Here is a 112,876-nt window from a genome sequence, read left to right as displayed (position 1 = left end):
CCTCATCCTCAGCGGGGGCTGCCACGAGGCCCAGGGGGCGCCGCCGCTGTGGCCGTGGCTCCAGGTGCTGAACGCGCTGGCCCTCGTCTGCCCCCCGCCCGACCTGCCGGCGCTGGCCGGGCTCCTGGACGAGGAGGTGCCCGCCGGTTCCACCGACGCCGCCCGGCTGCGGCGCAACAAGGCCATCGCCGAATGGCTCGCGTCGGCCGCCCGCGCCCGGCCGACGCTGATCGTCCTGGACGACCTGCACTGGGCCGACCCCGCGTCGCTCGAACTGCTCAGGGACGTGGTCATGTGCACCGAGGGCGCGGCCGAACCGGCGCCCGTCACCCTGGTGACGGCCTTCCGCGACGCGGCGTTCGCCGGCGCGCCCTCCACAAGCACGAACGGCCTCACGGTGGACGAACTGCTCGGGCGCGTCACCCGATACGAGCTGCTGCGGATCCGGCTCACCGGCCTGGAGGCCGACGCCGTACGGGCGATCGCGGCGGAGATGGGCACGGACCTCGACGAGCCGACGGTCGGCCGGCTGACCGAGCGCACCGGAGGCAACCCGTTCTTCGTCCGCGAGAGCGTGCGGCTGCTCGCCCAGGGCCGGGAGCTGGACACGCTCCCCGACGGGGTGGCGGACGTGGTCCGTCGGCGGATCGCCGTACTGCCGCCGGAGACCGGCGAGGCATTGAAGATCGCCGCAGTGATCGGGCGGGCCTTCGACCCCGCGGTGGTCGCGGAGGTGGGCCGCTCGGAGGTGTACGACCTGCTGGATCGCGCGGCACAGGCCGGTCTGGTCGTCGAGCGGGGCAAACGGATGGCCTTCGTCCACGACCTGGTTCAGGAGACCCTCCTCACGGACATCCCGCCGCTGCGGAAGGCGGCGCTTCACCGCGACGTGATGGCCGCGCTGGCCGCCCGCCCCGGCAGCGACGTGGCCGCGATCGCGCATCACGCGGTCGAGGCCGGGCCGGCGGCCTACCGCGACGCGGTCCGCTGGGCCCGGGCCGCGGCCGAGCAGGCGGGCCTGCGCATGGCCTTCGAGGAGGCGGCCCAGTGGTTGGGCCGCGCGATCGACGCGCACGGCGCCTGCTCCGGAAATCCGCTCGACCACGTCGAGCTGCTGCTCCGTCAGGTCCGGGCTCTTCTGGACGCCGGAGACCTGGTCGGGGCCCGGAGGGCGAGAGCCGAGGCCGTGCGCGCCGCCGACCGGGCCGGGGCGGGGCCGGAGCTGACCGCCCGGGCGCTGACCGCGCTCGACGCGCCCGCGAAATGGACGCTTCGCGACCCCTACGAGGCGGTGGAACTGCGCCTCGTCCACCGGTTCGAAACCTGCCTGCGGATGCTGCCGCCCACGGACAGCCCCGAACGCGCCCGGCTGCTCGGCGGCCTCGCCCAGGAACTGTACGACGGGACCGGAAACCCGCTCTGCGACTCCCTGTCCGCCGAGGCCGTACGGATGGCGCGCCGCCTGGGCGACCCGCTCCTGCTGATGGGGATGCTCAACGCGCGCCACCTGGCCCTGCCCCAGCCGCTGCATGTCTCCGAGCTGCGGGACATCACCGATGAGCTGCACGCGCTGGCGCTGCGCGCGGAGTCGCCCGGGTTCGAGCTGCTCGCACAACTGCTGTACACGAATGTCAGGCTGGAGACCTTCGACGTCGGCGGCGCGGACGCCGCCGCCGCCCGGTGCGACGCCGTCTTGGAGCGGCTGCCGCTGCCGTGGCCCCGTTTCCAGCACACCATGTGGCGAGCCGTACGGCTCACGCTGGACGGCCGGTTCGGCGACGCGGACGCCACGTATCGCGAGGCCGGACGCCAGGCGGACCGGATCGGCATGTGGCACGCCGACGGCCTCGTCGCCATGGGGCGCGTCATGCTGCACTACCACCGGGATGCCATCGCGGACGCGGGGCCGTACATCGACCGCACGGCCGTCTTCCACCCCTCCATGGGCAGGGCCGCCCGGATCCTTCAGCTGTGCGCGCAGGGCCGGGCCGCGGAGGCGGGTGACCTCGCCCGGGACGGCTGGCGCACGCCGCCCGAGGACTGGTCGTGGCTGAACGCGAGCTGCCTCCAGGCGGCGGCGCAGGCGGCCCTCGGTCACGTCTCCGCCTGCCGGCTGACCTACTCGGCGCTGCTGCCCTACAGCGGGCGCGTCTCCGCCTGGTCGGGAGTGATGTGCACGGGCCCGGTCGACTGGTATCTGGCCCTGCTCGCCGGCGCCATGGGCGACGCGGACGCCGCACGGCGGCACCTCGCACTGGTGGCCCGGCTGTCGGACGAGAACGGGCTGACCTGGTGGCGGGACCGGGCGGTCGTGAAGAGGGACCAAGAGGGACCAAGCCAGGCCTAGAGTGGCCAAGAGAACCCCAAACGCCGGCCCCCAGGATGGGTGCAGGGCCGCAGAGCGCGGCCCGGCACAACCAGATGGGGGATTGTCATGCGCGACATTCTCAAGATCGAAGACTTGCCTGCGGGCGTCTCCGAGCTCGCGGGCGCGGACCTGGACGCCGTCGCCGGTATCGACATCGTGCTCGACGACGGCACCGTGATCTCGGCGAGCATGAGCCCCGGGACGGCCTACGTCTCCACCGCGAATTACGGCCGGCCCACCGACACCATCAAGTACAACTGACCGGCGGCATGAGCCGACCGTGACGACCGCGGCCTGCTCCTGGCGCTGACCGCCTGACCAGGTGCGGCCGGTCTCACGCCTCACACCGGGGAGCCGACGTCCGTGGACGGCGGCTCCCCCCACGTATGACGGCGAAGGAATCCCGACCGTGTTATTGATCATCAGTAGCGCCCGCGACGACTCGGTGCACGCCGTGCTGCCTAAGCTGAAGGAGCGCGGCGTGCCGCTGCTGTGGTGGGACGAGGCCGACTATCCCGGGTCCTCCACCCTCACCACCAGCTTCATCAGCGGTCGCTGGCGCCAGCGGCTGACCTATCGAGGAGAGACGCACGACCTGTCGGCGGTGACCGCGGTCTGGTATCGCCGCCCCGACAAGCCGTCCGCTCCGGACGTGCGGGAGCCGTCACAGCGAGAGTTCGCCGAGCACGGGGCCAAGCACGCGCTCGCCGGCGCGTACGACCTCATGGTGGGGGCGAGGTGGATGCCGGCGCAGCCGCAGCGGGCCCGGGCGATCGACAACAAGCTGCTGCACCTGCATCGCGCCACCGAACTCGGATTCGCCGTGGTCGACACCGTCGTGACGAACGACCCTGACGAACTCGCCCCGGCGTGGAACCGGGCCGGGGGCCGTCTTGTCACCAAGATGCTCGACTACAGCCCGTTCAAACTGGGCGGTGAGGAGGGCCACCTCTACACGGCGGTCGTGCCGCGGCGCCGGCTGTCGGGCCGGCACCGGCTCCGGTACGGCCCCGCGATGCTACAGCCCCAGGTGCCGAAGGCGTACGAGCTGCGAGTGACCGTCGTGGGCGAGCGGGTGTTCGCGGCCCGCATCGATTCCCAGGCGTCACGGCTGACCGCCGTCGACTGGCGGCACTACGACGATCCCAACGTGGGCTACTCCGCCTACGATCTGCCGCGGGACGTCGCCGACCGGTGTGTCCGGCTCGTGGCGGGACTCGGCCTGACCTTCGGCGCCCTGGACTTCATCGTGACGCCGGACAGCCGGTACGTCTTCCTGGAGCTCAACGTCAACGGGCAGTGGGCCTTCGTCGAGCTGCTCAGCGGCCTGCCCATCAGCGACGCGATCGCCGGCTGGCTCGCTGACGCGACCGCCCGTCCCCCTGTCAAGGAGCCCGCCGATGCCCATTGACCAGAACACCTTCGCCACGGACCTCGCCGACGCGGTCGCGCTCCTGCGCCGCCTGCCGCCCGCCCGGGACGCAGTGCGCGACGCGCACCGGCGTGTGCGGGACTGGGCCGCAGAGCGGCCGTGGCTGCGCGCCGACCTCGTGGTCGACGAGCCGCCGGGAACGACCAGGGTCGGGTACGACCTGCTCCTCGAGCACCCCGAGGGCGGCACGGTCGCGCTGTCGGCCGAGGTGGACGACGGTGTTCCGTGGCTGGTCGACCACTCCACCCACTGGGCGGCGGGGCAGGTCGTCAACGTCGACGGGCACGGGCTGTCGATCTTCACGGCGCTTTCCACCATCCGGGCGCTCGGCGCACGCGATCGGCAACTGCACGAACGGCTCGTGGACCACTGCATCCTCCTCGGCGAGGTGGAGGACGACACGTTGACCGTCGCGGAAACCCAGCAGGCCGCCGACGAGTTCCGCCGGCGGCGCGGGCTCACCACCCGCGCCCGGACGCTGGAGTGGCTCGCCGACAGCGGCCTGTCCGAGGACGCCTTCCGGGAGCACGTCAAGACGCAGGCGCGCATCGCCCGGGTCCGCGAGCGCTTCGCCGGTGACCCGGCCCGGCGCTACCTCGCCGGGCATCCGGAGCGGTTCACCGTACGGCGGGCGGCGTGGGTGACCGGGCCGCGCCCCGAGCCGCTGCGGGCCCTGCTCGACGGGCCGGTGACCGAGTTCGCGAACCGGGTCACGGCCACTCTGCTGGCACCTGGCGAAGCCGCCGGACTACGGCTGGAGGCCGCCGCGACGCTCACCCCTCGTCTGCCCGAACCCCTGCGCGACGTCCCGGCGGGAACGGCGGCCGGGCCGGTCCCGTACGACGGCGGCCATCTGGCCGGGGTGGTGTACGAGGTCGTCCCGCCGGACCCCGAGTCGCCCGAGGTGCTCGACGCGGCCCGGGATGCGGCGTTCCAGGCATGGCTCGACGAGCGGCGGTGCGCATCCGAGATCAAATGGTTCTGGCTATGAGACGGCGGGTGCCGCTGCGGATGCAACTCACCCGCAGCGAGTGCGGCGCCGCCTGCCTGGCCATGGTGCTCGGCGCGCTGGGGCGCCGCACCGGCCTCGCGGAGGTGCGCGAGCACCTCGCCGAGGGCGTCGACGGGGTGAGCCTGCGCGAGATGATCCGCGCCGGGGCCCGCTTCGGGCTGCGGCTGCGCGCCTGCCGCGCCCCGCTGGACACCATCGCGGAGCTGGCCGCGCCGTTCATCGCCCTGTGGGAGAACAACCACTTCGTGGTGGTCGAGCGGGTGACGTCGCGCGGCGTCGCCGTCCTCGACCCGGCCCGAGGGCGCAGGCGGCTGTCGCAGCGCCAGTTCAGGGCCGGCTACTCCGGCACGGTACTGCTCGCCGACGCCCCCGCCGGGCTCACGCCCGCCGTCAGATCCCGGCCGTGGCGAGTGCTGCGTCCGCTGGTCGCCCCCGCGCTGGCGAACCGCAGGCTGGTGGCCGCCGTGCTGCTGGCCTCGCTCGCCACGCAGGTCCTCGGCCTGGCCGTACCGCTGTTCACCAAGATCGTGGTGGACCGGCCGGTGCAGATCGACGTGACGGCGCTCGCGGCGGCCGCCTGCTGCGTCGTCGTCGTGCACGCGCTGATCGCGTGGACCCGCGCCTGGACGCTGATCAGGCTGCAGACCTCGGTCGCGGCCGAGGTCATGCGCACGCTCGTCGGCCACACGCTGGCCCTGCCGTACCGCTTCTTCCAGCAGCGGTCGAGAGGCGATCTGCTGAGCAGGCTCAGCGGGGTCGCGATGCTCCGCGACCTTCTCACCGAGCAGTCGCTGACCTTCCTGTTCGACCTGTTCACCGCGGTGACGTACCTGACGCTGCTCTTCGTGGCCTCCCCCGGGCTCGCGTCGCTGACGCTCGCGGTCGCCGCCGCCCAAGGCGTCGTCGTGCTGGCCACGGCCCGTAGCGGACGCCATCTGGCCCTCGCCGCGGTGCACAGCAACGCGGCCACCCAGTCCGCCCTGGTGGACAGCCTCGGCGGAATCGAGGCGATCAAAGCCACCGGCGGCGAGGCGGCCGCCGTCGCCCGCTGGCGCGGGCACCACGACGAAGAACTGACCACCGGGGCGGCGCGCAACCGGCACGTGGCCGGAGTGCAGGCAGCCAGCAACGCCCTCGGCATGGCACTCGACCTGGGACTGCTCGTCGCCGTGTTCGCCACCGCCGACGGGCGGACACTGGGTGACCAGCTCGCCCTGGTGTCGCTGGCGGCCGCGGCGACGGCGCCGCTCGCGTCGCTGCTCGGCATCGTCTACCAGCTGCAACTCGCCGCCGCGCACATCGGCCGGATCGCCGACCTGATCAGCGCGGAGCAGGAACGCGCCGGAGGCGTCCGGCTGGACGGAGGGCTGCGCGGCGGCATCACCCTGACCGGCATCAGCACCGGATACGACGCTCGCACACCGGTGCTGCGGGACGTCTCCCTGCGCGTCCCGCCCGGCGCGCGGGTGGCGATCGTCGGCGCCTCCGGGTCCGGCAAGACCACCCTCGGCCGGGTGCTGGTCGGGCTGGTGGAGCCGGCCGCGGGGCAGGTGCGTTTCGACGGGATCCCGCTGGAGGAGCTCGACCTGCGGTGGCTGCGCGGGCAGGTGGGGGTGGTCACCCAGCAGCCGCACCTGTTCGCGGGCACGATCAGGGACAACATCGCCGGCTTCGCCCCCGTGAGCCGGCAGATGGTCGAGTACGCCGCCCGGCTGGCCGAGATCCACGACGAGATCGTGCGGCTTCCCCAGGGGTACGACACCAACATCGGGGAGGGCGGGGGACGCCTGTCCGGCGGGCAGCGGCAGCGGGTCGCGCTGGCCCGCGCGCTCGCCCGCCGCCCCCGGGTCCTGCTGCTCGACGAGCCGACCGCCAGCCTGGACGCGGTCACGGAGGAACGCATCCGCCGCAACCTGCTGCGGCTCGGGCAGACGCAGATCATCATCGCCCACCGGCTGTCGACCATCCGGGACGCCGACCTGATCGTCGTACTCGATCGGGGCCGGCTGGTCGAGGCCGGCACCCACGACGAGTTGATGGCGTACGGCGGTCACTACGCCGACCTGGTCCGCTACCAGCACCAGGCGCCCGGCTTCGCCGGAGCCGCTCCCAGCAGCCGCCAAGTGTGATCCCAGTGGTCAGCAAGTCCGTCCTTGTTGGGTGAGATCGATAGCCGGATCTCACCTGGAGGACGTACATGTCCAACGGCCTGGCCGCCGCGGGAGCGGTGCGGTTCCGCGTTCTCGGACCGGTGGAGGTCCGCGACAGCGACGGCACGCCGATCGGCCTCGGCGGGCGTCGCCAGCGGACGTTGCTGGCCAGGCTGCTCGCGGCGTACGGCGCGCCCGTGCCGGTAGGGGAACTGATCGACGACGTGTTCGGCGGCGCGCCTCCGCCGCGTGCGCGGGCGACCCTACAGGCGTATGTGTCGAACGTGCGCCGCGCCGTCGAGCCTGGTCGTGCTCCGCGAACGCCGCCGCGGCTGCTGGTGAGGCGACCCATGGGATACGCGCTGGCCGCGACGGACGTGGACGCCGTGCGCTTCGGCGAGCTGCTGGACCGCGCGGACAGCCGCCCGCCCCATGAGGCGCTACCCCTGCTCGACGAGGCGGTGGGACTCTGGCGGGGTTTCCCATACGGCGAGTTCTGCGACGAGCCGTGGGCTGCCGCCGAGGTACAGCGGCTGTGGGACAGGCGTGCGGTGGCGGTGGAGCGGCGTGCCCAGGCGTTGCTGGAGGTGGGCCGGCCGCAGGCGGTCATCCTCGATCTGGAGGGGGAGACGGAGGCGCACCCGCTTCGGGAACGGCTGTGGTGCCTGCTGACGCTCGCCCTGTATCGCACCGGCCGGCAGGCCGAGGCGCTGGCCGTGCTGCGCCGTGCCGGAAGGTTCGTGGACGGCCGGCACGGGACGCGTCACGGTGCGGAGTTGCGCGCGCTGGAGGCCGACATCCTCCGGCAGGCCGACTCGCTCGGGCACGTCCCCGCCGCCGCGGTCCCCCTGGCCCTGGACCCTTCCGCCACGGGCTCCCCGCGGCGGCGGCAGGCGCTGCACGGACGAGAGACGCAGCTGGCGGAGCTGATGAGGCTGACGGCGAGTGACGGCCCGGCCGCCGGAGTGGTCAGCGGGGAGCCGGGCATCGGGAAGACGTCCCTGCTGACGGCCTTCCGCGACCGCTGCGCCCGGCACGGCCGTCTGGTGCTGTGGGGTGCCTTCGACGGCGGCGGTACGACGTGGCCGTCGCAGCCCTGGACTCAGGTGCTGGAGGAACTGCGGCGGCTCTGCCCGACGCCCGACCCCTCCGCGTTGGAGGGCCCCTTGGACGATCAGGCGTATTCGGGTGCCGTGCACCCGTTGCCGCCGCGCCGAGCCCGGGAGGTCGCCCGGTGGCTGGTCACCGCCGCGCGTGAGCGACCCCTCGTGATCGTGCTGGACGACCTGCACCGCGCCGACCCGGAATCGATGAGGACGCTCAGAGAGGTCTTCGTACACGCCCGTGCCGTGCCCGGCAGCCCCCCGCCCATCACCGTCGTCACCGCGTTGCGCGGCTGTTCTCCGCACCGCGACGCCGTGCACGACCTCCTGGGCGGCCTGGCCGCGTACGACCTGGTCCGCATCCGTCTCGGCGGTCTGGGAACCGAGGCGGTGCGGGCGCTCGCGGCCGATCTGGGGACGCCGGTGGACGAGCGGGCCGCGCGCCTGCTGATCGAGCGCACCGGGGGGAACCCTCTCTTCCTGCGCGAGGTCCTGAGCCGGCCGGACATGGTGCCCGACGTGGTCTCGAAGCTGGTCCATCAGTGGCTCGCCGCGCTGGGTCCGCAGGTCAGGGATGTGCTGCGTATCGCCGCCCTGATCGGACGGGACTTCGACCCCGCGCTGGTCGCCGAGATCGCGGGGGAACCGGGCTGCGACGCGCTGGACCGGGCGGCCCGGGCCGGGCTGGTCGTCTTCCGGGCCGGTCGCATGGCCTTCGCCTGCGCCCTGGCCAGGGAGACGATCATCGGTGACATCCCGCCCTCGCGTGCGGCCGAGATCCACCACGCTGTAATGATCTCCCTGTCCTCCTGCCCCGGCGCCGACGTGGCGGTCATCGCCCGGCACGCGGTCAAGGCGGGACGCCGCGCTCATCGCGAGGCCGTGCGCTGGGCGCGGGCGGCAGCCGAGCAGGCGAGCCTGCGCCTCGATCACGCGGAGGCCGCCGTCTGGTGGGGCCGGGCCGCCGCCGCCCACGCCGCCTTCGGAGGCTATGAGTCGCGCCGTTGGATGGCCGAGCACCAGGAGTTCCTCACCAAGAACTGGCCACTCCCGCATTGAGGAACAGGCACTTACGGCTCGAAGTCTGGTCGACGACGGCGGCCTGCTCGGCCGCCCCGACGCGGAAGTAGCGGGCGCTGGTCTCGATGGAGGAGTGCCCGAGCAGGGCCTGGATCTGGGCAGGGTCGGCGCCGCCCTCGCGCAGCCGGGTGGCGTAGGTGTGGCGGATCGGGTGCGGGCGCAGGCCTGGGAGTCCGGCGTCGTCGCCGATGGCCAGGACGACCTGGGTGATGCCGGAGACGCTGAGCGGTCCGCGCTGGCCCGGCCACAGCGGACCGGCCTGCAGGCCGCGCTCGGTCAGCCAGGCGGCCAGTTGCTCGCGGGCGGCCGACGGCAGTGGGACGGTGCGGACCTCGTCGCCCTTGCTGTGCAGGCGTATGTGCCCGGTGCGGGCGGTCAGGGTGACGTCGATCGTCTCCAGCCGGGCGCATTCCTCGACGCGTGCGCCGTCATACAGCGCTCTGGCGCCGGACAGTCCACGGAACCGAATCGGCGAGGGAGCCACCATAGAAGCGTTGACCTGCGATGACGCCGGTTGCGTCCACGGACGTGGTGTATGAGTTTCCCCAGCTAGATGGCATGGCGCCGTGAATGAGGACGGCCATTTCGTGATCCTTCGTGATTGCGACATCAAGATCGAAGGAGAAGAAAGCGATGGCTGTGAACAACAGTGTGGACCCCGCCACGTGACTGGCGGAGCAGATCCAGCAGGGCCCGGATCTGTTGCGATCCATGGCGGGAGACCATGGCCGAGACGTTGATGCCGGCCGAGGCCGACACCCTGTGCGGCGCCGAGTACGGCACCCGCAGCGACGAGCGCACCAACCGACGCAACGGCTACCGCGCCCGCGAGTGGGACACCCGCGCCGGCACCGTCGAACTCGCCGTTCCGAAACTCCGCTCGGGCTCCTACTTGCCCGAGTGGCTGCTGGAGCGTCGGCGGCGGGCCGAGCAGGCGCTGATCAGCGTGGTGGCCACCAGCTACCTGCTCGGGGTCTCCACCCGCAGGGTCGACAAGCTGGTGGAACAGCTCGGCATCAAAACCATCTCCAAAAGCTCTGCCACACGCCGGCGGGCAGACCGGCTTCGGTCATCAGATCGAGCGCCCACAGCGCGGTGAGCGCCGTCTGGGTGTCGGGCTTCTGGACGACGGCGTTGCCGGCCATGAGGGCTGGGACGGCGTCACCGGCGGCCATGCTCAGCGGGTAGTTCCACGGCGAGATGATCGTGACGACGCCCTTGGGGCGGCGCAGTTCGGTGGTGTGGGTGAGCACGGGGATCGCGTCACGGCGGCGGCGGGGCGCGAGGAGTTTGGCGGCGCGGGCGCTCGTCCGGTGGGCGTCGATGTCGACGTCCAGCCCGGTGACCCATTCCATCCGCCTTCATCAACTCCCTCAGAGCCTATGACCTCGGCTCTCAGCCGGGACGAGCCGCGCCGATGTTCCGCTTCGTCCGCAAGCCTGCGCTCCACGGCGGTGCCCTCTCGGAGAAGGTCCTCTACGCCCGGATGACCGTCGTCACGAACGCCTTGACATGATCGGGCTCGCCGCCGCTTCCATGATGGCCACGCTGGGCCTGCGCAGAGCGGGTCGATAGGCTGGCCGGTCATGCGTGCCATCCTGCGTGACGGGCCGGTCATCCGTGTCACCGACGACCCCGATGGAGTCATCGGGGAATTTCTCGAGTACGCGCTGTCGGCGCATGCGTTGTCCAGGCGCGAGCGGGCCAGGCTGGCCGACGATCTCGCGGAGCGGTTCGCCCCGGACGGAGGAGGATTGACCGTGCCGGATCTGTTCGTCGCCTACCAGGCCGCCGAACCGGACGACCTGCCTCCGAACCTGGTGGAGGAGGCCCGGGGGGAGCTCGGGCGCGCGGAACTGTGGGTGCTCACGCGGCTCCGGTTCCGCGGGCGGCCGGAGGCGTCGGCGGTCGTCGAGGGGGACGAGGTACGGCGGTTGCTGGGCGAGATGCTCTAGCAGTCGCCGGCCCGCTAAGCGGTGCCGGGGCGGGAGTACTCCAGGGCCAGCGCGCCCACCAGCTCGGTCAGGCATTCTCGAAGACGGGTTCCAGGTCGGTATAGGTGAAACGGACACACCGAAGCTGACGGCTCAACCAGAATGGGAACGACGATTACGAAGGTGGCGAATCGGGCCTGACCAAGGCAAGCTCGACCTCCTTCGTCAAGCAGGTCAGCACCGCCGGAAACCTGCCGGGCACTGCGAGAACAGACCCGTCAGCACCTCCCTGGTCCTCGGGGCCGCCACCGGCCATTGGCCTCCTACGAGAAGCGATGACCCGAGGTCCGCGCTCACGGTCTTCCGTGCCTTCGTCGCCCCACGGAAGACTGCTACTTCGAGATCATCTCGGGCATCGTCGACGCTCTCGCCCCGGACGAGGCGACTCGGCAGGCCGACCGAGCCCTGTGGTACGGCTGGACGAGGATGACGCAGGGCGGTTTCCAGCTCAACCAGCGGATCATCAGCTGCCGTGAAACCTTCGGGCCGGTCGCCTACGGCGGCCATCTCCACCACGACGCCGAAAAGATCCAGGCGCTGGAGAATCTCGGGGATCTGCGCCCGGTGGTGGAGTGGCTCGCGGCCCTGACGCTCGTGGAGGGCCTGCGGATCCTCCAGCTCCAGCGGACACTAATCGGCTGACGTTAGCGAGCCGTCGGGGCTCGGGTTATCGTCACCGGCCGTTCTGATGCGAGTGGTCGCTCGTCCTGTCCCTTGCCAGCGGCTAATCCCGCACGTGCAGGCCGAAACCCTTGCGGCCCGGCACTTCCAGGCCCTCCTTCAACCGCAGTGACGGGATCTCGTAGTCACCGAAGTTCTGGCGCCGGAACGCGATCGGCTCGGTTGTCTCCAGCGACAGCAGCCGCTCCTTCCACGCCTTCGCGGCGTCTTCGAAGTCACCGCGCGTCATCTTGTCGGTGCCGTACAGCACGAACGGCGGCAGCACTTCCACGCCCGGGTAGTACAGGATCCCGTGGTGGATCGGGAACAGCAGATCCTCGATCGGGCCGTTGATTCCGCGATCGGTGTAGTGGGACTCCGGGCCCCCGACGGTCACCGACAGGATCGCCCGCCGCCCCTGCAGCGTCCCCTCACCGAAACGCTCGCCGTACCGGGTCTCGTCGTGCGCTCCGACGCCGTACGCGAAGTGGAAGGAGAACACCCGGTCCACCCAGCCTTTGAGGATCGCCGGCATCGTGTACCACCACATCGGGAACTGGAAGACCACCGTGTCGGCCCACAGCAACTTCTCCTGCTCGGCCGCCACGTCGGGCGTGAGCGCGCCGGCGTCGTACGCCCCGGCCGAACTCGGTATCACCCGCAGCGGGCTCGTGGCGTGCTCGCCGAAGTCCGCCGCGTCCACCACGGCCTTCCAGTTCATCGCGTACAGGTCGCTCACCCGCACCTCGTGCCCGGCGGCTTCGAGAGTGGACACGGCGAGGTCCTTCAGAGAGCCGTTCAGCGAACGCGGCTCGGGGTGGGCGTGGACAATGAGCGTCTTCATGGCTGTTCCCTTCAACAAGGTATGTCGCCATAGATGCTCGGCCGCCGAGGCCTCGTCGTTCAGGGACGCTTCTTCCATCGGACGGGACTTCCTGGTAACAGCAGGACCACCTTCACGCGCGTCACCGGAGCCATACTGGGGGGCATGGACGATCTCGCGGGCTTTCTGCGCACCCGGCGTTCCCGGGTCGCCCCTTCCGCCGTCGGCATCCCCACCGACAGCCGCCGCCGCGTCGAAGGGCTGCGCCGCGAAGAGGTCGCGCACCTGTCCGGAGTCAGCGTCGACTACTACGTACGCCTGGAGCAGGGCCGCGCCACCCAGCCCTCCGAACAGGTCCTCGACGCGCTCGCCCGCGCCCTCGGCCTCGACGAGACCGAACGCGGGCACCTGTACCGGCTGGCCCGGCAGCGCCGCCGTCGCGCGAAGTCGCCCAGCGGGCGCCTGCAGCCGGAGCTGCTGCGCGTACTCGACCTGGTCACCGACGCGCCCGCCCTGCTCATGGACCACCGGCTGGACGTGGTCGCGGGGAACCGCCTCGCCGGGCTCCTCTACGGCCGGGAGATGCCGGGCTTGAACACCGCCCGGCACATCTTCCTTGAGGAGACCGAGCGCGGCCTGTACGCCGACTGGGAGAAATGCACCCTAGACGTGGTCGGGCACCTGCGTCTGGCGGCCGGGAAGTACCCCGACGACCCACGCCTGGCCTCACTTATCGGCGAGCTGGCGATGGGGAGCAAGCGCTTCCGCCGCCTCTGGGCCCGCGCGGACGTGCGCTCCCGCACACATGGACGCAAGGCGTACCGGCACCCGCTGGTCGGACTGCTGGAACTGCATCAGGAGAACTTTGCGCTGCCGGATGAATCGGGCATGGAGCTGCTGGTGCTGTCCGCGGCACCCGGGAGCCCCACCGAGGACGGGCTGCGCCTGCTGGGCGCGCTCAGTGGGGATGGACATCCCACGGTGAAAGGCCTGCCGGTAACGAATGTGTCATGAGCCGCAAGAATCCGTTGCGTTCGTCGGCGTCTGCGCCGAGGCCGTCGTGGTGGCCGAGGGTGGGAGGCAGGCGGGCCCGGGATCTAGCTGGAGTTCGGGCGCGGAGTGAGTCCGGGCATCGGGAAGAGAGCCCTCCTCTCCTTGTCAGTCAGCTCCTCCCAGGTCGGGCGAGCGCCCTGTCGCGGGCAGGCGCTGGCGAGCCCTGGCCAGGGCCAGGACATGCGGGTCGTCGAGCGGGATCGGCCCTTGAGGAGTCTGAGTGCAGAAATTGGCGGTAGCGATGATCACGGGTCGCTATCGCAGCTGCCGTTCTCGGGTTAGCCGTTGACACCCCTACCGCTAGCCCAAGCGAGCGGCCTTCTTCGAGGTCAAGCCCTCCGTATGAGAGCTGAATGCACAGGGTGTCGCCCGGACGGACGCACACTGGCCAGCACCGCGTTCGACACCATCGTCCGGTTGTGGGACGTGAGAGTGCCGGACAACCTGCCGACGGCCATCTGCGCCATCGCCCTACGGCCCTTCACCCCTGAGGAGCGCAAACGCTACCTGCCCGGCATCGACTACCGATGGACGTGCCCCGCCTGAATCTGTCCGGCACGCTCCCGATCCGCCCGGGCGGCAGACGGAGCACGATACCCCTACGGTCACGGTCAGTGTCGTGCACATCTGCGGTGGCTCCGGTTCCGGGGTCACAGGCCGACGCCGCGCATGGGGTTGTCGCGCCATTTGTCGGCGGTGCGAATGTAGCCGTGTACCACCGGGGATTTCTCCGACCAGCGGCCGTGCCGGGCGATCGCCGAGACCGGCGCCCCGGCCTTGGCCGCGGCGGTGGCGCCGCCGGCGCGCAGGGAGTGCGCGCTGAACGTCTCGGCGTTGGGCAGCCCGGCCCGGACGGCGGCGCGGCGCACCAGCAGGTTCAGGCCGTGCCCGCTCATCCGCTTCACGGCCTTGCCCGCCGCGCCGACGGTGCCGGTGAGGTGGCCGTGCCGGTCGACGCCGCGCAGCAGCGGCCCGCTCGTGACCTCTTGTTCGGCCAGCGCGGCGATCCAGGCCTGCACCACCCGGACCGGGCAGGTCTCGGTGTGTGAGCCGTAGGGCAGCGGCACGGTCTCGCCGATGGCGTCCTGGTCGGTCTTGGACCGGCCGATGAACACCTCCAGCCCGTCGCCGGTGAGGGTGATGTCGGCGATGTTCAGCGCGGTCAGCTCCGAGCGGCGGCCCATCAGCGCGAACCCGAGCACCAGAGCGGCCCGGTCGCGCAGCCCGGCCAGGGTGTCTGGGGCGGTGGCGTCCAGCATCCGGCGCAGGATGTCGAGTTCGGCCGGGGGTGCCTTGCGGGTGCGCTGCCCGGCGTCGGCGCGCTGGCGGCGGTAGGAGCGCAGGGCCAGCCGGGCCGGGCGGGCGTCGGCGGCCAGCCCGGCGAGCTTGTGCCGGGACTGGATGCACGCCAGCGCCCGTTCTACGGTCGACGGCGCGGGCGGCGTCCCTGTGCGGGTGGGGGTGGCGGCCAGGTGGGTGACGTACTCCGCCAGCGTCTCGGCGGTGGCCGGCAGCGGGGTGCGCCCGTGCGTCGTGCACCAGGTGGTGAACGCGGTCCAGTCGCGGGCGTAGGCGCGGCCGGTGGTGGCCGCGAACCCGTCGGCGACCCGGACCCGCGCCGCCGGAGACAGCGCCCGCTCGACGTCGGTCCCGGAAGGGCTCGCCGGGACGTCGGCCGCGAAGGGCGTCTCACGGCTCCGGGCGGGCAACACGGTTCCGGCGAGTGGTTCGGGACCGGCATCGGGACCGTGGTCCGGTTCGAGGGCGGAGAGGGCGTCGGAGGGGCTGGGCACCGGGTTCTCCGCGGGGTCGGGTCGATCATGTTTCTGGGTTGCGATAAGGCATGTTATCGCAACCCAGGGCCTCGCGATCGAGAACTTCTTGGAAACGTTTCTAGAAGCTCATCCTTGGTCGTTCTTCTAAAGGATCTGCCTTGAAGGTAGGCCTAAGAGCGAACCTCGCCTGATCCCAACAGGTACGTGTTGGTGTGGATGCGGAACCGAGGTCGGCCTCGGCTCCTTCTTCTCCCAGGGGCACGACAAGATCGCAGAAGCCGCCCTCCTCGCGGCCCGGTACGACAACTCCGTCGCCCGACTCATCGCTCACCACGGCTTCGGTCCCGAGAACGGTGTCCGCGAGGCGGCTGTGGAGAGCGGTTACTGGGAGGCCTGCCCCGAAGCGAGCTGCGACTACCTCGGCGCCCCGTGGGCTTCACGCCTGCTGCTCAATGTGGTGCCGATCCGAGCGGAGAGCCGACCACGGAGCGACCTGCGTGCGGAGCGGAGCTCTTGCGGAACGGAAAAGCTCGCTGAACGTCGGCCGGGCTGCTGCTCACCGGTTCCGCAGGCCGGGCCGGCAGCAGGACGAGCACTTGAGCCGGTTCCCGAGGCTCCCCGTGAGGCGGATCCGGCCTGCTGACGTGGCAGACGGCGGGTGGTCGTCGACGGCCATGGAGTTGTAGAGGCGTGCGCTTCTGGTGGTGAGGCGCAGGAGGGCTCGGCGGGGTCCCGCGGGCAGGGCGGAGATCAGGCGGGCGCCCTGGGCCAGTCCCAGCGCGCCGAGGCGGGATGCGGGGACCAGGGTCTTCGCCGCGCTCAGCGCGGCCGCGCGACTGCCGCGCACGTGCTCGGCCATCGCCCGCTCGTAGGCGGGAAAGGCGCGTTCGTGGTCGCCGCCGGCCCGCGCCAACTCCCCGGCGAGGACGTACGCGCCGACGACGGCCAGGCTGGTACTGCCGCCTACGGCCGGGCCGGGGCTGTAACCCGCGTCGCCGACGAGCGTCACCCTCCCCCGCGTCCAGGTGTCCATGCGGAGCTGCGTGACCGAGTCGAAGTAGAACGCCGGGGTGTGGTCAAGCTCCTCCAGCCGGCGGTCCACGTCGGCGTGCATGCCCTTGAACGCGTCGCGCAGCAGCTCCTTCTGCCGTGGCACGTCACGGTGGTGGTGGTCGAGTTCACGCTCGCTCCGGAACAGGAACAACGCCCGCGCGCCACCGAGGCGCCGCGAGCCGTACATGCCGGCGGTGCGGGCGGCCATTCCCGTGTCCGGTCGCGGTGCGTCCCTTTTCGGTGATCATGCATCGCGACCGGCGACGATGGGCGGTAAGTCGGACTTATGTCCGAACCTACTCCGAGATGATCATGAACTGTTCCAGGGGCCCATCAGCGGCATGTCTTCCCGCATGCGCGTTGTCCGGTCTCAGCGAAGGTGGCACCTGTCTCGGTGAAATTGGCGCGTCCTGGCGTTCCGTCTCACACCGTTGGCACGAGAAGGACGATCGAGACCCGGCCTCTCACTGAAGGTGGCATGTGGCGGGTGTTGAGCACCCGATCGTTGGCAGCGGTAACCATGCGCCCGGTTGGTGTCGGGCGCCAAGCTGGTTTGACAGAGGCCGGACCCTCTCCGGGCCATTGGGCTCCTGGACATGCCACGTCGAAGTATCGGAAGTCGCGAGGGGTCCGCTTCCGATACCGCAAGTCGTCTGAAGTAAGCACACCGGTTCATCGGTCGGCTTGCGGCAATTATGTCTGCGATGCAAACATGTCTGGGAAGCCGACATAATGGAGGTCAGGTCATGAGGCAAAACGCGGCCAATGAGGCCGGCAACCTGCTCGACGAAGTAAACGTCCTGCGCGCCCGAGCCCGCACGGACCGGCACGCCTTCCGCTTTCCCTTGCTGTTCTTCGGAGGCTTCACCTTGGCCACCGCCCCGCTCTATGTCATCGACTTCGAGTTGCGGGAAAGTCCGGAAGGAACCTTCACCTGGCCTTTCGGAGAGTGGATCGATATGGTCTGGCTCGCCGGACTAGTCGCCGGGGCGGGGCTCACCGTGTGGTGGTATCGCCGCCACGGCCATCGGGCGGGCATTCAGACCTCACCGCGAAACCCAACGATCATCTGGAGCACCGCTGGGGCGGCCCCGCTGGTCTGGACGCTCCTGCCGCTGGTTGGCTTCCTCCTCTGGCCGTTCTTCATTCGCGACACCTTCGGCCTCCTGGCTTCGGCCCTCGGCCTGATCGCCCTGGCCCGGGCCGAACGCAGCCGCCATCTCTGGATCGTCACCGCCCTCTACACGGCGACAGCCGTCCCGGCCGTCGTCTATGACGTGCAAAACCAGTACCACCGCCTGTTCCACCTGTTCGGCGTCTCCCCGCAGGAGATGCCCTACGGTCTTCTCCAGGGCAGTCCCGTTCTGCTCCCGGCCATGATCCTCCTCGTGGGCGGACTGACCGTCCGGCGAAAGACACACCCATGACTTACCCGACCGGAAATCTCGATGACACCGTCCACCAGCGCCATCGCCTCGGCATCCTTACCATCGCCAGCGAGGCGTCTCGGGTCGAGTTCACCTACCTGTGCGAGGTGCTCCAACTGACCAGGGGAAACCTCAACCGTCACCTCGCCGTCCTGGAGGAGGCCAGACTGATCACCCTGGAGAAGGGATACGACGGACGGCGCCCGAAGACATGGATCGTCATTACCAAGGAAGGCCGCGTAGCACTCTCAAAGGAGATCACCGCGCTGGAGGAACTGGTCCACCGCCACCGCGCCAACGAAAGCTGACCCTCATGCCGACGGTCGCCGGGCTTGTGCCGTGCCGGTAGTCGGCTGAGAATCCGCTGACAACCACCGGGCAGGAGGCGCTGTGGTGGGAGCAGTACGTTCTGGAAGTGCTCACAGGCGTCCGGGCCGACGCGCCTGCCGGTGCGAGACCACACCCGCACTTCGACCCGGCCACCACGACGCTCACCCAGCGCGAGCAGGCCAAGGCCGCCGAACCGGCCACCGAGGGACGCCCAAGGTCAGCACGCGCACGCTCAAACGCAAGCGGCTGCGTTACCAGACCCAAGGCATGGCCGGACTGATCGACGGCCGTCATGACCGCCTCCAGCCGGTCACCGGACGAACTGGGCCACGCGTGGTCGAGGCGCTGCGGCAGGCGATTGAGGAGGCCACCGGCGCATCGACGCGCACCGCGAGCTATTTCCACTGGCGGGTCGGGATGCTCGCCGGCCAAGACGGCGTGGCGGTGCCGTCGCGGGCGACGTTCTACCGGTTGTTCGAGCGAATGTCTCACGGACGACACACCAACGGGTCGGCGCGCATGCGCCGGTCACTGGTCGACCGGTCCAGTGCCGCGCCTGCCCGGCGTGCCTGTTCCGGGATCGCGTAGTCGCGGTCGGCCGGTTTGGCCGACCGGCCGTGCCCGAGCAGGTCGATCCGGATGACGCGGTGGGACCCTGTCAGCAGCGCAACCATCGGGTCCCACGAGCGGGTGGAGGACGCGGACCCGTGGATGAGCAGGAGCGCGGGGGCGTCGCGGGGGCCGTCCTGGCACATGTGGATGTCGCAGCCGTCCAGCGACAGGGTCGAACTCTCGGCGCCGTCGTTCGCGTACGGCCGGCCGTCGGAAACAGTCATGGGCCCACTGTCTCCGCCGGCGTGGGCCGGTGGATTGGACGAATGTTCCCCTCAACCGGCTCTCGTAGCATGGGACGGTGCGTACGTTCGTGCATGGCGCGGCTGTCTGGGACGTCGCGTGCCCGCGACGGCCCAGCCGGGTGGCCGGTGTCACCATGGCCGGGTTCCGTGTCCGTGACCTGGACACGCTCCGGATGGTCCCACACCCGGCCGTGACGCTGCTCCTGGAGTTCGGCGCCGGTTCGCCCGTCCTCGACGGCGCCGCAGGACAACAGCAACGGGGAAGCGTCGTCGCCGGGCCCGGGCTGGGGTCCGGAGGCGCGGTCCTGGCGCGGGGAGAGAACGTCGAGTGCGTGCAGGTGCGTCTGTCCCCGGTGATCGCAGGCGCCGTTCTGGGCGTCTCCCCCGCCGACCTCGACGGCGCCGTCGTGTCCCTGGGCGACCTGTGGGGCCGGGAGGCGTCACGGATCCGCGAGCGACTGTGCGATGCCCCGTCGTGGCAGGATCGCTTCGCGTTGACGGACGCACTGCTCGTCCGCCGGTATGAGGCGGGGCCGCCGGTGGATCCGGAGGTGGCCTGGGCCTGGCACCGGATCGTCGGCAGCCGTGGCCTGACCCGGGTCGACGGGCTCGCGGCCGAGGTCGGGTGGAGCCGCAAGCGGCTGTGGTCCCGGTTCCGGTCGCAACTCGGCCTGCCGCCCAAGCGTGCCGTGAGGCTGGTCCGCTTCGACCATGCCGCCCACCGCCTGGTCGCGGGTGAAGGCGCGGCCCAGGTCGCGGCCGACGCCGGCTACGCCGACCAGTCCCATCTGCATCGTGATGTCATGGCGTTCACCGGAACGACCCCCGCGACCGTGGCCGGCGAGCCGTTCCTCGCCGTTGACGACATCGCATGGCCCGGCCGCGAAGCGCCCGCCAGGCCGCACCTCTCCAGGGACCTCCGGCTCGGTCACCGTCCGCAGGACGCCTGACGGCGGTGGATCGGCGACCGCCGTGAACCGGTGATCGGCTCGGTCGTCCTCCACACCTCCATCGGTGGCACAAGCGTCTTCGTCGCCGAGGCCGTCGTGCGGGCCGCCTTGCGCGACGTGGGCTCGGCCTCAGCCGGCGGATCCAGCGCGTCGCCGGCTTCCGCACCCAGACTCCCCGCGTGTGCGAGGAAGCCGTGTTGTCGGATCACGGGCGACCGGCGTCCCGGAAAGTTCTTCGAAGAAATCCCGGAGGCGGTGTCGGATCGGGGCGGTGGTGTTCGTAGCGGGGGTAAGGCCGTTCATACGGGACGGTGCCAAGGCAAGTCAGGGCAGGGGAACCGCGATCATGAAGCTGACGACCATGACTCAGGTCACCATCGACGGAGTGATGCAGGGAAACGGCGGCGCGTCGGACGAGGACCGCAGGAACGGGTTCGAGCGCGGCGGATGGGCCCTGGGCAAGGGTGACGACGAGACCCGCGCGTTCATCAACCAGACCTACCAGTGCGCCGACGCGTTCCTGTTCGGGCGGCGGACCTACGAGCTGTTCGCCGGCTCGTGGGGGACCATGACGGTTCAGGACGCCCCTGCCTGGGAGCCTGTCATGCGGGCGTTGAACACACGGCCCAAGTACGTGGCGTCGACCACGCTCACCGATCCGGCGTGGCCGGGCACCACCGTCCTGTCCGACGACCTCGCGAGCGCCGTCGCGGACCTGAAGGCCGAACCGGGAGGTGAGCTGCAGGTGCACGGCAGCGGCGTCCTGATCCGCTGGCTGCTGGAGAACGACCTGGTCGACGAGATGACCTTGATCGTCGTTCCCGTGGTTCTCGGGCAGGGCGCGCGGTTGTTCCCGGAGGTCGGCCCGGATCTCGCGCTCGACCTGGTCGAGTCGCGGGTCGACTCCAAGGGCGTGGCGATCCAGGTCTACCGGCCCGCCGAACGCCCGCGGTACGCGACGCCTTGAGATTCCCGACCGGTACACCGCACAGCCCCGACACCACAGGAGATGATCTTCAGATGCGATACCTGGTTTCCGTGATCCACGACCGGGCCGGCCTCGCCACCCCGGACGAGGACGCCGCGATCGACGTGTTCAACGACCGGCTCCAGGCCGACGGCCACTGGGTTTTCGCCGGGGGCCTCGCCTCGCCCGGCACGGCCACCGTCATCGACAACCGGGGTGGCGAGGAGATGGTCACCGACGGGCCTTTTCTGGAGTCCAAGGAGTATCTCGCCGGTTTCTGGATCATCGAGGCGGCCGACCTCGACGTGGCGCTCAAGCTGGCGGCCGAGGGATCGAAGGCCTGCAACCGGAAGGTCGAGGTGCGGCCGTTCCTGTGAACGGGATCGACGTCCGTGAGGCGATCACCCGGGCCCACCGTGAGGAATGGGCGCGGGTGGTCGCCTCCCTGACCAGGCGCTTCGGTGACCTCGACATCGCCGAGGAGGCGACCGCAGAGGCGTTCGCCACCGCCGTCCAGCGGTGGCCGGCCGACGGCGTGCCTCCCAGTCCGGGGGCCTGGCTGACCACCACCGCCAACCGCCAGGCCATCGACCGGATCCGGCGCGAGAACAAGCGCGACGACAAGCACAGGAAGGCTCAGATGGCCTACGGCGACCCGCCCGAGCCTCTCGGCGTCATCGACGACGACCGGCTCCGGCTGATCTTCACCTGCTGCCACCCGGCGCTGTCGATGGAGACCCGCGTGGCGCTGACGCTGCGTATGGTCGCCGGGCTGACCATGTCCGAGATCGCCCGCGCCTTCCTGGTGACGGAGAGCGCCATGGGGCAGCGGATCACCCGTGCGAAGGTCAAGATCAAGGCGGCCCGCGTCCCCTATCGCGTGCCGTCCGCCGAGGATCTCCCGGCCCGTGTCTCCGGTGTGCTCGCCGTCCTCTACCTCGTCTTCAACGAGGGTTACCTGGCCACCGGTCCCGACACCGATCCCCTGCGTCACGATCTGACCGCCGAGGCGATCCGGCTCACCCGCCTGATCCGTGCCCTCCTGCCGGACGACGGTGAAGTGGCCGGGCTGCTGGCGCTGATGCTCCTCATCGAGGCCCGCCGACCCGCCCGGGTCTCGGCCGACGGCGAACTGGTCGCTCTCGACGAGCAGGACCGTGAGGCGTGGGACACGGCGCTGATCGCCGAAGGGCACCGGCTGGTGCGCGAGCGTCTCGCCGCCGCGGCCACGGGAGCGGCACCGGGTCGTTACCAGATCCTCGCGGCGATCAACGCCGTGCACACCTCCGCCCGTGACATGCGCGACACCGACTGGTCGCAGGTCCTGGCCCTCTACGACCAGCTCGTCCGTCTCGACCCCTCACCGGTCGTCTCCCTCAACCGGGCCATCGCGGTCGCCGAGCTCGACGGTCCGGAGGTGGCGCTGGCGATCGTCGACCGTCTTGAGCACAGGCTGGCCGGCTATCACGCCTACCACGCCACCCGCGCCGACCTGCTGCGCCGGCTGGGCCGCGGCCGCGAGTCCCGCGCGGCCTACGACAGGGCCATCGGCCTGGCGGGTAACGCCGCCGAGACCGCCTACCTGACCCGCCGCCGCGACCAGCTGCGGTAGCGCCCGCAGGAGGGGGCGGCGTCAGCCCTTCCGGCTCGCGAGGACGTTCATGTAGTGGTTGTTGATCATGATGCCGAGGATGTTGCCGAACGGGTCGCGGACCGAGGCGGTGACGAATCCGGGGCCGCGCCCGGTCGGCTTGTCGAACGGGACGGCCCCCCTCTCCAGCAGCCGCTCCCAGGTCGCCTCCAGGTCGTCCACCGCCCAGTAGACGATCGCCCCGCCGTTCTCGGCGCTCCAGCCCTGCGGGGCGAAACGCGCGTCGATGATTCCCAGCTCGTGCTGGTAGTCGCCCACCCGGAACTCCACGTAGACCGGCTCGCCCTGCTCGGGCCGCTGGAAGTAGGCCTCCGTCCCGAGGAGGTCGGCGTACCAGTCACGGGCGGCGGCGACGTCGTGCGCGTAGAAGCTGATGGTGGTGAGTCCGCGAAGCATGTCCTGCTGCCTTCCGCTCGGTGGCTTGTGAGATCGATCCTGTCGGCCAAAGTGCTCATGGAATGAGCGCTTTTATTGGCAGGATCGAAGCATGAGAGCAGATCGTCTGGTGGCCGTCCTGTTGCTGATGCAGTCACGTGGCCGGGTGACGGCGGCGGAGATCGCCGCCGAGATGGAGGTTTCGGTCGCCACGGCCCGCCGTGACCTTGAGGCCCTGTCGGCCGCGGGCATCCCCGTGTACCCGCAGTCCGGACGCGGCGGCGGCTGGGCCCTGCTCGGCGGTGCCCGCACCGACCTGTCCGGGCTCAAGGCCTCCGAGGCCAGGGCGCTGTTCCTGCTGCTCGGCCCGGCCGCCGCGATCGCGCCGGAGGCCAAGGCGGCGCTGCGCAAACTCGTGCGCGCCCTGCCGACGACGTTCCGGCAGGAGGCCGAGGCGGCGGCGGACGCGGTCGTGGTCGACTCCGCCCGCTGGGGCGAGCACCGCCGTACGCGGCCCGTGCTCGTCGACCTGCTGGAGGACGCGGTGGTCCGGCGCCGGAAGACCCGCCTCACCTACTCCGGACGCGAACGCCTCATCGAGCCGTTCGGCCTCGTCGACAAGGACGACACCTGGTATCTGATCGCCGGAACCCCCGACGGGCAGCGGACCTTCCGCGTCGACCGGATCGCCGACGCCGAGATCACCGAGGAACCGGCCGAACGCCCGGAGCGCTTCGACCTCGCAGCGGCCTGGGACGAGGTCGTCACCGCGATGGAGGCACGACGCTCGACGACCACCGCCACCGCGACCGTCGAGGCCCGCTACCTACGCGTCCTGCGCGACCGCTTCGGCCGCCACTGCGAGGTGATCTCCCACGGTGAGAGGGTCCGGGTCACACTCACCGCCCCGACCGCGCTGGACATCGCCCGCCAGCTCGCGGGCTGGGGAGACCTCGTCGTCGTGGAGGAACCACGGTCCGTCCAGGACGAGCTGACGAAACTGGCCGCCCAGCTCACCGCGCTGTACGGCCGGCAGGACCGTTAACCCTCGCCTCTCACGGCCGGGCACACGGCGGGGCCGATGGTGGTGCTTGCGGTAGCGCGGAAACACCCACGCGTGGGATCGATCATGGACCGGCCCCGCCGACATCCTTGGTGACGTCACGATCACGTTGTCAAGGGAGTCTCCCCATGTCCCACCATCCCGTCGTTCTCTCCCGACCCGCCCGGGCGGGCACCGCGGTGGTTCTGGCCCTCGCGTTGGGAACCCTCGGCCCGGCCGCCGCGGACGTCACCGCACGGGACCAACGGGGCGGCGTGCGGGCCGCGCTGAACGACCTGGTGAAGGGCGGTGAGTTCCCCGGCGCGCTGGCCGCGGTGCGCGAGCGCGACGGACGCGGCCGGGACTACACCGCGGGTACGGGCGACCTGGCCACGCGAGCCAAGGTTCCGGTCAACGGGCGGGTGCGCGTCGCCAGCAACACCAAGACCTTCACCGCCACGGTCGTGCTGCAGCTGGCCGGTGAGGGTCTGGTCGAGCTGGACGCCCCGGTCGAGAGGTACCTGCCGCACGTGGTGCGCGGCAACGGGAACGACGGCCGCCTGATCACCGTCCGCCAGTTGCTCCAGCACACCTCCGGCATGCCCGAGCACGGCAAGGCCGTCACGGGGACGTTCTTCGAAACCCGACACCGCTACTTCGAGCCCCGGGAGCTGGTCGATCTGGCCTTGACGCAGAAGCCGCGGTTCGCTCCCGGCAAGGGCTGGAGCTACAGCAACACGGGGTACGTCCTGCTCGGGTTGCTGGTGCAGAAGGTCACGGGCCGGCCGGTGGGAGAGGAGATCACCAAGCGGATCATCACTCCCCTGCGGCTCGCCGACACCTACTGGCCCGGTGCCGGTGAACAGCGGATCCGGGGCGCTCACCCCCACGCCTACAAGTCCAGGACCGGCGAACCGGGTGGCGAACCGGTGGACGTGTCGGAGATGGACCCGTCCAGGGGGTGGGCGGCCGGGCAACTGGTCAGCACGCCGCGGGACGTCAACCGGTTCCTGAGCGCGCTGCTGGGCGGTGAGCTTCTCAAGCCGGCCATGCTGGAGCAGATGAAGCGGACGGTTCCGGTGCCCGGAGCCTCGCCGGGGTGGGGATACGGCCTCGGGCTGACAAGGATCCCGCTGAGCTGCGGTGGCCTCGCATGGGGGCACAGCGGTGACGTCGGGGGCTACTCGACCCGCGACGGCGTGACCGAGAACGGCCGGGCGGCCACGGTCACCGCGACCGCGGAATCTCTCACGGCACACGGTGACCAGCGGCTCGACGCCGCCCTCGACACGGCCCTCTGCTCCGGAGGGTGACGGGACCGATCAGGCCTTGAGGTAGGCGAGCACCGCGAGGACCCTGCGGTGGCCGCTGTCGGAGGGCAGCAGGCCGAGTTTGGCGAAGATGTTCCTGACGTGCTTGTTGACCGCCCCCTCGCTGACGACCAGCCGTTCGCTGAGATCGGCGTTGGACAACCCCTCCGCCATCAACGCGAGCACCTCCCGTTCACGCGGGGTCAATGTGTGGAGCGGGTCACCGGCCCGGCGTCGGACCAGGAGCTGGGCGATCACCTCGGGGTCGATGACGGTCCCGCCCTCGGCCACCCGACGCAGCGCGTCGAGGAAGGTCTGTACCTTGCCCACCCGCTCCTTCAGCAGGTAACCGACACCCACGCCGCCCTCGCTGAGCAGAGCGGCGGCGTAGCTGTCCTCGACATAGGAGGACAGGACCAGCACGGGCAGCCCGGGCCGCATCCGCCTGGCCTCGATGGCCGCGCGCAGGCCCTCGTCCCTGAAGTCCGGCGGCAGCCGTACGTCCACGACGAGCGCGTCGGGAGCCTCGGCCGAGACCGCGGCGAGCAGGTCGGCGGCGTTGTCGACGGCGTCGATCACCTCGATGCCCTCGGCGGTCAGCAGCAACACGAGCCCCTCGCGCAGCAGCGCGTCGTCTTCGGCGATCACAACCCGCATGGCAACTCCACTCTCAGCACGGTCGGCCCGCCGGGCGGGCTGGTCAGGGCGGTCCGGCCGCCGAAGGCGGCGGATCGGTGACCGATTCCGGTCAGGCCGCTGCCGACGCCGCTCCGGGCACCGCCCACTCCGTCGTCCTCGACCTCGACGACCAGCAGGCCGCCGTCCAGGTGCACGCGCACGACGGCCTTTTCCGCGTGGCTGTGCTTGGCGACGTTGGTGAGCGCCTCGGCGGCGGTGAAGTAGGCCGCCGCCTCGACCGCCGCCGGCAGACGGGGGAAATCGGCGATCTCGACGGTACAGGGAACGGGACTGCGCGCGGCCAGCGCGCCGAGCGCGCCGTCGAGCCCGTGTTCGGTGAGGACGGGCGGATGGATCGCCCGGATGGCGTCGCGCAGGTTGGCCAACGCGTCGGAGGCAGCCTCCTGCGCCCGCTCGGTCAGCCGCCGGGTGCTCTCCGGGGCGTCGGCCAGAGCCCGTTCGAGCATGCCCAGGTGCATGACGAGCGCGACCAGCCGGTTCTGGGTGCCGTCGTGGAGGGTGCGCTCGATGCGCCTGAGCTCCTGGGCGTGGGCTTCGAGCGCCGAGGCCCTGGCCGCGGTCAGCATCGCCACCTGCTGCGCCAGCCGTACCCGGCTCACGGGTTTGAGCAGACGACGGCTGAGCCGTTCGGACAGGCCGGCGGCGGGGGGTAACACCAGGCAGGCCACGCCCACGTATCCCGCGGCGACGACCGGTCCGGTCAGGGCGAGAGGCCATGAGTCGATCGGATACCAGAGCACCGACGGCGGGTCGCCCGTCGGCAGCGACCACCACAACGGCAGGGTCGCGGCGTTGAGCGCGGTCAGGGGCAGGCCGATCGCCAGGAGACCGAGGACGATCCCGGTGACGCCGTGCGCGAGGAGCCAGAGCACCTCCCGCGGGGCGACGGGGTCGCCGACCGCCGCGCGCACCCGCGCCGGCAGCGGACCCTCAAGCGGCAGGTACGGCGGAGCCGGTATCCCGAGGCGGCGGCGCTGCCACCCGGAAAGCCGCCTGACCAGACGCGTCACCGGTGTGATCAGCGGCAGGCCGACGCCGGACAGACTCAGCAGCGCCGTGCACACGACCAGCCACACCAGCGGCAGCGCGAGCAGCGCGGTGCCCAACCCGGCGATCAGGAAGAGCGCCGCGTTCCGGGTGGCCGTCAGGACGTTCATGGGCGACATTCTGCATGGTGCTGCAGACAGCACGAATCGCCCGCGACACCGGGCTGTCTCCGGCTCTGCCCGGCAGAGCCGATACCTCTGGTCAGGGCATCGTCCCGTGCTGAATCGCTCGCAAAGGCCTACCGCTGAGCGCGTTTCGGTGTGGAGGTGTGACGGATCAGGAGGGAGGGAGTACGGCGCAGGCGTTGCCAGCGCCGCAGTGGTGTGGTCAGCCCCAGCAGCCCCTGCAGGGACACCGCCCCGCTGGCCCAGCGGCGCAGTTCCTCCCTGCCGATCAGATGGATCCGGAAGTCGTCGGCGGTCCGCCGCGCGCCGCGGGTGAAGGAGCCGTTGGTGACCACCACCGCGACGTCCGCCCCGTGCACGGGATGAGCGGTCCCGTTGACCTCGTAGATGACCCGGGCTCCGACCTTGGCCGCGGTGGTGGTGTGTTTGCACTGGGCGACGATGACGTATCCGCCGCGATCACGGCCGATGACGTCGGCCACCTTGTCTCCCCGCTGTCCTACATGCCGGGCGGCGATGCCGTCGCGCGCCATGAGGTCGCGTACCGCCCACTCGAAAGCGGTAGGGGACATCATGTCCAGCGTGGGCAGTGCCAACCGCACCCCGTGTAGACGATCGGACCGGCGACGCAGAGCGGCGACGCCCCACCGCGCCCACATCGTGATCGCCACGAGAGCACCGGCTCCGACCGGGATGCCGATGTACCAACGGCCGAGGATCAGGTCGGCGGCGAGCTGAACTCCCCGGATCACGAAGGAACCTGCGACCACCGCGACCACTACGGCGGCACACCATTCCACCGGGTTGGCCGGCAGCCGTGGCCAGGGAAGACGCGCGGGAAGTCTCCAGCGGCTCACGGCGCTCCGGTCGGTTCTGGCGGCGGAAGCTCGTCAGCCGGGTCCGCGGGCTGCTCGGCTGCCGGGGCCTGGGCGGGGGGCACGGTCTTCGAGATCTGCGACGGCTTCTGCGGTGTGTTCCCGTCTGTGCCGGACCCCAGGGTGGCGAACCACACCAGGGCGGCGAGGACTGCCAGGACCATCCATCCGGACGCCTGCGCGCTTTTCGGCCTCGGCCTGCTGACCCAATGTCCCCGCCGATAGTACTTGCCTGGAGGCATAACAACTCCCTGAAGGTAAACCGATGATGTTTGCGGCACGTCGGCCTATGGGAGATATAAACACGAGCCGCCGACAAAAGCCCCCAGATCGGCAATCCACTCGGGAACCAGGGAATAATAAATCCGTTCCCTTTTGGGAAGTGATCTATCCCCTTCTCAACATGACAGAAAGGTGATAGGGGGTACGGCGCCGGAACCATCGAACGGTCACTACGCGGAACGAAGTTCACGACCACCGGGTTGGGCTCCTCGACACCTCTGCGCCATCCCTGCCCCTGCCGCTTGCTCTCATCGGAGGAAAGGGCGCCTCCGATGTGGAGGCTCCACATCGGAGACCTTTCTCCTCGCGTGGCGGCCGTTCCCCTCCATCGCCGGCCACGCAGCAACCTCTCATCGCCCGGAGGGCCCGGGCGGGCGCAGACGGGGATTCGTGTGAGGCGACATCGGACCCTACGCCGCCTAAAGACCCACGAGCCTTCGGGCTGGGGTATGCGGATGCTTGGCGACGGAGTCGAAAGCCTGAAGTACATAAAGATGACGGACGGGGCTTGGCTCCTTTACGGATTAGCGAAAATTATAAATATCTTCATGGGTTGATGGAGGGTGAATTCGGGTTAGAGCCGTGTCGGCGATACTTGGTGTTTGGCTGATCGATTCGCAGAACTACATTAGACGCCAACGTTTTGCATGGCGTCATGGGAGGGTCCTCAAGGGTGACCGCGCCTGCCATTTCCAGAGAAGGTGCGTGACGGCATCATCGGCGTTTCTTGAAAACCACTGAATCAATCATCGGATCTCATACTCACCGGGCATCACGGTTTCACTATCTTTTTACGGTTTTCCAGGTAATATTGGAACTCGGCAGCAAAAGATTTCCGGCCGTTTCCGTGACGGAATCCACGGATCCCGGGCTCGTCACGATTCATGGAGAACGTGAGGACGCTGTCTCCGTCACCCTCCCGAAAGGACGGCCCACGAGCCGGAGCGGCGCTTCGAGGAGATTTATCCAGTTGTCGCCAGGATCACACGACCGTCGACGTTGGCAGGACCATCCGCTGGAACGACCCTCACGATTCACAAGAAACGCGTTCACGAACGGCCGCCAGACCGTGGTCTCAGTCGCGGTCCCCGTCCTCCTTGAGGGTCATCGTGGGGGTGCCCCGGACGCAGGTGATCCTGACGGTGATCTTGTCGTTCTCGGATTCGAACTCCAGCGAGGCGTAGGGCCCCGGCCCCTTGCTCACATCGTCGGTGGCGTACCCCTGCGCCGGACTCCACGCGAGAAGGGACGCCTGGCCGGTCACGCAGGTGCCGACGACGGACCCTCCGGGGGTGGTGAAGGCCCGGCTGACTCCCCCGGCTCCCTCGGAGGGAGAGGGCGGGCCGCCCGTCTCCCCGGCCGCCGTGGCCGCGGCGAGCGCCTGGGTGATCTCGGCGTGGCTCATCGGGGAGACGACCTGCCGGCTCAGCCCCTGTCCCAGCAGGGCGATCGCCCAGGTGGTGGTCGCCGTCGTGGCGCAGGCGACCGCCACCCAGCCGAGCACCGCGGCAAGCGAGCGACGTTTCACCCGGCCAGCCTGCCATGCCGAGTCCTAACGCTTGCCTAACGCCGGTTCAACGCCAAGGAGGAACCGGCCGCGACGCCCTCCGATGCTCATACGGTGGAGGTGATGGCACAGTTACTCCTCGTCGAAGACGACGCCGCCGTACGCTCCGCGCTGATGCGGGCTCTGACCGAACGCGGCCACGCGGTCACCTCGGCCGTCACCGGCATGTCCGGGCTGCACAGGGCCGTCGAGGATCGTCCGGATCTGGTGATCCTCGATCTCGGCCTGCCCGACATCGACGGCCACGAGGTCGTTCGCATGCTGCGAGCGGTCAGCCCGGTGCCGATCATCGTCGCCACCGCCCGTGACGACGAGCAGGAGATCGCCCGCGTTCTGGACGCCGGGGCCGACGACTACCTGGTCAAACCGTTCGGAGCGGTCCAGCTCGACGCCCGTATCCGCGCCGTGCTCCGCCGCCTGCAGGGGGAGGACGACGCCTCGCAGCCCCTGGTGGTGGGCGAACTGCGCATCGACCCGCGCAGCCGCCACGTCACGCTGGCGGGCCGCCCCCTGGACCTGCGGCCGAAGGAGTTCGACCTGCTGTGTTACCTGGCGGCCCGGCCGGACCAGGTGGTCAGCAAACGCGAACTGATGACGCAGGTGTGGCAGCTGCCCTACGGCGGCGCCGACAAGACCGTCGACGTCCACCTGTCCTGGCTGCGTAACAAACTGGGCGAGTCGGCGCAGCAGCCGCGCTACATCCGCGCCGTCCGCGGCGTCGGCGTGAAGCTGGTGGACCCGGCGACATGAGGCGGCGTCTGCTCGTCCTGGTCGCCTCCATGGTGTCCCTGGCGTTGGTGGCCTTCCTGGTGCCGCTGGCGCTGTTGGCGCTCATGCTGGCCGCCGACCGCGCCACCGCCGACGCGCTCGTACGCGCGCAGTCGCTGGTCCCCGTGGCCTCGGTCGGTACGGGCCCCGCCCTGGAGCTGGCCGTGGAACAGGCCAACGGCACCAACGGCCACCCGTTGACCGTCTTCCTGCCCACCGGTGCGGTCCTGGGTGAGCCCGCCCCCCGCTCCGAGGCCGTACGGCTGGCCTTCACCGGGCGCAGCCTGACCGCCCAGGCGCGGGGCGGCAGGGAGATCCTCGTCGCCGTCGCGGGCCGTTCCGCGGGCACGACCGTCATCCGCGCCTTCGTCTCCGACGCCGACCTCACCAGAGGGGTCAGGCGCGCCTGGCTGATCCTCGCGCTGGTGGGAGCCGGTGTGCTGGCCGTCAGTCTGCTTGTCGCCGACCGGCTCGCCCGCTCACAGATACGTCTCATCACCGGCATCGCGCAGGTCTCCCACCGGCTCGCGGCCGGAGACCTCACCGCCAGAGCGCCCGGAGAGGGCCCCGAAGAACTACGGCAGGTGGCCGGAGCGCTCAACCACCTCGCCGAGCGCATCCGTGTCCTGCTGGCCCAGGAACGGGAGGCGGTCGCCGATCTGTCCCACCAGCTGCGAACGCCGCTCACCGTGCTGCGGCTGGAGGCCGAAGGGCTGCCGGAAAGCGAGCAGGCCACCCGCGTGGGCGCCGCCGTGGAGTCGATGGAACGCATGGTCACGCGGGTGATCAAAGAGGCGCGGCGCGCCCGCCATGACGCACCGGGGGAATGCGACGCCGCCCGGGTCGTGGCCGAACGCCTGGAGCACTGGTCGATGCTGGCCCATGACCAGGACCGCCTGGTCAGCCAGGAGCTGGCCGATCCTCCCCTGCCGGTGGGCGTCGGAGAGGAGGCCCTGACGACCTGCGTCGACGCCCTGCTGGAGAACGTCTTCGCCCACACACCCGAGGGCACGGACTTCGAGGTACGGCTGTCGGCCCGTGACGGCGGCGGAGCCGTACTCCTCGTCACCGACCGGGGGCCGGGGTTCCGGCACCCAGGCGCCGCCACGCGCGGAGTCAGCGGCGCGTCCTCGACCGGCCTCGGGCTGGACATCGTCCGCCGTACCGCCGAACGTTCCGGAGGCTCCATGACGCTGGCCGACGGCCCCGCAGGCGGCGCCCGCGTCACCGTGGAGTTCGGGCCCGGCCCGCGTTAACCCGCGTTTAGGACTGTCACAGGCCCGCGCTATCACCCGGCACGGCAGGTTTGGAGACGTCAGCAAGAACGTCTACCGCACCGGAGGTTCGGATGCGCAAGCCCATGATCATCGCTGGTATCGCCACGGCGGCCGTACTCGTGGCGGGCGGCGGAGCCGCCATGACGGCCGCCAACGCCGAGCCCACCCCTTCGGCCACGACGTCGGACGCCCCCGGGGACCACGGCGCCGCCAAGGCGGCCCCCAAGGTCCTCAGCTCGCAGGCGGAGAAGACGGCCCTGGAGCAGGTCCCCGCGGGCTGGGTGACCTCCGCCGAGCTTGAGACCGAACACGGCCGCCGGACCTGGCAGATCGAGGTGAAGGGCGGCGACGGCGGCGAGCGGGAGTTCGCCGTCGACGCCGAGACCGGCTCCCTGGTCACCGGCAAGCCCGACGACGACCACCGCGACGACGCGAGCAGGCACGACGCCGAGGACGACGACTGAGGACCTCCGCCCGTTTGCCGATCGGCCCACTCCGTCACGGGCGGGCCCTCGGCGAGCAGGCCGAATCCGGCCGGGCGGACGGTCATCGCCGTCGCCGCGCGCCGGGTCAGGGCCGTACGGTGATCGGTCAGACGGCGAGGCGGGTGATCGCGGCGACCGACAGGTCCACGTCCGCCTCCGTCGTGGTGGCGTTCGACACCGAGATCCGCATCAGCCGCCGTCCCCGCCAGGTCGTGCCGCCCGCCCAGCACGTGCCGTCCGCCTGAACCGCGGCGATCACCCGTTCGGTGCGCGCGTCGTCCCCGAACCCCACCAGCACCTGGTTGAGGACCACCTCGTTCACCACCTCGAACCCGGCCGAGGCCAGTCCCTGGGCGAACCGGCGGGCCAGCGCGCAACAGCGCTCGACCAGCGCCGCGACTCCGTCCCTGCCCAGCTCCCGCAGTCCGGCCCACACCGCGAATCCCCGGGCCCGGCGCGACGACTCAGCGGTGAGGTCGGCTCCCACGGGCGCGCCGCCGGAACCTGTCAGATAGGCGGCCGCGTAGGACATCGCCGCCGCGTGCACGTCGGGCCGGGCGCAGAACGCGAAGGCCGAGTCGTAGGGAAGGTTCAGCCATTTGTGGCCGTCGCAGGCCCAGGAGTCGGCGAGTTCCACTCCGTCGACCAGATGCCGGGTCGCCGGGCTCGCCGCGGCCCACAGCCCGAACGCCCCGTCCACGTGCGCCCACCCACCGTGCCTGTGGACCAGTTCGCACGCCTCCCCGAGCCGGTCGCAGGCACCGGTGTTCACGTTGCCCGCCTGGAGACACACGATGGCCGGCCCGGAGGCGGCTCGCAGCGACATCCGCAACGCCTCGATGTCGATGGCACCGTTCGGTCCGGCGGGTACCGGTTCGATCACGTCCGTCCCGAAACCGAGCAACCGCAGCGAGCGGTCGATCGTCCCGTGCCGCTCCTCCCCCGCGATCACCCGGATCGGTGGTGCTCCGAGCAGCCCGCGCCGTTCCACATCCCACCCGGCCTCCGCCAGCACCCGGTGCCGGGCGGCGGCGAGCCCGGCGGTGTTGGCCGCCTGGCAGCCCGTGACGAATCCGGTGGACGCCGACGCGGGGATCCCCAGCAGGTCCTTCAGCCAGGCGCCCGCCGCGGCCTCGGCGGCGATGGCCGCGGGTGAGGTGACGGCGTTGGTCGCGAGCTGGTCCCAACCGGCGGTCAGCATGTCGGCCGCGGTCGCGGCGGGCAGCGCGCCGCCGACGACGAATCCGAAGTATCTTGGGCCCGCGCTCGCGACCAGGCCCGGTTCGGCCGCGGCGAGCAGTTCGGCCAGCACCCGCTCCGGTGGGGAGGGGTCCCGGGACAGCGGGCCGGAGAACGCCCTGGTCAACGCCTCCTGGTCGACCGGCACTCCCACCGGCCTGCCGGGCAGTGACCGGCGGTAACCGGTGGCGTGGTCGGCGGCCGTGCGAAACAGCCGGTTCGGTTCCTCTGCCAACGCTTCTCGTCTCCTCGAAACCGGCTTCGTGCGCTCAGGACCGGCGTCCGCCGAAGCACCAGTTGTGCACCTCGATGCCGGCGTATCCGTCCGGGGTCAGTACGGCGCGCGCCGTGTCCGCGTCCGGAGCCCGGACCAGTGCCGCCGTCCCCAGCCAGCTCTCGCCGTCGTCGGACAGCAGCGGCCCGTACGAGATCAGCCCGTCCCGGGCGGCGGGGACGGCGAGGTCGGCGGGCTGCCCGGAGCCGAGGCCGAGCACCAGGTATCGGTCGCCGCCGGTCCGGCCGCCGGGGAAGTCCCACATGGTGCGTCCCAGCGTGTTGCGCCACCGGCGCAGCAGGACGTCGCGGTACGCCCCGGCCTGGTAGCCGGGTTCGTCGAAGGCGAACGCGCGGGCGGCGGCGGGATCGGGCAGGTCGACGATGTGCACACTCCCGGTCGGGGTGTCGTCGTCGTCGAAGGTCGGGCCACGGGCGATCATCTCGGCGGCGTACCGGTCCATGTAGGACCAGTGCTCCTCCAGCAGCTCGTGACGCAACGCCACCGAACCGGGCCGGTCACGGTGGTAGCAGAAGAACTCCATGCCTCATTATCGCGATATATCCGAAAAGTCCGTCAGGTTGAAGGGACCAGGTCGCGGCGGCGCAGGAGCGCCAGCCCCGCGACGACCAGGGCGCCCGCGACCGCGGTCAGCCCGAGCAACGGCGCGACCGTGGAGGAGGCGTCTCCGAGCAGTGCCGGCGGCACGTGCACGAACGGTGAGAGGTCCTGAACGCCCCCACCGACCAGCCTGAACTCCGCCAGCAGGTCCACGAGCAGGATGAGGCCGAGCACGCTCCAGCTCGCGGCCGCCGCCTGCCGGGGCAGCACGCCGAACAACAGCGTCGCGAACCCGACCACGGTCCAGACGGCGGGCAGATAGGCCAGCGTCGCCCCGGCGACGCGGAGCGCGTCGCCCTCGTAGGCGAGCCCCGCACTCGCCCCCAGGACGGCCAGCGGCAACGCCGGGCCCGCGACGGCGAACACCAGGTGGCTCAGCGCCCAGCGCAACCTGCCGACCGGGGCGGCCAGCAGCAGCTCGGCCCTGCCCGCGGCCTCCTCGCTCCGGGCACGCAGCGCCGAGACCAGCGCGAACGCCGTGACGATCTGGCTGAGCACGTACATCACGAACGTGAAGAACACCTCGGAGACGCGCGCTCCCGGACCTCCGATCGTCGCCGCGAGCTCCCGGAACTGCGGCGTGTCCACCTGGCTGTCCAGCCCGCGCGCCGCCATGCCGAGCAACACGCCCAGCAGGCAGAACCCGATCCCGGAACCCACGATCGTGCCCCGGTGCAGCCGCCAGGCCAGGCCGATCCCGCCCCGCAGCGTCCCGGCGGCGGGTCCCCGCCGGGCGGCCAGCAGGCCACCGGCCACGTCACGCCGCGTGGACAGCGCGAACGCGGAGGCCGTCAGCGCGGCGACGGACACCACGACGACTCCCAGCACCCACCACCGGTCACCCGCGTAGGGCCTGGTCAGCCTGGCCCAGCCGAACGGCGAAAGCCACGCGAGCCAGGGGACGCCACCGGCGTCGGCCAGTGAACGCACCGCGAACAGCAGACCGCCCGCGGCGACCGCGACGCCGCGCGCCGTACCCGAAGCCGCGGTCAGCTGCGCGGTGAGCGCGGCCACCGCCGCGAACGCCCAGCCCGCGGAGGCCGTCGACAGCCCGAACAGCACCGATGAGCCGGCGGGCAGGCCCTCACGGACCAGGCCGGGGACCGACAGCAGGCCGAGCAGCAGGTTGGCGGCCAGCACGACCGTGAGCGCGGCGGCCAGCGGGGCGTGACGGCCGACGACGCCCGAGGCCAGCAGTTCGCGCCTGCCGGCCTCCTCCTCGGCCCTGGTGTGCCTGATCACCAGCAGGATGCTGACCAGGCCGCCGATCAACGCCCCGGACGAGCCGAGCGTCCAGGCGGTCAGGCCGCCGAGGCTCGCCTCGTGGACGGGGCCGCGCATGGCCAGCTGGGCGGGGTTGTTCATCGAGGCCGCGGTGAAGGCGTCGCGGGCGGCCTGGTCGGTGTACAGGGCGGCGGTCGCGGAGGCGACACCGGCCGGGAGCAGCGCGCTGATCACGATCCACACCGGCAGCAGCACGCGGTCCCTGCGCAGGATGAGCCGGATCAACGTCCAGGTCCCGGTCACGCCGCGGCTCCCTCGTAGTGGCGCAGGAACAGCTCCTCAAGCGTCGGCGGCCGCGTGGTCAGCGTGCGCACGCCCACCCTGGACAGCTCGCCGAGCACGGCCGTGAGCGCGTCGCCGTCCACCTGGCAGCGCAGCAGGGCGCCGTCCACGGTGAGGTCGTGCACGCCGGGCAGCGAGGCCAGGCCGGGCACGGGTCCGGCGAGCTGGGCCGTGACCGAGGTCCGGGTGAAGTGCCGAAGATCGGCCAGGCTGCCGGACTCGACGGTACGGCCCGCGCGGATGATGCTCACGCGGTCGCACAGTGTCTCGACCTCGGACAGGATGTGGCTGGACAGCAGCACCGTACGGCCGTCGCGCTTCTCCCGCAGGACGCACTCGTTGAAGACCGCCTCCATCAGCGGGTCGAGGCCCGAGGTCGGCTCGTCGAGGATCAGCAGTTCGACGTCGGAGGCGAAGGCGGCAACCAGCGCCACCTTCTGCCGGTTCCCCTTGGAGTAGGCGCGGCATCTCTTGCGCGGGTCGAGTTCGAAACGTTCGAGCAGTTCGGCGCGTCGCCGGGGGTCCAGGCCTCCGCGCACCCTGCCCAGCAGGTCGATGACCTCACCGCCGGTGAGCGAGGGCCACAGGGTGACGTCGCCGGGCACGTAGGCGAGCCGCCGGTGCAGCTCGGTCGCGTCCCGCCAGGGATCGCCGCCGAGGAGTTCGGCCCTGCCCGAGTCGGCGCGCATCTGGCCGAGCAGAACGCGTGTCGTGGTGGTCTTCCCCGAACCGTTCGGTCCGAGGAAGCCGTGCACCTCCCCTGTCCTGACGGTCAGGTCCAGCCCGTCCAGGGCCCTGGCCTGCCCGAAGCTCTTGACCAGGGCCTCGACCCGCACCGCCGCGCTCATCGTCGCTCCTCTAACTTGTCCAGCCCGGTCCGTGCCTGTTCGAACAGTTCCCGGCCGAGGAACTCCGGCCTGATCAGGTCGAGCTGGGCCTTGCCGACGCGTACGGTGCCCGGGGCGGAGTAGACGTCGGTGCCGAGCGCGCGGGAGACGTGCTCGTGCAGCACCGTGATGCCGAGTTTCATGGCGGTCAGCACGGTCGCGCGGGCGCGGTGGTCCGCCTCCGCGTGCCCCTCGCGGGCCAGGTGTTCCTCCGTTATGGCGACGAGCTCGTCGAACATGGCGGCCGCGCCGGGCGAGCCGTCCACGAGCGCGCGGCCGAGGTACTTCATCAGCGGGGGCGCGGTGCGGTGGACGTTCTCGATGAACTCCGGCCTCTCCAGGTTGCGGCCGGTGATGCCCACGTCGACCTGTTCACGCATGTAGCCGAGGACGTAGTCGTCGCACGCCTGCCTCAGCTCCTCCTTGGTGCCGAAATGATGCTGCACAAGGCCGGGTGAGACGCCGCTCGCGGCGGCGATCCCCCGGATCGTGGTCGCCCTGACGCCCTGCTCGGCGAACAGCCCGAGTGCGGCGTCACGGATGCGGGCCCGTGTCGTCAGGTCCTCTTCGGATATTGGTCGCACGTCCAAGAGTCTATACACACGTATTGGAACCAATTCAAGTGTTCAACTCACTTCGGCCTGCCGTACGGCCTCATGCTCGGCCGGGACGCGGTAGGTCCGCAGGGGGCGGTTGACGAGGCCGACGGAGACGACGGCGAGCGCGGCCGTCAGCCCGCCCACCAGAAGGGCCACCGGAGCCGACGTGAGGGAGGCGAGCACCCCTCCCCTGAAGTTGCCGATCTCGGGACCGGCGATGCCGATGACGTGCTCGACCGAGGACACCCGCCCCCGGTACCGGTCGGGGGTCTCAAGCTGTACCAGCGCGCCCCGGGTGACCACGGAGACGGTGTCGGCCGCACCGGCGACCGCCAGGCAGAGCAGGGAGAGCCAGATCGGCCCGGCCACGCCGAACCCGGCCAGGGCGAGCCCCCAGACCGTGGCCGCGACGAGCTGGACGAGGCCGCCGCGGCGCAGACGGGTGACGGTCCCGGAGAACAGGCCCGCGCCGATCCCGCCGAGCGCGAGCGCGGTCAGGAACAACCCCAGGGTGCGCGGGTCGCCCGCGAAGCGGATCTCGTTGACCAGGGGGAAGAGCGCGACCGGCATGGCCAGGACGGTCGCGGCGAGGTCAACGGAGAAGGAACCCCACAGGGTGGGGCGTTGGAGGCTGATCCGCCAGCCTCCCCTGGCCGGCCCGCGCCTGCTCCGCGATCCGCCGTCGGTCTCCGGCCCGTCCTCCGCTGTGAGGGCGGGCATCGGGGGCAGCCTGACCACGGCGGCCAGTGACGCGAGCCCGGCCAGGAACTGGATCGTGTACGCGGCGGGATAGTGCCACCGTGCGAGCACGAAACCGGCGAGGGCGGGCCCGACGAGCATGGACGCCTGGAAGGCGATGTTCTGCAGGGCGAGCCCCGCGGCGACCTGGCCGGCGGGCAGCAACCGGACCGGGAAGGTACGGCGGGCGGGCGCTCCGAGCGCCGAGCAGCCGGACTGGGCGGCGACCAGGGCGAGCAGCAGCGCGACCGACCGGTTCCCCGCGGCGGCCTGCGCCACGAGCCCCGCGGCCGTCAGGGCCTGGCCGACGGTGGTGAGGCGGACGAGGCTCCTGCGGTCGACGGTGTCGGCCAGCGACCCGCCGACCAGGCCGAGGGCCAGCAGCGGCAGACCCGTGGCGAGACCGATGACCCCGGTCCAGAACGAGCTGTGGGTCAGGTCCCAGACCTGTAGCAGTACGGCGACGACGGCGATCTGCCGGCCGATCGAGGCGAGGGCGGAACCGATCCACAGGTCGCGAAAGTGCCGGCTGTCGCGGAGGGGCCGGACGTCCATCAGCCTTTCGCGCCAGCTCACGGCCGGATCTCCCCCTCCGCGGAAGCCACTGTGGAAGCCTCCGCGGAAGTGGTCTCGGCGGCCGGGAACTCACCGAGATGGGAGAGGATCCGCTCTTTCATGGACCGCCGGGCCAGCGCGCTCTCCAGCTCGGCGACGACCGCGCTGAGCCGGTGGGGGATCTCGTCGTCGAGCTCGGCGACGGCGGCCTCGGTCGCGCGCCACTCGGCTTCGAGGAAGGGGATGAGGTCGCGGGCGCGGTCGGTGAGGGTGACGCGCCGGGTGCGGGCGTCCGTGCCCGGTTCCGAGTTGACCAGGCCCTCGCGGCGCATCACCGAGATCGTCTGGCTCATCGCCGAGTGCGAGCGGCCCAGGGATTCCGCCAGCTCACGGATCGTCAGCGGGCCGGTGTGCGCGAGGCGGATCAACGGATGGACGAACCGGGAGCGGACGCCTTCGATGCCCCGATCCGTGTACAAGGTCTCGATCTGGCGGTCCAGGTCGCCCAGCAGGGTGTGCAGCGCGTCCCAGCGACCGGGCGACGCGGTGGGGTCCAAAGATGTCACAGTGCTAATATAACAGCACTCATACGATTTGATGGCTTGTAACGGCTGCTACATTCCATGATGTGTCTGACTCTCAGCAGGCGGGTCGGTGGCTCGTCTTCCTGGTCAAGGTCCCTGCGGAACCGTCCCGGCACCGGGTGGCCGTATGGCGGGAACTACGCAAAATGGGCGCCCTGTCGCTCGGGCAAGGAGTGTGGGCCGTACCGGACGTCCCCGTGTTCACCGACGGTGTCACCCGGGCGGGCGAACTCACCGGACAGGCGGGCGGCCAGTTCGTCACGCTTGTCGCGGCCGGGCGCGACAGCGGCGACGCCGAACGACTGCGGGAGATGTTCACCGCGGCGCGCTCGGCGGACTGGACGGAGTTCCTGGCCGACTGCGGCAAGTTCGAGCAGGAACTGGCCAAGGAGATCGGGATCGGCAAGTTCACCCTGGCCGAACTTGAGGAGGAGGAACAGTCGCTGGAGCGGTTGCGGCGCTGGCACCGTGACCTGACGGCGCGGGACGTCTTCGGCGCGCCCGAGGCGGCGCAAGCCGGGCGGCGGCTGCGCGAGTGCGCGGCGGCGTGCGAGGACTACGCCGAACGGGTCTTCGCCGCGCTGCACGAGCTGCCGGAACCGGGACGGACGCGGTGACAGGACAGGCCCAGGCCGCTCCGGCCCGGCAGATGTGGCCGCTGTACGCGGCCGGGTTCACCACCGCGTTCGGCGCGCACGGGATCGCCGCCAACCTCGGCGGCTTCTCCGATGACGCCGTCACCTCCCTGCTCGTCCTCGGCGGCCTGCTCGCCCTCTACGACGGGGCCGAGGTGCTGCTCAAGCCGCTCTTCGGCAGCGTCGCCGACCGGATCGGCGCCCGGCCGGTACTGCTGGGCGGCCTGGTGGCGTTCGCACTCGCCTCCGCCGTCTACGTCGTCGCCGACAGCCCCGGATGGCTGTGGGCCGCCCGCCTGGGACAGGGCGCGGCGGCCTCGGCGTTCTCCCCGTCGGCCTCGGCCCTGGTGGCCCGCCTCAACCCGGCGGCGAAGCTCGGGCGGGCCTTCGGCGGATACGGCTTCCACAAGTCGATCGGCTACACCCTCGGCCCGTTGCTGGGCGGGCTGCTGGTGTGGGCGGGCGGACTGCGGTCGCTGTTCGCGGTCCTCGCGGTGCTGGGTGTGGTGGTGGCGGTGTGGGCCGCGCTGGCCGTGCCCGCCGTACCGCCGCTGCCCAAGAGCCGTCAGACGGTCCTCGACCTGGTCAGGCGCCTGGCCGACCCGGCCTTCCTCGCGCCCACCGCGGCGCTGGCCGCCGCCACCGCCGCACTGTCCGTCGGAGTCGGGTTCCTGCCCGTTTCCGGCAGGGCCGCCGACCTGGGCACCGTCGCCACCGGCGCCGCGGTCTCCGTCCTGGCCGCCTGCGCGGCGATCGTGCAGCCCCGCACCGGACGCGCGCTGGACGAGGGGCGCCTGACGACCCGAACCGGCATCGTGGCCGGGCTGCTCATCACCGCCGTTGGCCTGGCGGGCGCGACGCTGCCCGGCCTGGCCGGCGTCCTGGTCGCCGCCGTACTGATCGGCGTCGGGACCGGGCTCATCACCCCGCTCGGCTTCGCCGCTCTCGCCGCCCGCACTTCTCCCGAACGCATGGGCCAGACCATGGGCGCCGCCGAGCTCGGCCGCGAACTCGGCGACGCCGGAGGCCCCCTGCTCGTCGCCGCCGTCGCCACCGCGGCCTCCCTCACCCATGGATACGCCGCCCTGGCCATCCTGCTCGCCCTTCCGCCCCTCATCGGCCTCCTCCTGCGCCGCCTCTCCCCCGAACGCCCGGCGAGCCCCTGACCACGTGCCCCGTTCGCCCGCCGTCGGACACCTGTCGGAAAGGTGGGGTGTGTGTGGCGGAAGGGGCAGGGAAGCATCTGTAGACACCCATAGTCATTGAATGAACACTTAGCGCGACAGTTCGTATCTCGCGAGAGGACGCATCATGCCGACTGCGCGCATCGCCTCCGGACACACCGCCCCCGGGCAGGGCTGGCAGGCTTACGGACCCAACGGCATCTACATCGACGTCGACACCACCGCGGCCCACTTCACCGGAGCCCCCGTCTACGTCACCTCCATCGGCAGCACCGGCGGCAACCAGTGGTCGCTGGTCGGCCCCAGCGCCGTCTACGACGCCACGGCGAGCAAGTTCCGCGTCTACGTCCAGTGGAAGGACAGCAGGCCGCTGACGCCCGCCATCGCCCAGCAGTACGGCTGGTACATCAACTGGATCGGTTACGACAACCCCTGATCCGCCCCTGTGAGCGAAGGCGGAACCCCCGGCGCGGGCCGGGGGTTCCGTCGTACCGGGAGCCTCGTTCAGGCCGGCAGCGGTTCGGGAACCAGCCTGGGGACGAGGCGGACGAGGACGACCATCGCCACCAGTTCGACCAGGGTCTGGGTGACCACCGCCAGCGGCGCGATGTCGAGTACGGCGGGCAGGGCCAGGGCGAGCGGCAGCACGACCAGGGAGTTGCGGGTGGCGGCGGAGAACATCACCGCCCGGGTGGCCGCCACGTCGAGGCTCGCCGTCCGGGCGGTGAGCCTGCCGATGGCGACGGCGAGCACCACGAAGGCGGCGTACAGCGGGACCAGGCGTAGCAGGGCGAGGGCCTGGGAGCCGACCGCGGAGATCTGGGAACCGACGACGACGGCGAGAGTGGCCATCATCAGCGGCACCATGGATCCGGCCATGGCCTCCTCGACGATCCGGCCGGCCCGGTGGCGGCGCGCGAGCGCCTGCACGACCGCCGCGGCCGCCAGAGGCGCGGCGATGAGCACACCGAACGCCTCCAGGAACGGGGTGACCTCGACCACGGCGAGCACGTCCGAACCCGCGAACACCAGCAGGTAGAGGGGCAGCAGAAGCATCTGCGCGAGCATCAGCAGCGGTGCCGCCGCCAGCAGCCGCGCCCGTGCTCCGCCTGCCAGGCCGGTGAAGACGATCACGTAGTCGACACACGGGGTCAGGAGCACCAGAAGCGACCCCAGGAGCAGCCCCCGGTCGTCGGCGACGAACCGGGACAGGCCGTAGACGAGCACCGGTACGGCGCCGAAGTTCGCCACCAGCACCGCGACCAGGAAGCGCACGTCACGAAAGGCCCGTCCGATCTCGGCCATCGGCACGGCGAGAAAGGTCGCGAACAACAGCAACGCCAGCACCGGGTTGATCGCGCGCTCCAGAGCCGGGGCGATCCGGGGAGCGGCGAGCCCTGCGAACGCACCGGCGGCGATCGCGACCAGATAGAGGGGGATCTGGTGCCTGTCCCACCACTCCACGGCTCGGCTCATGTCCACGGCGTCTCTTCGTTCCTCTCGTCCCGAGGGCACACGCGCGCCGCCTGCCCGGGCCGGTCGCGACCTCGGAAAACGCGCACGCCGGCAAGGCTAGGCCTTCGGGCCGGCTCGGCGGGTTCCTGCCCACGGCCGGTGGCCGCACCGTCAAGAGCCGTGCCTCACGGCATGCTTGTGCCCGGAGATCGCCTGGTGCCGAGCCCCGCCACCGGACGATCACTGCGCGCGGCGGTCCACCGCCCCGGAATAGTTGAAACATCAACTGAGTTGTGAGTGGCGAACCACGCTGAAGGGAGCGCAGACATGCCCGCCGTAACCGTCGACAACGTCCTGGCCCTGCCCCGCATCCCGCAGGACCTGGGGATCGGCCGGAAGGTGCTCGCCGTCGAGACCGCGCCCAGCGGCTTCGAGGGCGAGGGCTTCCCCGTCCGCAAGGCCCTGGCGGCGATCAAGCTCGAATACCTCGACCCGTTCATCATGATGGACCAGATGGGCGAGGTGGACTACGCGCCGGGCGAGCCCAAGGGCACGCCGTGGCACCCGCACCGCGGCTTCGAGACCGTCACCTACATCATCGACGGCACCTTCGTCCACCAGGACTCCCACGGCGGCGGCGGTGTCATCGCCGACGGCGACACCCAATGGATGACCGCCGGATCCGGTCTGCTGCACATCGAGGCCCCGCCGGAGTGGCTCGTCCAGCAGGGCGGCCTCTTCCACGGCATCCAGCTCTGGGTGAACCTGCCCTCCAAGGACAAGATGCTCACCCCGAAGTACCAGGACATCGGACGCGCCAACGTCGCCCTGCTCAGCAGTCACGACGGTGGCGCGCTGGTCCGGCTGATCGCCGGTGACGTGGCCGGGTACGCCGGGCCCGGTGCGACCCACACCCCGATCACCCTGCTGCACGCCAGCATCAGCCCCGGGGCGCAGCTCACGATGCCCTGGCGCAAGGACTTCAACGCCCTGGCCTACGCGCTGTCCGGCAAGGGCAGCGTCGGCGCGGAGAAGGCGTCCATCGCCGGCGGGCAGCTCGCCGTCTTCGAGGGCTTCGGCAACCGGCCCGGCCTGGCCACCGACGCCGAGACCATCACGATCACCGCCTCGCCCACCTCGGGCCTGGAGGTCATCGTCCTCGGCGGCGAGCCCATCGGCGAACCGGTCGCGCACTACGGACCGTTCGTCATGAACACCCACGAGGAGCTGGTCAAGGCCTTCGACGACTACAAGGCAGGCCGCCTGGGCTCGATCCCCGCGGGGGACCACGCCTGACGCACCCGTCTCCACCGTCTGGGCGGGTCTGACCCGCCCAGACGAACATCGGAATCTCCGGGGCCGGTCATGTTCCGGTTGACCTCCCGGCGCCGGGCATCAGGTGTGGGGCGTGCTCCCTGACCGCCTCGAACAGCCGGCTCCTGGAGGGGTTCACCATCGTCTCCCCGGCCACGGTCACGGTCGGCACGGTCTCGTTCCCGTCCGCGACCGAGCGGACGAACGCCGCCGCGTCAGGGTCCTTCCAGATGTTGACCTCGCTGTGGCGCAGCCTTGTGAGCGGGGCGGCGGCTCCTTCGTAAACGGGGCTCAAGCCTGGCCGGGTTCGCCGTCCCTGGGGTTGTCGGTGGGGTGATCTAGTGTCCCGGCCATGACTTCAGCGACGCAGGCGTACACGTACGCCGCGCCTTCCTCCCTTGTCGACGGCCGTCTCGGATTGGCGACCTCCGGCGGCCGGGCCCTGTCCGGCCCGGCCGTGGCCCCCCGGTTCTTCAGCGGAGTGGTGACCCAGGCGGCCCCCGCCGCGGCTGCCCTGCTCGGCGTCGCCGACGTGGCCCTGGCCCGCTACCACCAGCCGCAGGCGCGGCCCGGCTGGGTGCGTGACCCGGTGGTGACGTGCAACGGAGACCGGTTGCGGTTCGAGTCGTTCTCGGCCTGTGGCGGCGTGTACGCCCGGCTTGACCTGCTGGGCGGCGCGCTCGACGGTGAGGTGTTCGACCGGGGCACCACCAACGTCGATGTGAACGCGCCGCTCCGGGAGGCGTTGGCGCGTATCGGCGCGCGTGACCCGTTGCACCTGGGGGTCGGGCTCGACGAACTGGTCGTGACCACGATGGACGGCGCGGTGGTGGAGAAGAAGGTGCCGCTGCCCGAGCGTTGGCTACGCGGCTTCGCCGAGGTGCAGGTCATCGCCTCGGGCATGGACCAGCGCGGTGAGCTGACCGGCATGGCGGCGGTGCGGTTCCTGCGTGGGCTGCCCAAGAAGGGCACGGTGTGGGTGGCGCAGGTGGGACGGGAGCTGAAGGTCTCCGATCGCAGGGTTCCGGGCTCGGTCCAGCTCGCCGGCCCCAACCGGCTCGGCACCCTCCTGCCGCTGCTGCGCTTCGCGAAGTCCCTGCGGGTGTACGGCCCGGCCGACGCCGCCTGCAGCGCCTGGGAACTGGAGCTCCCCGGTATGCGCTACACGCTCACTCTCTCGCCTGAGCGCTGGCGCGGCTTCTCCGGTGAGGGCGCGGTGCTCGACGACCTGGCCACCGACGAGGCCGAGAACGACGCCGACGTGGTGGGCATGCTGCTCAACTTCGAGCCCGAGATCGAGATCGGCCTGCTGGCCGACCGCGCGGGCATCCCCGCCGGCCGGGTGCGGGCCGCGCTGACGCAGCTCGGTGTCGCCGGCCGGGTCGGCTACGACCTGTCGGAGGCCGCCCACTTCCACCGTGAGCTGCCCTACGACAAGGACAACGTGATCCTGCTCAACCCACGGCTGGCCAAGGCGCGCAAGCTCGTCGACGCGGGAGCCGTACACCTCGAAGGCGAGCTGGCCACCGTCCGGACCTCGGGCGGAGCGCGCCGGGTCTCGCTGACCGACGGGTCCTGCACCTGTGAGTGGTGGTGGGACCATCGCGGCTCCCGTGGGCCGTGCAAACACGTGCTGGCCGCCCGGATCGTCGCCCGTGCCGCCGTGGAGGTCTCCCGATGACTCTCTGGGCGGAGATCTGTGACCTGGTCGCCCGTAACCAGGTCACCCGCCTGGCCGCCCGGCTGGTCACGCTCACCGAGGAGGAGCGCGCCGAACTGGGCGGGCGGTTGCCCGGCCTCGTCAAGGAGCTGCGCCGTACCCTCACCGAGCGGGTACGCGCCGATCACCCCGACGACTTCGAGGAGACGGCCTTCTGGGAGATCAGTGAACTGCTCGACAGACTGGCGGGCGGGCTGCTGCTGACCGGGGTCGGCGTCATCACCGGCCCTGCGGCGGCGGTGACGTGGATGACCGGCCGCGACGTCAACCGCCGCTGGGCCGAGGCTGTTGACGTCGCCCAGGTGTGCCGGGTGGCGGCCACCCGCCCCCAAGAGTGGCGTCGTGATGTCGCGGTCCGGCTGGTCCAGCGGGTGCGCCGTCCCGGCGACCGCATCGCGCCGCTGGCCGTGGCGCTGCTGCGTGAGTCCGGCGCGGTGCCGCCCGACCACGACCCGCTGGTGGCCGCCTGGCTGGCCGCGCCGAGCGTGGCCGGTGACCCGCTGACCCCCGTGCTGCTGCCTCGTGTCTTCGACGCCGACGGCGCGGGTCGCGTCCTCCGTGACGAGCGGTTGGAGCCCCGGCCAACCCGTTGGCTGGCCGCCGCCGCCCGCGAACTGCCCAGGAAACAGGCGCTCGACGGTTGTGTGAGCCGTTTCCTGCGCGGCGGCGAGGCGCAGGACCTGCGGTTCTTCGTCCGGCTGCACACGCTCCTCGCCCCCACTCCCGAGGAGTCCGCGCCTCGGCTGCGTGACTACCTGCGGTTGTTGCCGTCGGCTCCGGGAACGGTCGCCGAACTGGCCGCCGAGCAGGTACGTGGGGCGATGCCGCTCGACCATGCCGACCTGGTCGAGGCCGTCGAGGCGCTCACCTTCCGGGATGAGGCCAAGCTCGCCGCCACGGGCCTGCGCTGGCTCGACCAGGCGATCCGGGCCACGCCCGAGACGGCCGCCGATTTCGTGACCGCGCTGACCACGGCGTACGCGCACAAGTCCTTCGACGTGCGCAACCGCGCGGTTGAGCTGACCCTGAAGCACGCAGGCCTGTTCGCCGGCCACCCTGAGGCGATCCTCGACGGCGTCCACTACCTGCCCGTCGATCTGGGGGTGAAGCTGGCCGAGCGGTTCGGCGGGGAGGTTCCGATCGAGGAACCGCTGGAGCGCAAGGAGTTCCCGCCGCTGCCCGCGCCTCCGGAGGCGCGGAGGTTCCCCGAGCCGTCGATCTCCCCCGGCCACGATGAGCGTTGGATCGGCCAGGAACGCTGGCTTGCGGCCTTCGTCACCGGAGTCGCCGACGACCGGGCGGAACTGCGCCGCAGGCTCAAGCCTCGTGTCGAGCAGAACCAGGGGTACTGGCGCTCCAGGGAGGCGCGTCTCGACCCCGACGACTGGCAGTCGGCGCTGTCCGCCGAGCTCGTCACCCCCGGGAGCGTGCCGGAGCTGCCACCGATCGAACCGGAGAAGTTCTGGGACGACGCGAACCACTCCGTGAGAGTACGTGTCCTCACCCGTGGCGAGGAACCCGATCCGGAGCCGGGGCCTCGGCGGATCACGATAGGTGGCGTCTACCGGCCTGGCCGCTACCTCGACGACGACACTCCGCTGCGCGCATTCTTCATCACCTGGAACAGCGACGACGGCCCGGGCGGGGCGACTGCCCGCGAGGGAGGCGAGCGGGTCCCCTTCACCGGGGGCCGGATCCACCTGTACGACTCCCCCGCCGACGTCGAGCAGCCCTGTTCCTCCGACGCCTTCAACGACGAGGAGAACGACGACGAGCTGCCCGATCACCTCCATCCGGCGCGGATGAGGCCCGGTGTCCTGTACGACGACTCCGCCGAGGCCATGCCGTCCTTCATCCTCGACCGTGCCTACGAGCGCATGGCCGAACTCGGTCTGGACCCCGCCAGGATCGCGGCGATGCGGGCGGGTGAGCGGGTACCCCCGCCAGGCCCGGACGAGCCGCTCGTGGAGGTGACCGTCGTCTTCGTCCCGCCCCGGCTGCGTTCCTTCATGCCCAAGGAGTTGCCCGAGCACGACGAGTGGCGGCGGCGCAACCACCTGCCCCACCCCAATCGTGTCTCCCCGCCCCATGATTTCCTGCTGCACCGCTACGCGGAACTCGCCGGAGCCCTCCGAAACGACACCCTGCCGCCCGTGCTGCTGGCCACGCCGACCTGGATGAGCGGCCACCTCGATCCCGACGTGCTGGTCGACCGGCTGGAGACCTGCGCCGCCGCCGGGGTCGAGCCGCCTCCGGCCGACCTGGCGCAGGCGTTGTTGCGGTTGCCCCGGGGCAGCCATCAGGCCGCGGCAGAGCGGGCCGCCAAGGTCGACTCGGAGGCGGCGCGTTCGGCCGCCCGCTGGCTCGCCGGTGACGGCATGGCCGATCCCGAGTGCGGCCACATATGGCGCCACATGGTGAACGCGTCCATGGTCGAGTTCGGCGACGGCGAACCGGAGCACTTCACCGATGTCAGGCTGCAGCCGGTGTTGCGGGTGACGGCCCCGACCGGCCATCGGCTGATCGACGAGGTGCTGCTGCGTCAGCCGTTCGACTGGACGGTCGACGAGTACGGCGACACGCTTCAGGCGTGGCCCGCCATGCTGCCCTCGCACCGCGAGGTCGTGGCCGTCAACCTCCTGCCCTTCCTGCTGCGCGGCCGCTGGGGCACGTGGGGAACGCCCACGGAGATCACCGGCCTGGAGATCGCCCAGGGCCCGATGGGCGAGTCCACGGCGGTGATTCTCGCTTACCTCCTGGTCGGCGGCGTGCCCGGTGTGATCCCGCTGGTCCTGAGCATGGCCGCCAGGGGCGAACTGCCCGCCGAGGCGATCGGCCGTCAGCTCGCGCTGGTGCTGCGCCGTACCTGGCTGGAGACCCGTTCCGCCATCGCGGCCCTGACCGGGCTGGCCGACGCCGGTGGCCACCAGGAGGTGTGGAACATCCTGTGCGCTCTGCTGCCCGGGATGTTGCCGGGCGAGGGACAGCGCATCACCGTGACCCACGCAGAACTCGTCGCCTTCGCCACCGACGTGGCGCGCTGGACCGGTGCGAGCGGAGAGATTCCGGTCGTCGCCGGTTTCGCGCGCAGCCGCCGGAGGATCCGCTTCGTCCACGAGTGCAAGCGTCTTCACTCCCAGCTCACCGAGGGCACCGCGTTCTCTCCTGCCGTCCAAGGCTGAGACTTTTCTCCGAGGGGAGGTGAGAGGGCCTCGGCTGTATCGACCCGGGTTCGTCTGTCGGGGATGACTTCCCGGCCGCCGCCCGTCCGATGAGACCGGTTCGACGCTCCGGCCGCCACGAACACATCGGGCCGCGCGGATTCCGCGCGGCCCGATGGAGGAGCGATGTGACACCGGCCGGTCGCCGATGCCCGTCCGTGCCGGAGGATCAGGCGATCTGCCCTCGGTACCCGACCGGCCCCTCACCGGGGAAACGGGCGGTCCCCTCGAACTTGGTGCCGTCGTCGAAGAAGGTCACCGAGCCGTTGCCGGCATTGTCGCTGCTCCAGGTGACCGTGGTGCCCGTGGCCGGACGGCCGTCGCCGGGGACGACCTGGCCACGACTGGCGATGGACAGGATGAGAGGAGTGTCCTGCTGCCATCCGCCGCCACCCGTGTGGATCTCGGTGTTGTACCTGGCCACTGTTGTCTCCTTCGCTCGGTTGAAGATGGAGACGCGGTCGGGTCCGTTCGGGAACCCTCGCGCGCCTTTTCATCCTGCCACCACATACGGTGATTAATAAGTCACTTATAGTTGTCTCAGGGCGATGAAGATGTGACGCCAGAGACAGTTGGGGCAGTTCTGGCCACGCACCGTATGGCTTCGCGAAGAATGGGGCGATTTCGGGTGTGTCCGGCGGTGGCCTCCGCCGGCGCGTATCGCGCCTTTCTCATATCCGGTGCCGGTTCTCCAAACAATTCACCGGTCACCCGTGTCTAAACAGTCGCAGGAGACCCGCGCAATCTGGGACGCGAAAGGATCGTTTCGTGTGCGTCAGTGAATACGGGAGACCGATAACAATTTTTTTGACAGTGGCGAATTCTGTCATGGAAAACCAGCGATGAACGGGGCCGTGTCCCACAGCGGGGACCTGCCCGCCTCCGACCGGTTCGGCCGGTGGCATGAGACGGCGGACCGGTCCCTGATGCCCACCGTGGTGCACAGCGACCACGAGGCCGACTTCCGTGCCACCATGCGTGTGCTCGACCTCGGCTCGACGCAGGTGTACGCGGTGACCTGTCCGTCCCTGCGGTCGCGCCGCACCTCGGCGCAGGTTCGCGGGTCCGATCCCGAGACGTACTGCCTGTCGCTCTCTCGGCGTGGCACCACGCAGATCACCCAGTTCGGCAGGCAGGCGACCGCGGGGCCCGGGGACATGGTGTTCTACGACAACTCACATCCCTGTCACGGTGAGATCGTCGCCGACGAAACCGGCAGTTTCGAGGGGCTGGTCCTGCAGGTCCCCAAGGCCGCGCTGTCGCTGCCCGCCGACGCGCTCACCTCTCTGGCCTCGGTCAGCCTGCCCTCCCGGGACGGCGTCGGCGCCCTGCTGCACCGCTATCTGGAGGAGTTGATGCGCAACGCCTCCGGCTACACCATGGCAGACGCCTCCCGCCTGTCGGCCGTCACCGTCGCCCTGTTCACCGCGATGTGCGCCCACCACCTTGAGGCAACCGAGGCCCTGCCGCCCGAGACCCACCGGCAGGTGCTGAAGACGCGCATCCACGCCTTCATCCAGCGCAGCCTCAGCGACCCGGCGCTGTGCGCCGAGACCGTCGCCGCCGCCCACCAGATCTCCGTCCGTCACCTGTACCACCTCTTCGAGGAGCAGGGCCTGACCGTGGCGGCCTGGATACGCCGGTGCCGCCTGGAACGCTGCCGTCACGACCTGGCCGACCCGGCCCAGCGCTCCCTGCCGATCCACGCCATCGCCGCCCGGTGGGGGTTCGCCAGCAACGCCCACTTCAGCCGCACCTTCCGCGCCGCCTACGGTCTGTCCCCCGCCGGCTATCGCTCGTCGCGCGAATGGGTGTGGCACGGCCGTGACCGGCGGGGAGGTGGGCGACCACTGCCGCCGCCGGAGAGCGTGTTCTCCCGTGAGGCCGTGCGGGAAATATCAGTAACCGGTGCGGCAGCCGTCAATGACATACCGGCTATAAGCCGACAAACTAATCACAAGCTGTTTCCGAGTGAGGGGCAGGGCACCCAGGAGGCCGGTCTCATCGGTTCATGAACGGCCCCGCCGCGAGACCTTTCGCGTACGGCGGCGCGTGAGGCACCAACCCTCTCTCAAGCCCGGATCGGCGGGCGAGCCACGTACGCCCGCCGATCCGTTTACCCGTCGTCGTTCTTCGCTCCGAGGGTGATTCGCCGCATGCTCCCGCTGCGTGAACCGACCGGTCCCCGCACATGGAACCCGCCCTCAGAACGCCCGGAACCCCCGAGGCGTCCTGAAGCACCGTAGGACGACCGCCGCCCCGGCCTCGGAAACGGAGGACGGGGTGGCGCGGTCTCCGATCAGGGCGTGACCAGACGTTCGCGAAGGAAGGCACGGATCTGCCCGGCGACCGCCTGGGGCGCGTTCAGGTCGGGGGCGTTGTGGTCCAGCCCGCGCGAGATCACGTACCGGGCGTCGGGCATCACCTCCGCCAGGCGGGGCAGCACGCCGGTCAGATAGCCGGGCGTCTTCTCCCCGCCCAGCAGCAACGCCGGGGAGGCGATGCCCGCGTATCTCGTGCCGTCGGAGTCGAGGCGGCCGATCTCGCCGATCTCCGCCGGAGTGGTCGCCATCATCGCCCGCATGTCGCGTCCCTCGGCCCCGCTCAGCATCATGAACGCCAGCGCGCGGAACACCGGCGTCGGCGCGTTTCCGATCGGGGTCAGGCGAGTGCCCCTGAGGAAGGCCGCCATCGCCGCGACCTGCCTGCCCTCCCCCAGCAGACGGGTGAAGTCCGGCAGCCAGCGAGTGTCGAACGACCCCTCGACACTCACGCCCGGCTCGTACGCCATCAACGCGGCCACCCTTCTGCGCAGCCCGAGATGCAGGGCCGTCAGACCTCCGTAGCTGTGCCCGAAGACCAGGTCCGAGCCCGTGCGCTCCATGACGGCGACCGCGTCGTCGACCTCGGTCTCGACACCGTAACCCGGGCCCTGCGGTCCGCTCAGGCCACGCCCCCGTCGCTCGATCACGTGCACCGCGTAGGTGTCCGAAAGCTCCCGGGCCAGGACGCCGTAGTGGTGGGCGCGCCGGTTGTTCCCGGGGATCACCACCAGCCCCGGCCCGTTTCCCTGGCTGAGAAACGCGATCGTCGTCCCGTCCGCGGAGGTCACCACGTCGTCATGCCACTCGATCTCCGCCCTGCCGTTCATTCGCCCCGTCCTCGGTGGAAACAGACGTCGTTGCCGCACGTGAACCGGTACGGCTAGGATATGAAGTGTACGGTACCGTCTCGTTCGGTTAGGTGGGCATGGTCAGAGGAATTGCGCGCGAACAGGCGATTTTGACGGCGACGATCGAGTTGCTCGGCGAGATCGGTTACCAGGCGCTGACGATGGACGCGGTGGCCCAGCGGGCACGCGCCAGCAAGCAGACCATCTACCGTCGGTGGCGGGGAAAACCGGAGCTGGTCAAGGCCGCGCTGGACGCGCGCGACGCCGTACAGGTGGCCGAGATCCCCTCGACCGGCACCCTGCGCGGTGACCTGCTATCGGCGCTTGACACATTGTGCGCCCAGGCCGACGACCGGTACCTGACCATGATGACCGGGCTGATCCACGCGATGCGGACCGACGCCGAACTGGCCGAGACCCTGCGTTCGCACGTGGCCGACGAGGACCAGGGGCCCTTCCGGGTGATCGTGGAACGCGCCGTGGCCCGTGGCGAGGTGCCCGCGAGCACATCGACCGAGCTGGCGCATCAGGTGGCGGAGGGGCAGATCATGCGCCGGATGATCCTCAACGGCCCGCTCGACCACGAATTCCTGACCGGCCTGGTGGACGACCTGCTCATGCCCCTGCTGACCAGGAGCTTCCCCGTCGAGGCGAACGACCTGCCGGGCCGCTGAAGGCCGTCCTGGCCGTTGGGAGCCCGGCGCGCGGTGGTGTCAGGAAGCGGGGCCGGTCGCCTCGATGGAGGACCCGCTGCCCGCCTCAGCTGGGCACCGTGTCGGTGAGCGCGGCAGGTCCCTCGAAGGTGCGGGGTGTCTGGGTGCGGTAGGAGTGGCCGAGCTCCGGGCCGAGCCCGAAGTAGTGGCGGAAGTTGTAGATGAGAGGGCTCCAGGCGGCGGGGTCGATGTGGTCGGTGCCCGGAACGACGATGCGGGAGTCGGCGTGCACCTTGCACACGACGGCCTCGACGATGAGGAAGTCCTCGAAGAGATCCGGCCGTACCCGCTCGGCGCGGGCCTCCAGTTGGATCGGGCATCCGGCGACGCGAGGCGGCCGGACCAGATGGGAGGGTTCGCCGGTCACGCCTGCGGCGGCGAACTTGTCCGGCTCGAAGCGGCAGCCCTTGGGTTTGCCGGAGGGGACCGGATTCCGGCCGGTCAGCGGCGCCAGCCGCTCCACGGCCGGCCACTGGGCGGGGGCCGGCAGGCTGATGACCAGGTCGGGGCGGCTGCCGAGGTTGGACGCGGTCTGCCCGTCAAGCCCCAGTCCCATCACCACCGTCTGCCCAAGGGCCCATGCGGACGATATAGGGGCGAGGTTAAACGAGCCGTCCGGATTCTCCGTCGTCAGGAGCACCACCGGCGTCCCGAAGTACAGGATGCTCGGCTCGATCTCCAGGTGGGTCACGACCGTCTGTTCGGGCAGGGTGTGGGGAGATGCCGCGTTCATGGTGGCAGCCTAGGATCCGGTCGTTTCGGCCAGGGCCGAAACGTCGAAGGGGCTGACGGGCCGCACGGACACGCGGTGCGCATGCGGCCGGTCCCGGCCCGGCCATCGTGGCGAAGCCGCCGGCCGATGGTGTGTGAACAGGCTTTGCCCGGCTCTGCCCGGCGGCCGGACTTGGTCGGCATGCCCTTGCCCGTGGCCGCCGATCTGTCACGGTTCGATGTGGGCCTTCATCGACTGCCAGGGGGAGGCGTCGAACAGCAGCATGATCGAGACGATCCTGCCGTCCTCCAGGCGGAAGTGCTCGGCGGTGCGCTGCGTGCCCACCGGTGTGGCGGTGTGCACGTCGTAGACGAGGGTCGCCTCCGCCTCGCCGTACAGCTCGCTGATCAGTTCCACACCGGTCACGATCGACACGAAACCCGGCAGTGTGGCCAGGTGGCCCGTCCGGTCGTCGGAGCTGATGAACGGGCTCTGGAAGTGGAACGGCTCCCCCAGATGCTCGGCGGCGGCGGTCACGTCGCCGCGGAAGCGCGCCTCGTGGTAGCCGCGTACGGCGTGGCGGGTTCGTTCCGGAGAGGAGGTGGTCATGAGCGGGGTTCCGTCTGGCGGAGGTGGCCGGTGAGGCGGTGCTGGTTGGCGGCGAGCCGCAGGCACAGGTCGCGGAAGGTGACGAGGTCATCGGGGGTGAACCCCTGGAACATGGCCCGCATCGCCATCCGCGCGGGCTGGCGGAACGCCTCGATCCACGCCTGTCCCTCGGCGGTGATCTCGGCCAGGACCGAGCGCCTGTCCTCTGGGTCGGGGACGCGGCGGACAAGCCCGTCGCGTTCCAGGGTGTCCACCAGGCCAGTGACGTTGCGGGAGCTGACCCCGGCGGCGCGGGCGAGGTCACCGATGCTGATGCCCTGGCCGGCCGCGCCGAGCCGGATCAGCAGGTCGAGGGCGCCCGCGCTGACCCCCCTGCCCTCGGAGCCCTGGGCGCGCACGCGTTCCACGGAGTGGTAGGCGGTGCGGACGGCGGCGCCCGCCTCGAAGGCGAGCAGTTGGTCGCCGTCTTCGGCGAACCGCGCCATCGCCTCTCTGACGCGGGGGTCGTAGAGGGTCCCGTCCTCGTCGTGCCCGTAGTTGTGTACGTCATTCATAGTGAGAATGGAGATTAGTACCTACTTCCATATCTCCGCAACGAGGCCGCTACGCCTTTTCGGAGAGCGGGCGAAAGGCCCCGCTCCGGAACAGCAGGTGAAGGGCCAGCAGGCTCAGCCAGCACCACCCGATGATGATCGCCACACGCTGGAACAGCCCGCTGAGACCGGCCAGTCCTTCGGCCTGCTCGAAACCCAGGCTGGAGAGGGTCATCGCCACCGTGAAGGCGATCCCGGTGAACGCGGAATAGGCCGCCCATCCGCGTTCTCCCCAGCCGGCGAAGCGCCGGGTGAAGACGAAGCAGGCCACCACCAGGGCCACGAAGGTGGCGAACGAGATGCCGTCGTGCAGGGCGGCGTGCGTACTGCCGTAGTGCGTGAGCCTGGCCGGGGTGCCCGGCGGATAACCGTTGACCGGGTCGGTGACGAAGATCCCGGCGCCGAGCAGTCCCAACGCCCAGACCGCCACCAGTAGCGGCCCCCAGGTCGAGCCCCCGAGTGGCTGGAGCGCGCGCCGTAACCCGACGGCGAAGGCCAGGGTGAGCAGGCCCGCGACGAGGAAGTTGGCCACCTGTACCCACCCGAGATCACCCAGGGCGAGTGAACTGACCGGATGGCGCAACAGGTCGTAGCCGGCTCGGGCGGCGCCCGCGACGAGGAAGGTGAGGACGAACAGCGGGCCTGCGATCACCCCGCAGGCGAGGAGGGGGGCGGTCCGTGCCGCCTCGGCCAATCGGGAACGTGTTCGCGCTGACATGGATGGCATTGCCCCTCTGGGAATGGGTGACGATGCGGCTTCGTGCACCCGGCGGCGAAGAAGCGGGACGCGTCGCCTCCGGGTGTTTGTCAGTTTGGGTTGACAGCCACCCATGTGTCAACCCGGGTTGACACATGGGGGAAGTTCTCGAAGAGGCGCCGATCGTGCGGCAGGCAGCCCCCCTGCGCCCGCTCTGTCATCAAGCGCGAGCCACCTCCCGCGAGCGACCTGACCCCGCCGTGGCGTCGAGGCGACCACGCCTCGACGCCACGGCCGTACGCGGTCGCATACGACCGGGAAGGGCGGGGTCACCGCCTCCGGCGGGATCGAGGGCCGGACCCCAGGGCGAAGTCGGCGGCGTCGGCGATCGCGTCCGCGAAGTACTCGGTCGCCTGGGCGGCCGTACCGCCGTTCACATGAATGTGGTCCGGGGCGGCGGGCTGTTTCCTGAACAGGAACCCCGGCAATATGGAGACGCCTTTCCTGGCCAGCCGCGTCGAAACCGAGTGCTCATCGGGAACCGGCACCCAGACGCTTATTCCCGAGTCGCTTCCGATGTCGAATCCGCGTTCTCTCAACGCATCGACGAAATCGGCGTGCCTTCGCCGGTAGGTGGCGGCCGAGGAGGCGACGGCCGCGACGGAGCCGGCGTCGGTGAGATGGAACGCGAGGGCGTTCTGCAGAATCCGGCTCACCCACCTGCTCGAATAGGTGATCTTAAACCACATCCGCTCGACGTGGTGGTGTGTTCCACCGACGACCGCCACCCGGGAGTCGGAACCGTGGGAGAAGATGAAGTTCTGGACCTGGACGATCTGCCTGCCCAGATACGGCCCGAGCGACGGCACGCCGTTCTCGGCGAGAAAGGGGATGATGACGACCTCGATGACGGTGACGGACGATTCCGCAAGCAACGAGGCCGCCCTCTCCAGCCAGGCCGGAGTGACCGAACGCCCCAGCGGGACGTGGCCGAACGGCTGATAGATAAAGGCACTCGGTTTGTCGGCCAGTGCCTTTTCGAGAATGTCGAGATCCGGCCCTCCCTCGCCATAGGGAATGGAGACGGGAGTCGCCCCGACGGATTCGACGATGTCGAAAATACGGGGAAACGACGGCTCCTCGACCATCACACGGTCACCCGCCTTGACCGATGTGCCGAGCGCGAGGTCCACACCGTCCATTCCGCCGTGCACGACCAGGAAATCCTCCGCGGGGAACGGCCAGATCGGCTCGACCGCGTCGCGGAGCTCGGGGGTGATCAGCTCAGGTTCGAGCAGGTGCAGCTTGGGCGTCCGCGCCGCCGCGAGCAGCGCCGCCCGCGAGTCCGGCAGCAGCTCCGGGTCGTAGTTGAGGTTCCCCAGGTCGACGGGCATCCCGGCGCCGGCCCGCAACATGCGCTCAAGCCGTGAGGCACGGGGAACGGACGGCGGCCCGGTGACGATCGTCCCGCCCCTGCGGCGTGTCTCGACGACACGGCGGTCGGCGAGGACGCGCCAGGCCTGCGCGACGGCCGACGGACTCATCCTCAGCTCGTGGGCCAGCGCGCGGATCGTGGGCAGCCGCGTCCCCGGCGGGATCTCACCGGAGGCGATCAGTTCGAGCACGGTACGCGCCAGCACGCTCGCGTTGTGCAGCGGCGTCCGGGTCGCGATGAGCCTGCGAAGCTCGTCGGGCTCCACGCTCCCCCCGTTCCGGATCGGGCCGTCGCGTATATGTACGTGTACATAAGTGCATTGACGTGCTGTGTGTACGTTCCGTACGGTCCGAGCTTACTCCGGGTCGGCCCCACCCCCACGGCGGCCGATGCCCGGCCCAGGCCGACGACCTGTCGCCGGCGAGGCGCACGAGGGAGAGCGCGATGACGCGGATCAAAGGTGCACGGATCAGGTACGGCGCGGCGCTGGCCGCGGTCGCCGTGCTCGCCGGGTGCGGCACCACAGACGGAACCGAGGGCGGCCAGACCGTGGCGACCGGCATGCAGGCCGGTCAGCTCGACGCCAACCAGGCCGAGGTACGGGACGGCGGCGCGGTCACCTACTCCATAGAGGTCGACGTCAAGAACTGGAACATCCTGCACGCCACCGGCGACGTCTTCGGCTACCGGCAGATCCTCAACCCCGTCCTGCCACACGCGATGATCTCCATGCCGGACTTCACGATGGCGAAGAACGACGCTCTGCTGCTCGACGCCAAGGTCGTGAAGGAGTCGCCGCAGACCGTCGAGTACACGATCAGGGCGGAGGCCGCCTGGTCGGACGGCACACCGATCACCGCCGAGGACTTCAAGTACACCTGGCAGGTCCAGGACCCCGGGCAGTGCTCGACCTGCCAGCCCGCCACCACCGCCGGATACGACCAGGTGGCCTCGGTCACCGGTGGCGAAGGCAAGACCGTCACCGTCACCTTCGAGAAGACCTACCAGCCGTGGCGGCTGATGTTCCCGTACCTGCTCCCGGCCCACATCGCCGCCCAGCACGGAGACCTGGCGGCCTCCTTCAACGACTTCTTCGCCACCACCGTGCCGACCTGGTCCGGCGGGCCGTACCTCATCGAGCAGCACGTGCCGAACCAGTCGGTCACCATGAGGAAGAACCCCAAGTGGTACGGCGACGGCCCGCGGCTCGACCAGCTCATCTTCCGGATCCTCACCGACGAGCGGCAGGCCGTGACGGCCATGGCCAACAACGAGATCCAGGTCGTGGCGCCGCGCCCGACCCTCGACCTCGTCGAGCAGCTCAAGGGCATCGGCGGCGTCACCACGATGATGGCCTCCGGCCTGCTCTACGAGCACCTGGACATCAACACCGCGCACCCGGCCCTGTCCGACCAGGCGCTGCGCCGCGCCGTCTTCACCGCGATCGACCGGAAGGCGATCGTCGACAAGACCATCGGGCAGTTCTCCCCGAACACCGAACCGCTGGGCAACCGCAACTTCATGCCGGGGCAGAAACTGGAGGGCACCGACGCCTACAAGGACAACGTGACCGGCAAGGGCCTGGGTGGCGGCCAGATCGACGCCGCCAAGAAGATCCTCACCGACGCCGGATACACGATCGGCGACGCCGGGCTCACCGACCCCAAGGGCAAGCCGGTTCCCACGCTGCGGATGCGCTACAGCAAGGGCAACCAGATGCGGCTGGACACCTCGGTGCTCGTGCAGAACCAGCTCAAGCAGCTGGGCATCACGCTCCAGCTCCAGGAGACCGACAGCCTCGGCACCACGGTGAACACCGGTGACTTCGACCTGATCGTCTTCGGCACCAACCTCGACGTCATCCCCACCGCTACGGCGCAGTCGGTGTTCGGCTCCAAGGGCACCCACACCGGATACAAGGACTCCGAGGTCGACGGCTGGCTCTCCGACGCGGCCCAGACGCTCGACCCCAAGCAGGTCGTCGACCTGCTGAACAAGGTGGACGAACGGATCAGCGACCAGGCCGTGACGCTGCCGCTGTACCAGACGCCGACCCTGCTGGCCTACCGCGGTGACCTGGGCAACATCCGGGTCAACCCCACCCGCTTCGGCACCGGCTACAACGTCCAGGAATGGGGTGTCAAGAATGGCGGCTGACCGTCGGCCGAGCCTGGACTTCGTCGTCGAGGTCCCGGCCCCGGCCGTCGAGTTCAACGAGGTCTACCGCAACTTCGTGGGTTCCGCCGGATACTTCGTCGCCAACAACGTCTACAGCCGCCTGGTGGTCTACGACACCGGTTCACCGGCCGCCTTTCCCGACCTGGCCGAGCACTGGGAGATGGCGCAGGACGCCCGGACCCTGCGCTTCCAGCTCAACCGGAACGCCCGCTGGCACGACGGGCACCCGGTGACCGCGCACGACGTCGCCCACACCCACCTCACCGCGCTGGCCAACGGCTACCACGCGGCCTCCTTCCTGCAGGACGTGCAGGACATCGAGGTGATCGACGACCACACGCTGCGGTACGCGCTGCGCAGGCCCAACGCCGGGTTCCTCGCCCAGCTCGGAAATCTGGTGTTCGCCCACGTGCTGCCCAGGCACCTGTACGAGGGCACCGACTGGGCCGACAACCCGCACAACCAGCACCCCGTCGGCTCTGGACCGTTCCGATTCGCCGAGCACGTCCCCGGGGAACGGATCGTCCTCGAAGCCTGGAAGGACTACTGGGGGCCGCCCGCCGGCGTCGACCGGGTGGTGCTGGACATCGAACCCGACCTCGACGAGGCGGTCCGCAAGGTCGCCGACGGCCGGGCGCACTACATGGTCCAGGACGTGCTGACCTTCCCCAGGCTGCACCTGGCCGAGCACAGCACGGCCGCCTCGCTGTGGCGCAAACGGGGCCCCGGCGTCGCGGTACTCGGCTTCAACCACACCCGGGAACGCTGGCGCGACCGCCGGGCACGGGCCGGGGTGGCGCACGCCGTCGACCGGCGCGACCTCGAACCGCTGGCCGACCCCGGCTGGTCGGAGCCGTACGCGCACTACCTGCCGCGCAGCGTCGAGTGGGCCTACGCCGACGACGCGACCGCGCCCGCCTTCGACCCGGAGCTGGCCGGTCGCCTGCTCGGCGAGTGCGGCGTCACCGGTACGGCGCCGCTGCGGCTGGTGTACATGAAGACCTTCACCGGGCACGCGGGCATCGCCGCCGTGGTGGCCGAGAACCTGCGCGCGGCCGGCGTGGACGTCGAGGTCGCCGGGCTCGACTCACCGGCCTGGTCGCGTGAGGTGGCCGGGGAGGCGGACTTCGACCTGTCGATCAGCGGCGGCAACATGATCCCAGACCCGGAGATCACCTCCAGCCGGTTCGAGACCGGCGGCGGACGCAACCACACCCGGTTGTCCGACCCCGAGGCCGACGCCTGCTACGCCGCCGCCCGCGCGAGCGTCGACCGGGTACGGCGCGGCGAGCACTACCGGGAGCTGCAGCGGGTCTGGGCGCGCAACGTGGACTGGGTTCCGCTGTTCTGGTACGCCGCCTACTACCTGCGCAGCGACGACTTCTTCGGCTGGCCCGACCAGATCGGCTTCCGGGTCCCGTTCTGGCACTGGGGCCGCATCCGCCCCGCCACCCCCTGACCAACCGTTTCCCGCCTGAGATCCAGGCATTTCACGAAGGAGAGGAAAAGGGACTTGGACGAGTACATCGTCGTCGTACCCGTGGACGCGACCGAGATCAACGAGTCGTACCGCAACGTCGTCGGAGGCGCGGGCTACTTCGTCGCCAACAACGTCTACAGCCGCCTGGTCGTCACCGAGGTCGGCGGCGCGGCGTCCTACCCGGACCTGGCCGAGCACTGGGAGTGCCTGGACGGCGGGCGGCGCTGGCGGTTCACGCTCAACCGGCACGCCCGCTGGCACGACGGCCGTCCGGTCACCGCGCACGACGTCGCCTACACCCACCTCACCGCGCTGGCCAACGGCTACCACGCCGCCTCGTTCCTGCACGGCATCGCGGACATCACGGTGCTCGGCGACCACCTGGTCGAGTACGTCCTGCACGAGCCCAACGCCGCGTTCCTCACCCAGCTCGGCAACTTCGCCGCCACCCACGTGCTGCCCAGGCACCTGTACGAGGGCACCGACTGGGCCGACAACCCGCACAACCAGCACCCCGTCGGCTCCGGACCGTTCCGGTTCGCCGAACACGTCCCCGGGGAGCGGATCGTCCTCGAACGGTGGGACGGCTACTGGGGGCCGCCCGCCGGTGTCGACCGGGTCACCCTGCTCATCGAACCCGATCTCGACGAGTGCGTCCGGATGATCGCGGACGGCCGGGCGCACTACGCGCCGCAGGACGTGCTGACGATGAAGCGGCTGCCGCTGGCCGAGGGCGCGGAACACGCCGAGGTGTACCGCGAGCGTGGCCCCGGCATCGCGCTGCTCGGCTTCAACTACCGCCAGGAACGCTGGTCGGACCGCAGGCTGCGGCTGGCGCTCGCCCACGCGGTCGACCGTGAACGGCTGCGCCGCTTCGCCGAACCCGGCTGGTCGGAGCCGTGGGCGAACTTCCTCCCCGGCAGCAGCTTCGCCGTGGCCGAGGACGTGACCGCGGTCGGGCACGACGCCGCCCAGGCCGAGAAACTGCTCGACGAGGCCGGTTACCCGCGTGACGCGGACGGCTGGCGGATGTCGCTGCGGCTGTACTACATGGCCACCTTCGACGGGCACGGCGGCCTGGCGGCCAGCGTCGCCGAGGACCTCGCCGCGGTCGGCATCCGCGTCGAGCACGGCGGCCTCGACTCCGAGACGTGGAGCCGCCAGATCTCCGGAGAGGGAGACTTCGACCTGACGATCAGCGGCGGCAACATGATGCCCGATCCGGACATCACCGCCAGCAGGCTGTCCACCGGCGGGCAGCGCAACCACCTGAAACTGTCGAACCCGGAGGCCGACGCCTGTTACGCCGCGGCCAGGGCGACCGTCGACCGGCGGGAACGGGTCGCGCACTACCGGCGGCTGCAGGAGGTGTGGGCCCGCGACGTCAGCGTGGTCCCGCTCTTCTGGTACTGCATCTACCTGCTGCGCAGCGACGCGTTCTTCGGATGGGCCGACCAGATCGACTTCCGGGTCCCGTTCTGGCACTGGGGCCGCATCCGCAGGATCGCCGGCGGCGAGGACTGACGGACGACGGGCACGGAGACTCTCATGGAGATCCTGGGCTTCGCCCTGAGGCGGCTGCTGGTCGCCGTCCCGGTGCTGCTCGTGTCGACGTTCCTCATCTTCCTCACGGTCGCCGGGTCGGGTGACCCGCTGACCGAGCTGCGGGAGCGTCAACCGCCGGTCCCTCCGGAGACGATCGCCGCCGAGGAGGTACGGCTCGGGCTGAACCACCCCGTGCTGGAGCGGTACTGGCACTGGCTGACCGGGGTCGTGCGAGGCGACTTCGGGCCGTCGGTCAACCGCAACGCCTCCATCGCCGTGGAGATCGGCACACGTCTCGGCGTGACCATGCGCTTCGTGCTCGTCGCGATGCTGGTGGCGGCCGTGCTGGCGATCCTGGTCGGGGTCGTCAGCGCGGTCCGCCAGTACTCCTGGCTGGACCACCTGTTCACCTCGGCCGGGTTCCTGTTTCTCGCGATGCCGTCGTTCTGGCTGGCGATCCTCCTCAAACAGGGAGGCATCCAGTTCAACCGGGCGACCGGTACGGACACCTTCTACATGATCGGTGACAGGTCGGTGCCGCCGCCGCCAACCCTTCTGGCGCAGCTGGCCGACATCGCCGGGCACATGATCCTGCCGACCGTCACCCTGGTGCTGATCCACTTCGCGGCGTGGAGCCGCTTCCAGCGCTCGTCCATGCTCGAAGTCCTCAACAGCGACTACGTCAGGCTGGCCACCGCCAAGGGGCTGCCCCGGCGCACGGTGCTGCGCAAGTACGCGCTGCGCACCGCGCTCACCCCGCTGATCACGGTCATCGCACTGGACTTCACCGCGGTCTTCGCCGGCGCGGTGATCACCGAGACGGTCTTCCAGTGGCGGGGCATGGGCGACTACCTGCTGTCGTCCATCAACGCGCGGGACGTCAACGCCGTCATGGCCTGGCTGCTCGTGGCGGCTCTGGCGGTGATGGTGTTCAACCTGGTGGCCGACATCCTGTACGCCGCCCTCGACCCGAGGATCCGTCATGTCCGCTGACTCCTCACCGGCACCCGTGACCGGCACCGAACCCGGCCGGTGGCGCACCGTCGCCGCCCGTTTCCTGCGGCACCGGCCGGCCGTCGCGGCGCTCGCCGTACTCACGCTCGTGGCGTTGTTCGCCTTCGTCGGGCCGTCGCTGTGGCACTACGGGTACGACCAGATCACCCCGGACAACTCCCGGCCGCCGTCGGCCGCCCACCCGCTGGGCACCGACTCGCTCGGCCACGACCTGCTGGCCCAGGTGATGCGCGGCACCCAGCAGTCGCTGCTCATCGCGCTGAGCGTGGCCCTGGGCGCGGCGCTGATCGGCACCCTGGTCGGCGTCGTCGCCGGGTTCCACCGGGGCCGCGCCGACGCGCTGCTGATGCGGGTCGTCGACCTGTTCCTCACCGTCCCGACGATCGCGGTCGCCGCCGTGCTCGGGCACAACTTCGCCGGGGAGAGCGGCTGGTTCCTCATCGCCGCGGTGCTCGCCGCCCTGATGTGGACCACGGTCGCCCGGGTCGTCCGGGGGGTCGTGCTGGGCCTGCGGGAACGCGAGTTCGTCGCCGCCGCCCGCGCGCTCGGCGCCTCCAACACCCGGATCATGGTCTCGCACATCCTGCCCAACATCGCAGGACCGATCATCGTTTCGGTGACGGTCCTGGTCGCCGGCGCGATCCTCGCCGAGACCGCGCTGTCGTTCATCGGCTTCGGTGTCCAGCCGCCGGACACCTCGCTCGGTCTTCTGGTCGCCAACGCCCAGTCCGCGGTGGGCACCCGGCCCTGGCTGTTCTACTCCCCCGGCGTGGTCATCCTGCTGATCGCCCTGTCGATCAACTTCATCGGGGACGGGCTGCGCGATGCGCTGGACCCGGCGCAGACCAGGGGGCCGCGCAGGCGCCGGTACCTGGCCCGGCCGGTCGAACGCACCGACGTGATCCCCGACGACGTGCTGCTGTCCGTCCGGGACCTGAGAGTGGTCTTCGCCGCCCCCGGGGACGACGTGCCCGCGGTCCGCCACCTCGACCTGGACCTGCGCCGGGGCGAGGTGGTCGGCCTGGTCGGGGAGTCCGGTTCCGGCAAGTCGGTCAGCGCCTCCGCGATCATGGGGCTGCTGCCGTCGGCCGCGACCGTCAGCGGCTCCATCCGCCTGGCCGGTCAGGAGCTCGTCGGGCTGGCCGAGTCCCGGTACCGGCGGCTGCGCGGGCGGCGCGTCGCGATGGTTTTCCAGGACCCGATGTCCTCCCTCAGCCCGGTGCACACGATCGGCGACCAGGTGGCGGAGGCCGTGCGGGTGCACCAGGGGGGTTCCTGGGCCGCCGCCCGCGACCGGGCCGCCGAACTCCTGGACATCGTCGGCGTGCCCGACGCCCGCAACCGGCTGCGCGACTACCCGCACCAGTTCTCCGGCGGGATGCGTCAGCGGGTGGTGATCGCCATGGCCATCGCCAACGACCCGGACCTCATCATCGCCGACGAGCCGACCACCGCGCTGGACGTGACCGTGCAGGCGCAGGTACTCGCGGCGCTGCGGGCCGTACGGGAACGCACCGGGGCGGCGATCCTGCTGATCACCCACGACCTGGGCGTCGTGGCCGAGGTGGCGGACCGGATCGCGGTGATGTACGCGGGCCGCCTGGTGGAGACCGGCACCGCCGCGGACGTCTTCGACCGTCCCGCCATGCCGTACACCCGCGGCCTGCTGGAGTCGGTCCCCCGCCTGGACCGGCCCGCCGAGGAGGAGCTGTGGGCCATCCCCGGCTCTCCGCCGACGATGACCGCGCTGCCGTCCGGATGCGCGTTCGCACCCCGCTGCGCGAGCCGTACCGCCGAGTGCGCCGAGAACGAGCCCGGCCTGCGCCCGGTGTCCGCCGGGCACCTCGCCGCCTGCCTGCACCTGACCGCCGAAAGGACACCACGCCGATGACCTCCCACCCGTACGGCTTTCGCCGGAGCGTGTCATGACCGGTGAGGAACTGCTGACGGTCGAGGACCTGACCAAGCACTACCCGGTACGGCGGGGGCACGTCGTCAGACGGCGGGCCGGGGTGGTCAAGGCCGTCGACGGCGTGTCCTTCGAGCTTCGGGCCGGGGAGACGCTGGGAGTCGTCGGAGAGTCCGGGTGCGGCAAGTCGACGCTCGCGAAGCTGCTCATCCGGCTGGAGCAACCGACCGGCGGGCACATCCGGTACCGGGGCGCCGACATCGCGACGCTGGGCGGACGCGGGCTACGCGACCTGCGCCGCAAGGTGCAGATCGTCTTCCAGGATCCGTACTCGTCACTGGACCCCCGGATGACGGTCGGCCAGATCATCGCGGAGCCGTTCGCGGTGCACCGTGACGCGGCACCCGACGACCGGCGCGGCCGGGTGCGGGAACTGCTGCGGACGGTCGGTCTCAACCCCGAGCACATCGACCGCTACCCGCACCAGTTCTCCGGCGGGCAGCGTCAGCGCATCGGCATCGCCCGCGCGCTCGCGCTCCGCCCCGACGTCCTGGTGTGCGACGAACCGGTCTCCGCACTGGACGTGTCGATCCAGGCCCAGGTCATCAATCTGCTGAGGCAGCTGCAACGCGACTTCGGACTGGCCTACGTCTTCATCGCGCACGACCTGGCCGTGGTGCGGCACATCTCGCACCGCGTCGCGGTCATGTATCTGGGGAGGATCGTGGAGACCGGCACGGCTTCCGAGATCTTCGAACGGCCCGCGCACCCCTACACGCGCGCCCTGCTGTCGGCGGCCCCGGTGCCCGACCCCCACCACCGGGGAGAGAGGATCATCCTGCGCGGTGACCCGCCGAGCCCGATGAACCCGCCGAGCGGTTGCGCGTTCCGCTCCCGCTGCCCGCACGCGGTGGACGCCTGCGCCGAGCGTTTCCCCGAACTCACCGAACGAGGCGCCGGGCACCCGGTGGCCTGCCTCTTCGGCGGCGGCTGAGCCCGCCGGGCCGTACGGGAGACCGGCCCAGCGCGGCTCCGCCTCGAAAGGCCGCGGCGGTATCCGGTCTTTTCGGGGCCCGGCGTCATTCGCCTCCATGCAAGGTAGCCCAAAGTATCCGGTCCGCCACCTTCCGTAAGGATCGAAGGTGGGTGAAGGATTCACCGGGGCCTGCCCTCATGGCCCTCCGCCCACCGTCCACGGGGGCACCGTCGAAGGAGGCCACTGTCATGGAACCCGCCACGCCCGGGTCCGGGAGGAAGACGAGGCGGCCGGTGCCGGTTCAGGAGTGGTTCGCGGCCCTCGGCGACGGTGAGCCGGCGCTGGACGCGGCACGGATGATCGGCTCGCGGGCCACGACGACGATCCGCCACGCCTCCGGCCGACCGTGGCTGCTGGGTCGCTGGAGCCCGGACACCGTCGTGGTGGCGAGCGCGGGGCGGTCACGGGCCGCGATCATCGGCCGCGGCGCGATCGGCCAGGACGAGCTGACCAGGAGGCTCGGCCGGGTGCGGGACGTCGACGACGTCGAGCGGCTGGTGGACGGCGTGGCCGGCAGTTTCCACCTGGTGGCCTCGATCGGCGGCCTGGTGCGGGTGCGGGGCAGCGCCTCGGCGGTCCGGCAGGTCTTCCACACACGTCTGGCCGGTGTCACGGTCGCCTGCAGCCGGGCCGACGTCCTCGCGGCCGCGGCCGGGGCCGGGATCGACGAACGCGTCATGGCCGCGCGGTTGCTGCCGGTGCCGGTGTACCGGCTGTACGAGCTGCCCATATGGCACGGTGTGCACCGCCTTGATCCTGGGGACTGCCTGCTGATCGACGGTGACGGCGGAGTTCGGAGCCGGTGCTGGTGGCGGGTGCCCGAGCCGGTGCTGAGCGCCGAGGAGGGGGCCGTGCTGGTGCGCGAGGCACTGCGCGCCGCCGTCGGCTCCAGCACCGCGACGGGTGGGACCGTCAGCGCGGACCTGTCCGGCGGCCTCGACTCCACCAGCCTGTGTTTCCTGGCCGCCGACGGCCCCGCTCAGCTCGTCACCGCCCATCGCGCCCCCCTGGACGCGGCCAACGACGACAGAGCGTGGGCGGGCAAGGCCGCCGCGGCGCTGCCACCCGCGCGCCACCTCGTCTTCGAACCCGGCCTGCTGCCGCTGTGGTTCGCCGAGGCGGACGGCGCTCCCCCACCGACCGACGAGCCGCACGGATGGGTCCGCGACTGGGCACTCATGCGCGAGGTGGCCGAACGGATGGCGGGCGAAGGATCGCGCCTGCACCTCATCGGGGGCGGTGGTGACGAACTGTTCGCCGCTCGCCCCCACTACCTGCACGACCTGTTCCGGACCCGGCCATGGCAGGCGTTCACGCGGTTGCGCGCCCAGCCCGCCGGAGGCGGACAGCCGTTGTGGCGGCGGCTGGCCCGGCTGGCCGACCGTACCGACTTCCCCACCTGGCTGAACCGCCTCGCCACCGACCTGGCCATCGAGAACCCGGTCACGAGCGTGTCACCCGGGAGAGCCGTCGAGGTGTTCTCCCCCGGCTGGGGGCCGGTCGCGCCGATGCCGTGCTGGACCACCGAGCACGCCCTGCACGCCGTACGCGACCTTCTCCGGCAACTGGCCGCGCAGCGGCCGGAGCCGCTGTCGCCGCTGCGTGGTCAGCACACCACCCTGTACAACGCGCGCCTCGGCGGCGACGGGCTCCGGCAGATCGACCAGGCCGCCACGGCCATAGGCCTGCCGCACGCCGCTCCGATCCTGGACGACGCCGTCATCACCGCCGTGCTGTCGATCCGCACCGACCAGCGCGGCGCCCCGGGCCGCTACAAGCCGGTACTGACCGCGGCGATGCGCTCCGTGGTGCCCGAGCCGCTGCTGAGCCGCTCCACCAAGGGCAATTACGCCGCCGAGTGGTACGCCGGGATGCGCCGTCACGGCGGAGAACTGCTGGAGGTGTTCGGCGACAGCGCGCTGGCCCGGCTTGGCCTGATCGACGCCGCCGTCCTGCGCGACTTCCTGTCGCGTCCGCATCCCCGGCTCGATCCGCTCTATCCCCTCGTACAGACGCTGGGCTGCGAGATCTGGCTGCGCGCCTCGGATCAGGCGGGCCGCCGACCGGCGACAGGGCACGTCGCTTGACATGTCGCCGTGACCGGCCGGCGTTCGCGTTCTCCCTCGGTTTGAGGGTTGCCTCGGGTCGTCCGCTGGCCGGAACGGGTGGCAGGGGACGGAAGTCTCCGGAGTTCGTTCAACGACAGCCTTGATGTCATGAGTGTTTGCGACAGAGAACGAACCCTCGTCGAGGACCTGGGCGGTCACGGCCCCGTAGGGCGTGCCGTACCCGGTGGAACGAGGGTGACGGCGTGACGAACGTGCCGCCCTCGTGGCGGGAACTGCTGGGCCCGGAGCACGCCGGTGCCGCGATCGTGCCGGCCGCGGGGGTGCTCGTCGGCGCGGTCAACATCTACCTGGCCTCAAGCCTGCTGCCGACCGCGGTGGCCGAGATCGGCGGCGCCGGCTTCTACGCGTGGAACATGACGGTCTACCTCGTCGCGATGGTGGTCGCGACGATGCCGGTCAGCCGCCTCCTGACCCGCTGGGGCAACGTCGGTGCCTACCTGCTCGGCTTCACCGTGTTCCTGGTGGGTTCGCTGGCCTGCGCGGTGAGCCCGGCGATGCCGGTGTTGCTGGCCGGTCGCGGTGTTCAGGGACTGGGGGCGGGGCTGCTGTCCGGGCTGGGTTTCGCCGTTGTCCGGTCCACCCTGCCGAGGCGGTTGTGGACGCGCGGCAACGCGCTGATGTCGGCGATGTACGGCGTGGGCAACTTCGTCGGCCCTGCGCTTGGCGGGCTGTTCGCCCAGTTCGGCGGGTGGCGGCCGGCATTCGTGACGATGGCGGCGATCGCGGCGGTGTGCGCCTTGTTCGTGCACCGGGTGCTGCCCGCCGGTGAGCGGGGTGGAGCCGGGGCGCCGGTCCCGGTCGTGTCGTTGCTGCTGGTCACGGCTGCCACCACCGCGGTCAGCGTGGCGGGGGTGTTGTCCGGCCCCCTGGCCATGGCGATCGGTGTCGCGGTCGCGTTGCTGCTGGTGGTCGCGTTCGTCGCTCATGAGCGGCGCGGTGGGCCACGAGTCTTCCCGTGCACCACCTACCGGCCGGGTTCGCCGCTGAAGTGGCTGTATCTGACCCTGGCGCTGCTGGCCTTCGGCGTCGCGGTCGAGTCGTTCCTGCCGCTGTTCGGCCAGCGGCTGGGCGGGCTGGCCCCGGCCGCGGCCGGGTTCTTCGGCGCGGCCATCTCGCTGGGCTGGTCGGCGGCCCAGATCGTCAGCTCCTCGGCGGTCAAGGAACGCACGGTTCTCCGGTCGCGTGTCGCGGGCCCGCTGTTGCTGGCGTCCGGTCTCCTCGTCCAGGGGCTGCTACAGCGGCAGGACTCGCCGGTCTGGCTGGTCCTCGTGTGGGTGCCGGTGTTGTTCGTCGCCGGTGCCGGCATCGGGCTGGCCTATCCGCATCTGTCGGTGGCGGTGATGTCCAGCACCCGGGATCCGGAGGAAGGCGGCCGGGCGGCGGCCGCGATCGCCACGGTGACGAGCCTGTCGATCGCGTTCGGTACGGCGGTCGCCGGAGTCCTGGTCAACCTGGGCGGCGCCTCGGTGCTCGACGCGGCCCGCTACGTGCTGTTCGGGTGCGCGGCCGTCTGCGCGGTCGGCGCCGTCACCGCCCGTACGGCGGCTCGCCTCAGCCGTTCGGCACCGGCCGGTCGGCCCGCTCCGCGACCCGTCCCGCCCACCGATGCGAGCTGAACCGTGGCTCGACCATGTCCGTGTACGACCCGATGGAGACGCCATGCCCGACGACCTGTCCGAGACGCCGATGTTCCCGATGGCCCGTGCGATGGGCTGCCCTTTTGATCCGCCTCCGGAGCTGAGCCGCCGGGGTGAGCTGAGTCCGGTTTCACGCGTGCGGCTCTGGGACGGCAGCGGCGCGTGGATGGTCACCCGCCACGCCGACGTACGCGCGCTGCTCGCCGATCCGCGGGTCAGCGTCGACGTCGCCGAGCCCGGCTTTCCGCACACCAACGCGGTGAGCAAGGCACGCGACGCGCGGATGAAGACGCTGATGCAGATGGACGCGCCGGAGCACATCGTTCACCGGCGTCGGCTGACCGCGGACTTCACGGTCAGGAAGATGGAGGCGCTGCGGCCCACGATTCAGCGGATCGTCGACGGTCTCGTCGATGACCTGCTCGCCGGGCCGAACCCGGCCGACCTGGTGGAGGCGTTCGCCCTTCCGGTTCCCTCGCTGGTGATCTGCGAGTTGCTGGGCGTGCCCTACGCCGACCGTGGCTTCTTCCAGCGGGTGGCCGGTGAGCTCGTCATGGACGAGGGCGACCCGGCCCACGCCCTGGTCGCCAGTGAGGAACTGAACGCCTACCTCGAAAGACTGCTGGAGGAGAAGAACGCGCAGCCGGGCGACGACATGCTCAGCGGGCTTGCCGTCGAGCAGTACCGTACCGGCGCCATGACCCGGCAGGAGATCGCCACACTGGGGCAGCTCCTGCTGGTGGCCGGGCACGACACCACCGCGAACATGATCGCGCTGGGTACGGCGGCGCTGCTGACACATCCGGAGCAGCTGAGCGCGGTCCGCGACGGCGCCGACCACGCCCAGGTGGCGGGCGTCGTCGAGGAACTCCTGCGTTATCTGTCCATCACCCACACCGAGGCCCGTCGTGTCGCCCGCGAGGACCTTGTGATCGGCGGGCGGCTGATTCGCCGGGGCGAGGGCGTCATCGCGGTGAAGAGCACCGCCAACCGCGACCCCGCCGTCTTCGCCGATCCCGACGTGCTCGACGTCCACCGCGACGCCCGCCATCACGTCGCCTTCGGCTACGGCGCCCACCAGTGCCTGGGCCAGTCGCTGGCCCGTGTGGAGCTCCAGGTCGTCTTCGGCACCCTGTTCCGGCGTGTTCCCACGCTGGCGCTGGCCGTACCGCCACAGGAGCTGACTTTCAAACCCGACGCGGTCTTCTACGGAGTCCGCGACCTGCCCGTCACCTGGTGAGGACGGTTCAGGCGCCGTTCCCGCGTCGCCCAAGGGCGTATTCCGGCAGGGGGCGGGCGTTCCTGGCCTGTGCCCGGCGCTCAACGGCGCCGATGACCTTCATCAGCGGCAGGCGGGCGACGACGTCGCGGACGCACCGGCCGCCTTCGGTCCTGGGCACCATGAGGCGGACGTTGGGGCCGATCCGCTGCTTCGCGTCGACCAGTGGGCGGTGGGCCGTGTCGTAGCGGGCGAAGGCGACACGGTGGTCGCCGCCCGACGCGGCGAGTTCCCCGGCGAGGAGGTGGGCCCCGACCAGGGCGAGTTCCGCACCCGCGCCCGAGACGGGAGAGGCACACCAGGCGGCGTCGCCGACGAGGGCGACACGGCCGTCGGACCAGGAGTTCATCCGCACCTGGCCCAGGGCGTCGAAGTAGAAGTCGGGGTCGGCGAGGGCCGCGTCGAGCAGTTCCCTGGTCCGCCAGGACGACTCTCGCCCGAACGCCTCGCTGATCAGGCGCTTGTGTTCGGCGACGTCCCGGTGGTCGTACCGTAGCGGCGCGGAGCGGAACATGAAGTACGCCTTGGCCTGGGGGTGGTTGCCGGATCGGTAGATCCCGGTCATCCTGCCCGGCGTGTTGAACATCGTCACCCAGCGGTTCTCCCCAAGTGAGGCGTCGGTGTCGGCGAAGGCGAAGTAGTGGTGCTTGAACTGGACGAACCGCTCTTCGGGCCCGAAGACGAGCCTGCGGACGTTGGAGTGCATTCCGTCGGCGCCGACGACGAGGTCGAAGCGACGGGCGGGGGCGTGCTCGAAAGTGACCGACACGCCGTCGTCGTCCTGTTCCAGGCCGAGGATGGAGTCACCGAACAGGATCTCCACATCGGTCACCTCGTGCAGCAGGGTCACCAGGTCACCGCGCATGATCTCGATGGAGGCCGGGTCCCTGGTGTCGATCCGGGCGACGGCCCGATCGGCGGCGTCGACGAACTTCATGCCGCGGACGTCAGTGGCGAACTCGTGGATCCGCGACAGGATGCCCATCCGCTCGGCCACCTCGGTGGCGTTGCCGCGCACGTCGACCCCGTTGCCGCCGGAGCGCGGTGCCGGGGCGCGCTCGACCACGGTGGGTCTGAAGCCGTACCGGGCCAGCCAGTGGGCCAGGGTCAGGCCGGCGATGCTCGCACCGGAGATCAGGATGCGTTCGTTCACAGGACTCCTCCGCGCTAGAATAAATGAAATGCATGTTCCATTTATTATGTGGAAGGGGCATTCCATTTGTCAACGCCCGCTGGATCCCGACGCCGAGCCGACGCCGTCCGCAACCGTCAGCTCGCCCTGGACGCCGCCACCGCCCTGATGGCCGAACCCGGCGCGTCCCTCACCGTCGAGGCCATCGCCAAGAAGGCGGACCTGGGGGCGGCGACCGTGGTGCGCGCCTTCGGTGGCAAGGACGCGTTGCTGGACGCCGCCGTGTCACGCCTGCTCGAACCGGTGGTGCGACGCGCCCGTGACCTGCTCGCCGAGACCACGCCCACGCGGGCCCTGCGGGTCTTCCTGCGTGAACTGATCGCCTTCCAGGCGGCGCATCACGCCGTCAACGACCAGTTGGGCGGCCTGGAGTTGCCCGCCACCACGGCACTGCGCGCCGACCTCGTCCGGGCCGTCGAGGAAATGATCGACGGGGCACGCCGTGAGGGTACGGTTCGCACCGACATCGACCCTGTCGTCACCACGACTCTGATCGGCCAGACAGCCCTGGCGGTCGCTCGCACCCGGCCCCCCTCCCAGGACCTCGCCGACGCCTATCTCACCGTCCTGCTGGACGGCCTCCGCCCGCGTTCGGAACGAACCGGGGACTGACGAACCGGGGACTGGCGCGGATCTCTGGATCGCGACGTGCCGCGGCGGACCTGGACGGCGGATATGCCGGCATCGCATCGGAACGAATGGTCGCGTTGGCGGTCCTGGTGGAGCCGGTGTGGTGCGGATGGTCGTTCTGACGCGCCTGAACTGGGGTTTGCGCCGTTCGGGGGGTGTTTATGGCCTGGGTGGGCAACGATCCGACCTTGGTGGGGTTCGGCTGGCAGGCAGGTCCTAGCGTGCGTCCTTGATGAGGGAATCGAGCAGGATCCGTCGGCTGGTCTGGGAGGCGAGGCTGCCGTACGCGTCGTCGAAGGCGTGCTCGGCGAAGGGCAGTTCCTCGGCCTCGACATGGACGCCCTTCTTCCTGAGCGCGTCGCCGAAGCCGGTGACGGTTTCGGGGCGGGGGCCGCGGTCGCGGTCCCCGACCACGAGCAGGGTGCGGGGCAGGCTGGCGCGAATGTCAGAGGTTGGGGACACCTCGCGGTAGCGGTCCGGGTACTGCTGCGGGGTACGGCTTCGGCCAGTTGGGCTCCGGAGGCGTTTTTGAGGAGGAACCCGCTGGAGCAGGCCGCCGAGGCGCAGCGCCGGGTCGTCGAGGACCGCCCGATCGGCAGGGTCCTCCTCGATCCGAGGGCATGGCAGCGGAACCGATCGCAGGCGAGGCACCGCTGCTTCTGGCCTACCAGGTACGACGGGGTTTCTGTCCCGCCGTTCCCCAAGCCCCGTTCAGGGTTGCGGGGCTGTCGTCGTCCGGTCCGGAGGACAGCCCAGGCGGCGGTATCTGCCGGGGGCCATGCCGTACTCGCGTTTGAAGGCGTTGGCGAAGGCGAACTCCGAGCCGTAGCCGACGGCGGGGGCGATCTCGCTCAGCGCGGCGTCGGAGTCACGCAGCATGCGCGCGGCCGTACCCAGCCGCCACCAGGTCAGGTAGGTCAGCGGTGGTTGCCCGACGAACCGGGTGAACCGGCTGGAGAACGCCGCACGGGACAATCCGGCACGACGGCCCAGTGACTCGACCGTCCACGGGTGGGAGGGGTCGCGATGGATGCCGTCGAGCGCGGCACCGACGGCCGGGTCGGCCAGCGCGGCGGCCCAGCTGTCGACCGCGCAGTGCTCCGTCGAGGTGTCGAACCAGGCCCGCAGGATGTACAGCAACAGCATGTCCAGCAGCGCCGACACCACCAGGTCCGCGCCTGGCCGAGGGTTCTCGATCTCCTTGCCCAGCAGCTCGACGGCGGCGCGCAGCTCGGTGTCGCGTCCCAGCCTGGCGGGCAGGTGAATCATCTCGGGCAGCCCGCTGAGCAGCGGGTGCGCCCGGCTGGAGTCCAGCCGGTAGCCACCGCAGAGCGTCACGGTGACGGGCCCGGCGCCCTCGACGGAGGCCGAAGAGAACAGCTCGGTCTCGGCGTAGGGGTCGCAGTCGGGCTCCTCGACGGGGGTCGCGGGCGAGTCGGCCAGCGCGTAGCCGTGCCCGTGGGGGAAGAACAGCACGTCCCCCGTCGCGACCGGGACCGGCTCCCCCTCCGGCGGGATCACCCAGCACGAGCCCCGCAGCACCACCTGGAAGCCCGCCGAGCCGGGCGCAGACGGGAACCGCCGTCCCCACCGGGCCGGCCACTCGACACGCGCCGAACGTGGCACGCCCATGCGCATGAAGGCGACCACGTCGCTCAGCACGTCCATGACATGAGTCTAATGCCGAAGACGATCGCGTATTAAACACAGACAGAGGCGCATTGGCTGTCTCGACTGTGGCTCATATCGTTGACGGCGTGACAAAAGTACTGGTCAGCGGGGCGACCGGCACGATCGGCCGCCCTCTGGTGGACCAACTCGAAGACGCGGGCGCCGACGTCCGCACGGTGACGAGGGAGCTGACCGATCCGGTCGCGTTGGGGGCGGCCCTCGACGGCGTCGACGCGGTGTTCCTGCTGTGGCCGTTCGCCTCGGCGGAGGGCGCCCGCGAGGTGCTGGAACTGATCGGAGCGCGGCGGGTGGTCTACCTGTCCTCGGCCGCCGCGCGCCCGCACGAGGTCGAGATCGAGCGCCTGATCGCCGGGACCGCCCGGGAGTGGACGGTGCTGCGCCCGCACGCCTTCGCGGCCAACGCCCTGCGGTGGGCCGCGCAGGTTCGGGCGGGCGTCGTGCGGCAGCCGTACGGTGATGTGGCCTTCTCTCCCGTCCACGAGCGGGACGTGGCGGCCGTCGCGGTGCGCGCGCTGCTCGGCCGGGGGGCACCACGGCGTGGTCCACACACTGACCGGGCCCCGGCCGCTGACCCAGCGGGAACAGACGCGGGCGATCGGTGACGCGATCGGCCTGCCGGTGCGCTGGGAGGAGGAGCCTCCGGAGGAGGCCAGGCTGCGGTTGCTCGGGCTCGGATGGCCCGCTCCCGCCGTGGACGGCATGCTGCGCGGCCTGGCCGAGCCGGGCCCGGCCACCGACACCGTGGAGAAGGTCACCGGAGTGCCCGCGAGCACCTTCGAGACGTGGGCGAGCGAGCACGCCGCCGACTTCCTCGGCACCATGCGGGCCGCCCGCATCCATGAGTACGGCGACGCCTCGGTGATCTCGCTGGAGGAGGTGCCGGTGCCGAGGCCGGGGCCGGGCGAGGTGCTCGTCAGGGTGGCCGCCACGTCGTTCAACCCGTCGGAGGTCGGCCTGCGAACGGGCCTGCTGCGGGACGTGCTCGATGTCACGCTTCCGCACACGTTCGGCTGGGACGTCGCGGGCACCGTGGTCGTCGGGGCCGGTGACCTCGCCCCCGGCGACCGGGTGATCGGGCTCGTCGGCGGGGCGGCCGCCGAGTACGCGGTCGCGAAGGCGGACGCGCTGGCCAAGGCACCGCGGCGGATTCCGCTGGCGGACGCGGCCGCCGTGCCGGTGGCCGGGCTCACCGCGTGGCAGGCGGTCTTCGAGCACGCCCGCATCGGTCGCGGCAGCCGGGTGCTGATCAACGGGGCGGGCGGCGGCGTCGGGCTGTTCGCCGTGCAGCTGGCCAAGCACGCGGGCGCGTACGTGGTGGCGACCGCCGGTCCGCGCAGCGCCGCCGCCGTGCGGGCGCTGGGCGCCGACGAGGTCGTCGACTACACCACCACTCCCCTGCCGGGCGGTAACGACGTGCTGATCAACCTGGTGGCCGACGTGCCCGCCTCGGTGACGGAGCTGGCCGAGGAGTTCGTCTCGATCACCCGGCCGATCGAGCACCCGCGCGCCGTCCGGTTCGTGGCCCGCAACGACCCGGGCCAGCTGGCCGAACTCGTGGCGCTGATCGACGAGGGCGTGGTGGACGTCACGGTGGACGTTCGCCCGCTGGATTCCCTGGCTGCTCTGCACCACGAAGCAGAGCGCGGCCTTATTCGCGGAAAAATCGTATTGAAGGTGGGTAAATGATCAAGATTGGCATCATCGTCGGCAGCACGCGTCCGGGACGCAACGGCGAGGCCGTGGCCCGCTGGGTCCACGACCACGCGGTCAGACGTGGCGACGCGCACTACGAACTGGTCGACCTGAAGGACTACGACCTGCCCCATCTGGACGAACCTCTCGCCGCGGCCACCGGGGTGTACGAACACCCGCACACCAAGAAGTGGTCCGAGACCGTCGCGAACCTCGACGGCTTCGTCTTCGTGACACCCGAGTACAACCACTCGATCACCGGAGCGCTCAAGACCGCCATCGACTTCCTGTTCGCCGAATGGCACGACAAGGCCGCGGGCGTGGTCGGCTACGGCGTCAGCGGCGGCGTGCGGGCCGCCGAGCACCTGCGGCAGGTGCTCGGTCAGGTCAAGGTGGCCGATGTCCAGGTGGGCGTGGAACTGCTGTTGCACACCGACTTCGAGAACTTCACCACCTTCAAACCCGCCGCGCACCAGGAGGACACCCTGGGCAGGCTGCTCGACCAGGTCGTCTCCTGGAGTACGGCGCTGCGACCGCTCAGGGCGTGACCCCGTCCAACGTCGTACGGCGAATCGGGAGCCGCCTCTTCCGACCTCACCGCTCCCGCCCCGCCGGAACCACGAGCACCTTGTGGCCGGGGGCCCACGCGAGGATCGACGCGTGCGTGGGGGCCGCCTACGCCGGGTCGTGACAGAAGCAGCTCGACATCTCGGGCGTCAGAACCTCGGCTGAGGCTTGGCAGGCCGCTGCCCTGACCCCGCACACGGCAGGAGGCGGCGCGCACCGTGGCCCGCCGCCTCCCTCGTTCACTGCCGTGCCGTCAGCCCACCGTGCAGGTCGAGCCGTTCACGGTGAAGGCGGTCGGCGCCGGGTTGGTGCCGGTATGACTGCCGCTGATCCCAACCGAGACGGACTCGCCGGGAGCCACGGTCTTGTTCCAGGTCAGGTTGTCGGCCGTCACGTTGGCGCCGTTCTGGCCCCAGACGGCGTTCCAGCCGCTGTTCACGTGCTGGCCGGCCGAGAAGGACCAGGCGATGGTCCAGCCGGTGACCGTGTTCAGGCTGGTGTTGGTGTAGGTGATGTCGGCGTTGAAGCCGTTGGACCACTCCGAGGCCAGGTTGTAGGTCACCTTGCAGGCGCCGACGCCCGGATCGGCCGGGGTGGTCAGGCTGACCGTGCCGGACGGGTCCGAGACGTTGCCCGCGTCGTCACGGGCCCGTACGTAGTAGGTGTAGGTGGTGTTCGGGCTGAGGCCGGTGAGCGCCGCGCCGGCGCTGGGGTAGGTGCCGACGGGCTGGCCCGAGCCGGTGAACAGGTCGTAGCCGATGACACCGACGTTGTCGGTGGAGGCGGTCCAGGTGAGCGTGACCGTGCGGGAGGTCAGGTTGCTCGCCACCGGGGTCCCCGGCGTGCTCGGCGGGACATCCTCCACCGGAGTGGTACCGGGCTCGGCGTACAGCAGCCGGTTGGGCGAGCCGTCGCCGATGTTGGTCAGCACGTTCTTGGTGGAACTGCTGATGAGTGCGGCCTTGGTGTCGGCCATCGTCGCCGTCGGGTTGTCCTGGAGGTAGCGGGCGACCCAGCCGGTCACGTGCGGGGCGGCCATGGACGTGCCGGACCAGGAGCCCGAGGCGTTGTCGTCGGTGTTGACCGAGGAGGTGATGGAGACCCCGGGCGCGAACACGTCCACGCAGGTGCCGTAGGAGGAGAACGTCGCCTTCTGGTCGGTGATGTCCGTCGCCCCGACCACGATTCCGCGCGGCGAGCGCGGCGCGTTGGTGCAGGCGTCAGTGTTGTAGTTGTTGGCGATGAACACGGTCTGGACGCCAGAGTCGATCAGACCCTCGGCGGCGTCGTTGGCGGCCGTGCCGTAGCCCTGGAGGCTGAAGTTGGCCACCGAGCGCGCCGGGTGGTTGAGCGCGACCCAGTCCATGGCCGCCACCAGGTCGCTGGTCAGGCCGCTGTTGGAGCAGTTGAGCACGCGCACGGCCACCAGGTTGACCGCCTTGGCCATGCCGTAGGTGGCGCCGCCGACCGTGCCCGCCACGTGCGTGCCGTGACCGTGGCAGTCGTCGGTCCTGCCGTCCTCGACGAAGTTGGCGCCGAAGGACGCCCGCCCGCCGAACTCGGTGTGCGTGGTACGGATGCCGCTGTCCACGATGAACGCCGTGCTGCCCGCACCGGTCGTGGTGTAGGTGAAGCTGTTGTCCAGCGGCAGGTTGTGCTGCTCGACGCGGTCGATACCCCAACTCGGCGGGTTGGGCTGGACCGTCTGGCCACTGATCGCCGAGTCGGGCTCGACGTAGGCCACGGCCGGGTTGGCACGGACCGCGTCGAGGGCGTCGTCGGGCAGGACGGCGGCGAAACCGGCGATGGCCTTGGCGTAGCGGTGGGTGATCTGGCCGCCTTCGACGACCGCGTCACGCTCCAGCGACGCGCGTAACTCCCCGGACAGGGTCGCCGACTCCTTGACGACCACGATGTAGTGGTCTCCTCCGACGGCCGTCGGGCCGGCTACGAGGAGTGGTGCCGGACCCGCCGCCTCCGCTTGGGCGGGAATCGCCGTCGCTGTCAGGGGCAGGGTGAGTGCGGCGCAGGCCAGGGTCAGTCTGCGCTTCCATGCGAGAGGCAAAGGGTTTTTCCTTCCGGAGGGATCTTGCCTCCGTGGACACTAACTGATCTTGAAACCCGGCGAGCAAGGCAGTTGTTGAACGTCCGGCGTCGCCCGCGTGACCACCGAGTCATGCTCGTCTTGGGGTGCCACCGGAATACGGCGGAAACGGGTCGCGTCCGCCGGAGACCGCACGTCAGGGGGCGGAAGCCGAAACCCGGCTTACGACACCTTCGTTAGCGCAGGTCAGGCGGTGCTTCGTTGGAAGTTTCCTCATTGCCACCGGGGCCTCGGCGGCCCGATGACGCGATAGACGGGCAGGTCGTGTTCGGTGCCGATCGCCACCAGTTCGCGGCAGAGGTCGTCGCGTTCGGGCAGGCCGCGGTGGCCGCGGATAAGGATCTGGATGGCCGCCGCCCGCAGGCGAGGTGAGGTGGCGAGGTCGAGCGCCTCGCGGGCCGCCGCCAGGGCGGTGGGGTCGTCCTCGCCGACCAGTTCTTCGGCGTAGGCGGCGAGGAGGTGGCTGCGTGCCTCCGGGGCCAGGCCGGTGCGCTTGAGCAGGCGGCTCAGCCTTGCGCCGCATTCCGAAGGCCGACGGCAGACGGCGTCGTACCGCCTGCCGTGCACGCCTCAGGATGTCGCGGTGCCGCCCAGGAGCTCGCCGACCTGGACGACCGCGAACTCGACCTGACCCTGGCCCTCCTCCCAGTTGGCGATCAGCGTGCAGCCCTCGTCGGCGAGCAGGTCACCGCCCGACCGTTCGGTTCGCAGGTACATCAGCCCCTCCTCGCCCTCGGTGCAGAAGAAGCTCAAGTGGGCGAACAGCTCGGGCGACGTGCGGTCGGCCAGCGCCTCCCGCCACTCCTCGGCAGCCTCCGCCTCAAGGGGAAGGAGGCTTTCAGGGCCCGTGCCGAGCGCGGTGGCGACCCGCATCGCGTCAAAGAGTGTGCCGTCCGAGACCAGCCGCGGGTAGCAGACGGTCCAGGTGCCGCGCAGATCGGACGCGGAGAGGCCGTGTCGCGCCAACACAGGAGCCAGGTCACCACCCAGGACGAGACGGCCGGAGAAACACGCCGCCGCGAGGTCCGTCTCGAACTCCGGCGGAAGTCCCGCCTTGTCGAACTCGAAGACCGACCGGCTTGCGTCGAACTCCAGCAGCGGCTCCTCCAGGTCGAAGACCGGGCAGTCCCAGACAACCGGCTCAGCACCGCGGAGGACGGCCGGGCTCATCCAGATGGAGTCCCGCGTGAAGCCGAGCTCGTTGACGAGGTCGCCGCCGAAGAACGTCGCGTAGACGGCGTCGGCGTCGAAACCCGCCAACGGACGGCCGAGCAGGATCTCAAAGGCACCGGTCAGTTGTTCCGACCACGGACCTAAGACATTCGAGGAGGAGGAACTCATGCCGCGACCATATAGGCCGAACCCGTCATTCTAGACTGAGCCGGGCCGGCCGGAGTCTTGGACGATACGCGTACAGCCCTGGGGACGGACCGTCATCGGGCGTCGCGTATGCCGAGGATGTATGTCGCGGTGAGCGCGACGGCGCGGTCCTCGTCGTGCGACAGATCCGTGAGGGCTCTTGACGCCGTGGTTCCCGGGACGTCCGCGAGCGCCTGGGCCAGCCGCAGGCGTACGGACGGTCCGGCGGCGCTGTGGGTGAGGCGATCGACGAGCCCGGTGGCGATCCGGTCCGCCAGCGCGGGACGGCTCGCCAGCGCCCCCAGGGCGTCGGCCGCGTCGACGTCGTTCGTCCCCTCGACGACGACGTCGATGAGCGCGGGGATCGCGGCGGCCACCCCACGCGCCCCGAGCGCCAGCGCCGCGCGCCTGCGGACCACGCCGTCGGGGCTGGTGAGAGCCTCTCTCAACAGCGTGGTCGCCTTGTCGTTCTGGATCTCGGCGACGGACTGGACGGCACGTTCGCGCACCTCCGCCACCGGCGAGCCGAGGCCCTCCGCCAGCAGCGCCAGACCGTCGTCGCCCGACTGCGCCAGAGCCCAGCGGAGGGCTCCGGCGACGTGGGGGTCCCTTTCGCTCAGCGCCGCCTCGACCAGTGCCTCGACCGGCACCGCGACCTCCTCGACCGAGGACACCGAGGACAGGGCCGCGCGCTGTCGCCTGCCCGCGCTCTTCGAGCCCAGCGCCTGCAGGAGCGCGACGACCTGGAGGACCTCCTCCCAGTCCGCGGGCTCCACGGCGTCGATCTGACGCAGTCGCGTGAGCAGCTCGGTCTCGGCCGCGATGCGTTCCCGCGTCTGGCGGATGAGGTCGTCGACGAGGTCCGAGGGCGTGAAGTCGGGATCGTCGAGCGCGCGCCCGACGTCACGCAACGACAAGCCCAGAGAGCGAAGACTCTCGATGTGGAAGATCCGGCGGACGTCCTCGCTTGAGTACTCCCGGTAGCCGGCGCCGCTACGGCCCGTCGGCCGTACCAGGCCGAGCGAGTCGTAGTGCCTGAGCATGCGGGCGCTGACCCCCGACCGTCGTGCCACATCACCGATCAACACCGCCTGTCACTCCTCCCTGCCGGTCGGGCCGAGGGCTACGACGCGCTTGGCCTCCTCGATCGCGAACTCGAATCCGGTTTCCGGGTCGTTCAACAGCCGTTCCGTGGCGATCGCGTGCGCGCGCACGCGCGGCCTGGGGTCCGTCGCCGCGGCGCGCAGGGCCGGCACGATCGCCTCACCGAGCGCGACCAGCGCCCGGCTGAGGCTCAGCTGCGTCTGGCGTCCGCCACGCCCGAGCTGTGTCGCCAGCACCGCGGCCAACCCGGCCTCCTCCCCTTCGGGCACGAGTATGACCGCCGCCCGCCAGGCGCTTCGCGCCACCTCGTCGTCGGAGTCGGTCAGCAGCGCCTGGGTGATCGCCGGCCATGTCCGCCGATCGCCGATCTTGGACAGCGTGTGCAGCGCCTGGCTCCGTGCCTGCGCGCGCTCGGAGCGGAGTTCCTTGAGCAGCGCCGGGATCGTCACCGATGCCGGGTGGCGGGTAAGTGCCCAGGTCAGCATATCGCGCACGTAGAATTCGGGCTCGATCGCGCATCGCTCGACGAGCCTGCCGACGAACAGCGGGTCGGGGGTCGTGCCGATCGCCATCGCGGCCCGCAGCCGTACGGACTCGCGGCCGTCCTCCAGTCCTCGGAGAACCGCGTCCTGTTCCTGAATGGTCATCGGGACCACCTCCTCGGCAGCAGTGAAGACCTTGTCACCGTGTGAAGGTCAAGCGGGATCCGGAATCCCGTTCGCCCGGCCGTAGGAACCGGTCGCCGGCGCAGGCCTCAGCCGTCGAGGGTGGGCCGCAGGAGACGGCCGAGGCGTTTGCGGGTCTGTATGATCGGGGTCGTCTCCACATGGGTGATGGCGGGCAGGGCCGCCAGGCGCTGGGTGAGGTACCGGAAGGTGTCGTGGGCGTCGGTGCAGATCACCGTGGCGGCCAGGTTGGTCGGCCCGGTGGTGGCGGCGGCGAAGACCACCTCGGGATGGGAGGCCAGAGCCTCTCCGGCGGCGGTCAACTCGGCGGGCGGGACCGAGGCCCACAGTCGCGTCCCCGCGCGATAGCCGAGGTAGGCGACGTCGAACTCGGTGTAGAAGTGGAGCGCCCCCTGGGCCTGGAGGTCGTCCATCCGCCGCCGGACGGTCGACGGTGACCAGCCGGTGGCCGCCGCGAGCTCGGCCAGTCCGGTACGGCCGTCGTAGGCCAGGACGTTCAGCAGGCGAAGGTCGTCGGCGTCGCAGTGGGGAAGGCCGGAGCCGGTCACCGCGTCGGGCCCGGGACCGAGCCGGCCGGCCTCCTGCGGGGTGAGGGCTTTCAGCAGCCGGACGCCTCCGGGCGAGCCGTAGAAGGTGTGCAGCAGCGAGTAGGCGGTGAGGTCCACCACCCGTCCGCCGCGGGGCAGGCGTTCCAGGAGCCGCTCGCCGTCACCGGGCATCCGCGCACGGGTGATGCACTGCACCTCGGTGCCGCCGGAGACGACCTGCACCCAGGCCGTGTCCGGGCGCCGGGCCAGCGCGGAGGCGACCCCGTCCGCCGCTCCCGGGACACAGCGCAACCGCAGCAGCAAACGTCCGTGCGCGTGGAAGTTGGCGGGCGGAACCGCCACGACCCTGAGCAGATCGGCCGACCGCAACCGCCGGTAACGACGTGCCACCGTCTGGTCGGAGACCCCCAGCACCTCGGCGATCCGGCTGAACGGGGCTCGCGGGTCGAGCTGGAGCGCGTGGATCAGCCGCCGGTCCAGCTCGTCCGCAACGTCGATTTCCACCACTGAAAGCTAGTTGATGTCGGATTCGGGCCGTCAATCGGCTTCTGAGTGGTCCGGCGGTTCGTTCGCGCCGCAGAGTTCGTCGGGTACCGAGACGAAGGGACGAGGCGATGATTCTGGTGACAGGGGCCACGGGAAACGTCGGACGGCACGTGCTCACCCGGTTGAGCGCGACGGGCGCCCCCGGCGTCCGCGCCCTGGTGCTCCCGCAGGAGGCCGCGTCGGTCCGGGTGCCCGACGGCGTCGGCGTCGTGCCCGGGAGCCTCGACGCGCCCGGCGGGCTGGACGAGGCGCTGACCGGGGTCGGGACGGTCTTCCTGATCTGGCCCTTCCTCACGACCCAGGGCGCGCCCGCGGTGCTGGAGGCGATCGGCGGGCACGCCCGGCGGGTGGTCTACCTGTCGTCGATCGGCGTGGACGGCCGGCCCGAGGAGCAGGACGACCCCATCTTCAGGCTGCACACCGACATGGAAGGCCTGATCGAGAGGTCCGGCCTGCCCCGGACCGTCCTGCGGGCGGACACGATCGCCAGCAACACCCTGGGCTGGGCCGACCAGATCCGCGCCACCGGGGTGGTGCGCGGTCCGCTCACCGCGGCCACGGCGGTCATCGACCCGCGTGACATCGCGGCCGTCGCCGCCCGCGCGCTCACCGACGACGCCCACCGGGGCGCGACCCACCTGCTGACCGGGCCCCGGGTGATCAGCCGTCCCGAGCAGGTCCGGGCGATCGGCACGGCGATCGGCCGTGAACTCCGCTTCGAGGAGGTCCCCGTACCGGACGCGCGGGCGCGGATGCTCGCCGACGGCCGTCCGCCCGCCCTGGTGGACGCGCTACTGGCGGCGGCCGAGAAGCGCTCGGCCTCGTCCCTGGTCACCTCGACCGTCGAGGACCTCACCGGGCGCCCGCCGTACGACTTCCGGCAGTGGGCACACGACCACCGTGAGTCCTTCCGATGAACGACCACCTCGGATCGAACACGCCGAACCGGTGACCGCCCCCGGTGCCGTCACGCACTACGAAACAGGCCGGTCACCGGTGCGGACCGGTTCGTCCCAGTCGATGCGGTAGTCGTAGATCCAGCGACTCGGATCCGCGCCCCTGCGGGCCATGAATCTCATCCCCGCGGCCATGACGAGGTCACGCGGTATGCGCGCCAGGGGCCCGAGCCCCTTCCAGCCTCCGGTGCGGTTGCCCTGGTCGACGACCCGTTCCACGCGCTCGCGCCGGAGCCGTTCGTAGGCGGTGAAGGCGGTGGTGACGCCGGGGCTGTCGCGCAGGCACTTGGCCAGGACGACGGTGTCCTCGATGGCCATGGCAGCGCCCTGCCCGATCGAGGGGGCGGTGGCGTGGGCGGCGTCCCCGATGACGATCATCCGGTCGCGGTGCCACCGGGGCACGGAGGGGACGTCGTAGGTCTTCCAGGCGGGGAAGATCTCGTCGGAGGCCGCGACGAGGTCGGCGGCGGGACCGGCGTCGCGCCGGAACAACTCGACCAGGTGGGCCCGCCACTCCTGTGGGTCGATCGCGTCCAGCTCGGCGCGGGTCGGCTCGGCCTTCCTGGCCGGGTTCGCCGCCCACCAGACCTCCCCGCTCGGATGGGTGAGGTGCACGAAGAAGCAGTGCCTGCCGAAGATCGCGCTCATCACCCCCGGCTCGGCGCCGGTCCGGACACCGCGCGCGTAGCCACCGGTGTTGAGCAGCCCGGAGTAGCGGACGCCGGGGGCGGCCGGGTCGATGATCTTGCGGGTACGCGACCACAGGCCGTCCGCGCCGATCAGCAGGTCTCCTTCGGCCGTGCCGCCGTCGGCGAACCTCGCCAGCACCCCGCCTCCCCCGCCGTGGGCGTCCACGAGCCGCCTGCCGTACTCGATCCGCACGCCCTGCCGTACGGCGTGCTCGCGGAGCAGGCGGTAGAGGTCGGCTCGCTTGACGGTCCTGCTGACGGTGCCGTCCGGCAGGGGTTCGCCGTACCGGAGCTCGCCGAGTTTCCTGCCGGAGCCGCTGGTGAGGGTCATCCTCGGCGTCTCGAAGCCGATCTCGCCGACGTCCACGCCGAGGGTGCGTAACGCGGCGAGCGCGTTCACCGCGAGTGTCAGGAATGCGCCCACGTTGTCGGCGCCGTGCTCGTAGGCCTCGTAGACGACCGGCTCGATGCCCGCCTTACGGAGAGCGATCGCGCTCAGTGTGCCCGCGATGCCGCCGCCCACGATCAGTGACGTGTATGTCATACACATAAATCTATGTCATACACTTCGCGGGTGAAGGAAGAAGAGCTGCCCGCGGGTCTCAGCGCGCTGTGGGCCCGGTTCGACGAGCCCGAACCGGAGCGGAGAAGCCGGCTGACCCTGTCCCGCGTCGTCCAGGCGGCGGTGGAGCTGGCCGACGCCGACGGCCTCGACGCCGTGTCGATGGCGCGGGTCGCCGAACGGCTCGGCTTCACCACGATGTCGATCTACCGGTACGTCAGGAGCAAGAACGAGCTGCTGCTGCTGATGCTCGACCACGTCGCGGCGCTGCCCGCCGAACTGGACGAGCCCTGTGGCGGCTGGCGCCCCGGCCTGGAGCGCTGGTGCCGCGCGCAGTGGGAGATGCTGCACACCCACCCCTGGATCGTGCGCCTGCCGATCACCGGGCCACCGATCACCCCCAACCAGCTTACGTGGACCGACCGTGCCCTGGGAGCGTTGAAGGACACCGGGCTGAGCGAGGCCGACAAGGTGGGGGTCGCCCTGCTGGTCGCCAGCCACATGCACACCGTGGCGCGGCTGAGCGCCGACCTCGGACAGGCCGCCTCGGGCGAGTCGATCGCCGCCTACAGCGACCTGCTCGGCGGCCTGGTCGACGGGCGGCGCTTCCCCGCGCTGCGCGCCGCCGTCGACGCGGGCGCCTACGACTACCCCGCGGAGACCCCGGCGGACGAGCGGCGGCTGGACTACCGGTTCGGGCTCGCCCGGATCCTGGACGGCGTGGCCGCGCTGATCCGCGCCACGGGCGGATGACTACTCGGGCCAGTCGGAGTCCTTGATGACCTCGACGAAGTCACCGCGCCGGAAGCCGGGAACGTAGTGGGCCAGTACGTCGGCCTTGACGTTGCCGAAGGTCGTCTCCGGACGGTCCTTGACGCCCTCGGTGAAGGCGGCGAGAATCCGGTTCTTGAAGTCTGGCCGGGGGTGGGCCGCGACCACGGCCTCGCGCTGCTCGTCGGAGACCGCGTGATAGCCGATGCCCAGAACGTCCAGCTCCACGCCACGGGTGATCAGGGCCACCTCGGGCGCCATGTGCAGCGGGATCTCCGGGGTGGTGTGCAGGGCGATCCCCGTCCAGACCCGGTCGGCAGGCTCTCCGGTGACACCGTGGGCGTTCAGGAAGCGGCGGGCCTCGTCGGCGCCGTCGATCTCGAAACGCTGGTCGGTACGGCGGAAGCGCTCGGTCAGCCCCAGGTCGTGGAACATGGCCCCCACGTACAGCAGCTCCGGATCGAAGTCCAGCCCCTGCTCCCGGCCGCGTAGCGCCCCGAACAGGAACACCCGCCGGGAGTGGTCGAACAGCAGGGGGGAGGCGGCCTCACGCACCAGTTCGGTCGCCTCACGCGCCAGGGCGCTGTCCGGGATCCGTACACCCGCGATCGATTCACCCGTCATGACTGCCTCTCCTCACCCTCGATCGGTTGACTCCTCCAGATTCACCCGGTGCCATACCCTGACACCATGTCCATACGGCCATGTGAACCACAGATTCCGACATGACGCATCGAGTGGCCTTCGTGGTGTTCGACGGTGTGACCCTGCTCGACGTCAGCGGCCCCCTGGAGGTGCTGCACCAGGCGGGCCGGTACACCTCGGTCCTGGTCTCCCCCCACGGCGGCGACGTCCGGACGGCCTCCGGACCGACGTTGGCCGCGACGACGACGGCGGCCGACGCCGGGCCCGTCGACACGGTCGTGGTCGCCGGAGCCGACCACCACGCGGAGCGGGGCCCCGAGGACGAACTGCTGACGACGGTCGCCGACCTCGCCGACCGGGCGGCACGGGTCGCCTCGGTCTGCAGCGGCGCCTTCGTCCTGGCGGCGCTCGGCCTGCTCGACGGCCGGAGGGCGACCACCCACTGGCGGCACGCGCGGGCTCTCGCCCGCCGCCACCCCCTCGTGCGCGTCGAACCGGACGCCCTGCACATCCGGGACGGCCGTTACGTCACCTCCGCGGGGATCAGCGCGGGCATCGACCTGGCCCTCGCGCTGGTGGAACACGACCACGGAGCGGGCGCGGCCCGGGACATCGCCCGTGAACTGGTCGTGTTCATGCAGCGCCCGGGCGGCCAGTCACAGTTCTCCACGGCGCTGGCGACCCCACCGGCACGCGGCGACCTGCTGCGCTCACTGACCGCCTCCGTACTCGCCGACCCGGCGGCAGACCACAGCCTGCCCGCCATGGCCGCCTCCGCGTCGGTCAGCACCCGGCACCTGACCCGGCTGTTCCAGGCGGAGCTGGACACGACTCCGGCCCGCTGGGTCGAACGTGTCCGTCTCGACCGCGCCCAGCAGCTCCTCCTCGACGGGCACAGCATCACCTCGGCGGCACGGCACAGCGGTCTCGGCAGCGACGAGACCCTGCGCCGCACCTTCGCCCGCCACCTGGGCACCACGCCCACCGAGTACCGCAGACGTTTCGGCACCACGACCTGACATCGACCTGACATCGACCTGACATTCGAAGCGGCCACGCCGTCGTAACGGTGAGGGACAGGAAATCCACACCGGAAGAAAAGGGGCGGGCGGCGATGACCACGCGACACGAAACAGACGAGACCGTTCTCCGGAGGCACCTCGGCAGGCTGGTCGAGGCGATCCAGGCCAAGGACCTTGAGGGCCTGGAACGTCTCTACGCGGCGGACGTCGTGTCCTTCGACGTGGAACCTCCGCTGCGGCACGTCGGAGCGGAGGCGAAACTCAGGAACTGGGCGAACGTGTTCGCGTTCTTCGCGGACGTGACCTACGAGGTGCGCGACCTGAGACTCGTCGTGGGTGACGACGTGGCGTTCGGGTACGGCTTCGGCCGGCTCAGCGGCACGTCGAGGAACGGGACCGCGACGAGCGGCATATGGGTCAGGGGCACCTTCTGCTTCCAGAAGATCGACGGCGACTGGCTGATCGTGCACGACCAGGCCTCCGTGCCGTTCGACATCGCGACCGGCAGAGGGGTGATCGACCTGGAACCCTGACGGCAGACGGGAGACTCGGTCTGAGGTGGCCCGGCCGGTTCGCGACTCTCACGGGGAGATGGGATACCTTGGCGGGACGGCGACCGTCCGCGCCGAACCTCCGGCGACCCGCCCCAGCCGGGTCACCCACGGAGGCAAAGGGAGGCCCACCTCTCGGCCGGAGCTTCGTTGCCGATCGCGTGCCCGCCGTACCGGTCGCTGGGGGATCCACGGTTGGCCGCGTGGGAGACGACCATGACGAAGCAGCCCGACTTCAAACGACGCGTGCGCGCCCGGATGGCCAAGACCGGCGAGTCGTACGCCGCCGCCCGTGGCAGGCTCCTCGCCGAACGGCCGACCGACGACCGGATGGCCACGGCGTTGCATGTCAGCAACGGCGACGGCACGGCCCTGCCGGGAACCGGGCTCGCCCGGCGCGTGCTGTTCTGGCGTGACGTCCTGCACGACGGCCCGGTGCCCGCGGTGGGGGCCGGGGAGCTCCGCCGTGTCAGGGCCGGTTTCCTCGCCGAGGCGGGCGCGGACGAACGGGGTGAGGCCGCGGCGATGTTCGCCGAACGCGACCGCGTCCTGGAGGACAACCGGGACGGCGAGTACGTGCTGTGGTTCGAGGCGGACCTGTACGACCAGCTGCAGATCATCCAGATCCTCGCCCGCCTCGCCGACCTGGGTGTTCCCGCACGGCGCATCACCTTGATCTGCATCGGCGAGCATCCCGGCATCGCCCGCTTCGGCGGCCTCGGCCAGCTGACCGTGGAACAGCTGCGCGAGCTGCCCGCGACGAGGGCGTGCGCCCGGCTGACCCCGGACGCGCTGCGGCTCGCCACCCACGCCTGGGACGCCTTCCGGGCGCCGACCCCCGACGGCCTCGGCGCCGTCGCCGCGAGCCACTCGGCTGAGCTGCGCTTCCTCGGCGAGGCGTTCGACCGGCTCAGCAGGGAGTACCCGGCCACCCGCGACGGGCTGTCACTGGCCGAACGACGGGTACTCGCCGCAGTCGCCGACGGCGCGCCCGACGCAGGAACCGTGTTCATCCGTGCGGCGGCGCGGGAAACACGCCCGTACCTCGGAGACATCTGGTACTTCGCGATGATCGACCGGATGGTCCGTGCTCCGGTTCCGCTGCTCGATGCCGGGCGAGGGGACCGCCGGGTCGGCCACACCACCCGCCTGCGCCTGACCGAAACCGGAGCACGGGTACTCGCGGGCGAGGCCGACCACGTCGCGCTCAACGGTCTCGACCGCTGGATCGGCGGCGTCCACCTGAGCGGCCGCCACGTACGCTGGCGCTGGGACGACGGGCTCGAAACCATCACGGGAAAGGCCTGACGAGCGCACGTCAACCGCGCCGCCGGTCTCCGCCTCCGGCGTCCAGCGCCTCGACCACCTGGCGGTGCACCCGGGTCAGCACGACGACCAGCACCACGAGGACGACGTCCAGGATCAGCACCGAGACCAGCGGCGGCAGCCACCGCGCCGCGACCCCGACCGCGGCGCGGCGCCGCACTGGCGACCCGGGAACTGCCGGTCCTGTCACCGGTGACGGTGAACACGGCCGCCCTCGCCGAAGCACGCGGGCGACCGTATGAGTCGGTCGTGCTGCTCGGGGCCACCGCCCGGCTGCGGGGCGCGCACGACCGCACCGATCCGCAGGTCCGTGACCTCACCCGTCGCGGCCAGGCCGCGCTCGGCGGGGAGGGGTTCGCCGCGGTGTACGCGAAGGGCTGGGAGCTGGACGCGAGGACGGCCGTGAGCGTGGACGTCATCCGCCCGCGGCGTCCTCGGCCTCCCAGCGCAGCAGGTCACCCGGCTGGCACTTGAGGACCTCGCAGAGAGCGGCGAGCGTCGAGAAGCGCACCGCCTTGGCGCGGCCGTTCTTGAGCACCGCCAGGTTGGCGGGCGTGATCCCGACGCGGTCCGCGAGATCGCCCACGGACATCTTCCGCCTGGCCAGCATCACGTCGATGTCGACGATGATCGGCATCAGATCACCTCGTCCAGCTCGGCCCGCATCCGCGTCGCTTCGACGTCGCGCGCGACGGCCTGGGCGAGCAGCATCCGCAGTACGAGCACGATGAGCGCGACCCCCAGGATGCCCAGGCCGATCCCGCCCATGATGACGGTGACACCCGGGTCGTCCCGCTGACCCGGCGCGTTGAGGGCCGTGACCGCGAACCACAGGAGGGCGGCCACAACGATCGCGCCGATCACGGCGTCCACGTACCGGAAGGCGGCGTGGGAGAACACGGTTCCGCGACGCACCATCGTCACCAGCCGCCATACGCCGACCAGGGTGACCTGGCCCGACACCATGCCCAGGATCGTGATCAAGCGCAGCGGGGTCAGCGGGAGCGACCCGTCCTCCGGATCGGTGGCCAATGCCCACACCATCGATGCCTGTACGAACACGGTGCCGACGAACACCGCCGCGAGCACGACGCGAAGCGCACGCACTGTCAGTTTTCCCATGACCCGTCCTTCCATCGAATCGCGATGGAAATCTATCGATTTTCGATACCTTGGGCAAGGGTTGGAGGTGGTGACTTCGCGCCGTCGCGGGAGTCCCGTTGGTGACGGCGCAGGATTTCCAGGACGCGAAGGCAGGACGGCTTGAGCATGCCCTCCTGCGGCCGGTCAGCCGGACGGGAGAGGTGAGCCGAGCATCCAGTTGCCGGGCGCCTCGGTGTCGGTGCTGAGGTAGAACTCCTCGATGGCGGCGCGGAACTCCTCATGGGTGAGGGTGCCGCTGCCGTTGCGATCGAGGCGCCGGAAGGCCGCGCCGGAGACGGCCGGGGTGATACCGAGGGCGTCGTACAGGCGGACGTACTCATCGGCGGTGAGCGCGCCGCTTCCGTCAGTGTCCAGGGCGCGCATGAGGGCGTCGACGATGGGCATCACCAGGCGTTCGAGGGTCGCGGCGTCGGAGGCGACGTGGGAGCGCATGGCGGAGACGAACCGCTGGGGACCGATGCGGCCCTGAGCGTCCGGGACACCGGCCTCGCCCAGGACGTCCCACCAGATCATGAACGCCGCGCGTAGCACGCTCTTGGCGCTCTCGTCCGGGGTCACCGCGGCGAACACCTCGCCGATCCGCTGGAAGTCATCGCGGGTGAGATGGCCGTCGCCGGTGCGGTCGAACCAGGTGAACAGGAAGGTGAACTTCTGCTCGGTGCTGTCGTGGACCATGGTGGCCTCCTTGAGCGGGGGCGGTCGGGTGAGGGGCTGGGGTGGGGACACCGGTCGGGGCGAAGGTCGACGCCGTGGCGATGGGCGGCGACGTGTGCCGTGAAGGCATGGAACTCCAACCAGGATCCAGGGCTGCATAAAGCGACATATCAGATGCGAAGAGTAGTTGTTTGTGATCAGGGGTGCACTACCAAGCACGGTGACATTGACCTTTCGCCCTACTCCCCCGGACCGACCCTTCGAAAGTGGCGTTCGAAAGTGGCGACGGTCGAGCCAGCGATCCACCGCCGGGGCGGCGGGGTCCGCCCGCCTCGGACGACGGTGAGGGTGGCACGATCTCAACGTCGGCACCCGTCTCATCCCGGCGGACAACTCGCATTCTTCGTTGGGTGTTGTGGTGTTCTCGCCGGATAACGCCTTTGTCCGACAGGGGGAAAGCGAGCCGGAACTCGGCGGATAAGACGGGATGGTGGAAGTTCTGCTTGATGAAGGGGCCGAAGGGTTCGAAAAACGGCCTCTCCCGCGATGCCTCTCGCTGCCGGGTGTGGGTCTTGGCCGAGGTCGCCGGGACCGGCTCTGGCGGCGTTGGACGTGCTTGACGGCCGACATGGGCGGGTTCGGGAAGGGGTGGCCGGGGTCCGGTCGCCGAGGGTGGCGGGGTGGGGATGGTGCGGGTTCCGGTGGGTGCCCGGGGTGGTGTTCTGGCAGTTCAGAGGGCTTTCCGAATATTTCGGAAAGCCGCTGGATCTTGTCCGGTGGGGTGCGGGAAGTGAGACCGGGGTCGGCGTGGCGTTCAGGCACCCGCCGTCTCGGACGCCCGTCTTGTCTTCCTGGGCGCGGCGTGGACCGTTCGAGGGACATGTGGGGCCCCTGTACCGGCAGGGGCCCCTTTATTTATTTCCCCTCTTTTGTCCGGTTCCCCGATGTGGGAAGGTTTCGGCCGCGAATCGCGGTTTCGGAACGGTCGTACGGAATGGGCCGCGGCTATAAGTCGCATACGACCGAACGCTTCCGGAGAATTCCGAAGGACGGAAAGGTCAGGAAATCTAGACCGGTGACTAGGAAATGCGTAACTCTTACGACCACAGATCAAGGGCGGCCGGTAACCGCCCGACGAACACCGCAGCGGATTCCACGCCGCGCCCAGGAAAGAGGCCCACATGTCCGTCCGTACCCCGCGCCGGAAGTCGCCGGCGCCCGCTACGCGCCCCACCCCGGTGACCATGCCCTCCGGCCACCGGATCGTCGTCCTGATCGTGGTCGTCCTCGTCACGGCGGTACTGCGGGTGAGCGGCCAGCCGCTGCCCGAGAGCCTCCTGCTGGTACTCGCGACGGGCGGCGCGGCCGCCCAGATCAGCTCGTGGCTGGCCGGCGGAACAGCCGGAAGCAGGTGGTCGTGACGCCCGGGGCGGACGATGTCCCGGTCCGGTCGCTGGTGGAGGAGCTGAAGGACGTCACCACACCCGAGCAGTTCGGGCAGCAGTTGAAAGGCTCAAGGAGGTCGACGGTCTGAGGTCTTCCTCAAGGAGTTCGCCGACCTTCTCGGCGACAAGAACCAACGTAGGCAGTTCCACTTCTCCACGCGGGGCAACTCGGTCCTCCAGGACGTGCGCACAGGAGATGTTCCTGCCGAAGTTCCTCCACGAGCTGCAGAACCGTGCCTGCCCGGACAAGCTCATCACGGTCATCACCGGCTCGGACGGCGCCGCGCAACCCAGGGACACACCCGAGCTCACCGACCCGAAGGTGTCCACCGTGCTGATCTACGCCCTGGGTTCCTTCAAAGGTGTGGAGAAGCGCATTCCCGGGGCGGGCGGTCGTCACCTTCGACCTCACGCGCCGGGTTCCGAGGTCGTCCGCATCGCTTCGCCCGGCAGGTAACCCATCGAGAACACACCATCCGCCATATCCCGACCGCGAAGGAATGTTTCACCACGAACCCGTACGGTGCCGCCCACGACCCATTGTGGGCGGCACCGGACCTTTCCGGAAGTGAGAGCCGCGCGTCATCGCCGATGCCGACGTCCACTGCCATCACCCGGACCGTCTGCCCCATGCTGACAACGAGATCATCGCGCGGGCTTCTCGCCGTTCCACGCCCGTCTGCGACCTATGGGGGCGGGGAAGGCCGCCCGTCATGCCGGTTTAGCGGGAGACCGACCAGTAGTAGTTGGGGCTGTAGCCGTCGTCGGCCAGGACGACGAACTCGTTCGGCCCGGCGCCGTAGACGGGTCTGATGGCGTTTCTGGTGATGGAGGAGACGAACTTGACGGTGCGCCAATCGCCCTCGCGGTCGGGCTCGGCCCGCCACAGGAACTCGTTCGTGCTGCTGCAGTCCTTGCTGACCACGCTGGGCAGGCCGTCGACGATGCGGCCGGGCGCGGCGCACAGGTTGGACTTGGCGTTGCGCATGCGGAACCAGAGATAACCGCCCCGCACCTGGCCCTCCTCGAAGAACCACTCGTTGGCCGGCGGGGTCACGCCCGCGGTCCAGGCGAGCACGTAGCAGTTGACGCAGCCCGGGGCGGAGTAGCCCTCGTGGATGAGATAGCCGTTGGTCCTGACGTTCTGGACGACGTGACGGCGCTCGTCGTCGACGAACGGCGGGGAGACGACAGGCGAGGGCGTGGCCTCTGCGACGGGGGCCTGGGCGGGCCGGGCGGCGGATGCGGCGTCGGCCGGCGTGGCGACGAGCAACGCGCCGGCGAGCGCGAGCATCGACAACACCGCCGGCAGAACCAGCTTGGCGGTCGAGTACGGCGACTTCATGGGTTTCCTTTCACGGTTGGGCCGGCAAAACAGGGGCGGCCCGCGAGGGCCGCTGTGGGCCGGGTGGGTCGCGGGCAGCGCCGAACCAGGTGGCGGTCGTGTCCTCATCCGTCCGGAGCGGGAGCCGCCCTTCGGGAGACAGGGAGTCAGGACGCCTGCGGGGAGGTGGGGCCCTCGTTGCCGATCCAGGTGACGTACCAGCCGTAGCGTTCGGCGTCGGCCGGGCTCAGCGGCCCGCCGTCGGTCCAGCGCACGTAGACGCGAAAGCCGGTGGGAGTGGCGTCGTAGATGCCGGTTGCGCCGCTGAGCAGCCACTGCGATCCGCCGGTGCTGCTGATCGAGGCCACGTAGACCGGGGTGGCGGCGAACTCGGCGTCGCCGGTGTCCACCTGCAGGGTGATGGTCGTGTCGGTGTAGACCTGCCAGCCCTGGCCGGGCTCGGTGCGGCCGGAGACGGTGTGACCACACGTCTCGGGGCAGGAAGGCGGGAACGGGGCGCAGCCTCCTCCGCAACCGCCGCCGTGACCACCGCTGTGACGGGGCGGGCAGGGCTGCGGCGGCAGCGCGCAGACGACGAGCGTGCTGGTGGTGACCGGGTGGTCGGGCGGGGTCTCGTTGGCGGTGGCCGCGGCGGTGTTGCGGATCGCGCCGGGCCTGGTCACCACGGCCTTGAGCTCCAGGCGCGCGCTGGCGTTCTCATCCAGCGTGCCGACGTTCCAGACACCGCTCGCCGGGTCGTAGCCGCCGGTTCCGGTGCCTCCGGTGGCGTGCGCGGACAGGTAGGTCAGGTGCCTGGGCAGTCTGTCGGTGACCTTCACGCCGGTGGCCTGGCCGGGGCCGTGGTTGGTGACGAGCAGGTGGAAGGTCACGACCTCCCCCACACCGACCTGGGTGCGGTCGGCCGCCTTGGTCAGGCCGAGGTCGACAGGCCTCCGCACGGGGGTGGTGACCGCGTTGGAGACGGCGTCCCTGTGCTCGACGGGGTTCTCCAGGGCGTTGTCGTAGGTCGCCTTGGCCTGGTTCTCGATCAGGTGGCCGCCGGCCGTCCGCTCGATCCTCACCTGGAACCGGACCGTGGTGGAGACCGGCCTGCCGTCGGTGGAGGGGTCCAGCCGGCCGCCCGCGTCGGCGGTGGCGCCCTCGCCGAGGCGGAAGGTCACCGTGCGCGAGACCGGATCGTAGGAGGCGCGCTCGTCGCTGCCGGCGCCGGGGCCGTTCACGATGCGCGGTGAACCGGGCACCAGGCTGGTGCCCGGCGGGACGGCGTCGGTCAGGACGAGGTTGTCGGCGGGCGAGCCGCCCTCGTTGACGGCGGTGACCTCGTAGGTGACGGTGTCGCCGATCTTCAGCTCGCCGTCGGGTGCGGCCTTCTTGGTCAGCACCACACACGGTGCGGTGCCGAAGACGATGTCGTCCAGGAAGTTGCCGACGCTGGGGCTGCCTCCGGCGGAGCGGATGGCGACGAACCCGAACCGGGTGTGGTCCTGACCCGCGGGGACGGTGTAGACGCCGCTGTGCGTGCCCCACGCGCCGGTGCCGTCCTCCAGGTTCTGGGGGTTGTTGTTGGGGACGAGCCGGGCGCCCTGCGCCGGGACCGGACCGATGTGGACCTGCATGACGTCGTTGCCGCTGCGGCCGCGGTGGCGCAGCCTCCAGTACAGCTTCTGGCCGGGCGTGGTGGGCAGGTCCTGGTACAGCATGGACGCCGAGTTGGCGTTCAGCTCGACGAACTGGGTTCCCTCCGCCGACGGGACACCGTAGGTGGAGGAGTTGGAGGGCCAGAACTCGATCTGGTTCCTGCTGTCGTTGGTCTGCCAGCCGGGTACCTGGCCGGCGTCGAGGAAGGTGACGTTGTCCCGGTTCGGTACCTGAGGCTGCTCGAAACCGCCGTTGGTCAGCACGACGCGTTTGGGACATCCGCCGGGAGGGGGGTTCTGTGGCAAGGCCATAGGGATCCTTTCCTGCCGGTTGTCGCGGTACGGCCGGAGGGTCGACCGCACCCTACGGTTGCCATTTGTAATCGACCCATTACCGAACGTTAAGTTAGATTGCGGTTACCCCCACGCCACCGTTACAGCACGGATGAAACCCCACTCTGAGGGCCACGCACGCCTTTGAACGGCACAAATGCGGTCAGACAACCACCGGTCACCGCGGCGTCCCGCGACTCCTGCACCGCGGTGGCGTCCCGGTTGGAGACGCGCCGCCGGGACAGCGTGGGTCAGACCCGGCCTCGTTGGTCTCACGGCCGAAGTCATGGGCCGGCACCCCGGCAAGGAGAACGCGACGGAGCCGCAGGGACGGTTCCATGGCCCGGCCGGCGGTGACCGAGCGCAAGGCGTCGAGCCGGTGGGCTCGGTCTATGATCCCCGCATGGCCGCACCGAGACTTCGAGCATCCGATGCGAGCGGGCGTGTGCTGGACGATCCAACCGACACCGAGGTGCACGACCTGTTCGCGGACCTGAACGCACGCTGGATGTTCGCGATCGTGGAAAGGCTGGATCGCGAGCCGGCGGGCCAGTTCTACTTCCAGGTTCACCTTGATTACGCGGGTGGCCAGAACCCGGATGCCGATGAGGAGGTCGACGTCGACTATGACGTCGAATTCCGGGAAGGCGGTCCGGATGAGCATTACCGTGCCAGGATTACCGGCCTGTACGGCTTCGCCGGGCTGGATCTCGTGCACAGGGCGTATCGCGCGTGGCGGACCGAAGACCCTGGGTTGAGGGATCTGCTGTCGTGGAGATCGCTGAAGTTCGAGAGCCGAGCTGATACGGCTCAGGGCTCCTGAGGCTACGGCGAACGGTGACCTGTCACCTCGACCGCGGCCAACACCGCCTTCACCAGGGGAAGCACACCCTCGCAGCTTGAAACGCGGTGTCTCAACGCGGGTTGCCCACCCGGTGGTCGACACCGCGACGCCCGGCCATGAAATGCGGTGGTTGTGTGCCGCTGCCCGGCCTAGGGTGCGGGCATGTCCTATGTGCTCCACGGTGTTGTCGGCGATTTCGACCATCTCCGCTCTTTGTCGGGCGATGTGCCGCGGGCTGTGGTGGCGCCTCTCCGGCAACGCCTGGGGCTGCTACCGGTGACTGACGAGATTTTCAACGAGCTGACCGACGCGCGACGGGAGAGCGGGCCGTTCACGCTCATGTCCCCGGGGTTCACCGAAAGGCTCAGGGGCTGGTCACGCGGTGGCCGTATCGCTTATGTGGAAGCGGATTTCTGGGGCGGTAACGGCAGCCAGGCCGCTGCCCTGTGGGAGAACGGCCGGCAGAGCTGGGGCCCCGGGTACGCGTCGATCCGGGTCGGACCGCCACATGAGGGCTGGCCGATCAACGCCGTGCTCGCCCGCCTCGGAGTGATCGGAGCAGGTGCGCTGGACCTCTTCGACACGGTCGGCTTTGGGCGGGAACGCGACATGGAAGGGTGGCGCCGGGCGGGCCTGGACGCACTGGAGGCCGCCGACTACGACGTGTGGGAGGCCGCGTGCCGTGCCAAGGAAGAGGCCGACGCCCGCACCGCCGCCGAACGGGACAGGTACACCAGGCGTGACGACGCCCCCGTCGTCCTCGACGGCAGAACGGTGATGCGGATGCTCGGCATCCCGCCTTCCCCGATGGTGGGGGCCGCGATCCGGCATCTCCAGGAGGTTCACCTGGAACGTGGTTCCCTCACCCGCGACGAGGCCACCGCCGAGCTTCACCGCTGGGCCCAGAGCTTCCGAAGCACTCGATGAGTCGCGAACCGCCGGGGTATGACACGCGGTGAACGTGGTGGCACCGACGTTCGAGACGGAATCCCCCGATTGGGGTCGCGCGTCCACGCTGGAGGACCGGGAGGCGGACGGGTAGGGAGACATCGTGATCAGTGGCCATGACGTGATCCCCAGTCACAACATCTTGTTCATCACGCTCGATTCGCTTCGCTTCGACACGGCGCGTTCCGTTCTTCATGCCGGTCGGAGCCCGAACCTGGCGCGGATCCTGCCGGGCGGTAACTGGGAAGAGCGCCGGACCCTCGGGACCTACACCTTCCCGGCGCACATGTCGTTCTTCGCGGGCTGGCTCCCCACTCCCGCACGCCCCGGCCGGCCTCCGCGGCTTCTGGCCTGCCGCTCCCCGAACGGCGCCACCATCGGTGAACGCACCTACGTCTTCGACGCGCCCGACATCGTCTCCGGCCTGGCCGGCCTCGGTTATCGCACCGTGTGCATCGGAGGCGTGGAGTTCTTCTCCCATCTGACACCACTGGGAAGTGTGCTTCCCGCGCTCTTCCAGGAGAGTCACTGGCATCGCCGGATGAGCGCCGATGAGCCGGACTCCACCCGCCACCAGGTGGATGTCGCCCTGCGGATCCTGGACGGCCACCCCAAGGACCGGCGCCTGTTGCTGTTCCTCAACGTCTCCGCCACGCACATGCCCACGCACTTCTACCTGCCGGGGCAGTCACAGGACTCGTGGGAAAGCCAGTGCGCCGCGCTGACCTACGCCGACGCCGAACTCGGGCGCCTGTTCGACGCGCTGCCGTCCCTCGGCCCCTGGCTCGGTCTCATCTGCGCCGATCATGGGGAGGCCTACGGCGAGGACGGCTGGACCGGCCACTCGATCTCCCACCCGACCGTGTGGGCCGTGCCGTACGCCGAGACCGTCATCCCCGCCGCGACACGCTGACGGAGCCGTCGCACGACGCTGCGGCCGGGAGATCCTTGCCGAACCGTCCGGCCGGACGTGAGCCGTCGTGGGGTCGCCCGCCGGTGAGCACCACGGCGGGCGAAACGGACGGCACGCCACATGGGTGGGCGCCCGGCTCCTGCCCCATCCGCTGGACGGCGGGCGGAGGGCGGGTGGTGAACCAGCGGCGGGTGTGTCAGCCGCCGATCGCGACGCGGAGGATGCGGTCGTCTCCCGGGCCGGGGGTGCCGCGGCCGTCGGTGTTGTTGGTCAGCACCCACAGCGACCCGTCGGGGGCGACGACGGCGTCACGGAGGCGTCCGTACCGGCCGGCGAGGTGCTGGGTGGAGGTGGAGAGCCGGTCGAGCGGGATCTGCCGGAGGAGCCTGCCGCGCAGGTTGGCCAGGTAGATCGTCCCGTTCGTGATGGCCATGCCGCTGGGGCTCGCCTCGGCCGGTGGCCACTGCTGGACCGGGTCGGTGAAGCCGTCCCGGCCGGCGATGCCTTCGACTTCGGGCCAGCCGTAGTTGCCGCCTGGCCGGATGACGTTGAGCTCGTCCCAGGTGTCCTGCCCGAACTCGCTGGCGTACAGGGTGCCGCCGCTGTCCCAGGCGATGCCCTGGGGGTTGCGGTGGCCGAAGCTGTAGACCAGGGAGCCCGCGAACGGGTTGTCCGGGGGAACCTTCCCCTCCGGCGTCATCCGCAGGATCTTGCCCGCGAGCGTGTTCTTGTCCTGGGCTGCGGGGCGGTCGCCGGCGTCCCCGACGGTGGCGTACAGCATCCCGTCGGGTCCGAACGCGATCCGGCCGCCGTTGTGATAGCTCGCCGACGGCAACCCGTCGAGCACGGTGGAGGAGCGTCCGAGGCCGAGCCTGCCGGGGGTGCCGGTGAGCTCGAACCGCTCGATCCGGTTCCCGTCGTTCGCGGTGTAGTAGGCGTACAGGAAACCGTTGCGGACAGCGATGCCGAGGAGACCGCCTTCGCCCATCGGGGTGACCGCCTCGATGACGCCGACCTGACGGACGGCTCCCCGCTCGCCGATCTCGACGACGCGGGCGGTGTCCCGCTCGCTGACCAGGGCCGTCCGGCCGTGGAAGGCGATGGACCAGGGGGCGTCCAGGCCGTCGGCGATCGTGGTGACCGGGGCGAGCGGGGTGGCGGACGCGGCCCGCGCGGAGGAGAGGGCGGCGCGTGCGGCACCCTGGTCCGGCGCGCACGCGGTCAGCGTGGCCGACGCGATCAAAGCGAGTGCGGGAGCGGCCAGCCGTAGGAGCAACGTTCTCGTGGTCATGAGCATGTCCGTCGAATCCGAGAGAGCCGGTGGTTTCGAGCTTACGCCGCAGGTAGCCGGTCTTCTCTCCGCCGCTGAACTCCTCCAGGGTCAGAGCGAAACAGGAAGTCGTGGATGGGTGGCGTTACCGGCGCCGATGACCACGTCCACGGAGACTCCGCGGCGTGGAGAGGCGGACGACGCCGCCCTCGGCCTGGTGGGCCGGGGCCGCGCGAGAGGTGTCCGTCACAGGTGACGAAGGCGCGTGGGTCGTGCTCCACCAGACCTCACAAGCCAGGAAGGAGATCCTCATGCGTGGCGTGGTCCTGCACGATCCCGGTGACGTCCGTGTTGACGAGCGGCCGGATCCGGTGATCGTGGAGCCCACCGATGCGATCATCCGGGTGACGGCGGCGTGCGTGTGCGGCTCCGACCTGTGGCCCTACCGCGGGGCCGAGAAGCTCGACGGGCCGGTCCCGATGGGCCACGAGTACGTCCGGGCCTCAGCGGTGACCCGATGAAGGACTTCCTGTACGGCGACGCCCGCGTAGCAGTCGGTCACCGAGCAGGACCGCGCAGGACCCGACGGTCAGCAGCCCGCCGGCGAGGAAGGTGCCCCGTACCTCGGCGAGCGGCAGGACCAGCGCCCCTATCGCGGCTCCCGCCGCGATGCCGGCGTTGTAGGCACCGGAGTTCGCCGCGAGAGCGATGTCCGTACGGCCCGGCGCGCAGTACAGCATCGCGTTCTGCGTGGTCATGAAAACCGGCCCGAGCGCACCGCCCATCAGCACCAGGAACACCACCGCCGCCACCTGATGGGCACCGAAGACGTACAGGCCGAGCATGCCCACCGCCTGCGTGGCCACGGCGGCGGCCAGCGCGGACTGCGGAAAACGGTCCAGAAACGTCCCGGTGATGCTCACCCCGGCCAGACACGCGACACCGAAACCCACGAACAGGACGCTGACCGTGCTCGGGGAGAACCCGCTCACGTCTCCCAGGAAGGTCACGATGTAGGTGTATCCCGTGAACGCGCCGGTGGCGGACAAGGCCCCGGCCGTCAGCACCGTCCCGAACCGCCGTGCGTCGGGACCGGTGCCGTAGGCGGCGGGTTCCTCCTCCGGGTGCGAGGTCGGTAGCAGCACGGAGATCGTGACCAGGGAGACAAGCCCCAGGGCCGCCAGCAGGGCGATGGGCACCTGCCAACCGCTCTGCTGGCCCAGACGGGTCCCAGCGGGAACACCGAGCACGAGGGCGAGTGAACCGGCGACGGACAGTGCCCCGATCACACGCCCCCGGATTTCGGGCGCGAACAGGCCAACCGCGACCGGCCCCATCACGGCCCAGAACAGCGCCTGGGCGAGCGCGGTCAGCAGCCGTGCCACGAGGAGCTGCCAATAGGAGGTGGCCAGCGCCGCGACGAGGCTGGACACCACGAGCGCGGCCAGCAACCCCGTGAGCACGTGGCGTCGGGGCACTGCCCGCACGACGTGGGCGATCGGCACCGACGCGATGGCCACCATCGCGCCGTAACCGGTGACCAGGAGGCCGACCGCGGACAGGGACACCCGTAGATCGTCGGAGATGAGCTCCAGGAGACCGACCGGCAGGTTCTCCGCGGTGTTGAAAGTGAGGGCGGCCAGCATCAGAGCCCCGAGCACCGCAAGCCTGTGCCATGGAGCCGGTTGTCGCGTGGCGGTCCCGCCTCTTCCCGCTCTCGCCCATCGTGCCTGCTCAGTGACACCGTCCATGCGGCCACCCCACCAAGCCCATCGGTCCCGCCGCAACCGGGATTCATCCGCGGAAAGCGCTACCGCGCCGTCCGGCGCAACACCAGCGCGTGCCCGGCGAGTAAGCCGGGATCTTCGGGAAGGAGGATGACGGGCCTCCTGCTGGGCATGCCCTTTCGGGGATTCGGTGCCGGGAGAGGGGAAGGACGCATGCGAGACGGCTCTGGCGGGGGAAACGGCGGTCGCGGCCGGTGGATCGTCGTCGAGAAGGCCGCGACGCACAACCTGCGTGAGGTGTGCGTGGAGATCCCCAAGGAGGCGCTGACGGTCTTCACGGGCGTGTCGGGCTCCGGAAAGTCGTCGCTGGCCCTGGACACGGTCGCGGCCGAGGCGCAGCGGCTGGTCAACGACTCCTACCCGTCTTTCGTGCGTAACCGGCTGCCGCACACGGCCCAGCCGGACGTGCAGCGGATCGACGGCCTGACCTTCACCGTCCTGATCGACCAGCGCCGCTTCACCGGGAACGCGCGTTCCACGGTGGCGACGGCGACCGACATCGCCCCGCTGCTGCGGTTGATCTTCTCGCGGGTCGGCGAGCCGTCTGCGGGATACTCGCCCGCCTACTCCTTCAACGACCCGAGCGGGATGTGCCCGGACTGCGAGGGGCTCGGCGTGGTCCAGGACGTCGACCTCGACGCGCTGCTCGACCTGGACAGCTCCATCGACCAGGGGCCGGTACGGTTCCCCGCCTTCCGGCCGGGCACCTACCGGTGGAAGCGTTTCGCCTACAGCGGTCTCTTCGACAGGTCCAAGCCGCTGCGGGACTACACGGAACAGGAGATGCGGGACTTCCTGTTCGCCGACCAGATGAAGCTGCCCGCCCCTGATCCGCGTTTCCCCAAGACGGCGAGGTTCGACGGCGTCGTGACGCGGATGCGCGACGTCTACATCCGCAACCCGCCCCGGTCGAAGTCGAAGGAGACCGAGGAGGCGATACACCGGGTGATCACCACCCGGACGTGTCCCCTGTGCGGGGGCGCGCGCCTGAACCAGGCCGCCCTGGCGAGCCTGGTCGACGGGCGTTCCATCGCGGACTGGACGGCACTGCCGGTGGACCGGCTCCACGACCTCCTCGCCGACCTGAGCGACCACCGGGTCGCCCCCGCCCTGTCGGAGGCCCGCAGGCGGTTGGAGGCGCTGCGGTCGGTCGGGCTCGGCTACCTCACCCTGGACAGGGTCTCCTCGACGCTGTCGGGCGGGGAGGCGCAGCGGGTCAAGATCATCCGTTATCTCGGCAGTCCGCTGAGCTCGGTGACCTACGTCTTCGACGAGCCGAGCAGTGGTCTGCACCCGCACGACGTCCGGCGGCTGACCGAGCTTCTTCTCCGGCTTCGTGACGCCGCGAACACGGTACTGGTGGTCGAACACCATCCGCAGGTCATCGCGCTCGCCGACCACGTCGTCGACCTCGGGCCGGGAGCAGGGCGCCAGGGCGGCCGGATCCTGTTCGAGGGGACGGCCACGGATCTGCTGCGCGCCGACACACCGACCGCGCGGGCCCTGCGCGAACCACTGACGCCGCGCGCCACGACCCGCCCCGCCCACGGGCACGTCATGATCCGGGACGCGCGCGCCCACAACCTCCAGGGCTTCGACGTCGGTATTCCGCTACGGCTGCTCACCACCGTCACCGGCGTGGCCGGATCGGGAAAGAGTTCCCTGGTCACGGGTGAACTGCCCAGACAGCACCAGGACTTCGTCGTGGTCGGGCAGGAGCCTCTGCAGGGTGGCGGGCGGTCAACGCCGCTGAGCCAGCTCGGCCTGGCCGAACGGGTCCGCAGGATCTTCGCCGCCGAGTCCGGGCTCGCTCCCGCGTGGTACAGCTTCAACTCCAAGGGCGCCTGCCCGGTGTGCCGGGGCCGTGGGTTCATCACCACCGAGCTGGCCTTCCTCGACGACGTCTTCACCCCCTGCGACGTCTGTGAGGGGTCGCGGTTCAATCCCCGTGCCCTGGCCACGCGTGTCAACGGGGCGACCATCGCCGACGTCCTCGCCTCGCCTCCCGCCACGCTCATCGAGCTGTTCGCCGGACACGCCGACATCGTCGCCAGGCTCGGGTGGATGGACCGTGTCGGCCTGGGCTACCTCACCGTCGGGCAGCCCATGGACACCATGTCCGGCGGGGAGAAACAGCGGCTGCTGCTCGCCAAGCACCTTGGAGACGTCGGCCGGGGACGCGGCCAGCGCATCGTCCTGGACGAGCCGACGACCGGGCTGCACGGCACCGATGTGGACCGGCTGCTCGTCCTCTTCGACGAACTGGTCGACGACGGCGCCACACTCGTCGTCGTCGAGCACGACCTGCGGGTCGTCGCCCACGCGGACCACGTCATCGACATCGGTCCTGACGCCGGTGACGCGGGTGGTCGTGTGGTCTTCCAGGGGACTCCGGCCGATCTGGCGGCCGATCCCGGCTCGTTCACCGGCCAGGCCCTCGCGCAGGCGTTCCGCCCTCCGGCTCCCCTCGGGCGGCGGATGGCCGCCACGCGGTGATCCGCCGGACATAACCGGTGAAGCGCTTCGCCGTACGGTTCCAGGAGACAGAGGGAGGCGGCCCCGGTTCCGTGGACGAGACCGGGGCCGCCTCCCTCTGGTCGATGAGGTGCCACCGGAATACGGCAGAAATGGGCCGCGGGCTCGATCAGCCGTTAAGATCTTGGCTTCGCGCTGATTGGTGATGGTTTCCGGGGGTTCGGGTGGCGTTGATCGGCCGCACGGCCTACCCGAGGTTCGTGCGGGCGGTGCCAGCGCGGGAGCCGGCGGGAGTGTTCACCGCTACGGCTGACGAGGTGGAGTGGGCACGCGGCAAGACACAGGATGACCAGCATCTGCTGGCGCTGCTGGTGTGGTTGAAGGCGTATCAGCGGCTGGGGTACTTCCCGAAGCTGGCCGATGTCCCGACGGTCGTGGCCGAGCACATTCGCGACGTGGTCGGGCTGCGGGAGGGACTGGTTCTGGCTGAATCGGCCGAGCGGTCTGCCAAGCGGCATCGGAGCTTCGTGCGTACGCGGATGGGCGTGACATACGACGGAGCCGGGGTGCGGGCGGCAGCTGCAGCGGCGATCCGTAAGGCGGCGCAGGCGAAGGACGACCCGGCCGATTTGATCAACGTGGCGCTGGAGGAGCTGGTCCGCGCGCAGTGCGAGCTGCCGGGCTACACGACGCTGGATGAGCTGACCAAGACGATCCGTACCGGGGTGAACCGCGGATTCTTCACACTCGTGGCGGCCGGGTCGATGCCGCCGCCCGCGCGAAGCTGGCCAGGCTGCTGGTGGTCGATCCGGTCACGCGGCGCAGCGAGTACGACGGGCTGAAGGACGTGGCGCAGGCCGCTTCGCTGGGCAAGTTCAAGGGACGCCTGGCGTTCCTGCAGAACCTGGACGCGCTCGGCGCGACCGAGGTTTGGCTGGCGGATGTCCCGCCGGGGAAGATCGCTCACTTCGCAGGCGAAGCGCGCGTCACCGACGTCGCCGATCTGCACAAGGTGCTGGACGAGGACAAACGGCTGACGCTGATCGTCAGCCTACTGCACACGGTGCGGACCGGGGTCCGCGACGACGTGGTGACCATGTTCTGCAGCGCATGGCCGCGATCCACAAAAAGGGCCGCGATCAACTGGAGACGCTGCGTGAGATGCACCGCGCGGGATCCGAACGGCTCCTGGGTGTGTTCGGCGACGTCCTGGACATGACCAGACCCAGGCCGGACCGGCAGAGGCCGATGTTCCCGCACAGACCCGAAGCAGCGCGGGCGGCCACGGGCAGGAGGTGGCCGAACGAGTTGGCCGCCTGGTGCTGAAGGCTCTCGAGCAGGGCGGCGGGCTGGACGCGCTGGCCGCCGAGCACGAGGCGGTGTCAGCCCATCACGGCAATAACTACCTGCCGTTGTTGGACCAGCACTACCGATCGCATCGCTCGGCCTTGTTCACGTTGGTCGACTCGATCGAGCTGGAGCCGACCAACGCCGACCGCAGTGTCCTGGACGCGGTGGAGTACCTGAGGGCTCAGCGCAGCGCCCGCACCATGTTCGTCCCCGAGTGCATCACCGTCGAGCGCGTCGGCCCAGCCAGCGTCCCGATGTCGGTGATGTTATCGGCCAGGGTGGACGCGTTCGCCTCGGTGATGTGGCGGAAGGTCCTAAAAGATCCAGATCGTTCGGGAATGCCGGTGCGCTGGCACCTGGAGGTCTGCGTGTTCTCCCACCTCGCGGCCGAACTTCGTTCGGGTGACATCGCCGTGGCCGGGTCGGATTCCTACGCCAACCTGCATGACCAGCTCATGTCCTGGCAGGAGTGCCAGCCGTTGGCCGAGGAGTTCTGCACCGAAGCCAGCCTGCCGATCGACCCAGCGGAGCTGACGGCCCACTACGAGAAGCTGCTCGCCGACACCGCCGCGGCGGTCGACGCCGGCTACCCCGGCAACACCGACCTCATGCTGGAAGGCGGGCGCTCGCTCCTGCGCCGCCGCAAAGGCGCCGAGCGCCGCGCCGAGGCGCTCAAGCTGGAGGAGGCTGTGCGCGACCGGCTCCCGCAGCGTGATCTGCTCGACATCCTCACCCGCACCGTCTACCAGCCCGGCTGGCATCACCACTTTGGGCCCGCCTCTGGCTCCGACACGAAGATCAAGGAATCGCTTGGCCGGTACGTGCTGACCGTCTTCACCTACGGCACCCTGCTGGGTCTCGCCCAGGTCGCCGCGCACATGCGCGGCCAGGTCAGCGCCGCCGAACTCGTCCGCGCCGCGAACAAGCACACCACCAGCGAGAAGATCGCCAAAGCCTCCACCGCGGTGATCAACGCCTTCAACAAGCTCGACATCACCTCGATGTGGGGTGACGGCAAGACGGTGGCCGCCGACGGCTCCCAGGTCGAGACGTGGGAGAACAACCTCCTCGCCGAAAGCCACATCCGCTACGGAGGTTACGGCGGGCTGGCCTACCGGCACGTCTCCAACACCTACGTGGCCCTGTTCAGCCACTTCATCCCCTGCAGCGTCTGGGAGGCCGTCTACATCATCGAAGGACTGCTGAAGAACGCCTCGGAGATCCAGCCGGACACCATCCATGCCGACACCCAGGGCCAATCGCTGCCGGTCTTCGGCCTGGCGGCGCTCCTGGGCTTCGACCTGCTACCCCGCATCCGCAACTGGCACGACCTGGTCTTCTACCGGCCGGACCCGGAGACTCGTTACCAGCACATCGACTCGCTGTTCGGTGAGGACGCGATCGACTGGGCTCTGATCGAGACCCACTGGAGCGACCTGCTGCGCACCGCGATCTCCATCCGGGAGAACCGGATCTCCTCCGTCATCCTCCTGCGGCGCCTGGGCAACCATTCCCGCAAGAACCGCCTCTACCGCGCCTTTCGCGAACTCGGCCGTGCGGTGCGCACCATCACGCTCCTGCGCTACCTGTCCGACCCCGACCTGCGCGAGCAGATCACTGCGATCACCAACCGCAACGAGGCCTTCCACGGCTTCTCCGACTGGCTGATGTTCGGCAGCAAGCTGATCGGCCACAACGACCCGGACCACCACGAGAAGATCATCAAGTTCAACGAACTGCTGGCCAACTGCGTGACCTACTCCACCGCCTGCGACATCACCAACGCCGCGCCATCGCCGCCTAAGGCCATCCCGTCGATCTTGACGACCTGGCCACCATCTCGCCGTACATCACCCATGTCATCCGCCGGTTCGGCAACCGGATCCTCAATCTCACCCCGTCGGCCGCCGATCCCACCACGCAACTCGACCTCGAGTCCCGCGTCCTGTTCGCCCCCTGACGCATCAGATCTCCAAACCAGGATCAGCCCTTTGCGGAAGCGTCGCGGTCTGTCGTCCAGAACGGAGCTCTTCCAGGCCCGGGATTTGGTTGTACAGCGTCCCGGCCGAGACACCCAGCAGCTTGGCGATCGAGGTGACCGAGCGGTTGGGGTTAGGCAGCAGGTCGTACGGCACGGCTCCCGGCAGATATCGCTGGCACCACCAAGCCGAAACCCGGAACTCGGCATAGCCGAAAAGGAAAAGCGCCTGTTCGGCGACCACGAGATACGGCGTGACGAGACCTCCGGCCTTCCGCATGTGCTGGTCACGATCCTTGTTCAAAGAACATGGCAGGGATGGGATGAAGCACATACCATCGGACCATCCAGCCGCAGGAGGCACCGATTGGCCTTACCCGCGTCCGCTGAGAACGTCTCACGCCGGACATTCGTCCACAAGTTTGTCCGCTGCATGTGCCTCGCCGCGCCATTGATGCTGGGGTGCTCTCCCCGCCCCACGCATCAATGCCCATCCATCCCCACGCCACTGCCGTCGGATGCTCTACTGGAATGGCCGGTTCCGGTTCCTGGCTATCTCATTCCCATCGTCACGGAAATCGGCATAGCCGGTGTGGGAGACGATCAGGGCGGGGTCGCATGGTTGCGCGACTCGGCCACCGGGCGGCTCCGATGGAAGCGCCAAATCGGTCATGTCGGCGAGACTCCCGAGATGCTTCTTGCCAAAGACGTTTTTTATGCTCTGCTGTCGCCTGGAAACATCAGCGTACCGAAAACAAGAATTGTCGCGCTATGCGCCGGAGACGGGCGAGAGCTGTGGCAGCGCGTCATAGACGACGAGAACGCAGGCTATGTTCTCGATATCGACGGAGTCGTCCTAACGACGACATCTGCCTTGTACAGGCTGTCCCCGACGTCAGGAGATATTCTGTGGCGGAGGGCCATCTCTCCATTAGGCAGGCCGATCGCAGGCTACGGACCATCCATCCTGTTGATCGACCAACAGGGACCCACAGTGGTCTCGCTCGATCCGAAGACCGGTCAGCGACGCTGGTCTTACATCGTGAATGGAATGACCAACCTTGAGCTCTTGGCCAACGGCCGTTATCTCCACGCTCTGGTGAAAGGAGCTCCCGAGGACACGGGAACGCCCCTGCTCGACCCAACAGCGCAGCCCACTGGAGGCCACGTCCTGACACTTTCCGCCGTGACGGGCGAACTCCTGTGGTCGCGACCGCTGCCGCATTCCACCGGCTACGCGGAAGGGAACATCCTCTACATCGCCTCCGGTGCGAGGCTCCTGGCCTTCGATGTGGAGACGGGGAATCTTCAGTGGTCCCACCCGCTGCCGAATCCGGACGCGTATCCAGAATACTGCGCCCACGACGGCCTCCTGCTCCTCAACGTCAATGCACCTGACGACCACCGACGGTACGAGTTATGGGCTTTCGAGCCGACCTCGGGCAGGCGGCGCTGGCGGCTGGGGCTCCGCGAGAGCTTCCGTGGACTGACACCCGCGGGCCCAGGCACCGTGGCACTCATCATGGGCATGGAGAAGGAGACTCTCGCAGGCATCGACACCAGCACCGGCGAGATGATCTGGTCTTCGGGCGTGAGCAAGGACTCCATGCTCCTTTTCGGAGCCGGTCTTCTCTATCTGCATGACACTTGGAAGAAAAGGCTCCACGCCTACGAACCCCTCAACGGGATTCCACTCACCAACTGATCCAGCCGCCGCCGCAGGCTAGAAGGGACTCCACGTCCTTGGCGACCACACCTCCCGACCGCGCCTCGACCACCTTCACGTCCGCCATCAGCGCAGCCAGTCTGATCGCGTCGATCATCGCCATCATCGTCAGCGTGAAATCCTGCGCGGTCTCCCAAGAAGCCACCGACATCACCAAACGAGAGTCACAGCGACGCGCCCTGCTGGAGCTTTCCCAGGCGATCTCCCACTTCGGATCGTCGGAAGGCCAGGAATCGAAAGGTGATCAGAAGCCGTTGGCGGATATCTCGGTGCGCAACCGTGGCAGCGGCGAGGCCCTCATCACCTCGATCAGCGCCGAAGTGACACGGTCTCAGTTCCTGGACTCCTGCTGGCCGTCCGAGGGCGGCGGGCTGACGGCGAAGGAGACCTACACTCTCAACATTCCGGTCGCGCGCACACCGCCATTCTCCGTGACCAAAGAACTCAACCCGCCTTTCCGCGTGAAGCCGGGCGAAAACGATCGGTTCGTGGTCGCTGTCGGCCCTGCTCCCGACGACGCCCAGATCAGTCCGTGGATAGGAATGGTCACGCTGCGGCTGAACGACATAGACGGGAATGATGTGCGGGTCGGACCTTTCGCGCTGGTCAGCGCCGGCAGCAGCCGCCACCTGCGCTTCGCAGGAAGAAACTGGGTGTTCGACAAGCCCGAAGATCTCGCATGTGTCCGCGATAATGTGCGCGTCATCAAAGGCCTGCTCGCCACTCCCGGTGTTGTCGCCTCCGTGGAGTTGAAGTCGCTTCTCCGGGCCTTCACCAGATACAAGCGGTGATTCTCGTCGGGGATCGCAGGGTCGATGTCGTCGATGTCAAGCCGTGCATGAGCCCGCCTTTACCTTGCCGATCCGTCGGACCACGGCCTGCGCGAGGCGCTGATCACCTGGTTCGATGCCGCGAATCACGAAGGCCGATTCATGGCCCGTCTCGCGTCGACGCTCACGAACGGGTATCCGAGGAGGACGGGTGCAGAAATTAGCGCTGGCGATCCTCTGGTGATCTGAGCTCCCTGCCGGACTTTGCATCCGGTACTCAGGTACAGGTTTACCGACGGTTCATGAAAAAGCACATCCGGGGCGGAGGAACAGCGGTACGGCTATTATCGGTGAGATTGATGTTGGTGGTCGCACTACCGCCAAAGGTGTCATCTGACCAGAACGAGCCGCCTTTCGAGGTCAGATCCTCTTGATGAGTGCCGTCGTATCCCGCCCTGCTCGGAGCTCCTGAAGATCGGGAATGTGGTTGTACAGCGTCCCGACCGAGACGCCGAGCAGTTTGGCGATCGAGGTGACCGAGCGGTCGGAGTCGGCGTTGACGACGGTGGGGCGACCGCCGGTGCGGCCCCGAGCCCGCGCGGCGGCCAGGCCCTCGTGGGTGCCGGCCACGATGAGTTCGCGGATGAACTCCGCCAGGGCGGCGAAGACGTGGAAGACCAGGCGGCCGCCGGGGTGGTGGTGTCGAGCTGCTCGTGCAGGCTGGTGAAGCCGACCTCGCGCTTGCGGAGGTCGCCGACCATGGTGATGAGGTCCTGCAGGGACCGGCCATAGCGGGCGAGTTCGGGGACGACGAGGGTGTCGCCGGGCGAAAGGAAAGCGTGGCAGGCCTTGAGTTCGGGGCGCTGAGCGTTCTTGCCGGACTTCTTGTCGGCGAAGACCTTGCGGCAGCCGACGGCGGTCAGGGCGTCGATCTGGCGGTCCAGGCTCTGGCCGCGGGTGGAGACCCGCGCATAACCGATGCGGACCTCGGAGTGGACGGCGGGGAAGGCAGCGAGGAGGTCCTCGGGAAGGTCCAGCGGGGTGGTCGTCGCCACCGGATTCTCTCAACAAACGGTCTCTGAGGTTGTTGAAGACGCCAGGTTGTTGAAATGAGTTCTTGAAGCCCATCAGCCCTGGCTGGCCTCCTACGGCCGGGAGCCTTCAATAAACGGTCGTTTGTTGAAGGACTACCTGAGCCGGCCCGCTCGTACCCTCAGCGCTCACGAACGCTGATCAGCAACTACCCACTCCGGCGGCCCGTTTCTGCCGTATTCCGGTGGCACCCCTCGATGGATCGTCATGCCGCAGGCCCTGTCGGTGACCGGCGGGAACGAGGAGCGGATCGCTTTCCCCAGGACCGTCGGCTCCTGCCCTGGAGAGGCCCCGGGGGTCACATCGGCGGCTGGGCGAGTTTGGCGGCCACGGCGTCGAGAACCCAGTCAAGGCCGGTGGAGAAGGACGTCTCGGCGTCCACCTCCGTGCCGTCGTACACGATCTTGGTCAGCATCGGGAAGCGGCCCGTGTCCAGCATCCTGCGCACATGCGGGCCGTAGGCGCGCTGCCAGTCCTGGTCGGACAGGCCCGTGGCGCGTTCGGCCCGCAGGTTCGCGATCTCGCGTCTGATCGCACCGGTGACGTAGGCGTTGACGGTCTCCGCGGCGCGCATGACGGTGCCGAGGTCGGCGAGGCCGTCGAGAGCGGACAGGGCGGCCTCACCCACGGCGAAGCCGTTCGGGCCCAGGGTCGGACGGCCGCCGAGCAGGTCGGCCAGCCATTCGTGACGGAGGGCGGCCTGCCTGGTGCGGTGGGCGTGGCCGCGCAGCGCCTCCCGCCAGCCACCGGGCGGCTCGTCGGGGAGGATCTCGGCGTAGACCTCGTCCACCATGAGGTCGAACAACTCCTCCTTGGTGGAGATGTAGCCGTACAGCCGCATCGGGCCGACGTCCAGCCGGGCGGCGACCTTGCGCAGCGACATCGCCTCCAGCCCGCCCTCGTCGGCCAGCGCGATGGCGGCGGCGACGATCCGCGCCCGGTCGAGCGGCACAGGACGAGCCGACGGCTCCGGACGATCCCACACAGTCATGGCTACATCGTACTGTCGCGATACGGCGTAAGAATGAAATACAGTGTATCGACATGAGACATCGTATCGCCGTTGTCGGGGCCGGGCCCGCCGGGCTCACCTTCGCCCGCGTCCTGTACCGCCACGGTCACCCCGTCACCGTCCTCGAACGCGACCCCTCCCCCGGCGCCCGTCCTCCGGGCGGCACACTGGACCTGCACAAGGGGCTGGGCCAGCTCGCCCTGAGCAAGGCGGGGCTGCTGGCG

General features: G+C 70.2%; 107 protein-coding genes and 3 pseudogenes (2 of these 110 cut by a window edge). 60 read left to right on the top strand and 50 right to left on the bottom strand.

The window, feature by feature from the left end:
- The 6 genes from ABT340_RS20675 to ABT340_RS20650 form a co-directional block, all read left to right on the top strand.
- A protein-coding gene (locus tag ABT340_RS20675) for an ATP-binding protein (RefSeq protein ID WP_352012394.1) crosses the window boundary here: on the top strand, positions 1-2,347 show its 3' portion. It extends 914 nt beyond the left edge of the window; the window shows 2,347 of its 3,261 coding nt (coding positions 915-3,261); the start codon falls outside the window, past its left edge; the stop codon is at positions 2,345-2,347.
- Between the two features lie 87 nt (positions 2,348-2,434).
- The gene (locus tag ABT340_RS20670) at positions 2,435-2,629 is read left to right on the top strand and encodes a hypothetical protein (protein ID WP_352012393.1); all 195 of its coding nucleotides are present in this window, start codon (positions 2,435-2,437) and stop codon (positions 2,627-2,629) included.
- A gap of 148 nt (positions 2,630-2,777) precedes the next feature.
- The gene (locus ABT340_RS20665; protein ID WP_352012392.1) at positions 2,778-3,779 is read left to right on the top strand and encodes an MvdC/MvdD family ATP grasp protein; all 1,002 of its coding nucleotides are present in this window, start codon (positions 2,778-2,780) and stop codon (positions 3,777-3,779) included.
- Complete coding sequence (locus tag ABT340_RS20660) at positions 3,769-4,791, top strand: TIGR04500 family putative peptide maturation system protein (RefSeq protein WP_352012391.1); 1,023 nt, start codon at positions 3,769-3,771, stop codon at positions 4,789-4,791. The genes ABT340_RS20665 and ABT340_RS20660 overlap by 11 nt, the downstream gene beginning before the upstream one ends.
- Positions 4,788-6,941: a peptidase domain-containing ABC transporter gene (locus ABT340_RS20655; protein WP_352012390.1), complete on the top strand. Its 2,154-nt coding sequence runs from the start codon at positions 4,788-4,790 to the stop codon at positions 6,939-6,941. Before ABT340_RS20660 ends, ABT340_RS20655 begins: the two co-directional genes overlap by 4 nt.
- A gap of 68 nt (positions 6,942-7,009) precedes the next feature.
- Positions 7,010-9,124 (top strand): ATP-binding protein, encoded by a 2,115-nt coding sequence (locus tag ABT340_RS20650; RefSeq protein ID WP_352012389.1) that lies wholly within the window; start codon positions 7,010-7,012, stop codon positions 9,122-9,124.
- Here the strand turns inward: ABT340_RS20650 and ABT340_RS20645 are convergent.
- Complete coding sequence (locus tag ABT340_RS20645) at positions 9,096-9,632, bottom strand: tyrosine-type recombinase/integrase (protein WP_352012388.1); 537 nt, start codon at positions 9,630-9,632, stop codon at positions 9,096-9,098. The genes ABT340_RS20650 and ABT340_RS20645 overlap by 29 nt on opposite strands.
- A 182-nt stretch (positions 9,633-9,814) precedes the next feature.
- Between ABT340_RS20645 and ABT340_RS20640 the strand changes: the two are divergent.
- Positions 9,815-10,190, top strand: a pseudogene (locus tag ABT340_RS20640) (transposase); the annotation flags it as partial.
- On the opposite strand, the gene ABT340_RS20635 reads toward ABT340_RS20640, so the two are convergent.
- Positions 10,162-10,500, bottom strand: coding sequence for an aldehyde dehydrogenase family protein (locus ABT340_RS20635; RefSeq protein WP_502992516.1), 339 nt, complete (start codon positions 10,498-10,500; stop codon positions 10,162-10,164). The pseudogene ABT340_RS20640 and the gene ABT340_RS20635 overlap by 29 nt on opposite strands.
- A gap of 231 nt (positions 10,501-10,731) precedes the next feature.
- Here ABT340_RS20635 and ABT340_RS20630 point away from each other — a divergent pair, with 231 nt between their 5' ends.
- Entirely contained in the window at positions 10,732-11,100 is a 369-nt protein-coding gene (locus ABT340_RS20630) for a hypothetical protein (protein ID WP_352012387.1), read from the top strand.
- Between the two features lie 465 nt (positions 11,101-11,565).
- On the top strand, positions 11,566-11,781 hold the full coding sequence (locus ABT340_RS20625) for a hypothetical protein (protein WP_352012386.1): 216 nt from the start codon (positions 11,566-11,568) through the stop codon (positions 11,779-11,781).
- Positions 11,782-11,863: 82 nt separating this feature from the next.
- On the opposite strand, the gene ABT340_RS20620 is transcribed toward ABT340_RS20625, so the two are convergent.
- Positions 11,864-12,643, bottom strand: coding sequence for an NAD(P)H-dependent oxidoreductase (locus ABT340_RS20620; RefSeq protein ID WP_352012427.1), 780 nt, complete (start codon positions 12,641-12,643; stop codon positions 11,864-11,866).
- 144 nt (positions 12,644-12,787) lie between these two features.
- Between ABT340_RS20620 and ABT340_RS20615 the strand changes: the two genes are divergently transcribed.
- Positions 12,788-13,636, top strand: coding sequence for a helix-turn-helix transcriptional regulator (locus tag ABT340_RS20615; protein WP_352012385.1), 849 nt, complete (start codon positions 12,788-12,790; stop codon positions 13,634-13,636).
- A 456-nt stretch (positions 13,637-14,092) separates the two neighbouring features.
- Positions 14,093-14,221 carry a hypothetical protein gene (locus ABT340_RS20610; protein WP_352012384.1) on the top strand — a complete coding sequence of 43 codons (129 nt, stop codon included), beginning with the start codon at positions 14,093-14,095 and terminating at the stop codon, positions 14,219-14,221.
- A 104-nt stretch (positions 14,222-14,325) separates the two neighbouring features.
- On the opposite strand, the gene ABT340_RS20605 is transcribed toward ABT340_RS20610, so the two are convergent.
- Both ABT340_RS20605 and ABT340_RS20600 read right to left on the bottom strand, forming a co-directional pair.
- A complete protein-coding gene (locus tag ABT340_RS20605) occupies positions 14,326-15,468 on the bottom strand; it encodes a tyrosine-type recombinase/integrase (RefSeq protein ID WP_352012383.1) in 1,143 nt (380 codons plus the stop codon).
- Between the two features lie 538 nt (positions 15,469-16,006).
- On the bottom strand, positions 16,007-16,711 hold the full coding sequence (locus ABT340_RS20600; protein ID WP_352012382.1) for a Rossmann-fold NAD(P)-binding domain-containing protein: 705 nt from the start codon (positions 16,709-16,711) through the stop codon (positions 16,007-16,009).
- A gap of 538 nt (positions 16,712-17,249) precedes the next feature.
- Here ABT340_RS20600 and ABT340_RS20595 point away from each other — a divergent pair.
- Both ABT340_RS20595 and ABT340_RS20590 read left to right on the top strand, forming a co-directional pair.
- Positions 17,250-17,930 carry a hypothetical protein gene (locus ABT340_RS20595; RefSeq protein WP_352012381.1) on the top strand — a complete coding sequence of 227 codons (681 nt, stop codon included), beginning with the start codon at positions 17,250-17,252 and terminating at the stop codon, positions 17,928-17,930.
- On the top strand, positions 17,927-18,238 hold the full coding sequence (locus tag ABT340_RS20590; RefSeq protein WP_352012380.1) for a transcriptional regulator: 312 nt from the start codon (positions 17,927-17,929) through the stop codon (positions 18,236-18,238). The genes ABT340_RS20595 and ABT340_RS20590 overlap by 4 nt, the downstream gene beginning before the upstream one ends.
- 510 nt (positions 18,239-18,748) lie before the next feature.
- Here ABT340_RS20590 and ABT340_RS20585 read toward each other — a convergent pair.
- Positions 18,749-19,096, bottom strand: coding sequence for an alpha/beta fold hydrolase (locus ABT340_RS20585; protein ID WP_352012379.1), 348 nt, complete (start codon positions 19,094-19,096; stop codon positions 18,749-18,751).
- Between the two features lie 77 nt (positions 19,097-19,173).
- Here ABT340_RS20585 and ABT340_RS20580 point away from each other — a divergent pair, with 77 nt between their 5' ends.
- From ABT340_RS20580 to ABT340_RS20565, 4 genes are all read left to right on the top strand, one after another.
- Entirely contained in the window at positions 19,174-20,067 is an 894-nt protein-coding gene (locus tag ABT340_RS20580) for an AraC family transcriptional regulator (RefSeq protein WP_352012378.1), read from the top strand.
- 346 nt (positions 20,068-20,413) lie between these two features.
- Positions 20,414-21,034 (top strand): dihydrofolate reductase family protein, encoded by a 621-nt coding sequence (locus ABT340_RS20575; protein ID WP_352012377.1) that lies wholly within the window; start codon positions 20,414-20,416, stop codon positions 21,032-21,034.
- 53 nt (positions 21,035-21,087) lie between these two features.
- A complete protein-coding gene (locus ABT340_RS20570; protein WP_352012376.1) occupies positions 21,088-21,411 on the top strand; it encodes a YciI family protein in 324 nt (107 codons plus the stop codon).
- Positions 21,408-22,646 carry an RNA polymerase sigma factor gene (locus ABT340_RS20565; protein WP_352012375.1) on the top strand — a complete coding sequence of 413 codons (1,239 nt, stop codon included), beginning with the start codon at positions 21,408-21,410 and terminating at the stop codon, positions 22,644-22,646. The genes ABT340_RS20570 and ABT340_RS20565 overlap by 4 nt, the downstream gene beginning before the upstream one ends.
- Positions 22,647-22,667: 21 nt before the next feature.
- Here ABT340_RS20565 and ABT340_RS20560 read toward each other — a convergent pair whose 3' ends face one another.
- A complete protein-coding gene (locus ABT340_RS20560) occupies positions 22,668-23,081 on the bottom strand; it encodes a VOC family protein (RefSeq protein WP_352012374.1) in 414 nt (137 codons plus the stop codon).
- Positions 23,082-23,172: 91 nt separating this feature from the next.
- On the opposite strand from ABT340_RS20560, the gene ABT340_RS20555 reads away from it, so the two are divergent.
- The gene (locus ABT340_RS20555; RefSeq protein WP_352012373.1) at positions 23,173-24,105 is read left to right on the top strand and encodes a helix-turn-helix transcriptional regulator; all 933 of its coding nucleotides are present in this window, start codon (positions 23,173-23,175) and stop codon (positions 24,103-24,105) included.
- Between the two features lie 146 nt (positions 24,106-24,251).
- Positions 24,252-25,415 (top strand): serine hydrolase domain-containing protein, encoded by a 1,164-nt coding sequence (locus tag ABT340_RS20550; RefSeq protein ID WP_352012372.1) that lies wholly within the window; start codon positions 24,252-24,254, stop codon positions 25,413-25,415.
- 9 nt (positions 25,416-25,424) lie between these two features.
- On the opposite strand, the gene ABT340_RS20545 is transcribed toward ABT340_RS20550, so the two are convergent.
- The 5 genes from ABT340_RS20545 to ABT340_RS20525 form a co-directional block, all read right to left on the bottom strand.
- On the bottom strand, positions 25,425-26,069 hold the full coding sequence (locus ABT340_RS20545) for a LuxR C-terminal-related transcriptional regulator (RefSeq protein ID WP_352012371.1): 645 nt from the start codon (positions 26,067-26,069) through the stop codon (positions 25,425-25,427).
- On the bottom strand, positions 26,057-27,268 hold the full coding sequence (locus ABT340_RS20540) for a sensor histidine kinase (RefSeq protein WP_352012370.1): 1,212 nt from the start codon (positions 27,266-27,268) through the stop codon (positions 26,057-26,059). Before ABT340_RS20540 ends, ABT340_RS20545 begins: the two co-directional genes overlap by 13 nt.
- Positions 27,269-27,396: 128 nt before the next feature.
- Entirely contained in the window at positions 27,397-28,035 is a 639-nt protein-coding gene (locus ABT340_RS20535; RefSeq protein ID WP_352012369.1) for a restriction endonuclease, read from the bottom strand.
- A gap of 101 nt (positions 28,036-28,136) precedes the next feature.
- Positions 28,137-28,322, bottom strand: a complete 186-nt coding sequence (locus ABT340_RS20530; protein WP_352012368.1) for a hypothetical protein — start codon at positions 28,320-28,322, stop codon at positions 28,137-28,139.
- Between the two features lie 1,193 nt (positions 28,323-29,515).
- Positions 29,516-29,968 (bottom strand): hypothetical protein, encoded by a 453-nt coding sequence (locus tag ABT340_RS20525; protein WP_352012367.1) that lies wholly within the window; start codon positions 29,966-29,968, stop codon positions 29,516-29,518.
- A 102-nt stretch (positions 29,969-30,070) separates the two neighbouring features.
- On the opposite strand from ABT340_RS20525, the gene ABT340_RS20520 reads away from it, so the two are divergent.
- The 3 genes from ABT340_RS20520 (at position 30,071) to ABT340_RS20510 (ending at position 32,516) form a co-directional block, all read left to right on the top strand.
- On the top strand, positions 30,071-30,757 hold the full coding sequence (locus tag ABT340_RS20520; RefSeq protein ID WP_352012366.1) for a response regulator transcription factor: 687 nt from the start codon (positions 30,071-30,073) through the stop codon (positions 30,755-30,757).
- Positions 30,754-32,031, top strand: coding sequence for a sensor histidine kinase (locus ABT340_RS20515; protein WP_352012365.1), 1,278 nt, complete (start codon positions 30,754-30,756; stop codon positions 32,029-32,031). Before ABT340_RS20520 ends, ABT340_RS20515 begins: the two co-directional genes overlap by 4 nt.
- A 92-nt stretch (positions 32,032-32,123) precedes the next feature.
- The gene (locus ABT340_RS20510) at positions 32,124-32,516 is read left to right on the top strand and encodes a PepSY domain-containing protein (RefSeq protein WP_352012364.1); all 393 of its coding nucleotides are present in this window, start codon (positions 32,124-32,126) and stop codon (positions 32,514-32,516) included.
- A gap of 127 nt (positions 32,517-32,643) precedes the next feature.
- Here ABT340_RS20510 and ABT340_RS20505 read toward each other — a convergent pair whose 3' ends face one another.
- The 7 genes from ABT340_RS20505 to ABT340_RS20475 are packed head-to-tail and all read right to left on the bottom strand — an operon-like array spanning position 32,644 to position 39,582.
- Positions 32,644-34,011, bottom strand: a complete 1,368-nt coding sequence (locus ABT340_RS20505; protein WP_352012363.1) for a pyridoxal phosphate-dependent decarboxylase family protein — start codon at positions 34,009-34,011, stop codon at positions 32,644-32,646.
- Positions 34,012-34,045: 34 nt separating this feature from the next.
- A complete protein-coding gene (locus ABT340_RS20500) occupies positions 34,046-34,594 on the bottom strand; it encodes a YciI family protein (protein WP_352012362.1) in 549 nt (182 codons plus the stop codon).
- A 32-nt stretch (positions 34,595-34,626) separates the two neighbouring features.
- Positions 34,627-36,198 (bottom strand): ABC transporter permease, encoded by a 1,572-nt coding sequence (locus ABT340_RS20495; RefSeq protein ID WP_352012361.1) that lies wholly within the window; start codon positions 36,196-36,198, stop codon positions 34,627-34,629.
- The gene (locus ABT340_RS20490; RefSeq protein ID WP_352012360.1) at positions 36,195-37,085 is read right to left on the bottom strand and encodes an ABC transporter ATP-binding protein; all 891 of its coding nucleotides are present in this window, start codon (positions 37,083-37,085) and stop codon (positions 36,195-36,197) included. Before ABT340_RS20490 ends, ABT340_RS20495 begins: the two co-directional genes overlap by 4 nt.
- On the bottom strand, positions 37,082-37,708 hold the full coding sequence (locus tag ABT340_RS20485) for a TetR/AcrR family transcriptional regulator (protein ID WP_352012359.1): 627 nt from the start codon (positions 37,706-37,708) through the stop codon (positions 37,082-37,084). The genes ABT340_RS20490 and ABT340_RS20485 overlap by 4 nt, the downstream gene beginning before the upstream one ends.
- Positions 37,709-37,750: 42 nt before the next feature.
- On the bottom strand, positions 37,751-39,037 hold the full coding sequence (locus ABT340_RS20480; protein ID WP_352012358.1) for an MFS transporter: 1,287 nt from the start codon (positions 39,035-39,037) through the stop codon (positions 37,751-37,753).
- Positions 39,034-39,582: a MarR family winged helix-turn-helix transcriptional regulator gene (locus ABT340_RS20475; protein ID WP_352012357.1), complete on the bottom strand. Its 549-nt coding sequence runs from the start codon at positions 39,580-39,582 to the stop codon at positions 39,034-39,036. Before ABT340_RS20475 ends, ABT340_RS20480 begins: the two co-directional genes overlap by 4 nt.
- Positions 39,583-39,644: 62 nt before the next feature.
- Here ABT340_RS20475 and ABT340_RS20470 point away from each other — a divergent pair, with 62 nt between their 5' ends.
- The 3 genes from ABT340_RS20470 to ABT340_RS20460 all read left to right on the top strand — a co-directional run bounded on the left by ABT340_RS20470 (position 39,645) and on the right by ABT340_RS20460 (position 41,855).
- Positions 39,645-40,217, top strand: a complete 573-nt coding sequence (locus ABT340_RS20470; protein ID WP_352012356.1) for a Chromate resistance protein ChrB — start codon at positions 39,645-39,647, stop codon at positions 40,215-40,217.
- A complete protein-coding gene (locus tag ABT340_RS20465; RefSeq protein WP_352012355.1) occupies positions 40,214-41,401 on the top strand; it encodes an MFS transporter in 1,188 nt (395 codons plus the stop codon). The genes ABT340_RS20470 and ABT340_RS20465 overlap by 4 nt, the downstream gene beginning before the upstream one ends.
- 145 nt (positions 41,402-41,546) lie before the next feature.
- Entirely contained in the window at positions 41,547-41,855 is a 309-nt protein-coding gene (locus tag ABT340_RS20460) for a hypothetical protein (RefSeq protein ID WP_352012354.1), read from the top strand.
- A 68-nt stretch (positions 41,856-41,923) separates the two neighbouring features.
- On the opposite strand, the gene ABT340_RS20455 is transcribed toward ABT340_RS20460, so the two are convergent.
- Positions 41,924-42,895 carry a bile acid:sodium symporter gene (locus ABT340_RS20455; RefSeq protein WP_352012353.1) on the bottom strand — a complete coding sequence of 324 codons (972 nt, stop codon included), beginning with the start codon at positions 42,893-42,895 and terminating at the stop codon, positions 41,924-41,926.
- 306 nt (positions 42,896-43,201) lie between these two features.
- Between ABT340_RS20455 and ABT340_RS20450 the strand changes: the two genes are divergently transcribed.
- On the top strand, positions 43,202-44,170 hold the full coding sequence (locus tag ABT340_RS20450) for a pirin family protein (protein WP_352012352.1): 969 nt from the start codon (positions 43,202-43,204) through the stop codon (positions 44,168-44,170).
- A gap of 67 nt (positions 44,171-44,237) precedes the next feature.
- Here the strand turns inward: ABT340_RS20450 and ABT340_RS20445 are convergent, their stop codons facing one another.
- The gene (locus ABT340_RS20445; RefSeq protein ID WP_352012351.1) at positions 44,238-44,483 is read right to left on the bottom strand and encodes a thioredoxin domain-containing protein; all 246 of its coding nucleotides are present in this window, start codon (positions 44,481-44,483) and stop codon (positions 44,238-44,240) included.
- A 57-nt stretch (positions 44,484-44,540) separates the two neighbouring features.
- On the opposite strand from ABT340_RS20445, the gene ABT340_RS20440 reads away from it, so the two are divergent.
- Together ABT340_RS20440 and ABT340_RS20435 are read left to right on the top strand one after the other, a co-directional pair.
- Positions 44,541-45,869 (top strand): SWIM zinc finger family protein, encoded by a 1,329-nt coding sequence (locus ABT340_RS20440; RefSeq protein ID WP_352012350.1) that lies wholly within the window; start codon positions 44,541-44,543, stop codon positions 45,867-45,869.
- Positions 45,866-49,090: a DUF7824 domain-containing protein gene (locus tag ABT340_RS20435; protein ID WP_352012349.1), complete on the top strand. Its 3,225-nt coding sequence runs from the start codon at positions 45,866-45,868 to the stop codon at positions 49,088-49,090. Before ABT340_RS20440 ends, ABT340_RS20435 begins: the two co-directional genes overlap by 4 nt.
- Positions 49,091-49,298: 208 nt before the next feature.
- On the opposite strand, the gene ABT340_RS20430 is transcribed toward ABT340_RS20435, so the two are convergent.
- The gene (locus ABT340_RS20430; protein WP_352012348.1) at positions 49,299-49,553 is read right to left on the bottom strand and encodes a hypothetical protein; all 255 of its coding nucleotides are present in this window, start codon (positions 49,551-49,553) and stop codon (positions 49,299-49,301) included.
- A gap of 418 nt (positions 49,554-49,971) precedes the next feature.
- Here ABT340_RS20430 and ABT340_RS20425 point away from each other — a divergent pair, with 418 nt between their 5' ends.
- Positions 49,972-51,144: an AraC-like ligand-binding domain-containing protein gene (locus ABT340_RS20425; protein ID WP_352012347.1), complete on the top strand. Its 1,173-nt coding sequence runs from the start codon at positions 49,972-49,974 to the stop codon at positions 51,142-51,144.
- A gap of 284 nt (positions 51,145-51,428) precedes the next feature.
- Here ABT340_RS20425 and ABT340_RS20420 read toward each other — a convergent pair whose 3' ends face one another.
- The gene (locus ABT340_RS20420) at positions 51,429-52,280 is read right to left on the bottom strand and encodes an alpha/beta fold hydrolase (RefSeq protein WP_352012346.1); all 852 of its coding nucleotides are present in this window, start codon (positions 52,278-52,280) and stop codon (positions 51,429-51,431) included.
- Between the two features lie 98 nt (positions 52,281-52,378).
- Between ABT340_RS20420 and ABT340_RS20415 the strand changes: the two genes are divergently transcribed.
- On the top strand, positions 52,379-52,975 hold the full coding sequence (locus ABT340_RS20415) for a TetR/AcrR family transcriptional regulator (protein WP_352012345.1): 597 nt from the start codon (positions 52,379-52,381) through the stop codon (positions 52,973-52,975).
- Positions 52,976-53,060: 85 nt separating this feature from the next.
- Here the strand turns inward: ABT340_RS20415 and ABT340_RS20410 are convergent, their stop codons facing one another.
- From ABT340_RS20410 to ABT340_RS20390, 5 genes are all read right to left on the bottom strand, one after another.
- Complete coding sequence (locus tag ABT340_RS20410) at positions 53,061-53,747, bottom strand: flavin reductase family protein (protein ID WP_352012344.1); 687 nt, start codon at positions 53,745-53,747, stop codon at positions 53,061-53,063.
- A 207-nt stretch (positions 53,748-53,954) separates the two neighbouring features.
- Positions 53,955-54,335, bottom strand: a complete 381-nt coding sequence (locus ABT340_RS20405; RefSeq protein ID WP_352012343.1) for a hypothetical protein — start codon at positions 54,333-54,335, stop codon at positions 53,955-53,957.
- Entirely contained in the window at positions 54,332-54,889 is a 558-nt protein-coding gene (locus ABT340_RS20400; protein ID WP_352012342.1) for a MarR family winged helix-turn-helix transcriptional regulator, read from the bottom strand. Before ABT340_RS20400 ends, ABT340_RS20405 begins: the two co-directional genes overlap by 4 nt.
- 49 nt (positions 54,890-54,938) lie before the next feature.
- The gene (locus ABT340_RS20395) at positions 54,939-55,646 is read right to left on the bottom strand and encodes a DUF998 domain-containing protein (RefSeq protein WP_352012341.1); all 708 of its coding nucleotides are present in this window, start codon (positions 55,644-55,646) and stop codon (positions 54,939-54,941) included.
- A gap of 308 nt (positions 55,647-55,954) precedes the next feature.
- Positions 55,955-57,325 carry an aminotransferase class I/II-fold pyridoxal phosphate-dependent enzyme gene (locus ABT340_RS20390; protein WP_352012340.1) on the bottom strand — a complete coding sequence of 457 codons (1,371 nt, stop codon included), beginning with the start codon at positions 57,323-57,325 and terminating at the stop codon, positions 55,955-55,957.
- Positions 57,326-57,504: 179 nt separating this feature from the next.
- Here ABT340_RS20390 and ABT340_RS20385 point away from each other — a divergent pair, with 179 nt between their 5' ends.
- From ABT340_RS20385 to ABT340_RS20345, 9 genes are all read left to right on the top strand, one after another.
- Positions 57,505-59,217 (top strand): ABC transporter family substrate-binding protein, encoded by a 1,713-nt coding sequence (locus ABT340_RS20385; RefSeq protein ID WP_352012339.1) that lies wholly within the window; start codon positions 57,505-57,507, stop codon positions 59,215-59,217.
- On the top strand, positions 59,207-60,697 hold the full coding sequence (locus ABT340_RS20380) for an ABC transporter substrate-binding protein (RefSeq protein WP_352012338.1): 1,491 nt from the start codon (positions 59,207-59,209) through the stop codon (positions 60,695-60,697). The genes ABT340_RS20385 and ABT340_RS20380 overlap by 11 nt, the downstream gene beginning before the upstream one ends.
- A 54-nt stretch (positions 60,698-60,751) precedes the next feature.
- Positions 60,752-62,242, top strand: coding sequence for an ABC transporter substrate-binding protein (locus tag ABT340_RS20375; RefSeq protein ID WP_352012337.1), 1,491 nt, complete (start codon positions 60,752-60,754; stop codon positions 62,240-62,242).
- 24 nt (positions 62,243-62,266) lie between these two features.
- Positions 62,267-63,256 carry an ABC transporter permease gene (locus ABT340_RS20370; RefSeq protein WP_352012336.1) on the top strand — a complete coding sequence of 330 codons (990 nt, stop codon included), beginning with the start codon at positions 62,267-62,269 and terminating at the stop codon, positions 63,254-63,256.
- Positions 63,246-65,168 (top strand): dipeptide/oligopeptide/nickel ABC transporter permease/ATP-binding protein, encoded by a 1,923-nt coding sequence (locus tag ABT340_RS20365; RefSeq protein WP_352012335.1) that lies wholly within the window; start codon positions 63,246-63,248, stop codon positions 65,166-65,168. The genes ABT340_RS20370 and ABT340_RS20365 overlap by 11 nt, the downstream gene beginning before the upstream one ends.
- 34 nt (positions 65,169-65,202) lie before the next feature.
- Entirely contained in the window at positions 65,203-66,180 is a 978-nt protein-coding gene (locus ABT340_RS20360) for an ABC transporter ATP-binding protein (protein ID WP_352012334.1), read from the top strand.
- A 230-nt stretch (positions 66,181-66,410) separates the two neighbouring features.
- Positions 66,411-68,309, top strand: coding sequence for an asparagine synthase-related protein (locus tag ABT340_RS20355; RefSeq protein ID WP_352012333.1), 1,899 nt, complete (start codon positions 66,411-66,413; stop codon positions 68,307-68,309).
- A 224-nt stretch (positions 68,310-68,533) separates the two neighbouring features.
- A complete protein-coding gene (locus ABT340_RS20350; RefSeq protein ID WP_352012332.1) occupies positions 68,534-69,967 on the top strand; it encodes an MFS transporter in 1,434 nt (477 codons plus the stop codon).
- Between the two features lie 43 nt (positions 69,968-70,010).
- Positions 70,011-71,228: a cytochrome P450 gene (locus tag ABT340_RS20345; RefSeq protein WP_352012331.1), complete on the top strand. Its 1,218-nt coding sequence runs from the start codon at positions 70,011-70,013 to the stop codon at positions 71,226-71,228.
- A gap of 7 nt (positions 71,229-71,235) precedes the next feature.
- Here ABT340_RS20345 and ABT340_RS20340 read toward each other — a convergent pair whose 3' ends face one another.
- Positions 71,236-72,420 (bottom strand): FAD-dependent monooxygenase, encoded by a 1,185-nt coding sequence (locus ABT340_RS20340; RefSeq protein WP_352012330.1) that lies wholly within the window; start codon positions 72,418-72,420, stop codon positions 71,236-71,238.
- A 66-nt stretch (positions 72,421-72,486) separates the two neighbouring features.
- Here ABT340_RS20340 and ABT340_RS20335 point away from each other — a divergent pair, with 66 nt between their 5' ends.
- The gene (locus ABT340_RS20335) at positions 72,487-73,071 is read left to right on the top strand and encodes a TetR/AcrR family transcriptional regulator (protein WP_352012329.1); all 585 of its coding nucleotides are present in this window, start codon (positions 72,487-72,489) and stop codon (positions 73,069-73,071) included.
- A 234-nt stretch (positions 73,072-73,305) separates the two neighbouring features.
- Here ABT340_RS20335 and ABT340_RS20330 read toward each other — a convergent pair whose 3' ends face one another.
- Together ABT340_RS20330 and ABT340_RS20325 are read right to left on the bottom strand one after the other, a co-directional pair.
- Positions 73,306-73,740 (bottom strand): prolyl oligopeptidase family serine peptidase, encoded by a 435-nt coding sequence (locus tag ABT340_RS20330; RefSeq protein ID WP_352012328.1) that lies wholly within the window; start codon positions 73,738-73,740, stop codon positions 73,306-73,308.
- 60 nt (positions 73,741-73,800) lie between these two features.
- On the bottom strand, positions 73,801-74,757 hold the full coding sequence (locus ABT340_RS20325) for an AraC family transcriptional regulator (protein WP_352012327.1): 957 nt from the start codon (positions 74,755-74,757) through the stop codon (positions 73,801-73,803).
- Between the two features lie 89 nt (positions 74,758-74,846).
- Here ABT340_RS20325 and ABT340_RS20320 point away from each other — a divergent pair, with 89 nt between their 5' ends.
- From ABT340_RS20320 to ABT340_RS20310, 3 genes are read left to right on the top strand one after another with little or no spacing between them, the layout of a single operon-like run.
- Positions 74,847-75,383 (top strand): SDR family oxidoreductase, encoded by a 537-nt coding sequence (locus ABT340_RS20320; RefSeq protein WP_352012326.1) that lies wholly within the window; start codon positions 74,847-74,849, stop codon positions 75,381-75,383.
- Complete coding sequence (locus ABT340_RS20315; protein ID WP_352012325.1) at positions 75,319-76,467, top strand: alcohol dehydrogenase catalytic domain-containing protein; 1,149 nt, start codon at positions 75,319-75,321, stop codon at positions 76,465-76,467. The genes ABT340_RS20320 and ABT340_RS20315 overlap by 65 nt, the downstream gene beginning before the upstream one ends.
- Positions 76,464-77,021, top strand: coding sequence for an NADPH-dependent FMN reductase (locus ABT340_RS20310; protein WP_352012324.1), 558 nt, complete (start codon positions 76,464-76,466; stop codon positions 77,019-77,021). The genes ABT340_RS20315 and ABT340_RS20310 overlap by 4 nt, the downstream gene beginning before the upstream one ends.
- Positions 77,022-77,293: 272 nt before the next feature.
- On the opposite strand, the gene ABT340_RS20305 is transcribed toward ABT340_RS20310, so the two are convergent.
- The 6 genes from ABT340_RS20305 to ABT340_RS20280 all read right to left on the bottom strand — a co-directional run bounded on the left by ABT340_RS20305 (position 77,294) and on the right by ABT340_RS20280 (position 83,345).
- Positions 77,294-79,105, bottom strand: coding sequence for a cellulose binding domain-containing protein (locus ABT340_RS20305; protein ID WP_352012323.1), 1,812 nt, complete (start codon positions 79,103-79,105; stop codon positions 77,294-77,296).
- A 252-nt stretch (positions 79,106-79,357) separates the two neighbouring features.
- A complete protein-coding gene (locus tag ABT340_RS20300) occupies positions 79,358-79,711 on the bottom strand; it encodes a hypothetical protein (RefSeq protein ID WP_352012322.1) in 354 nt (117 codons plus the stop codon).
- A 3-nt stretch (positions 79,712-79,714) separates the two neighbouring features.
- Entirely contained in the window at positions 79,715-80,485 is a 771-nt protein-coding gene (locus ABT340_RS20295) for a hypothetical protein (RefSeq protein ID WP_352012321.1), read from the bottom strand.
- Positions 80,486-80,577: 92 nt separating this feature from the next.
- Positions 80,578-81,591, bottom strand: coding sequence for a HEAT repeat domain-containing protein (locus ABT340_RS20290; RefSeq protein WP_352012320.1), 1,014 nt, complete (start codon positions 81,589-81,591; stop codon positions 80,578-80,580).
- A gap of 6 nt (positions 81,592-81,597) precedes the next feature.
- Complete coding sequence (locus tag ABT340_RS20285; RefSeq protein ID WP_352012319.1) at positions 81,598-82,254, bottom strand: HEAT repeat domain-containing protein; 657 nt, start codon at positions 82,252-82,254, stop codon at positions 81,598-81,600.
- A gap of 107 nt (positions 82,255-82,361) precedes the next feature.
- Positions 82,362-83,345, bottom strand: coding sequence for an Lrp/AsnC family transcriptional regulator (locus ABT340_RS20280; protein WP_352012318.1), 984 nt, complete (start codon positions 83,343-83,345; stop codon positions 82,362-82,364).
- Between the two features lie 110 nt (positions 83,346-83,455).
- Between ABT340_RS20280 and ABT340_RS20275 the strand changes: the two genes are divergently transcribed.
- Positions 83,456-84,304, top strand: a complete 849-nt coding sequence (locus tag ABT340_RS20275) for an NmrA family NAD(P)-binding protein (RefSeq protein ID WP_352012317.1) — start codon at positions 83,456-83,458, stop codon at positions 84,302-84,304.
- Positions 84,305-84,361: 57 nt separating this feature from the next.
- Here ABT340_RS20275 and ABT340_RS20270 read toward each other — a convergent pair whose 3' ends face one another.
- Positions 84,362-85,576, bottom strand: a complete 1,215-nt coding sequence (locus tag ABT340_RS20270) for an FAD-dependent monooxygenase (RefSeq protein ID WP_352012316.1) — start codon at positions 85,574-85,576, stop codon at positions 84,362-84,364.
- 30 nt (positions 85,577-85,606) lie between these two features.
- Between ABT340_RS20270 and ABT340_RS20265 the strand changes: the two genes are divergently transcribed.
- Positions 85,607-86,347, top strand: a complete 741-nt coding sequence (locus ABT340_RS20265; RefSeq protein ID WP_352012315.1) for a TetR/AcrR family transcriptional regulator — start codon at positions 85,607-85,609, stop codon at positions 86,345-86,347.
- Here the strand turns inward: ABT340_RS20265 and ABT340_RS20260 are convergent, their stop codons facing one another.
- Positions 86,348-86,989, bottom strand: coding sequence for an HD domain-containing protein (locus ABT340_RS20260; RefSeq protein ID WP_352012314.1), 642 nt, complete (start codon positions 86,987-86,989; stop codon positions 86,348-86,350). It abuts the gene before it with no gap.
- A 101-nt stretch (positions 86,990-87,090) separates the two neighbouring features.
- Between ABT340_RS20260 and ABT340_RS20255 the strand changes: the two genes are divergently transcribed.
- The 3 genes from ABT340_RS20255 (at position 87,091) to ABT340_RS20245 (ending at position 89,891) form a co-directional block, all read left to right on the top strand.
- Positions 87,091-88,029, top strand: a complete 939-nt coding sequence (locus ABT340_RS20255; protein ID WP_352012313.1) for a GlxA family transcriptional regulator — start codon at positions 87,091-87,093, stop codon at positions 88,027-88,029.
- A gap of 95 nt (positions 88,030-88,124) precedes the next feature.
- Positions 88,125-88,565: a YybH family protein gene (locus tag ABT340_RS20250; RefSeq protein WP_352012312.1), complete on the top strand. Its 441-nt coding sequence runs from the start codon at positions 88,125-88,127 to the stop codon at positions 88,563-88,565.
- Positions 88,566-88,799: 234 nt separating this feature from the next.
- Positions 88,800-89,891 carry a hypothetical protein gene (locus ABT340_RS20245; RefSeq protein ID WP_352012311.1) on the top strand — a complete coding sequence of 364 codons (1,092 nt, stop codon included), beginning with the start codon at positions 88,800-88,802 and terminating at the stop codon, positions 89,889-89,891.
- Between the two features lie 10 nt (positions 89,892-89,901).
- On the opposite strand, the gene ABT340_RS20240 is transcribed toward ABT340_RS20245, so the two are convergent.
- From ABT340_RS20240 to ABT340_RS20225, 4 genes are all read right to left on the bottom strand, one after another.
- Entirely contained in the window at positions 89,902-90,069 is a 168-nt protein-coding gene (locus ABT340_RS20240; protein WP_352012310.1) for a hypothetical protein, read from the bottom strand.
- 255 nt (positions 90,070-90,324) lie between these two features.
- On the bottom strand, positions 90,325-90,546 hold the full coding sequence (locus tag ABT340_RS20235) for a helix-turn-helix domain-containing protein (protein WP_352012309.1): 222 nt from the start codon (positions 90,544-90,546) through the stop codon (positions 90,325-90,327).
- Complete coding sequence (locus tag ABT340_RS20230; RefSeq protein WP_352012308.1) at positions 90,546-91,031, bottom strand: DUF2975 domain-containing protein; 486 nt, start codon at positions 91,029-91,031, stop codon at positions 90,546-90,548. Before ABT340_RS20230 ends, ABT340_RS20235 begins: the two co-directional genes overlap by 1 nt.
- Before the next feature lie 165 nt (positions 91,032-91,196).
- Positions 91,197-91,748, bottom strand: a complete 552-nt coding sequence (locus ABT340_RS20225; RefSeq protein WP_352012307.1) for an EF-hand domain-containing protein — start codon at positions 91,746-91,748, stop codon at positions 91,197-91,199.
- Between the two features lie 1,160 nt (positions 91,749-92,908).
- Between ABT340_RS20225 and ABT340_RS20220 the strand changes: the two genes are divergently transcribed.
- Positions 92,909-93,148 (top strand): hypothetical protein, encoded by a 240-nt coding sequence (locus ABT340_RS20220; RefSeq protein ID WP_352012306.1) that lies wholly within the window; start codon positions 92,909-92,911, stop codon positions 93,146-93,148.
- 220 nt (positions 93,149-93,368) lie between these two features.
- A complete protein-coding gene (locus ABT340_RS20215; RefSeq protein WP_352012305.1) occupies positions 93,369-93,629 on the top strand; it encodes a hypothetical protein in 261 nt (86 codons plus the stop codon).
- 264 nt (positions 93,630-93,893) lie between these two features.
- Here ABT340_RS20215 and ABT340_RS20210 read toward each other — a convergent pair whose 3' ends face one another.
- A complete protein-coding gene (locus tag ABT340_RS20210; RefSeq protein ID WP_352012304.1) occupies positions 93,894-94,517 on the bottom strand; it encodes a hypothetical protein in 624 nt (207 codons plus the stop codon).
- Between the two features lie 146 nt (positions 94,518-94,663).
- A complete protein-coding gene (locus ABT340_RS20205) occupies positions 94,664-96,466 on the bottom strand; it encodes a hypothetical protein (RefSeq protein WP_352012303.1) in 1,803 nt (600 codons plus the stop codon).
- Between the two features lie 307 nt (positions 96,467-96,773).
- Here ABT340_RS20205 and ABT340_RS20200 point away from each other — a divergent pair, with 307 nt between their 5' ends.
- From ABT340_RS20200 to ABT340_RS20190, 3 genes are all read left to right on the top strand, one after another.
- Positions 96,774-97,310: a hypothetical protein gene (locus ABT340_RS20200; RefSeq protein WP_352012302.1), complete on the top strand. Its 537-nt coding sequence runs from the start codon at positions 96,774-96,776 to the stop codon at positions 97,308-97,310.
- A gap of 297 nt (positions 97,311-97,607) precedes the next feature.
- Entirely contained in the window at positions 97,608-98,258 is a 651-nt protein-coding gene (locus tag ABT340_RS20195) for a globin family protein (protein WP_352012301.1), read from the top strand.
- A 124-nt stretch (positions 98,259-98,382) separates the two neighbouring features.
- Complete coding sequence (locus tag ABT340_RS20190; RefSeq protein ID WP_352012300.1) at positions 98,383-99,192, top strand: STM4013/SEN3800 family hydrolase; 810 nt, start codon at positions 98,383-98,385, stop codon at positions 99,190-99,192.
- Between the two features lie 196 nt (positions 99,193-99,388).
- On the opposite strand, the gene ABT340_RS20185 is transcribed toward ABT340_RS20190, so the two are convergent.
- Positions 99,389-100,483, bottom strand: a complete 1,095-nt coding sequence (locus ABT340_RS20185) for a PQQ-dependent sugar dehydrogenase (protein ID WP_352012299.1) — start codon at positions 100,481-100,483, stop codon at positions 99,389-99,391.
- Between the two features lie 290 nt (positions 100,484-100,773).
- Here ABT340_RS20185 and ABT340_RS20180 point away from each other — a divergent pair.
- Positions 100,774-100,959, top strand: a pseudogene (locus ABT340_RS20180) (alcohol dehydrogenase catalytic domain-containing protein); the annotation flags it as partial.
- Between the two features lie 6 nt (positions 100,960-100,965).
- Here the strand turns inward: ABT340_RS20180 and ABT340_RS20175 are convergent.
- Entirely contained in the window at positions 100,966-102,123 is a 1,158-nt protein-coding gene (locus ABT340_RS20175; RefSeq protein WP_352012298.1) for an MFS transporter, read from the bottom strand.
- 279 nt (positions 102,124-102,402) lie between these two features.
- Here ABT340_RS20175 and ABT340_RS20170 point away from each other — a divergent pair, with 279 nt between their 5' ends.
- The 5 genes from ABT340_RS20170 to ABT340_RS20150 all read left to right on the top strand — a co-directional run bounded on the left by ABT340_RS20170 (position 102,403) and on the right by ABT340_RS20150 (position 110,569).
- Positions 102,403-104,745 (top strand): excinuclease ABC subunit UvrA, encoded by a 2,343-nt coding sequence (locus tag ABT340_RS20170; RefSeq protein ID WP_352012297.1) that lies wholly within the window; start codon positions 102,403-102,405, stop codon positions 104,743-104,745.
- Positions 104,746-104,948: 203 nt separating this feature from the next.
- A complete protein-coding gene (locus ABT340_RS20165) occupies positions 104,949-105,566 on the top strand; it encodes a DUF4158 domain-containing protein (RefSeq protein WP_352012296.1) in 618 nt (205 codons plus the stop codon).
- Positions 105,524-105,943 carry a hypothetical protein gene (locus ABT340_RS20160; protein WP_352012295.1) on the top strand — a complete coding sequence of 140 codons (420 nt, stop codon included), beginning with the start codon at positions 105,524-105,526 and terminating at the stop codon, positions 105,941-105,943. Before ABT340_RS20165 ends, ABT340_RS20160 begins: the two co-directional genes overlap by 43 nt.
- A 76-nt stretch (positions 105,944-106,019) precedes the next feature.
- Complete coding sequence (locus ABT340_RS20155; protein ID WP_352012294.1) at positions 106,020-109,757, top strand: Tn3 family transposase; 3,738 nt, start codon at positions 106,020-106,022, stop codon at positions 109,755-109,757.
- Between the two features lie 38 nt (positions 109,758-109,795).
- On the top strand, positions 109,796-110,569 hold the full coding sequence (locus ABT340_RS20150; protein ID WP_352012293.1) for a hypothetical protein: 774 nt from the start codon (positions 109,796-109,798) through the stop codon (positions 110,567-110,569).
- Positions 110,570-110,968: 399 nt separating this feature from the next.
- Here the strand turns inward: ABT340_RS20150 and ABT340_RS20145 are convergent, their stop codons facing one another.
- From ABT340_RS20145 to ABT340_RS20135, 3 genes and pseudogenes are all read right to left on the bottom strand, one after another.
- Entirely contained in the window at positions 110,969-111,178 is a 210-nt protein-coding gene (locus tag ABT340_RS20145; protein WP_352012430.1) for a hypothetical protein, read from the bottom strand.
- A 12-nt stretch (positions 111,179-111,190) separates the two neighbouring features.
- A pseudogene (locus ABT340_RS20140) lies at positions 111,191-111,603 on the bottom strand (recombinase family protein); the annotation flags it as partial.
- Positions 111,604-111,938: 335 nt separating this feature from the next.
- Positions 111,939-112,631, bottom strand: a complete 693-nt coding sequence (locus ABT340_RS20135) for a TetR/AcrR family transcriptional regulator (RefSeq protein ID WP_352012292.1) — start codon at positions 112,629-112,631, stop codon at positions 111,939-111,941.
- A 53-nt stretch (positions 112,632-112,684) separates the two neighbouring features.
- Here ABT340_RS20135 and ABT340_RS20130 point away from each other — a divergent pair, with 53 nt between their 5' ends.
- On the top strand, positions 112,685-112,876 hold the beginning of the coding sequence (locus ABT340_RS20130) for an FAD-dependent oxidoreductase (RefSeq protein ID WP_352012291.1). 927 nt of this gene lie beyond the right edge of the window; 192 of the gene's 1,119 nt are visible here — the first part of the coding sequence; it begins with the start codon at positions 112,685-112,687; its stop codon lies off the right edge, out of view.

Origin of the sequence: Streptosporangium sp. NPDC000239 (genome assembly GCF_040300765.1) — a bacterium.
GTDB lineage: Bacteria > Actinomycetota > Actinomycetes > Streptosporangiales > Streptosporangiaceae > Streptosporangium.
The sequence above is the reverse complement of the archived record's forward strand: the minus strand, read 5'-3'. Positions and strand labels throughout refer to the sequence as shown.

What these genes read in the sequence shown, in the direction of transcription:
- ABT340_RS20575 (WP_352012377.1), top strand. Translation starts at nt 20,414, where the DNA reads ATGAAGCTGACGACCATGACTCAGGTCACCATCGACGGAGTGATGCAG.
- ABT340_RS20660 (WP_352012391.1), top strand. Translation starts at nt 3,769, where the DNA reads ATGCCCATTGACCAGAACACCTTCGCCACGGACCTCGCCGACGCGGTC.
- ABT340_RS20620 (WP_352012427.1), bottom strand. Translation starts at nt 12,643, where the DNA reads ATGAAGACGCTCATTGTCCACGCCCACCCCGAGCCGCGTTCGCTGAAC.
- ABT340_RS20625 (WP_352012386.1), top strand. Translation starts at nt 11,566, where the DNA reads ATGACGCAGGGCGGTTTCCAGCTCAACCAGCGGATCATCAGCTGCCGT.
- ABT340_RS20220 (WP_352012306.1), top strand. Translation starts at nt 92,909, where the DNA reads ATGTCCGTCCGTACCCCGCGCCGGAAGTCGCCGGCGCCCGCTACGCGC.
- ABT340_RS20245 (WP_352012311.1), top strand. Translation starts at nt 88,800, where the DNA reads ATGACGAAGCAGCCCGACTTCAAACGACGCGTGCGCGCCCGGATGGCC.
- ABT340_RS20270 (WP_352012316.1), bottom strand. Translation starts at nt 85,576, where the DNA reads ATGACATACACGTCACTGATCGTGGGCGGCGGCATCGCGGGCACACTG.
- ABT340_RS20440 (WP_352012350.1), top strand. Translation starts at nt 44,541, where the DNA reads ATGACTTCAGCGACGCAGGCGTACACGTACGCCGCGCCTTCCTCCCTT.
- ABT340_RS20410 (WP_352012344.1), bottom strand. Translation starts at nt 53,747, where the DNA reads ATGAACGCGGCATCTCCCCACACCCTGCCCGAACAGACGGTCGTGACC.
- ABT340_RS20215 (WP_352012305.1), top strand. Translation starts at nt 93,369, where the DNA reads ATGTTCCTGCCGAAGTTCCTCCACGAGCTGCAGAACCGTGCCTGCCCG.
- ABT340_RS20435 (WP_352012349.1), top strand. Translation starts at nt 45,866, where the DNA reads ATGACTCTCTGGGCGGAGATCTGTGACCTGGTCGCCCGTAACCAGGTC.
- ABT340_RS20545 (WP_352012371.1), bottom strand. Translation starts at nt 26,069, where the DNA reads ATGCGGGTTGTGATCGCCGAAGACGACGCGCTGCTGCGCGAGGGGCTC.
- ABT340_RS20490 (WP_352012360.1), bottom strand. Translation starts at nt 37,085, where the DNA reads ATGAGCGCGGCGGTGCGGGTCGAGGCCCTGGTCAAGAGCTTCGGGCAG.
- ABT340_RS20225 (WP_352012307.1), bottom strand. Translation starts at nt 91,748, where the DNA reads ATGGTCCACGACAGCACCGAGCAGAAGTTCACCTTCCTGTTCACCTGG.
- ABT340_RS20170 (WP_352012297.1), top strand. Translation starts at nt 102,403, where the DNA reads ATGCGAGACGGCTCTGGCGGGGGAAACGGCGGTCGCGGCCGGTGGATC.
- ABT340_RS20635 (WP_502992516.1), bottom strand. Translation starts at nt 10,500, where the DNA reads ATGGAATGGGTCACCGGGCTGGACGTCGACATCGACGCCCACCGGACG.
- ABT340_RS20250 (WP_352012312.1), top strand. Translation starts at nt 88,125, where the DNA reads ATGACCACGCGACACGAAACAGACGAGACCGTTCTCCGGAGGCACCTC.
- ABT340_RS20455 (WP_352012353.1), bottom strand. Translation starts at nt 42,895, where the DNA reads ATGAGCCGAGCCGTGGAGTGGTGGGACAGGCACCAGATCCCCCTCTAT.
- ABT340_RS20420 (WP_352012346.1), bottom strand. Translation starts at nt 52,280, where the DNA reads ATGAACGGCAGGGCGGAGATCGAGTGGCATGACGACGTGGTGACCTCC.
- ABT340_RS20590 (WP_352012380.1), top strand. Translation starts at nt 17,927, where the DNA reads ATGACTTACCCGACCGGAAATCTCGATGACACCGTCCACCAGCGCCAT.
- ABT340_RS20405 (WP_352012343.1), bottom strand. Translation starts at nt 54,335, where the DNA reads ATGACCACCTCCTCTCCGGAACGAACCCGCCACGCCGTACGCGGCTAC.
- ABT340_RS20450 (WP_352012352.1), top strand. Translation starts at nt 43,202, where the DNA reads ATGCCCGCCGTAACCGTCGACAACGTCCTGGCCCTGCCCCGCATCCCG.
- ABT340_RS20655 (WP_352012390.1), top strand. Translation starts at nt 4,788, where the DNA reads ATGAGACGGCGGGTGCCGCTGCGGATGCAACTCACCCGCAGCGAGTGC.
- ABT340_RS20500 (WP_352012362.1), bottom strand. Translation starts at nt 34,594, where the DNA reads ATGGAGTTCTTCTGCTACCACCGTGACCGGCCCGGTTCGGTGGCGTTG.
- ABT340_RS20205 (WP_352012303.1), bottom strand. Translation starts at nt 96,466, where the DNA reads ATGGCCTTGCCACAGAACCCCCCTCCCGGCGGATGTCCCAAACGCGTC.
- ABT340_RS20630 (WP_352012387.1), top strand. Translation starts at nt 10,732, where the DNA reads ATGCGTGCCATCCTGCGTGACGGGCCGGTCATCCGTGTCACCGACGAC.
- ABT340_RS20520 (WP_352012366.1), top strand. Translation starts at nt 30,071, where the DNA reads ATGGCACAGTTACTCCTCGTCGAAGACGACGCCGCCGTACGCTCCGCG.
- ABT340_RS20595 (WP_352012381.1), top strand. Translation starts at nt 17,250, where the DNA reads ATGAGGCAAAACGCGGCCAATGAGGCCGGCAACCTGCTCGACGAAGTA.
- ABT340_RS20365 (WP_352012335.1), top strand. Translation starts at nt 63,246, where the DNA reads ATGTCCGCTGACTCCTCACCGGCACCCGTGACCGGCACCGAACCCGGC.
- ABT340_RS20200 (WP_352012302.1), top strand. Translation starts at nt 96,774, where the DNA reads ATGGGCCGGCACCCCGGCAAGGAGAACGCGACGGAGCCGCAGGGACGG.
- ABT340_RS20235 (WP_352012309.1), bottom strand. Translation starts at nt 90,546, where the DNA reads ATGCCGATCATCGTCGACATCGACGTGATGCTGGCCAGGCGGAAGATG.
- ABT340_RS20285 (WP_352012319.1), bottom strand. Translation starts at nt 82,254, where the DNA reads ATGACCATTCAGGAACAGGACGCGGTTCTCCGAGGACTGGAGGACGGC.
- ABT340_RS20585 (WP_352012379.1), bottom strand. Translation starts at nt 19,096, where the DNA reads ATGACTGTTTCCGACGGCCGGCCGTACGCGAACGACGGCGCCGAGAGT.
- ABT340_RS20530 (WP_352012368.1), bottom strand. Translation starts at nt 28,322, where the DNA reads ATGGTCCTGGCAGTCCTCGCCGCCCTGGTGTGGTTCGCCACCCTGGGG.
- ABT340_RS20295 (WP_352012321.1), bottom strand. Translation starts at nt 80,485, where the DNA reads ATGAGTTCCTCCTCCTCGAATGTCTTAGGTCCGTGGTCGGAACAACTG.
- ABT340_RS20510 (WP_352012364.1), top strand. Translation starts at nt 32,124, where the DNA reads ATGCGCAAGCCCATGATCATCGCTGGTATCGCCACGGCGGCCGTACTC.
- ABT340_RS20570 (WP_352012376.1), top strand. Translation starts at nt 21,088, where the DNA reads ATGCGATACCTGGTTTCCGTGATCCACGACCGGGCCGGCCTCGCCACC.
- ABT340_RS20550 (WP_352012372.1), top strand. Translation starts at nt 24,252, where the DNA reads ATGTCCCACCATCCCGTCGTTCTCTCCCGACCCGCCCGGGCGGGCACC.
- ABT340_RS20210 (WP_352012304.1), bottom strand. Translation starts at nt 94,517, where the DNA reads ATGAAGTCGCCGTACTCGACCGCCAAGCTGGTTCTGCCGGCGGTGTTG.
- ABT340_RS20460 (WP_352012354.1), top strand. Translation starts at nt 41,547, where the DNA reads ATGCCGACTGCGCGCATCGCCTCCGGACACACCGCCCCCGGGCAGGGC.
- ABT340_RS20395 (WP_352012341.1), bottom strand. Translation starts at nt 55,646, where the DNA reads ATGTCAGCGCGAACACGTTCCCGATTGGCCGAGGCGGCACGGACCGCC.
- ABT340_RS20310 (WP_352012324.1), top strand. Translation starts at nt 76,464, where the DNA reads ATGATCAAGATTGGCATCATCGTCGGCAGCACGCGTCCGGGACGCAAC.
- ABT340_RS20385 (WP_352012339.1), top strand. Translation starts at nt 57,505, where the DNA reads ATGACGCGGATCAAAGGTGCACGGATCAGGTACGGCGCGGCGCTGGCC.
- ABT340_RS20325 (WP_352012327.1), bottom strand. Translation starts at nt 74,757, where the DNA reads ATGGACGTGCTGAGCGACGTGGTCGCCTTCATGCGCATGGGCGTGCCA.
- ABT340_RS20650 (WP_352012389.1), top strand. Translation starts at nt 7,010, where the DNA reads ATGTCCAACGGCCTGGCCGCCGCGGGAGCGGTGCGGTTCCGCGTTCTC.
- ABT340_RS20345 (WP_352012331.1), top strand. Translation starts at nt 70,011, where the DNA reads ATGCCCGACGACCTGTCCGAGACGCCGATGTTCCCGATGGCCCGTGCG.
- ABT340_RS20370 (WP_352012336.1), top strand. Translation starts at nt 62,267, where the DNA reads ATGGAGATCCTGGGCTTCGCCCTGAGGCGGCTGCTGGTCGCCGTCCCG.
- ABT340_RS20425 (WP_352012347.1), top strand. Translation starts at nt 49,972, where the DNA reads ATGAACGGGGCCGTGTCCCACAGCGGGGACCTGCCCGCCTCCGACCGG.
- ABT340_RS20255 (WP_352012313.1), top strand. Translation starts at nt 87,091, where the DNA reads ATGACGCATCGAGTGGCCTTCGTGGTGTTCGACGGTGTGACCCTGCTC.
- ABT340_RS20555 (WP_352012373.1), top strand. Translation starts at nt 23,173, where the DNA reads ATGAGAGCAGATCGTCTGGTGGCCGTCCTGTTGCTGATGCAGTCACGT.
- ABT340_RS20600 (WP_352012382.1), bottom strand. Translation starts at nt 16,711, where the DNA reads ATGGCCGCCCGCACCGCCGGCATGTACGGCTCGCGGCGCCTCGGTGGC.
- ABT340_RS20185 (WP_352012299.1), bottom strand. Translation starts at nt 100,483, where the DNA reads ATGACCACGAGAACGTTGCTCCTACGGCTGGCCGCTCCCGCACTCGCT.
- ABT340_RS20275 (WP_352012317.1), top strand. Translation starts at nt 83,456, where the DNA reads ATGATTCTGGTGACAGGGGCCACGGGAAACGTCGGACGGCACGTGCTC.
- ABT340_RS20645 (WP_352012388.1), bottom strand. Translation starts at nt 9,632, where the DNA reads ATGGTGGCTCCCTCGCCGATTCGGTTCCGTGGACTGTCCGGCGCCAGA.
- ABT340_RS20260 (WP_352012314.1), bottom strand. Translation starts at nt 86,989, where the DNA reads ATGACGGGTGAATCGATCGCGGGTGTACGGATCCCGGACAGCGCCCTG.
- ABT340_RS20360 (WP_352012334.1), top strand. Translation starts at nt 65,203, where the DNA reads ATGACCGGTGAGGAACTGCTGACGGTCGAGGACCTGACCAAGCACTAC.
- ABT340_RS20560 (WP_352012374.1), bottom strand. Translation starts at nt 23,081, where the DNA reads ATGCTTCGCGGACTCACCACCATCAGCTTCTACGCGCACGACGTCGCC.
- ABT340_RS20380 (WP_352012338.1), top strand. Translation starts at nt 59,207, where the DNA reads ATGGCGGCTGACCGTCGGCCGAGCCTGGACTTCGTCGTCGAGGTCCCG.
- ABT340_RS20415 (WP_352012345.1), top strand. Translation starts at nt 52,379, where the DNA reads ATGGTCAGAGGAATTGCGCGCGAACAGGCGATTTTGACGGCGACGATC.
- ABT340_RS20670 (WP_352012393.1), top strand. Translation starts at nt 2,435, where the DNA reads ATGCGCGACATTCTCAAGATCGAAGACTTGCCTGCGGGCGTCTCCGAG.
- ABT340_RS20230 (WP_352012308.1), bottom strand. Translation starts at nt 91,031, where the DNA reads ATGGGAAAACTGACAGTGCGTGCGCTTCGCGTCGTGCTCGCGGCGGTG.
- ABT340_RS20515 (WP_352012365.1), top strand. Translation starts at nt 30,754, where the DNA reads ATGAGGCGGCGTCTGCTCGTCCTGGTCGCCTCCATGGTGTCCCTGGCG.
- ABT340_RS20615 (WP_352012385.1), top strand. Translation starts at nt 12,788, where the DNA reads ATGGACGATCTCGCGGGCTTTCTGCGCACCCGGCGTTCCCGGGTCGCC.
- ABT340_RS20135 (WP_352012292.1), bottom strand. Translation starts at nt 112,631, where the DNA reads ATGACTGTGTGGGATCGTCCGGAGCCGTCGGCTCGTCCTGTGCCGCTC.
- ABT340_RS20355 (WP_352012333.1), top strand. Translation starts at nt 66,411, where the DNA reads ATGGAACCCGCCACGCCCGGGTCCGGGAGGAAGACGAGGCGGCCGGTG.
- ABT340_RS20540 (WP_352012370.1), bottom strand. Translation starts at nt 27,268, where the DNA reads ATGAACGTCCTGACGGCCACCCGGAACGCGGCGCTCTTCCTGATCGCC.
- ABT340_RS20400 (WP_352012342.1), bottom strand. Translation starts at nt 54,889, where the DNA reads ATGAATGACGTACACAACTACGGGCACGACGAGGACGGGACCCTCTAC.